The sequence below is a fragment of the Mesorhizobium sp. ESP-6-4 genome, assembly GCF_020164735.1.
Classification (GTDB): Bacteria; Pseudomonadota; Alphaproteobacteria; order Rhizobiales; family Rhizobiaceae; genus Mesorhizobium.
Window position 1 is genome coordinate 1 of sequence record NZ_JAIUGS010000009.1, and the last position, 108,731, is coordinate 108,731.

The window sequence follows — 108,731 nt, forward strand, 5'->3', positions numbered from 1 at the left end:
ACTCGATCGACCATCGCGAATCCCTCCTCGCCGGATATCCGCATGGAATCACCGATCCGATTCTGTGCAAAGCCCTTACAAGGGGAGAAGGAAGAGACGCCCCCTCAGCTTCGTCCGTTCACGAGGTCCCCCACGATGTCGTATTTGCCTGAAATACGCATCTTGTAGACCTCGTAATTCTCCATCACGCGCTGCACGTAACTTCTTGTTTCGGTGTAGGGAATCCGCTCGATCCAGTCGACGACGGCGTCCACGTCCTTGCCGCGCGGGTCGCCGTATTTCGCCACCCATTGGGCGGCGCGGTTCGGGCCGGCATTGTAGCCGGCGAAGGTCAGCACATAGGAGCCGCCGAAACGGTCGAGCTGCTCGCCGAGGAAGGCCGAGCCCAGCGTCGCGTTATAGCCGGCATCCGTCGTCAGCCGCGCCTGCGAGAAATTCATGCCGGCCTTTTTTGCCAACTGCTTGGCGGTGCCCGGCATCAACTGCAGCAGGCCGCGCGCGCCGGCGCTGGAAACGGCGCCGATATTGAACTCGCTTTCCTGGCGGGCGATGGCATAGGCGAGCGCCTTGCCGGATCCCGAAATATTGGCCGAATCGGGAATGACGCCCAGCGGATGCGAAAGCGCGCCGACGTCGATGCCGCGCTGGGCGGCGATCTTGCCGACCTTCAACGCCATGAAATGGTTGCCCTGCTTTTCGGCCAGCACGGCCAGCAGCGCCAGTTCGCCCGGGCTGGTCAGCTGCCCGGCAAGGTCGCGGTAGAGCGTTTCGGCGTAGCGGTCATAGCCCGCCTCCTGCAGCCGTTTGATCGCGCTCACCGCTTCGCGGCCGTCGAAACTCTGGCGGTCGGCCGCGCTCGGCTTCGGATAGGCGATGTTGAGGGTCCTCAAGCCCACGCGCTCGCCGGCGAGCTGGCCATAGAAGGTCGTGCCGTAGCTGGCCGCGCGCGTGAAATAGTCCTTGGCGCTTCCCGGGCCGCCGACTTCCGCCGCCCGGCCGAGCCAGTAATAGGCGCGCGACAGCGACACCGGGCCCTGGGCGAGCTCGGTGATGCGCGTGAAATGCCTGGCGGCGGTCGCCGGATCGTTGAGACCGCGCAACGCGTACCAGCCGGCATGGAACTCGGCTTCGGCGGCGTTCGGCGGGCTTTCGGCAGCGTGCATGGAGACAATCTTGTAGGCAGTCTTCATGTCGCCTTGGTCGACCAGCTCGCGCGAGAGCACGCGGCGTTCGACCCACCAGGCATCGGGGTCGACCAGCGAATCGCGATTCGTCGGCGCTTTCATCACGGCAGCAGCGGCTTCGGCGAATTTCTGCTGCTTTCGCAGATACTCCGCCTCGGCGAAGAAATAGCCGGCGGAGCGCAGCACTGCGGGCACTGCCTTCAACAGCTTGGCGGCGTTCTTGTCGCCCTTGTCGACCGCCGCCCAGGCATCCGCCAGCGGCTGTGCGCCGGCGAGGCCGGCGACCCGCAGCGCCGACGACGGCCGGTCGGCATAAAACATGCGCTCCATGCGGTAGCGATGGTCGGCCGCCGGGATCAGCGTGCCGAACTCCTTGATGACAGCCGTCTCGTCCTTTGCTTCCAGTTTTTCCGTGCGCCAAAAGGGTACCAGCACCGACCGCGCCGCGGCCTGGTTGCCAAGCGCCACTTGCGAGCGGGCGAGGATGATGACGCCCTCAGGCGTCAGCGGCTGGCTGCGGCCGAAGGCCTGCACCACCACTTGCGGCGGCGGATTCTCGCGATAGAGCGCGCGCTCGCTGTTCTTGCGCAGCGCGATCGTGCCCGGCCATCCAGGCAGCATCTTGGCGGCGTCGGCAATCTCGCCGCTCGGCACCTGGTCGCCGCCGTAAAGCGCGATCGCCCAGGCGAGGATGTGCCGGTCGAGCGAGGTGGCGGGCAGCGTGTCGCGCGCATTGCGCGCGCCAACGATGTTGTTGGCGGCAAGCGCATCGAGCCCGCTCTTCAGTTGCGCTATGTCGGGGGCAATCGGCGTCTGGCCCGGCGCCTGCGGCGCATCTGGCGCCGGAATCGAGGCCGTCGCGCGCGCGTCGACGCTGCCACCGATCGCCATGGTAGGCGTCAGCGCGACGATCGCGCCCAACAGCGCGAAAAGATGGGGCCGCCTCGTCGGCATTTTATGATCCTAGCACATCGCCAGCAGGCGCGGGCATTGAGAACCCGATGCGAAGCCTAGACTTAGGTCGTGAAGGGCTCGTAAACAAAAGGTTATCGAGGCCGTTCGAATGGCGCTTGCTGGTGTCCCGATTCTGAAATTCGCATGACCTTGATATCGGGCGCGGCGCGAATTTCAGAATCGCAGGACACCAGCCAACTGTCGAATCCAGTGTCGTTTTGGTTTTCGATGTTCGCCCCGAGCCTGATATCAACGTCTAGCGAACATCGAAAACCACGACACTTGGCATTACGCCGATGCTTGCCGCTGAACCATGTCGAGACTATGGTGCGCGGCTTCGCTTTCGGGTAGAAGGCGCGCAACTGACCGATCTGATGAAACATCGATGCATGTCGCCCAGAAGCGGAAACCGGTTTTGGGAAGACGACATGCATAAACCGACAAAGTTCCAAGGAGTTTGGACGACATGCTGAGAGGCTCGCTGACTGCGCTCGTGACACCGTTCGAAAAGAGCGGGCGCTTCGACGAGAAAGCCTTTCGCTCGTTTGTCGAATGGCAGATCGCCGAGGGCACCAAGGGTCTCGTTCCCGTCGGCACCACCGGCGAGTCGCCGACGCTGTCGCATGAGGAGCACCGCCATGTCGTCAAGGTCGCCATCGAGGTAGCCAAGGGCAGGGTGCCGGTGGTGGCCGGCGCGGGCTCCAACAACACCGAGGAAGCGGTCGGCCTGGTGAAGTATGCCGAACAGGCCGGCGCCGATGCCGCCCTTGTGGTCACGCCTTACTACAACAAGCCGACGCAGCGCGGCCTCTATGAGCATTTCGCGGCCGTCGCCAGGGCGACCAAGCTGCCGATCATCATCTACAACATCCCGCCGCGTTCGGTGATCGACATGACACCGGAGACGATGGGCAGGCTGCGCCACGACTTCAAGAACATTGCCGGCGTCAAGGACGCGACCGGCAAGGTCGAGCGCGTCTCCGAGCAGCGCATGACCTGCGGCAAGGATTTCATCCAGCTTTCCGGCGAGGATGCCTCCGCGCTCGGCTTTAACGCTCATGGCGGCGTCGGCTGTATTTCGGTCACCTCGAATGTCGCGCCGCGCCTTTGCTCCGAGTTCCAGGAAGCGACGCTTTCCGGCGACAGCGCCAAGGCGCTCGAGCTGCAGGACCGGCTTCTGCCGTTGCACAAGGCGATTTTCATCGAGCCTGGCGTATCCGGCGCCAAATACGCGCTGTCGAAGCTGGGCAAGGTCGAGAACGTGGTCCGTTCGCCGCTGGTTACGGTCGAGTCCTCGACCGCCGAGAAGCTCGACGCGGCGCTCAAGCACGCCGGCTTGATTAATTAGCGAGCCCGTTTGGAAACTCTACTCCTGCGGCCATCTGAAGGCGCCAACTGCGCTTCCGGTGCTCACGTACTATATGTACGCTCCGCTCCGGTTCCGCGCATGGCCCAGAAAGCATCCGCTCTCGGAAAGGACCATGCGCAAAGTCGGGCTGCAGAGCGTCCTTTGCGCGTTTAGAAAACGCGCGGCGCTCTGTTGACACCTTCACCTGACTCGCAGGAGCGAGTTTCGAAACGGACTCTGGACGTCATGAATCAAGTCAAGAAAGCCGATCCCAACAACAAGACCGTTGCGGAAAATCGCAAGGCGCGCTTTTCCTACGAGGTGCTCGACACGATCGAGACCGGCTTGGTGCTGACCGGCACCGAGGTCAAGTCGCTGCGCCAGGGCCAGGCCAACATCCAGGAAAGCTACGCCTCGGCTGAGGGCGGCGAGATCTGGCTGATCAATTCCTATCTGCCGGAATATCTGCAGGCCAACCGCTTCAATCACGAGCCGCGCCGCCGTCGTAAGTTGCTGGTCTCCAAGCGCGAGATGGCAAAGCTCTCGCAAAGCGTCGAGCGTGAAGGCATGACGCTGGTGCCGCTGAAAATCTATTTCAACGACCGCGGCCGCGCCAAGCTGCTGCTCGCGATTGCCCGAGGCAAGAAGCTGCACGACAAGCGCGAGACAGAGAAGCAGCGCGACTGGTCGCGCGAGAAGGGCCGGCTGCTGAAGGAGCGCGGCTGAGCCTCCAGGGCTGGCAGCGCCGGCCGCCTGAAAAAAGCCACCGGCCGGTTCTCCGGTCCGGCACCTTCCGACAGGGGATGGTCTTGGGGAAGCGGATTGTTTTCTGGGGCCTTGCCGTCGCGGTTGTCGCCAGTGCCGTCGTGGCGGGCGCCTTCTTCTGGTTCCGCGGCTTTTCCCCGGATCGCGAGGAATTTCCGATCCGGGGCATCGACGTCTCGCATCATCAGGGAAAGATCGACTGGCCCCGCGTCGCCGCCGACGATGTCGCCTTCGCCATCATCAAGGCGACCGAAGGCGGCACCCATGTCGATACGCAATTCTCCATCAACCTGCGCGAGGCGCGGGCGGCCGGCCTGGCGGTCGGCGCCTATCACTTCTTCACCTTCTGCCGGCCAGGCGTCGACCAGGCTAAGAACTTCATCTCGGTGGTGCCGCGCGGCGAGCCGCTTCTGCCGCCGGTGGTCGACATCGAGTTCGGCGGCAATTGCCCGCAACGGCCGTCGCCCGAGCAACTGAACACCGAGCTTGCTGCATTCCTCGGTCCGGTCGAGACGGCATTCGGCAAGCAGGCGATTTTCTATCTGACCGACGAGGCGGCAGACGCCTATTGCGGCAGCATTCTTAACCGCCGGCGCTGGTTGCGTTCGCTGGCGACGAGACCGCGCGAGAACGACTGGATCTACTGGCAGTATCACAATATGGGCCGCGTCGACGGCATCGAAGGCGATGTCGATCTCAACGTCCTGAAGGGCGGCCGCGAGACGCTGGCGAAGTTGTTTGCGCCGACGCCTTGAATTGCCGGGCCTTGAATCGCTTGCCGTACCGCTGAAGGCTTACGATCCTCCCGGCGCCGGTGCATTAAGGCGTCTATTGGCAATCCGCCCTCCGATCGCTGACAAGCCCATCCCGACGGCCATGATGGCAATGGCTGCGAACTGGATCGTCATCGGCGTTTCGCCGAGTACCGCCATGCCGACAGCCACGGTGGCGATGGGTATGCCGGGCAGAAACAGCGATGCCGTCTGCGGCCCCAACTGCCCGACGACATAGGTATAGAGGAACATGGCTGCCGCGCCGGCCAGAATCCCCTGGATCACTATCTGGCTGATGATCTCCGTGGTGGCCGCGGCATGGATATGGCTTGGTGCGACGAAGTAGAGAACCGGCAGCGGCAGGCAGGACAGGAGCACTACCGCGGCCGTGGCCGTAACGGGATCGGCACGCCAGCGCCTGACAAGAACGGCATAGGCCGAAAACATCAGGCCCGATCCGATGAAAAGCATATCGCCGAAGAGAACGCCGCCGGTGCCGTCGCGCGCCGGCGCGATGAACAGCGACAGGCCGGCGACAATCGCGAGGACACCGATGGTCCGTTGCCGCGAAGCGCCGTCATTGAAGACGATGCGTGACAGCAGGAACGAAAAGAAGACGATCGACGCTGGACAAAGCGCGGCCGCATGGGCGGCAGGGGCATAGGTCAGGCCCCAATTGATGATCAGCGGATAAGGCAATCCGGCCAGCGCCGCCAATGCCAGGGCCCGTCGCCAACCGAGCGCCCTCATGCTTACAAAGCCGCCGTGCCAGACGATCGGCAGAAAGACCACCCCCGCGCCGCCAAAGCGCAAGGCGGCCAGATCCGTCGCCGTCAGATGCTCCCTGAGGCTGAAGCGGGCGGCGACGAATTGGATGGCGTAGATGCCGATCATAATGAGACCCGCGATGATCGCCAGCCTGGAGTTTCCTGAGTCTCGCGCATCCGCCATGTTCCGCCGCCGTCGTGACATCGCCATCGAAGATCATCTCCGCACAAAGCGATGAAAGCGCAGGCTATTGCCGAAAAGCCCGCGGCAAAATACGCTCTTTTCTCGAAATTCGAGCGAAACTCGCAGATTGGAGGCAGATCTAGCGTGAATGCTGAAGCAAGCGACCTCGACGGCGTCGACCGCAATCTCCTGCGATTGCTGCAAGAAGATGGGCGTCGCACCACACTTGATCTGGCGGCGCGTGTCGGCCTCTCGCCGACCGGCACCAGCCTACGGGTGAAGCGGCTGTTTCGGGAAGGCTACATCACCGCGGTCAGGGCCGTGCTCAATCCGGCAAAGATCGGACGCGGCACGCTCGTCTTCATCGAGGTGCGTCTCGATCACACGGCGCCGCATATTTTCGAGCGCTTCGCCGAGGCCGTGACCAAGGCGTCCGAGGTTCTCGAGTGCCACATGGTGGTCGGCGGCTTCGACTATTTGGTAAAGGCGCGCATCTCGGAAATGGCCGCCTATCAGGATTTCCTGACGCGGGTCATTCTCGCGCTGCCGGGAGTGAAGGAGACGCACACTTATACCTCCATCGGCGACGTGAAGCCGGATGCGCTGCTGCCGGTATGAGTGGGTGTCAGACCGGCAGGAAGCCGCCTGAATCTAGCTCTTCAGGAACGCCGCAATCTCCTTAAACACGCTGACGAACATCTCCTGCGTCAGCACGCCCGTATTGGTGTTGTAGCGTGAGCAGTGGTAGCTGGAAAACAGCGCGATGCGGCCGGCTTGCTGCCTCCCGCCATGGCGGAACGGAAAGGCCGCGACGCGCTCGCCCAGCGCCCGCACCGTCGACTGATGCGCGATCGAACCCAGCGTCAGGATGGCGCGCAGGTTGGGAAAGCGCGCGATGGTCGGCTTGAGAAAAGTCCGGCAGGTGGCGATCTCGGCGCCCACCGGCTTGTTCTCCGGCGGCACGCAGCGCACCGCATTGGTGATGGCCGTGCCGACGAGTTGCAAGCCGTCATCCGGCCTTGCCTTGAACTCGCCACGCGCAAAACCGTGCGCGATCAATGTGCCATAGAGCAGGTCGCCGGCATAGTCGCCGGTGAAGGGGCGCCCCGTGCGGTTGGCTCCGCGCAGGCCGGGCGCCAGCCCGACGATCAGGAGGCGGACAGAATCTTCACCCTCCGGCGGCAGGAAGGTCGGCACTGGCGCGTTGAACCAGCCGGGCTCACGCTCGCGCCAGGCGGCGATGAAATCATGCAGCCGCGGGCAAAGCGGGCAGTCACGGCTGGGTTCGGGGGAGGGCACGGCGGTCAAGGCCGCCGCCGTCAATAATCTTCCTCGTCGACTTCGGCGGGTTCCGGCCGGCGCGCCGGCCGCTCGGACGGATCGCGGCCAACCTCGCTCTTCAGCGTCATCAGGTCGATGAAATGATCGGCCTGGCGGCGCAGATCGTCGGAGATCATCGGCGGCTGCGAGGCCATCGTCGAGATGATCGATACCTTGCGCCCGCGCCGCTGCAGCGCTTCGACCAGCGTGCGGAAGTCGCCGTCGCCGGAGAAGATGACATAGTGGTCGACGACGTCGGCGAGCTCCAGCGCATCGACGGTCAACTCGATGTCCATGTTGCCCTTGATCTTGCGGCGGCCGGTCGAGTCGGTGAATTCCTTCGCGGGCTTCGTCACCACCTTGAAGCCGTTATAGTCGAGCCAGTCGATCAGCGGCCGGATCGATGAATATTCCTGATCCTCGACCAGCGCGGTGTAATAGTAAGCGCGCAGCAGGTAGCCGCGCTTCTGGAAGCTCGACAGGAGCTTGCGGTAATCGATGTCGAAGCCCAGCGCGCGGGACGTGGCATAGAGATTGGCGCCGTCGATGAAAAGAGCGATCTTTTCACGGGGATCGAACATTGAAAAACATTCCTTTCGAAAATTTTTGTCGTCTAAAAGCGCTTGACGAATAGGTCCGGCAAATGGACCTTTGTACCGTCACCTCCGAGATAACGCGCAATTTGTGGATATCCAAGGGCATGGCCCTGTGTTGCAAGCAATTGTGATCGCCACTATGTGGGTAGCTTCACGGCGTGGCGCGATGACGAGCCGGCAACGGCCCGTCAAGCCGACGCTGGCGCCATAAAGCTTGTATTTCGGCCGCGCCCGCGTTATGGAGCGCGCCAGCTTTCCATCAAATCCATCGCATGAAAGGGGCAGTCCATGGCCCGCGTAACCGTTGAAGATTGCATCGACAAGGTCGACAACCGTTTTGAACTCGTGCTGCTCGCCGGCCATCGCGCCCGCCAGATCAGCCAGGGCGCGCAGATCACCGTTCCGCGCGACAATGACAAGAACCCGGTCATCGCGCTGCGCGAGATCGCCGACGAGACGCTGTCTCCCGACGACCTCAAGGAAGACCTGATCCACTCGCTGCAGAAGCATGTCGAGGTCGACGAGCCGGAAGCCGAGGGCGAGGCGATCGCCGACCAGACCGGTGCGACAGCCGTTGCCGCCGACGCCGACGACGCCGAGGAGAACGTCACTTTCGACCGCATGAGCGAGGAAGACCTGCTCGCCGGCATCGAAGGTCTGGTGCCGCCGGAAAAGAGCGACGACTACTAAGTGCTTTTGTCCGGGTTGGATCAACCATCCAGGACTTCCGTATCTTAGGTTTCGTGGCTATCTATGAGATGCGTCGCACGTCGGTGCGGCGCATCAATCATTTCAGCACCGCGAGATCCCGCCCATGATGCGTCAGTATGAGCTTGTCGAGCGCGTCCAGCGCTACAAGCCTGACGTCAACGAGGCGCTGCTCAACAAGGCCTACGTCTATGCTATGCAGAAGCATGGCCACCAGAAGCGCGCCTCGGGCGATCCCTATTTCTCGCATCCGCTCGAAGTCGCGGCCATCCTCACCGACATGCATATGGACGAGGCGACCATCGCCGTTGCCCTGCTGCATGACACGATCGAGGATACGACCGCGACCCGCGCCGAGATCGACGAGCTCTTCGGCCCCGAGATGGGCAAGCTGGTCGAGGGCCTCACCAAGCTGAAGAAGCTCGATCTGGTCTCGAAAAAGGCCGAGCAGGCGGAGAACCTGCGCAAGCTCCTGCTCGCGATCTCCGAGGACGTCCGCGTTCTGCTCGTCAAGCTCGCCGACCGCCTGCACAACATGCGCACCCTCGACCATATGCCGGAAGCCAAGCGCCTGCGCATCGCCGAGGAGACGATGGAGATCTATGCGCCGCTGGCCGGGCGCATGGGCATGCAGGGCATGCGCGAGGAGCTGGAGGAAATAGCCTTTCGCTACATCAATCCGGAGGCTTACCGCGCTGTTACCGCAAGGCTTGCCGAGATTTTCGAGCGCAACAGGGGCGTCCTGCAGGAGATCGAGACGGCGCTGTCGGGCCTGTTCGAAAAACACGACATCAAGGCGAGCGTGAAGAGCCGGCAGAAGAAGCCGTGGTCGGTGTTCCGCAAGATGGAGGCCAAGGCGCTCTCCTTCGAGCAACTCTCCGACATCTTCGGTTTCCGCGTCGTGGTCGATTCGGTCGACGACTGCTACCGCGCGCTTGGCGCCATTCACACCACCTGGTCGATGGTGCCCGGCCGCTTCAAGGATTACATCTCGACGCCCAAGCAGAACGACTACCGTTCGATCCACACCACCATCGTCGGCCCGTCGCGCCAGCGCGTCGAATTGCAGATCCGCACCAGGGAAATGAACAAGATCGCCGAATATGGCGTCGCCGCGCATTCGATCTACAAGGATACTGGCGGCAAGATGAACGGCGCGGGCCATGCGATCTCCAGGGAGACCAACGCCTATGCCTGGCTGCGGCGAACCATCGAGCAACTGGCCGAAGGCGACAATCCCGAGGATTTCCTCGAGAACACCAAGCTGGAGCTGTTCCAGGACCAGGTGTTCTGCTTCACGCCTAAGGGCATGCTGATCGCGCTGCCGCGCGGCGCTACTCCCATCGACTTCGCCTATGCCGTCCACACCGATGTCGGCGACACCTGCGTCGGCGCCAAGGTCAATGGCCGCATCATGCCGTTGATGACGGAATTGAAGAACGGCGACGAGGTCGAGATCATCCGCTCCAAGGCGCAGGTGCCGCCCGCCGCCTGGGAATCGGTCGTGGTCACCGGCAAGGCGCGCGCTGCCATCCGCCGCGCCACCAAGAATGCGATCCGCAAGCAATATTCCGGCCTCGGAGCCCGCATCCTGGAGCGCGCCTTCGAGCGCGCCGGCAAGACATTCACCAAGGAGAGCCTGAAGCCGGTGCTGCACCGGCTGGCGCGCAAGGACATCGAGGACGTGCTGGCCTCGGTCGGCCGCGGCGAGCTGAGTTCCACCGATGTCATGAAAGCGGTCTTCCCCGATTATAAGGATGAGCGTGTCACCGTCGCGGCGCCTAAGCAGCGCGAGGAGGGCTGGTCGAAGATCCGCAACGCCGCCGGCATGCTCTTCCAGATGCCGGGCACCCGCGCCGCAAAGAAGGACAAGGACCAGCAGCGCGACGGCGCGGTGCCGATCCGCGGCGTGCGCGGCGACCTGCCGGTGCGTTTCGCGCCGGAAGGCGCTGTACCCGGCGATCGCATCGTCGGCATCATCCAGCCCGGCACCGGCATCACCATCTATCCGATCCAGTCGCCGGCTTTGCAGGCCTTCGACGATCAGCCCGAGCGTTGGATCGACGTGCGCTGGGACATCGACGAGCGCACCAAGGAACGTTTTCCGGCGCGCATCTCGGTCACCGCCATCAATGCGCCCGGTTCGTTGGCCGACATCGCCCAGGTCGTCGCATCCAACGACGCCAACATCCACACGCTGTCGATGATACGCACCGCACCCGATTTCACCGAGATGCTGATCGATCTCGAAGTCTGGGATCTCAAGCACCTCAACCGGCTGTTGTCGCAGCTCAAGGACAATTCGAGCGTCAGCGATGCGCGGCGTGTGAATGGATGAATAGTGAATAGTGAATAGTGAATAGTGAATAGTGAATAGTGAATAGTGAATAGTGAATAGTGAATAGAGAATAGAGAATAGAGAATAGAGAATAGAGAATAGAGAATAGAGAATAGTGAATAGAAGGTGCTCTCATTGCCATTCACCATTCACCACTCGCCAAGGGGGACCGAACAATGAACACCGACGAAGTGCTGGGCATTTTCCGCGAGGCCGGCGCCGTGCTCGAAGGGCATTTCATCTTGACGTCCGGACTGCGCAGTCCGGTCTTCCTGCAGAAGGCGCGGGTGTTCATGCATGCCGACAAGACCGAGCGCCTGTGCAAGGCGCTGGCCGAGAAGATCCGCAAGGCGGTGCCGGGCGGGATCGACTACGTCGTTGGCCCGGCCATCGGCGGCCTGATCCCGGCCTATGAGACCTCGCGCCATCTCGGCGTCCCGGCGATCTGGGTCGAGCGGGAAGGGGGCGAATTCAGATTGCGCCGCTTCGAGATTGCCAAGGGCTCGCGCGTCGTCATCGTCGAGGACATCGTCACCACCGGCCTGTCGATCCGCGAGACCATCGACTGCCTGCGCGAGCTTGGCGCCGACGTCGCGGCGGCTGCCTGCATCATCGACCGTTCGGCCGGCAAGACCGATGTCGGCGTGCCGCTGATCGCGCTTGCCGAATATGAAGTGCCGGCCTATCCCGCCGACCGCCTGCCGCCGGAACTTGCCGCGATTCCAGCCGTTAAGCCGGGAAGCCGCAACATCTGACATCGCGATGGATGAAAACAGGCACTTGAGCGCGTCGCTTGAATCCCTTTGTCGGAGACATGCGCCGAGGCGACTATGATCGCCGGGATCGACCACTTCGTGCTGACGGTCCGCTCGCTGGAAGCGACCTGCGATTTCTACCGGCGGGTGCTCGGCATGCGGCGGCTCGACGAACCGAACCGGCCGACCGCGCTTCTGTTCGGCTCGCAGAAGATCAACTTGCACGAAGTCGGTCGCACCTTCGAGCCGAAGGCAAAGGCGCCGACGCCGGGTTCCGGCGACTTCTGCCTCGTGGCGGCAGTGCCGCTTGCCGAGGTCCAGGCCAGCCTCGAGGCCAATGGCGTGGCGATCGAAGTCGGTCCGGTCGAACGCACCGGCGCGCGCGGCAAGATGATGTCGGTCTATTTCCGCGATCCGGACGGCAATCTGGTCGAGGTCAGCGAGTACCAACCCGGCTGAGATCGAGCCGCATGGCGCAGCGCTGGCCCGAAGGCATGCCGTGCCTGGCTTCATCGTCGAGCAGGCTTGCCAGCCGTTCGTCAATCTCGGCGTCTTCCAGGATGCGAAATCCGGCCTTGCGATAGAAGGGCGCATTCCAGGCGACGGCGCGAAACGTGGTCAGCGTCACCGCGGCCAGGCCGCGCCGCCCGGCGTCCGCGACCGCCTGTTCGAGCAGGGCGCGGCCGATGCCTTGGCCCTGCCGGTCGAGGCGCACGTCCAACTCCCAGATATGCAACGCATCGCCCTCGATCCCGGCGCTCAGGAAGCCGACCGGCCGGTCCTTCTCGTCTGCGGCAATCCAGCATGCGCCGGCGGCGATCAGCGCGCGGTGCCGCTCGACGCTGATATTGTCGCCGTCGGCGAGCCACGCCAGTTCCGCAATGGCGCGGAACGCCAGCCCGGCGGATTGTTCGATCCGCGGCAGCGCCCCGGCGTCCTCCGCCCGCGCCGGTCGAATGGTGATCATCGGCTCTGCATCCCGATCGTTTTCCTCAGTTTCGCCAGAATGACGCTGTTGTTACAGGCTGCGGCAGACCATCGCGGCGGCGTTCGTTGTTGCGCGGCCCGGTCGTCGCTATATCAAAGCTTGTTGCCTTTCTGCGCCCTCGAAGCGCAAGATGTGTTTGCGCGACCCGGTGGGTAGGGGCAGCGCGTATTGGACCGGGAACTGGAACAGAGTGCTTTTTCGACGCCGAGAGCCTGATGGCTTCCTGGAACAGGTGCGTACTTATCTTTGGCCGCGCCGCTCGTTCTCGCGTTCCGTGCAGTATTTCTCCAAACGCATCCTGCGGCTGAAGGCGACGCCGCATTCCGTCGCCGCCGGCGTCGCCGCGGGCGTTTTCGCGTCCTTCTTCCCGCTTGGCTTCCACTTCATCATCGCCGCCGTGCTGTGCTGGATCATCGCCGGCAATCTCGTCGCGGCAGCGCTCGGCGCGGTGTTCTTCGGCAATCCGCTGACCTTCCCGCTTTTGTGGGGCGCGTCCTGGGAAACCGGCAAGCTGCTGCTGCATGAGCATCTGCCGAAGCACGGCCCGCCCGAGCATCTGGGCGAAATGATGCACAAGCTTTCCTTCGCCAAGCTCTGGCACCCCATTCTGGAGCCGATGCTGATCGGCGCGGTGCCGCTCGGCCTGGTCTTCGGGCTCGTGTTCTATGCCATCACCCGCTGGGGCATGACGGTGTTTCGCGAGCAGCGCCGGAAGCGCATGGCCGAGCGTGCCGAGAAGAAGGCGCGGCAGGGCCGACGGGAAGTGCCGGCGGAATGATCATCGGCATCGGCAGCGACCTGATCGACATCAGACGTATCGAGAAATCGCTGGAGCGGCACGGCCAGCGCTTCGTCCAGCGCATCTATACCGAGGTCGAGCAGGCCAAGTCGGAAAAGCGTGCCGCCCGCGCGGCTTCCTATGCCAAGCGCTTCGCCGCCAAGGAGGCGTGCGCCAAGGCGTTGGGTACCGGTATGGCCGAGGGCGTGTTCTGGCGCGACATGGGCGTGGTCAACCTGCCGAGCGGCGCGCCGACCATGGCGCTGACCGGCGGCGCCGCGGCCAGGCTGGAGAAAATCCTCCCGAAAGGCCACCGCGCCCTCATCCATCTCACCATCACCGACGATTTCCCGCTTGCTCAAGCCTTTGTGATCATCGAGGCAGTGCCCGCCGAACAAGCGCCACATTGATTCCATCTGACCACGAGCGGCATGACGTTGCCCAGCGCCCGCCGAGACTCTATACCAACATCGCACAATCGAGGACGACATGAGCGTGGCTGAAAAATCGCAGAAGAAATCCGGCGGGCTTGGTGAGACCTTTTCCGTCATCATCCAGGCTCTGCTGCTCGCGCTCGTCATCCGCACGCTGCTCTTCCAGCCGTTTTCCATTCCGTCCGGCTCGATGCGGCCGACGCTGCTCGAAGGCGATTATCTCTTCGTCACCAAATGGGCCTATGGCTATTCGCGTTACTCGTTGCCCTTCGGTCCCGATCTCTTCTCGGGCCGCATCTGGGGTTCCGAGCCCAAGCGCGGCGACGTGGTGGTGTTCAAGTTCCCGCCGGATCCGTCGGTCGATTACATCAAGCGCGTCGTCGGCCTGCCCGGCGACAAGATCCAGGTGAAGGACGGCCAGCTTTTCATCAATGACGTCGGCGTGCCGCGCGTGAAGACCGGCCAGATCGACAATCCCGATGTCACCGAGGAAAACCGGCCGATCGATGTCTACCGCGAAACGCTGCCGAACGGCGTCAGTTACGACACGCTCGACATCAATTCCGATTCGATCGGCGACAACACGCGCGAATTCGTCGTGCCGCCCGGGCACTATTTCATGATGGGCGACAATCGCGACAATTCCTCCGACAGCCGCTTCGCCGTCGGCTTTGTGCCGGCCGAGAACCTTGTCGGTCGCGCCAACCTCATCTTCTTCTCGATCGCCGGCAAGGCGAGCCCGCTCGAGATATGGAAGTGGCCGTCGTTGATGCGCGCCGGGCGCCTGTTCCATTTCGTCCACTAGAGCGATGGCGGCCAGAAAGCGTTTGACCGCCGATGCCCTTGCCGAAGCGCTTGTCGAGCGCACCGGCCATGTCTTCGCCGACCGCCAGCGCCTGCAGCGGGCGCTGACCCATGCCAGCGCCCGTTCGACCCATGCCGGAGTTGACTATGAGCGGTTCGAATTCCTTGGGGACCGTGTTCTCGGCCTCGTCGTGGCCGACATGCTGCTCGCCTCCTTTCCCGATGCCGCCGAAGGCGAGCTTTCGCTGCGCCTTAACGCGCTGGTCAATGCCGAGGCGCTGTCGGAAATCTCCGAACAGATCGGCCTGCCGGAACTGGTGCGCGCCGGTTCCGATGTGCGCAATCTCGAGGGCCGCAAGCGCACCAATCTGCGCGCCGATGCGCTGGAATCGCTGATCGCCGTGCTCTATCTCGACGGCGGGATGGACGCGGCGCGCGCGTTCATCCACCGCTACTGGCAGCCGCGCTCGCAGGCGATGGGTGCTGCCCGCCGCGACGCCAAGACCGAATTGCAGGAATGGGCGCATCAGGCCGCCGCCGGCGCCGTGCCCGCCTACCATATCGACGGCCGTGACGGACCGGACCACGACCCGGTGTTCACGGTCAGCGTAAAAGTCGGCTCTTTCGCGCCCGCCGTCGGCAGCGGCCGCTCCAAGCGCGAGGCCGAGCAGGCCGCGGCGGCTACTCTTTTGCTGCGCGAAGGCGTATGGAGCGCGGCATGACAGAAACGGAAATCACTCAAGTCCCCGCGACGCGCTCCGGTTTCGTAGCGCTGATCGGCGCGCCCAATGCCGGCAAGTCGACGCTGGTCAACCAACTGGTCGGCGCCAAGGTATCGATTGTCACCCACAAGGTGCAGACCACCCGCGCCATCGTGCGCGGCATTGCCACGCATGACAACGCGCAGATCGTCTTCGTCGACACGCCGGGCATCTTCAAGCCGAAGCGGCGGCTGGACACGGCGATGGTGACCACCGCCTGGGGCGGCGCCAAGGATGCCGATATCGTCGTGCTTCTGATCGACGCCGAGCGCGGCATCAAAGGCGATGCCGATGCCATCCTCGACCGGCTGAAGGACGTCAGGCAGCCGATGCTTCTGGTTCTCAACAAGGTCGACCGCGTCAAGCCGGAAACGCTTCTCGCCCTGGCCGCGACCGCGAACGAACGCGTGCCGTTCAAGCGCACTTTCATGGTCTCCGCGCTGACCGGCTCCGGCTGCAAGGACCTGCTCGATTATCTCGCCGAGACGCTTCCGGCCGGTCCCTGGTACTATCCGGAGGACCAGATCTCCGACCTGCCGATGCGCCAGCTCGCGGCCGAGATCACGCGCGAAAAACTTTATCTGAGGCTGCATCAGGAGCTTCCCTATTCCTCGCACATCGAAACCGAGAAATGGGAAGAGAAGAAGGACGGCTCGGTGCGCATCGAGCAGGTCATCTATGTCGAGCGCGACAGCCAGAAGAAGATCGTGCTCGGCCACAAGGGCGAGACGATCCGCGCCATCGGGCAAGCCGCGCGGGTGGAGATCGCTGGCATTCTGGAGCAGAAGGTGCACCTCTTCCTGTTTGTGAAGGTGCGCGAGAATTGGGGCGACGACCCCGAGCGCTATCGCGAGATGGGGCTGGAGTTTCCCCACTAATGCATGGACGGATTCCGTTGCCAGATTAGGCTTCTCATTGACCGATAGCTTGGTCGCCAATGGCAATATTGGCAGGATTGATTCCCACGCCTTTCAAGACAAAGGTGACCAAGTCGGGATGAAACATAGCATACGTATCTTGTGTCACCGGATTCCGGCAATCACTCATTGTGCGGCGAAACGCGATCACTAGACGGTCAAAGAGCCCACGCTGGAGGGGGGAATTGGTTTCGCAGTAAGCGAGCAAACGCATGCCGGCTTCAGTTTGCTCGGACAATTGAATTGCTCTTTGCCGATCACCCCACCGCGATCGCTGCAGAAGAGGAGCTCGATCGACCCACAAGACCAGATGCCTTGGTGGAAGGATACCGGGCTGGGAGACGAGGCGACCGCAGCGCCTGAAGCCGGTTGCTGCGATAAACCGAACAAAGCCGGTGCGGTGCGTCATGCATTTGTCAGACGCCTCGACGACGACTCTTTTGCTGAATTTTGTTGGATTCGTCTGATCGGATGTCGTGATGTCGAACAGCCCCGATTCCGCAAGCGCAAGAAGGGCCGACTCATCCAGCGGAGCATTGAATACTGTGAGATGATAGGGCGGAGGCGACGTGAGCTTTTCAGCGTTCAATGACGCGATTTTATGCGAGCGAATGGTCCGGAGAACGTCGTCCCACTCTGGCCTGAAGACGATGACTGACATAAGTGCAAGGACGATAAAGATGATCCAACGGCCAGATTTATTATCGCGCTTAGTCAGGACAATTCCTGTTATCAACAGTCCGAACAGACACAGCCACATTGCGCCGAACGGTATAACGACGAATATTAAAACGAGCGGATGCAAATCGAGTAAGCCCTTCACTAGAAAGAATGTAACATAGCATGGGTGTTGTGGCATTTGAGCGCGAATTGGCGGTTTCAGTTAAAATTCTGACATGCAGCGAGCTTTTGTCCCATATTCTGAGTCTTTTCGATCGAGATGGATAGCGAAGTAGATATCGACACCCGTCTCGTGCGCCGGCTGGTCGACGCGCAATTTCCCGAATGGCGGCATCTGCCGGTGAGCCCCGTCGCCTTCGGCGGCTGGGACAACCGCACCTTCCATCTCGGCGACGAAATGACGGTCAGGCTGCCAAGTGCGGCTCCTTATTCGCTGCAGGTCGAGAAGGAGCATCGCTGGCTGCCGCAGCTCGCGCCACGTCTGCCGCTGCCGATCCCGGTGCCGCTCGCCATGGGCGAGCCGGCGGCGGGGTATCCCTGGCGCTGGTCCGTCTATCGCTGGATCGAGGGGGAGACGGCACGGAGCGCGCGCATTGCCGATCTCGGAGCGTTTGCCGTGGCGCTCGCCGATTTCCTTGTCGCTTTGAGGAGCATCGAACCGACGGACGGGCCCGCGCCCGGCCAGCACAATTTTCATCGCGGTGGATCGCTGAGCGTCTATGACGGCGAGGCGAGGCAGGCCATCGCCGCGCTCGAAGGCCGGATCGACACGCAAGCCGCAACCGCCGTGTGGGAGGCAGCACTCGCCGCCACCTGGCGTGGCTCGCCGGTCTGGTTCCACGGCGATGTCGCCTCGGGCAATCTGCTGGTCGAGGACGGCAGCTTGAGCGCCGTCATCGATTTCGGCACCTCCGGCGTCGGCGACCTGTCCTGCGATCTTGCTATAAGCTGGACATTCTTCGAAGGCGAAAGCCGCGAGGTGTTTCGCACCCGCATGGACGTCGACGACGCCACTTGGGCGCGCGGCCGCGGCTGGGCGCTATGGAAGGCGCTGATCACCTCCGCCGGGCACGACGCCAACCAGGCCGAGGCCGAAAGGCAGCGCAACGTGATCGACGAAGTGCTTGCCGATTACGAACGCTTGTGACGGGGACTACAATAGGCCTTTGGCGCTGAAATCAGCTGCAAAGGACGCCAGCGGCATCACAAGCGTCAGCGGCCGCTCCAAAAGTGGCTCGGCTCCATATCCGTGGTACCAGGCCGCGGCACGATCGCTCTTGGCGTCGATGATCAGCAAAATGCCGCCGCCCTCAGCGGCGACGCGAAGGCAACGCAGGGCAGCTGCGGCGAGAAGCTGGCCACCGAGCCCTTGTCCGGCCACTGAGAGATCGGCTGCCAGGCGGGCAAGCTTGAAGCCCGATACTTCATGTCGGGCGAGCCCCTTTGTCAGGGCCGCGGGCACTTGCTCATGGGCAACGGCGGACGGTGCGATTGTATAGAAGCCAAGAACGCGGCTGGGGTTTGTGCTGTCGACAGCGCAAAAAGTCTTCGAAGCATTCTGCTCATGGCTTTGCCTGGCGAAGCGACGCAGAAAATCATTCATCTGCTCGTCGCCGCAATCGAAGGACGCGCGATCATGCGATTTCGAGATCGGCTCCTCATGCCAACCTGGCAGGATCATATGGTGTCAGGGAGCGCTGCGATAGCAGCCCGCAACTTCGCGTTGGGCTTAGGCGGATGTTCAAGCAAATCGAGAATACGCTTGAAATCGTGTTCCGAGACCTCGATCTTCTCGCCTGCCTTAATCACGGCCTCGGCCTCGGGCAGCACTTTGTCGAGGATGAAGTCGGTCATATCCTTGTTCGACAGCGCCGCCGCCCGGGCGATCATCGCCTTCTGGGCGGGCCGTATGCGGATATTGAAACGCTCGGATTTGTCGGTAGCTATTTTGGGCATGGGGTATCTTCCTTCACGCCAAATAATAGCGTACGCACATCATGCGTACAACTCATCTCTCTCTTGATTTCGCCGCCCAACGGGTGAAAAGCTCGTCTCATGGAATGGCGCGACGAGGGAATCGTTCTCGGCACTCGCAAGCATGGCGAAACCAGCGCCATCCTCGAGGTGATGACGCGTGCCCATGGTCGCCATCTCGGTCTGGTGCGGGGAGGGCGCTCGCGCAAGCAGCAGCCGGTGCTGCAGCCCGGCAACCGCGTCGATCTTCTGTGGCGGGCGCGGCTCGACGAGCATCTCGGCATCTTCCAGGCCGAAGCGATCGAGATGAACGCCGCGCGGCTGATGGACAGCGCCGTCGCCGTCTACGGCCTGCAGACCATGGCCGCGCATCTGAGGCTCCTGCCCGAGCGCGACGCTCATGGCGGGCTTTACGAGGCGCTTGCCGTAATGATCTCGCATCTCGATGATGCCGACGCGGCGGGAGAGCTGGTGGCGCGCTTCGAGCTGCTTATCCTCGATGAACTGGGCTTCGGCCTCGATCTCAGCCAATGCGCGGCGACCGGCACCAGGCAGGATCTCGCCTATGTCTCGCCGAAATCCGGACGCGCCGTGTCGCGCGAAGCCGGCGCGCCTTGGCACGACAAGATGCTGGTGCTGCCCGCCTTCCTGCAGCGCGGCTCCGGCCTGCGCGCCGATGCGGCAGCCCTGGAGGACGCGTTCCGGCTGAGCGGCTTCTTCTTCACCCGTCACGTCTACGAGCCGCGCGGCCTCGAGCCGCCCGATACTCGCGCCGGCTTCCTCGCCGCGCTGCGCCGGCACCATGCCTCGGTGAGGGCGATTGCGGGCGAGGCAGGATAGCGAGGCAGCCGTCTATTCGGCGCTGCGTCGCTCCAGGAAATCGTCGAGCATGGGGCGCTGGCCCTTGAGGATCTTGACGCCGGCTTCGGGCAGCGAAAACCAGCCGGCCTTGTCGACTTCAGGAAACGCTTTCATGGTCCCCGATTTTGGCGGCCACTCCATCGTGAACATATTGCTCCTGACGGCATCCGCATCGATGTCCGCCTCGACGCTCCATGCGATGACGATCTTCCCGCCCGGCTGCTTGTAGCTGCCGAGCGGCCGGAAATCGCCGTCGACGGTGACGCCGAGCTCTTCTTCGGCTTCCCGCTTGGCGGCCTCGAGCTCATCCTCGTTATCGCCGATCAGTCCTTTCGGGATGGTCCACGCGCCTTCATCCTTTCTTGCCCAGAACGGCCCGCCCGGGTGGACGAGCAGGAATTCGAACACACCGGCGGTGCGCCTGTGGATCAGCAGGCCAGCGCTTTTTTGCGGCATCCGTCACCTCGCGGCATTTTCTTCGCCCGCGCGAGAATAGCATGAGTATTCCGCGGCAGAGGTCACGTAATCTCGCCGGCAATGCCGACGCCTCGGCAGCCCGACATTGAATAAACCGGCAAGTTGCTGGCAATCGGCGACGAAACATGCTCGATCTTGCCAGTGCATGCCGCGCAAAAATGCGCAGTGGTTTTGGGAGAACGACATGCACCAAAACAGCGCATATGGCCTGAAGGTGCGCAGCGGTTTTGGGAGAACGACATGCACCAAAACAATGACTAAAGGCGCGTCGCCTGACTCCGTTTCGGCGCGAGGCGCCTTTAGCCGGCAAGACGCTGATTTGCACCAGCCGTCTCATTGCCGCATTCTTTGGCCACGACCGGTCTGGTTTTGAGGGAAACCGCCATGTTTTTCAGCCTGATCGCCATTGCCGCCGTCATAGCTCTTTTCGTCATCGTGTCACGACAGCAGAACCGCATTGCGCTGGTCGAGCGCGAGCTCGGTATCCTGCGCGGCCTTGTGCAGCCTGGAGCTTCGCTGTCGGCGCCTAACGCGGCGGACGCCGCGCAGGACGGTCTTGCCGAGAAGGCCAAGGCAGCCGCGGCGCCTGCCGCGCCGTTGGCGGAGGGCGCGACCGTGGCCGAGGAGGTCGTCGCGACGCCCGAGACCGCCGAAGGCGAGGCCGTGGCCGGACCCTGGACGAAGGGCAAGGCGGCCCCGGTGCAATCCGCCGCACCGGCGCAACCCGCCACCGTAGCCGAGACGCCCGCGGCCGGATCTCCCGAGGCCCCCAAGGCGGCGCGCCAAACCGATGTCGAAACAGCGCTGGGCACTCGCTGGGCAGTCTGGGTCGGCGGCATCGCGCTGGCGCTGGGCGGCCTGTTCCTGATCCGCTACACCATCGAGGCCGGCATTTTCGGCCCTGGCGTGCGCCTCGCCACGGCCGGCATCCTCGGCCTGGTGCTGATTGCCGGCGCCGAATTCATCCGTCGCACCGGCTTCAGGGTGCCGGTGCAGGGCGCCGCCGGCGCCTACATCCCCGCGATTCTGACCGGGGCGGGCGCCTTCATCCTGTTCGGCACGGTCTACGCGGCGCACGCCATCTATGGCTTCATCGGTCCGGCGACGGCTTTCGCGCTGCTTGGCGTCATCGGCGTCGCGACCATTGGCGCTTCGCTCCTGCATGGCCTGGCGTTGGCCGGCATCGGCCTCGTCGGCGCCATGGTCACGCCGGCGCTGGTCGCCTCGGAAGCACCTAATCCCTGGGCCTTGTTCGTCTATCTCGCGATCGTGCTTGCCGCCACGGCGGCAATCGCCCGCATCCGCGACTGGAAGGCGCTGGTGGCCGCGGCCTTCGCCGGCGCCGGCGTCTGGACCATTCTTTACATGGTCGACGTGCCGGAGGTGAACCTCGCCGCCGTCCTGTTCATCAGCCTGGCGACGCTCGCCGTGCTGGCTTTCGTCTGGCTCGGCCTTTTCTTGGTTACTGGCCGCGACGATACGGCGCGCGGCTTCGACTGGCCCTCGATCGTGCCCGGCTTCTTCATCGCCTTGAGCGCGCTCGGCCTGTCCGTCGATCCGGCCTTTGCCAGCGCCGGCGATGCCTTGCACGGCGCGGTCCTGCTGGCCGCGCTGGTCGCGGCGGCGCTCTACCGGCCGCGCGCGCTTCCGCTCCTCTTTGCCGCCGGCATCGCGACCCTGCTGATCTATCTGGGTATCATCCCGCCCGCCACGATCGGCGCGAATGCGCTCGATGTCGGGCTCGACGCTCAGCCTTTGGCGTCGTCCGACGTGCTGACTTTCCGCATCGGCGTCGCGCTCGGCATGATCTTCCTCGCCGCCGGTTTCTGGGCGGCACGCCGCTTCGCCGCTGCCGCTCCAGTGCGGGCGGCCTGCTGGGCGGCCTGGGGCGTCATTGCACCGCTGGTGGTGCTTCTGGCGCTGTGGCTGACCTTCGGCGATATCGACCGCGATCTCGGCTATGCGCTGCCGGCCCTGTTGCTGGCGCTCGCCTTCGCCGCCGGCGGCGAATGGATCGCGCGCGCCGAGGAGTCGCCGCTGGCCGGCGGCCCGGCCGTGTCATTCGCGCTCGGCGGCGCCGGCGTCGCAGGCCTACTGATGCTGCACATGGCCTTCGGCTCCGGCTGGACGACCCTGCTGCTCGGCGCCGCCGCTGTCGTCCCGGCGCTGGCAACGCGCTGGCGCACCTACCGCGTGCTGGGCTGGATCGCGGTGGGCGCGGCGGTCGCCGTGCTCGGCCGCGTCGCCTTCGATCCGACCATCGTCGGCGCGGCGTCTCTCGCCAGGACGCCGGTCTTGAACTGGCTGCTGCCGGGCTATGGCGTGCCGGCGCTCGCCTTCGGTTTCGCCGCCTGGCAGCTCGCCCGCACCACCAATGGCCGGCCGCGCCTTGCCATGGAAGCGGCGTCGGCCCTGTTCGCGCTGCTCACCATTGCCATGCTGGTGCGCCATGCCATGCATGGCGGCGTCATCGACACCGGCACCGTCACTCTTGCCGAACAGGCGATCTACACGCTGATCGCGCTCGGCGCCGGCGCCATGCTAGTCGCCATCGACATGCGCTCGCCGAGCTCGGTCCTGCGTTATGGCTCGATGGCCGCCGGCCTGGTTTCGGCCGGCCTGATCGCCGTCCAGCATTTCGTCGTGCTGAACCCGCTGCTGACGGACGAGTCGACCGGCACGGTTCCCGTCTTCAACCTTTTGTTTCTCGCCTATCTGCTGCCGGCGGTCGCCGCCGGGGCGCTGGCACTCTATGTCCGCGACAAGCGCCCGCGATGGTATGCGGCAATGCTCGCGCTGATCGCCGCGCTGCTTGCCTTCGCCTATGCCACGCTCTCGGTGCGCCGCCTGTTCAAGGGCGAGTTCATCGCCCTGTGGAGCGGGCTCGGCCAGCTCGAGACCTATACCTACTCCGCGCTCTGGCTGGTCATCGGCGTGGCGCTGCTTGCCGCCGGCGTCCGGCTGAAATCGCAGGTATTGCGCATCGCGTCGGCGGCGCTGATCGCGGTCGCGGTGCTGAAAGTCTTCCTCTTCGACATGTCGGAACTCGAAGGCGTGCTGCGCGCGCTGTCCTTCATCGGTCTGGGTGCCGTACTGATCGGGATAGGGCTGTTCTATCAGCGGCTGCTGACAAGGGCGGCGAGGGAGGCGTAAGAGGCTGGAGCTCCTTGGGTCGTTGCGGCTATTTTCGAACGATCCCGCGCAGCCCGCGCTGGTCGGCTGCCTCTTTGATGAGGCCAGCAATCTTTCGAACGAATGCTGGACTGAAAGAACCGATGGGTTTCACCGTGACGAGGTCGTAAGCTTCGTCGGTCCGCACCCGGTTGTACTGGTCGAGGATCAGCCATGACGGAAAATCGAAGCCGCCCCTCCGACACTCGATCTCACTGATGGCAATATATGTGCGGGTCGCATCGGGTTGCTGCGAGGTGAGCGGGAACAGGAACAGCGCTGCCGGCGTAGTCGGAGTTCTGACCACGATGCAGACAGGACGCGCCTTGCGGCCGGATTCCTCACCGGCATCAGCCTGCCGCGCCCACAAATAGTAGTATCGAAGCAGGTCGCCGGGTTTAAACATCCGGCTCATCACCGACTATGATGGCTTCCAACCCCGACATCAGTTCGTCGTGGACCTCGTCCGGTGCGCCCTCCAGCGTGTAAGCGGCGGCATGAGACGAACCGACGAGTTGCCGGTATTGTCTGGCCGATAGGATGATCAGCTTCTCCTTGCCGCGTTTTGTGAGAGCGACGGGCTCAATCATCGCCGTTTCGAGGATTTCGCCCGACGCGCGGTTCATATCTGAAAAGGTGAATTGCTTCATTGGTCACCTCATACGTGATATACCTAGTATACCTATATTACGTAATTAAAACAATCCGTCCTGCGCACTTTGAGTCGGGAATAAACCGCCCTCCGCCGGCGTTATTCATGCGCTTGGGTAACCGCAGCGGTTGGGCCGCTTCGCGCTGACTGCTTGCACCGCGCCGCAAAGGCGCGTTCTATCCGGATGGAAAGCGACCTCGAAACAAGCGGTCATGGACGACAAGAAGGCAGCGATCCTGAGCGAAATACCGCGGCTGCGGCGCTATGCGCGCTCGCTGCTGCGCGAGCGCGATTCCGCCGACGACCTGGTCCAGGATTGCCTGGAGCGGGCGCTCGTGCGGCTCGACAACTGGCAGACTGGAGAGAGCCCCCGGAGGTGGCTGTTTACGATCATGCATCACTTGTTCATCGACCAGATGCGCAAGGTCAACCGGCGAGGCGAGGCGGCGATACTGCCTCTCGAAGCCGGTGAGGCCCAAGCCGCGCCCGCCGATCAGGTCGAGACCATCGCCTCGCGCGAGATCATGGATGCCTTGCAGGCGATCAGCCCCGATCGCCGCGCGGCCTTGGTGATGGTCGCCATCGAGGGCTTTTCCTATGCCGAGGCCGCCAACATCCTTGGCGTGCCGGCCGGCACGCTGATGTCGCGCATCGCGCGCGGCCGCGAGGAATTGCGAGGATTGCTCGACGACACATCGCGCCGCCGCTCGATAAGGATCGTCGAGAAATGACCCGCAGCGATTTTTCCGAACGCGATATCCATATGGCCCTCGATGGCGAGCTGCCGGGCGAGGAGCGCATGGCCTACGACGCCTGGCTCGACGCCAATCCCGAGATGAAGGCAAAGTCCGCGCGCTACATCGCCGACCGCGCCGCCATGCGCGCCGCCCTGTCCGGCGTGATGGACGAGCCGGTGCCGGCAAGGCTGCGGCAGGTCGTGCTTGGCGAGGCGCCTGCAAAAGCATCGCCCTGGCGCTCGCGCTGGTGGCTCTCGGCCGCGGCCGCCGTTGTGCTCGCTGTGGGCGGCCTCGGCGGCTATGTCGCCGGCATTGACAGCGTCAGCCGCGGCGACGACGGCGACGACCAGCTCGCCGAGCAGGCGATCGCCGCTCATGTCCTGTACGCCGCCGAGAAGCGCCATGCCGTCGAGGTCCCGGCAAGCGACAAGGACCATCTCCAGACCTGGCTGTCGAACCGAGTCGGGCTGAAGCTGGTTGCGCCCGACCTGGCGGCCGAGGGCTTCCAACTGGTCGGTGGGCGGCTGCTGCCGGCTGGCGGCCAGGGCAAGGCGGCGATGCTGCTCTACGAGGACGCCAAGGGCGAACGAATCTCGCTCTTTGTCACCGCCGAATCGTCGGCGACGTCCAAGGGCACCTATACTGCCGAGGGGGGTGGACCGGAGGCGGTCTACTGGCTGGATAAAGGCTATGCTTGCGCCGTCGTCGGCTCGTTGCCGCCGGAGCGCCTGTCGGACGTTGCAAAGAGCGCCTACGGCCAGCTGCTGGCCGGCATATCGAGCTGAATCGGCTGCGTTTTTTCGTCGGCCGGCAGTTCCTTTGAACGGCAATTCTGTTCAAACGCTTGGCCCTTTGCCGCCGCCGCGGAAACTGTCACAATTCAGCCCTAATCAAGGAGCGATAGCGCTTGATGAATACTGGCGCTTCGGCCAGTATTCGCGACGCATCCACCGGGGCCGTTTCTTAAACAATCGAGGTTTTCCTTAGCCCGCATGCCTGCCGAGATCCGCAAGGCCCGCGCGTCAGACGTCGATGACCTCGCCGCCATCGAGAAGGCTGTTTTTCCGGGCGACAGGCTCTCGCGCCGCTCCTTCCGCCAGTTCATCGAACGCGACACCGCCGAGATGCTGGTGGCCGAGAACGAGGGCCGCGTCGCCGGCTATGCGGTGGTGCTGTTTCGCAAGGGCAGCGGCGTCGCGCGGCTTTATTCCATCGCCGTCGGACCCTTCTTTGGCCGCCTCGGCATCGGCCGACTTCTGCTGGCGGCCGCCGAGGAAGCGGCCTTCGAGCATGACCGGCTGTTGCTGCGCCTCGAAGTGCGCGAGGACAATCAGCGCGCCATCCGTATCTACGAAGAGGCCGGCTATCGGAAATTGGGCCGCGAGCCCGACTATTACGAGGATGGCGCGACCGCGCTGCGCTATGAAAAGACGCTGCGCGGCGACACGCCGACCGCGACTAAGGTGCCGTTCTACCAGCAGACCTGCGAGTTCACCTGCGGCCCTTGCTGCCTGATGATGGCGATGGCCAATTTCGATCCTGGCTTCGTGCCAGACCCGGTCATGGAGATTCGCCTGTGGCGCGAGGCCACCACAGTCTTCATGATGTCCGGCCCTGGCGGCTGCGAGCCTTTCGGCCTGGCGGTCGCCGGCTATGAGAGCGGACTTGCGGCCGAGATATTCGTCTCCTTTTATGGCGCGTTGTTCCTCCAGTCGGTGAGGAGCGAGGACAAGCGCCGGGTGATGGAGCTTGCCCAGGTCGATTTCCGCCGTCGCGCCGAACTCTACGGCATCCCTGTCAATTACCGTCCGTTCGGCATCGGCGACATCCGTGACGCCCTTGCCGAGGGCAAGCTGGTTGTGGTCCTGATCAGCGGCTTCCTGATGTTCGGCAAGAAGGTGCCGCATTGGGTGCTGGCCATCGGCGACGATGGCGACCATATCCTGATCCACGATCCTTGGGTCGAGGATGAAAGGCAGGAAACGATCCTCGATGCCGCGAACATTCCGGTGCCCTACGACATCTTCATGAATATGGCGCAGTTTGGCCGCGACGGTTTGCGCGCCGCCATCACTCTGGGAAAACGCTGAGACAATGACCTGGGTTATCCTGACAGGCAGGCAGAACGATCTCGATCAGGTGGCCACACCCCACAAGATCATCACCAACCGCGACTATCTCGCGCATCCGGCGCTGTTCCGCGGCCAGCGGCCGAAGGTGATCAACCTGTCGAACAATTACGGCTACCAGAGCCGCGGCTACTACGCCTCGCTTCTCGCGGGCTCGCGCGGCCACAGGGTGATCCCGACCGTCGAGACCATGATCGACCTTTCGGAGCGCAAGCTCTACGAGCACGCGCTGCCGGAGCTCGAGCTCGCCCTGAACAAATGCCGCAAGGATCTCGGCGGGATTTTTCCGGCCAAGGTAGCGATCTTCTTCGGCATCGGTCCGTCGAAAGTATGGGATCGTTTCGCCAAGCTGTTGTTCGACTGGTTCCGCGCGCCGGCGCTCGAGGTCCACATCAAGGACAGCGCCGAATGGGCCTCGATCCGCAAGATCGGCTTCCTGCCGCTTGCCCGCATGTCCGAGGATGAGGAAGAGTTCTTCCTGCAGTGCCTGGACACCTACACCAACCGCGAATGGCGCGACACCAAGGGCCGCACGCCGGCGCGCTACACGTTCGCGACGCTGGTCGATCCGCATGAGGAACTGCCGCCGTCGGAGATTTCCTCGCTGCGCTATTGGGCGAGAATCGCCGAGAAGATGGGCGTCGAGGTCGAGCCGATCACCAGGAAGGACCTCGCCAAACTCGCCAATTACGACGCGCTGTTTATCCGCGAGACCACGGCGATCTCCAACCACACCTACCGCTTCGCGCGCCGCGCCCAGCAGGAAGGCATGCCGGTGATCGACGATCCGCTGTCGATGATCCGCTGCACCAACAAGGTCTATCTCAACGAGCTGATGACCTACAACAAGGTGCCGGTGCCGCCGACGGTGATGATTGCCGGCACGTCCGACTTCGAGGTGGCGGCGCAGACGCTCGGCTTCCCCCTGGTGCTGAAGATCCCGGATTCGTCTTTCTCGCGCGGCGTCAAAAAATGCGAGAACATGGCCGAGCTGACCAAGCTCGCGACCGAATGGCTGGACGATTCCGATCTCTTGATCGCGCAGAAATTCATCCCGACCGAATATGACTGGCGCGTCGGCGTGCTCGGCGGCCAGCCGCTGTTTGCCGTGCATTATCTGATGGCGAAAAAGCACTGGCAGATCGTCAACCACAAAGCCAGCGGCAAGCCCGACCAGGGCGGCATCAAGACGTTCACGCTGAAGCAGACGCCGCCGCATGTCGTCGAGACGGCGGTGCGGGCGGCAAAATGCATCGGCGACGGGCTCTACGGCGTCGACCTCAAGGAGACCAAGGACGGCGTCTTCGTCATCGAGGTCAACGACAATCCCAACCTCGACCATGGCTGGGAGGATTCGGGCGAGAAGGACGAGCTCTGGGTGCGGCTGACGCAGTGGTTCCTGGAGCGCCTGGAAAGGCCGGAGAAGTAGCGGCGGGAGAAGAGGAACTGAAGAACTGAAGAACTGAAGAACTGAAGAATGGAGTGTCTGGCGGAACCATCTGTCCTTGCGTCATCAGCCCATCATTTCTTAATCTCCTCAGTTCCTCAGTTCAATCAAACCGAGGGAAACAAATGCTATTCCTAGTGATCGAGGACTTTCATGGCGCGGACCGCAAGGAGATCTATCGCCGCTTTCGCGACAAGGGCCGGCTGAAGCCTGACGAGCTCGTTGTCCACCACTCCTGGATCGCGGCCGATATGAGCCGCTGCTTCCTGCTGGTGGAGGCCGACGACGTCACGATCCTGCAGCGCTGGGCCATCGAGTGGAACGACCTCGTCGAGTTCGAGATCATTCCAGTGGCGACGAGCAAGGACATGGTTGCGGCGCTGGCCGGGCATCTCTAAGCGAATATCCTGGCCCGCCGTTTCTTCAATTTGCACAGAACTGCCTAACTGCGTCTTAAGCCCGGCTTGCTATTCCGCCTATATTGTGGATTGCCCAGAGGCTCTAAAAAGATGATCAGGCTGTTTCAATCGGGCAATTGCGGCCAAATTCTTTACCTCGTTCTTTTGGTCTTCTTGATCGGGTTTGATTTTGCCAAGGACCCTATCCAGCATTTTCTGGTCGGGACCAAAGAGAACATTCAAAGGCAGATCTATGCGGCTGACGGCAACAGTATGGCCCTGAGCCAAAAGTCCTTTGTCGAGGAACTGAGGACGCCGGACTATGGGATGCACGATAAGCCGAAATCCGCCGAGCAACTTGCTTCCGGCATGGTCGCCAGAGGGCTCGCTATGGAGGCAAAGAGCTCCGCCATCGGCACGGTCTATATCTCCATCCTTGTGGCGATGGGCTTTGCCACCATCGTCGCGATCATTTGGATGGTATTCGCCCGCGTGCGCGACATTGGTTGGCCGGCCGCGGTAGGGTTCGGCGTTCTTGCGCCGAAGCTTGCAATTTCAGTTCTTCCCGGCAGTCTTCCGCCGCCGGCCTTTGACATCCTACAATACAGCGTCATTGCCGCGATAATAGTGCTTGGGTTCGTGCCGGGTGGATTTGCCCACGGACCGCGTGCCGAACCGGCTCGGCAGGCAATCATACCCGAGCCGGCGCGTCGTGCCCCTGGCCAATTCGGTCAAAGACGGCGCTGAGCTGTGGCGCCAAGCGCCGGCGATCCGACCGCGCGCACGCATTCCCCAATCAGCCATTCGCGGAACGCCGCCACGATATCGCGTCTGGCGCCGCGTTCCGGGATCGTCGGGCAGTAGGGCTGGCGCAACTCCAGCGATCTGGCAACGGGCCGGACCAGCCGGCCGGCTTCCAGCGCCTGGGCGCAGTAGACGCCTTGCGCCAGCGCCATGCCCAGCCCTGAAATGGCGAGATCGAGCACTGCCCGCGACGAATTCGCGGAGAGACCGCTCTGCATTGCGTGGTCCGCTTCGCTTCCCGTCGCCTCGAACCAGTTGCGCCAGGATGGGAAAGATGCGCCGGTCGGTTCCCCAGTCGGTCCGCGCAAGGAGGGAAGGGCGGCCATAACAATCCGAAAGATAAGATTACCTTACCTATTTCGCAGAAATCCTCGTTTTTCGAGAGGTTTGTTTCTGGGTATCGTGATCTCATGAACGCAATCGACCACGACGCAGCCATCGACCATCGCTCCGTGATAGCCTCGCTGACGAATGAGGAGCGCAGCCGGCTGACCGGCAAATCGGATGGGCCGGCCCTTGTTCAGTTCGCGCTCCATCTCGGCGCGATCATCCTCCTTGGCGCGCTGATCGCGGCCAAGGTGCGTTTCTGGCCGGTCCTGATGCTGCCGCAGGGCATCCTGATCGTCTTCCTGTTCACGCTGTTGCATGAAACGGTGCACAGGACGGCGTTCGAAACGCAGTGGTTGAACGATACCGTCGCGCGCTTTTGCAGTCTGGCGCTCGCGCTGCCGGCCGACTGGTTCCGCTACTTCCATTTCGCCCATCACCGCTTCACCCAGGATCCCGAAAACGATCCGGAGCTCGCTTTCCCGAAGCCCGAGACGATGCGGCAATACATCGTCCACGTCTCCGGCCTGCCGGTGTGGTGGGGGCATTTCAAGACGCTCTACACCAATGCGATGGGGCGCTGCCGCGACACCTACGTGCCGCCAAAGGGCTTGCCAAAAGTGAAGGCCGAGGCGCGGACGATGACCGCCTTCTATGTCGTCCTGCTGGCGCTTGCGGTCTGGTTCAGTGCCTCGGTGCTGCTCTATGTCTGGATCGTGCCGGCGCTGCTCGGCCAGCCGTTCCTCAGGCTCTATCTGCTGGCCGAGCACGGCCGCTGTCCCTTTGTCGCCAACATGCTGGAAAACACCCGCACGACGCTGACCAACTGGTTCGTGCGCAAGCTCGCCTGGAACATGCCTTATCATGCCGAGCACCACGCCTATCCCGGCGTGCCGTTCCACCAGCTGCCGGAATTTCACCGTCTGATCGAGCGGCACCTCAAGGTGGTCGAGCCAGGCTATGTCTCTTTCCACGAGAAATACATAGAGGCACTGCGCTAGCGCGTGTCGATATTCAGGTGGTGCCGGCCTGCAAATGCCAGCTTCCTGCGCTTCCGGTGCTCACGTCCTTCAGTGCGCTCCGCTCCGGTTCTCGGAATCCGTCATTCTCGGCACGGCCTGACCTGAATCTCAACACGTGCAAGTAGGAGAAGTCAGCCTGATTGGCGCAGCTGCGCCTGCGAGCGCAGCAGCCTGCCAATGTCGGACGCCTTGGCCGGCACGCCGATCAGAAAGCCTTGCGCCTCGCCGCAACCGGCTTTGCGAAGCATATCGAGCTGCGCTTCGGTCTCGACCCCTTCGGCGGTGACGGTGATGCCGAGCTCGGCGCCGAGCCTGATCACCGTGCGCACGATCGCCGCCGTGTCGCGCTTGTCGAGGTCGCGGATGAAGGAGCGGTCGATCTTGATCTTGTCGACGGGGAAGCGCCGAAGGTAGCCGAGCGAGGAATAGCCGGTGCCGAAATCGTCGAGTGCGATGCGCACGCCGAGACCGCGCAACTGGCTCAGCGTCTTCTGCACCGCGTCGCTTTCGTCCATCATCACCGTCTCGGTGATTTCGAGCTCCAGGCGGTTGGCCGGCAGGCCGGAAAAGGCAAGCGCCGAGATCACGCTGCGAGCGAAGCCGCCGCTCTTGATCTGCGCGGCCGAGACATTGACGGCCATGCGCATCTCCGGCGGCCAGTTCGCCGCCACGTTGCAAGCCTTGCGCAACGCCCAATCGCCGAGCTGCACGATCAGTCCGGTTTCCTCGGCGGCGGCGATGAAGTTTTCCGGCGATACCAGGCCGCGCGACCGCGAGCGCCAGCGCATCAGGGCTTCCGCGCCGACAATTTTGCCGGAGCCGATGTCGAGGATCGGCTGGAAGTCGAGTTCGAATTCGCGCCTGGACAGCGCTGCCTCGAGATCGGCCTCGAGCGCCCGGCGCTCCCGCATCAGCGCATCCATGCCCTGCTCGAAGAAGCGGTAGACGTTGCGCCCTTCGCTCTTGCCCCGGTAGAGCGCCATGTCGGCGTTGGTGAGCAGCGTGTCGGCGTCGTGTCCGTCGCCGGGATAAAGCGCGATGCCGAGGCTCACGCCAACATGCATCTCTCGCCCCTTGTCGCGATAAGGCTTGCCGACGATCTCGACGATGCGCTTGGCGAGCTTTTCGGCGCCGGCGGCGCTCTTGATGCCCGACTGGATGATGGCGAATTCGTCGCCGCCGAAGCGCGTCACCACGTCCTTGCTGCTGCGCACGGCCTGCTGTAGCCGCTTGGCGACGCATTTCAGCAGCCAGTCGCCGGCCGGGTGGCCGAACGTGTCGTTGACGGCCTTGAAGCGGTCGAGGTCGAGCGACAGGATTGCCAGCGGCTTTGCCTCGCCAAGCGCCTGGTCCAGCTTTTCGCGAAACATCGACCGGTTGGGCAGGTTGGTCAGCGTGTCGTGATGCGCAAGATGCGTCATACGCTCTTCGGTGCGCCGGCGCTCGGTGACGTCGTCGAAGGTCACCACCCAGCCACCGCCGCTCATCGGCTGACGGACAACCAGAAATGTCCTGCCGTCGGCAAGATACCGGTAAGTCGAATGCATCTGCCCCGCCCGCAGGCAAGCTTCGGTCTTGGCGACTTCGCTGTCGACATCGATCTTTGTGTAGATGCCGAGCTCCAGCAGTCGTTTGAGCGCGTCCCGGTGCGTCGTGCCGAACGGGAAATCTGCCGCGGCTACGTTGTAGAGCTCCAGAAAACGCTGATTGCGCACGATCATCTTGCCGCCGGCGTCATACATCAGCAGGCCTTGCGACATGTTGGCTAAGGCAGCGTCGAAACGGCGGTGCTGCTCCTTCAGCTCCTTTTCGGCGCGCCGTTGCACGGTCACGTCCTCGTAGATCGAGACCCAGCCGCCGGAAGCCAGCGGCCGGTGCGAGATGACGATGATGCGCCCATCCGCCAGAGCCTCCTCATAGGTCGAGGGCTTCGCGCCGTCGATATAGGGCTTGCGGACGGCATAGAGCTCCTCGGCGCTTTGCGAGGCGATGCCGATATCGACGCTGTGCTGGAGGATGTCGAAGAAGCGGATGCCGGGCCTCATCACCTTGGCGTCGAGGCGGAAGAGGTCGATGTAGTTGCGGTTGCAGATAATCATCCGCTCATCGGCGTCGAACATGCACAGGCCATGCGACATATTCTCGACAGCCGCCGCGAAGCGCTCGTTCTGCGCGCGAAGTTCTTCGGCTATCCGTCGCACCGGGCCAACACCGGCCGCTCTTCGCTTGCCGGCGAACGAACCAGTCTTGACATGTGCGCCGGGCATGAGCACGCCTTCGGATCGTGACCGAACGCAAATACTGTCCTGCTCGCCGGTTAATTTAGCGTTCTATTAAGGGGCGGAATTGACCGCGCGCGAAGACTGGCGCCTGGTTTCCAGCGTCTTGAAACGCCTGAGAAAAGCTGTTTGCGCCCAGGTCACGGATTTTGGTGTGAAGTCGAAACTATCGGCGGAGAAGCCGCGCGGCCGGCCGAAATACTCGGTCGCCTCAGCGGTCGAAAAGCCGGCCAGTAGCGTCGCCTCGTAATAGGCGGCGATCTGGTCGGCGCGCTTGATGTCGTTGCGCAAGGAGGCGGCGAGTTCCGCCGGCAGCGAGAAACGCAGATGGATCGCGCGCTGCAGGCGCAGCTCGCAATCCTTGTAGGAACCGCCCATCACCGATTTGAACGGCGAGATCATGTCGCCGATGACATATTCCGGCGCATCATGCAGCAGCGCTGCGAGCCGCGCCTCGGCCGGGGCTGCAGGCGCCAGTTCACCGTAGAGAGCTTCGACCAGCAGCGAATGCTGCGCCACCGAGAAGGCATGGTCGCCTCTGGTCTGGCCGTTCCAGCGCGCGACGCGGGCGAGCCCGTGCGCGATATCGGCGATCTCGATGTCCAGCGGCGAGGGATCGAGCAGGTCGAGCCGCCGGCCGGACAGCATGCGTTGCCAGGCGCGCGGCGGCGCGCCGGCCCGGTCGGCCGCCATCAGGCCTCCTCCGCGCTGACCGCACCTTCAGGGAAGGTGTACTTCACCCAGGCGGGAATGGCGAGCCTTACCGGAATCTCGCCTGCCGTGATCGCCTCGCCGGCATCCAGCGCCGCCTTGACGCGGTCGATGCGGGCAATGGCGAGACCGGTCCGGTGGCCGACAGACCCGAGCGTGCCCACCAATCGGCCGGCCACGGTGAGCTCGGTCCCGGCGGCGGGCAGGGGGCTATCGGCCGAAGCGATTAGCACACGGCGCCGCGCGGTGCCGCGATGCTGCATGCGCGAGACCACTTCCTGGCCGATATAGCAGCCCTTCTTGAAACCGACGCCGCCCGTCTCGTCGAGCAGAACGTCATGCGGGAAGGCATCGCCAAGCTGGTAGTCGCTGCCGCTTTCGGCAATGCCGTTGCCGATGCGTATGTTCAGCCAGCCATTCGGGTCGCCGCCGTCCCGCGCCTCGCCGCCATAAGTGCGCGTAACCGTGATATCTTGAAACCGCGTGTCGGAGAGCGCTGTTGAATCAGAACGTGAGGCGGTTGAATCATCACCCCATGCGACTGTGACAAGCACCTGATCCTGCTTGGCGATCTCGGCCTTTGCCCTTAGCCGGTAAAGCATCAGCCTGCGCACGAAGTCGTCGGCGATGTCGGCCCGGCATTCCAGTTGGAAGCCATCGTCGCCGGCGCGCGAGACCAGGAAATCGAACAGGATCTTGCCCTGCGGCGAAAGCAGTGCGCCGGGTCTCGCCTCACCGGGCGCAAGCATGTCGAGATCGGTGGTGAGGATGTTCTGCAAAAAATGCTCGGCATCGGGGCCCGACACGGAAACGAGCGCGCGGTCTTTGATTTGGGCAAAGGGCATGGGCGTGAAATCGGCCTGATCTTGCAAAACGTCCGGTCATTACGTAAGCCGGCCACACTCCCCCCGCAAGAGATTGGACCTGCCCATGGCAACCACCTTCGACCTCATCCTGACAGGCGGCACGGTGATCAACCATGACGGCGAGGGACGGCGCGACATCGGCGTGAAGGCCGGACGCATCGCGCGGATCGGCGATCTCGGCCAGGCTTCGGCCGGCGAAACCATTGACTGCACGGGCCTGCACATCCTGCCGGGCGTCGTCGACAGCCAGGTGCATTTTCGCGAACCGGGGCTGGAGCACAAGGAGGATCTGGAAACCGGCTCCCGCGCCGCGGTGCTGGGCGGCGTCACCGCCGTCTTCGAAATGCCCAACACCAATCCGCTGACCACCAGCGAGGCAGCACTTGCCGACAAGGTGCGCCGCGCTACCGGCCGCATGCATTGCGACTTCGCCTTCTGGGTCGGCGGGACGCGCGACAATGCTCGTAATGTCGGCGAACTGGAACGGCTGCCGGGCGCGGCCGGCATAAAAGTGTTCATGGGCTCGTCCACCGGCGACCTTCTGGTCGAGGACGACGAAGGCGTCGCCTCGATCCTGCGCAACACCCGCCGCCGCTCCGCCTTTCATTCCGAGGACGAGTTCCGCCTGCGCGAACGGCTCGGCGAGCGCGTCGAGGGCGATCCGTCGTCGCATCCCGTCTGGCGCGACGAGATCGCGGCGCTGCGTTGCACGGAGCGGCTGGTGCGCATCGCCAGGCAGACACGCGCGCGCATCCATGTGCTGCACATATCGACGGCCGAGGAGATCGTCTTCCTCGAGCAGCACAAGGATGTCGCGACCTGCGAGGCCACGCCGCATCATCTGACGCTGAGCGCCGACGACTATGCGCGGCTTGGCACGCTCATCCAGATGAACCCGCCGGTGCGGGCGCCACGCCATCGTGAAGGCGTCTGGCACGGCATTTCGCAGGGCATCGTCGATGTCCTTGGCTCCGACCACGCGCCGCACACGCTGGCCGAGAAGGCGAAGCCCTATCCGGCCTCGCCGTCCGGCATGACCGGCGTGCAGACGCTGGTGCCGATCATGCTCGACCACGTCAATGCCGGCCGGCTCAGCCTGCAGCGCTTCGTCGACCTTTCCAGCCATGGTCCGCAGCGCATTTTCGGCATGGCCAGGAAAGGCCGCATCGCCGCCGGCTACGATGCCGATTTCACGATCGTCGACATGAAGCGGCGCGAGACCATCACCAACGCGCAGGCCGGCTCCAGGGCCGGATGGACGCCCTATGACGGCAAAGAGGTCACCGGCTGGCCGGTCGGCACCATCGTGCGCGGCACGCGCGTCATGTGGGAAGGCGAGATCGCGACACCCGGCCAGGGCAGGGCGGTGGAGTTCTCCGAGGCGCTGCCGGCCTGATCCCCCCGACATTGGATTTGTTAAGCGCTCTGCATTATCTTGGGTGGGCTATGACCGCGAATATTGCGCCGATCATTCCTGCGGAGTTTCCTGAGCTCCAGGCGCTCGCCTGGAACCGCGATGTCGCGCGCCCTATTCCCGCGAAAGAGGCCTTTGCGCTTTACGAACGCAACTGGCGCTTTGTCGACCAAAAGCGCCTTACGGCGCGTGAGAAGCTGCTTATCATGAAATTGGCCGACGAATTCGGTCACGGCATCCTTCTGACCACTGCCTGAGCCATCGCAACAATCCTCGGCAATAGGACGATCCGCTATGATCGTGTTTCTTCGCGCCCCCCTCTGCCCGGCAGGACAGAGGGGGGCGCTGTCCCGCCAGCCTTACCGAGTAAGGGCGAAATTCAATCCCCGGCGACGAAGAACAGCCACTGTCCCGTCGGCGTGATGCCGACGCGGTAGAAGATGTAGGCGCCGAACTGCTTCATGTCGTCATAGTCGCTGGCGGTGACCAGCTTGAACAATTCGACGCGCTGCCTGGCATCGAGCTTGTCGAGCGGCAGCGCGAAGAAATACGGCCAGACATAGAGTTCCTGCGGCGTGCCGGTGTCGACATGGACGTAGCCGGCCGAAAGCACCTCTTCCAGGATGGCGAGGATTTCCTGGCCGTCGCCGTCCCCCGAAAGGCTCTTGAGGAAGGTGACCGGGTCCCCATCGATGTCGCCCAGCGACAATTGGGTCATCGCCTCGCCCTTGCCGATCAGCGGCCTCAGCTTCTCGATGTCGCCGGTCCGGCAGGCCTCGATGAGGAGCCCGTGCATGCGCTTGACTGGTTCGGGAAGCGTGTTGAGGTCGTAGACGACCGCGGGCGGCGGCGCGTCAGGGTCTGCGCGTGGGCTGGTGATGCCGCCATTGGCGGGCGGCGTCTCCGGCTCCGACTTGTCGGTGTCGTCGGCCGGCTGGCCGTCCGCGGGCTTGGTGCCGGGCGGCTCCGGCATCGGCACGGCAGCGCCGGGCGCGACGCTGTCGCTATTGGCGGGCGGGGTGACCGGCGAAGGCACGTCCTCGCGCTGAATCTCGCTCAGCGCGTAGGAAGGCGTGCTGGTAAGGCACAGAGGCAGCGCCAGGCAGGAGGCGGCGATCAGGATGCTGAGGGCCAGCCCGCGCGGCCGACCTGACATCGAAAATCTCACCGCTTGCCTCTCCATGGTTCCCGGGCTCGGCCCGGCCGGCACATTGAATGTCCGAGCGCATGGACATGATGCCCAAACGGCGCGTCAAAAGTCACTATCAAAAAGTCGCTGTCAAAACGGGTGGCTAGTGCTTCAGCCGTTCCGGCTCGAACGCGCCGGCGATCACTTTTTCCCGCATGCGGTCGAGCAGGGCAAGCGCCGAGGTCTCGCCATTGGCGCGCAACATCTCGCCGAAAGCGGTCTCCAGCGCCGCTTCGGCGATGATTTCCGGTTCGATGCCCGCCGACAGGCCCTCGGCCCACGCTTCGCTGTGGCTCTCCACGGCAGTCAGCCGCTTTTCTTCCCTGACCAAAGCGTCGATGTCGCTGACACCATGTTCCATTGCGATATCCACTTTCTACAAGCGTCGATCCGACGAGGGATCCGGCTTGGTCTGTCAGTTCGTCCGCAGTCTCAATTAAGTCTTTGTAAATACGACATTTTTACGGTCGAAATCCACATTCCGGGCGAGACTGCCCTCAATTGATGCCGAGCTTAGCCGATTAGACCGGCTTGGGGCATCGAAACCTTCAGTTTGAGTTAATTCCACAACTGCGCGCTAACGTTTCATTAATACTGTTGCGCAAGTGCAACACATGATTGCACCAGAGCGGGACAGGACACAATAAGGCACGTCACATTGGCGCCGATTGCCCGCAACAAATCTGCCCAAAACGCGCAGCGGCCGAGCCGGGCTCAATTGCCGTAGCGGGAGGCGATGTCGCGCGACAGCGTCTCGCCTTCCTTCATGTAGCGCGCGATGGCCTCGGTCGCCGAAGGCGTGCATCGCGTGTAGGTGCCGCTGAAGGAGCGGTAGCCGCGGTTGAACGAGGCGATGAAGCGGGCGCGTCGGTCAGGATCGGGATTTTCCGATTCGAGCAGCTTTTCCATCTCGACCCGCCACTTGTCGCCCTTCTCGCCACACAGGTTGCGCAGGAAGTGCAGCGATCCCAGGACTTCCGCCAGCCGCATCAGCCCGGGCTCGAAAGGCGCCTCGGCGGCGGGCGCTGGGGACGCTGCGACGGTCATGCTGACGGCGAGGCACGCGGCGAGAAAAGCGGGAGCGCGGGTCATCAAAGCCTTGCGGTGAAAGGGCAGGGCTTTGTGGCGAAACATTTCGTCGCCCGCAAGGCCATTCTGGATGCTCACCGCCTTGTGCCTTGCGCTGACCCAAGCAATTCCTCGGCGACCGAGAACACGTCGCCCGCCAGCGGCATTCCTGCCATTTCCGCCAGCGTGTAGAACGCAGCGGTCTCGGCATCGTCGCTGGCAACGGGCTCGCCGCCGGCATAGGCAGCGCCGAACACGGTCAGCAGGTAGTCGACCGCGTGGTTTTCAGCATGGCCGTCGATAAGGATGTCGCGTAGCGGCCGGTAGCCTGTTGCCTCGAGCCCGGTCTCTTCCTGCAACTCGCGCGCCGCGGCTTGCGCCAGCGTTTCGCCCGGCTCGACCTTGCCGCCGGGATAGGCGTAGAGCCCTTGCGACGGTGCCCGCGCGCGCTTTACCAGAAGCACGGTGCCGCCGCGCACGACGGCGACGGAAACGGCCGGTATGATCTTGCGCTGTTCCATGCGTGCCGATCTTTCTGCAGCCTTTTGTGGATCGATTGGGCGAATCCAGCTTTAGCCGTTGCAGCCTGGCGGTTCCATCGCCACTTTCGTGGCACGTCAATCGAAGAACCCAGATCCATGTGCGGACGCTTTGCCCTGACCGCGACGCCGGACCAGACCGCCGCCTTGCTCGGCCTGGCGGAACTGGAGGAATTTCCGGCGCGCTACAACATCGCGCCGACGCAGCCGGTGCTTATGGCGCTTGCCGGGCCGCAACGGGAGCCGGGCTCGAACCTGCCGGACCGCCAGGCGATGCTTGTGCGCTGGGGCCTGATTCCTACCTGGGTCGAGGACACCAAGGCGTTTCCGCTGCTCATCAACGCCCGCTCTGAAGGCGTGCTGCAAAAGGCTTCGTTCAAGACTGCCATGCGCCACCGCCGCGCTCTGGTGCCGGCCTCCGGCTTTTACGAATGGCAGCAGTCGGGCGGCAAGAAGGGCCAGCCTTACTGGATCCGGCCGAAGCGAGGCGGGGTGATTGCCTTCGCCGGGCTGATCGAGACTTATTCCGAACCTGGCGGTTCCGAGATGGATACCGGCGCGATCATCACGACCGAGGCCAATGCCGGCATCGCCCATATCCATGACCGCATGCCGGTGGTGATCGAGGAGTGCGACTTCGCCCGCTGGCTCGATTGCCGCACGCAGGAGCCGCGCGACGTGCTCGATCTGCTGAAGCCTGCCGAGCCCGATTTCTTCGAGGCGATTGCGGTTTCAGACCTGGTCAACAAGGTCGCCAACATCGGGCCGGAGATTCAGGAACGGGGCGTCGTCGGGCCACAGGCCGAGAAGGTCAGGCGCCAGAAGCCCGGCGCGGACGAAAACCAGATGACGCTCTTTTAGCGAAGGCTGCTCGCCTCGAGAGGCTGCTTTGGGGCCTTCATCTCCAGGGCGCTTGTTTGCGCCCTCATCGCCGGCGTCCCGATGGTTGGGAACCGTGCCGGTCGTTCTTGTCAGGCGGCGCGCGGCGAGACGATCTTCTGCGTCGGCTTCTTCTTCTTCGCGGTGTGAAGAAGTGCTGCGACGATGGCCGCCGGGCCGATCGCGCGGTAGTGGCTGGCGAGAGCCGGCTGCGTTTGTCGGTCCTGTTCCTGCTTGGTGCGAGCCATGATTCTCTCCCTGATAACGGTTTCGTGTTCAGCGTTTGTCGGCTGATTCCGACCAAATCGTGACTTCTGGCGGTCTAGCCGGCGAATGTTTCATCACTGTGCCGACATGTTTAATAAAATGTTTCGGCCTGTCTTTACCTGTGACCCAACGACATGTTTCCTGAGCGGAGCGACTTGACGGCAACACCCGCCGGCGCGATAAAGCCGCCCATGAAAACGTCTTTCGCCATTTGTGGCATTTGCATTATTGGCTAGCCTCGCGCTGGTCCGGACGTTTTCGCCTCATCTTTCCCCAGATCGGAAAAAACGCCCCGGCCAGCAGGCTGGAGCCTGATTTGCGCCAACGGCGCAGAGCTGGTTCCAGTGAACCCAAATTAAGGACCGGGACCGCATGTCGGACGCATCGAAGGGCTTCAGCCTCTACAACACGCTGACGCGAGCGAAGGAACTTTTCGTTCCGATCGATCCGCACAACGTGCGCATGTATGTCTGCGGCCCGACCGTCTACGACTTTGCCCATATCGGCAATGCGCGTCCGGCGATCGTCTTCGACGTGCTCTTCCGCCTGTTGCGCCATCTCTACGGCGAAAGCCATGTCACGTATGTGCGCAACATCACGGATGTCGACGACAAGATAAATGCCAGGGCGCTGCGCGACTTCGGCGGCGACATCGCGGCCGGAAAGCTGTCGCTCAACGATGCGATCCGCAAGGTCACCGAAAAGACCGCCGGCCAGTACCACAAGGACGTCGCGGCCCTTGGCTGCCTTGAGCCGACCTACGAGCCGCGCGCCACCGAGTTCGTCGCGCCGCGGGCCGACGGCAAGGCCGACATGCTGTCGCTGATCCGGCAGCTGATCGAGCGCGGCCACGCCTATGTCGCCGGCGGCGAGGTGCTGTTCGACACCGCCTCGATGCCCGACTATGGCGAGCTCTCGAAGCGCAATCTCGACGAGCAGCAGGCTGGCGCGCGCATCGCTGTCGACGCGCACAAGAAGAACCCCGGCGATTTCGTGCTGTGGAAACTGTCGAGCCCGGAAGAGCCCGGCTGGGAGAGCCCGTGGGGCAGGGGACGGCCCGGCTGGCACATCGAATGCTCGGCCATGTCGGCCGCCTATCTTGGCGAGGTCTTCGACATCCATGGCGGCGGGCTGGACCTGATCTTCCCGCACCACGAGAACGAGATTGCCCAGTCGCGCTGCGCCCACGGCACCAAGGTCATGGCCAATGTCTGGATGCACAACGGCTTCCTGCAGGTCGAAGGCCAGAAGATGTCGAAGAGCCTCGGCAATTTCTTCTCGATCCACGAGCTGCTGGAGACCGAGACCTTTGGCGGCCGCGCCTGGCCGGGCGAGGTGCTCAGGCTGGCGATGCTGATGACACATTACCGCGAGCCGATCGACTTCTCCGTGCGCAAGCTGGAAGAAGCCGAAAACACGCTGCGCAAATGGAAGCGCGCCGCCGACCTCGCGCCTATGGCGGCAGAAGAATTGCCGGCCGAGGTGGTGGAAGCGCTGTCGGACGACCTCGCCACCTACACCGCCTTCCAGCGGCTGACGCAGCTCGCCGGCGAGGCAGTCGATGCCGGCGGCGACGTCGGGGGTGGCGCAGCCGCTTCGCTGAAGGCAGCGCTGGCCTTCCTCGGTTTCGATACGGGCGCGGCCAAGGTGGACGAGGCGGCGGTGGCAAAAGCGATCGCGGATCGTCTGGAGTTTATCGCTGCCAAGAACTGGGCCGAGGGCGATCGAATCCGCGAAGAGCTGTTGGCACAGGGGGTGCAGCTGAAAGACGGCAAGGATCCTGCCACCGGCGAGCGCGTGACGACCTGGGAGATCAAGCGGTGAGCGCGGATGTTCCTTTAGTGGAGAGGTTGGCGCGAGGCGCCCCCCTCTGCCCTGCCGGGCATCTCCCCCTCAAGGGGGGAGATCAGCAGCTTCGGCGACAGCGTCCCATCTCCAACGTTGGCGATTGGCGAAAGGCTAGGCGACATCCAATCTCCCCCCTTGAGGGGGAGATGTCCGGCAGGACAGAGAGGGGGGCCTCGCGATGACCCATCATCGGGTATCTCCCGCCAATCGCGGCAATGCGCGCAAGATGCGCAAGCAAATGACAGATGCGGAACTGAAGCTCTGGAACGAGATCAGGGCACATAGGCTCATGGGCCTGTCATTCCGACGCCAAATGCCTATCGCAGGATACATCGTCGACTTTGCTTGCCCCGACATAAAGCTGATCGTCGAGATCGATGGCTCTCAGCACACTCTTGCTGAAGTGTCGGCGTCCGATACTGCACGAACCGCGAAGCTCGAAGCTTTAGGCTGGACCATCCTGCGCTTCTGGAACGACGACGTGATCCGCGATATCGACAATGCCTGCCAGCACATCGTCATCGTGGCCGGCCTGGCCGATGCGCCCGCGCCACAAACGGAGGAGCTCGTCCCGTGATCGATCATCTCGGCATCAATGTCTCCAACTTCGAAAAGTCCAAGTCCTTCTACGACAAGGTGATGGCGCCGCTGGGGGCTTCGCTGCTTTACATGGTGCCGGAAGAATATACCGGCGGCGCCACGGTTGGCGGCTATGGCCGCGACCGGCCGGTGTTCTGGCTGAGCGATAGCACGGACAAGCCCAAATCCACCCAGCATGTCGCCTTCACCGCCCGCAGCCGCGCCGAGGTCGACGCTTTCCATGCGGCAGCGCTTGCCGCAGGCGGCAAGGACAATGGTGGGCCGGGCCTGAGGCCGCACTACCACCCCAATTATTACGGCGCCTTCGTCTTCGATCCCGACGGCAACAATGTCGAGGCGGTCTGCCATGATGCGGAGTAAGCCCATGACCAGGAGTGAGCGATGAGCCTCGACAACCGGCCGGTCTATACAGGCGGCTGCCAGTGCGGCGCCGTGCGCTTCCGCGTCGAGGGCGCGCTAGGTGACGCTTCGGTCTGCCACTGCCGCATGTGCCAGAAGGCGAGCGGCAATTTCTATCTGCCGCTGGTCTCGGTGCGCGGCGCCACGCTCGACTGGACGCGCGGCGAGCCGAAGCGCTTCCGCTCGTCAAACGCCGTCTGGCGCGGCTTCTGCGCCGAATGCGGAACGCCGCTGACTTTCGAGGCGCCGGATGGCACAGCAATGGCGATTGCCGCCTTCGATGATCCGACCGGCATCGCGCCCACCATCCAGTGGGGCATCGAAGCAAAGCTTCCTTATGTCGACGGTATCCCCAAACTGCCATCCGAGGACACGATGGCCGATATCGCATCTGCGCCTTACCTGGCCGAGCTCGTCTCCTATCAGCATCCCGATCACGACACCGACCAATGGCCGCCGGAGGAAAGACCATGACCGATCAAGTTCGAACAGGCGGCTGCCAGTGCGGCGCCGTACGTTTCCGCGTCCACGGCAAGCTCGGGCGCCCGTCCATCTGCCATTGCCGCATGTGCCAGAAACAGTTCGGCAATTTCTTCGGCGCGCTGGTGACGGTGCCGAAGGACGGCGTCGAGTGGACCCATGAGGAGCCGAGCTACTTTCAGTCCTCGGTCAACATCGACCGCGGCTTCTGCGCCCGCTGCGGCACGCCGCTGACCTATCGCCAGCCCGGCTCGCTGGAGATCGCCATCGGCGCTTTCGACGACCGCTCCGACCTCGCTCCGCAGATCCAGGTGAATTACGCGGTTCGCCTGCCCTGGGTGGAAAAGATCTTCGAGGCGCCGATCCTTGACGACCCCGACTTTTATCGGCGGCAGGAGCAGATCATCTCCTTCCAGCATCCCGACCACGAGACGGCCAACTGGCCGCAGCAGGGCTTGAAACTATGACGATCCACAGCGGTTCCTTGCGTACGCTCTACCCCGAGATCGAGCCGTTCGATTCCGGTATGCTCGACGTTGGCGACGGCCACACCGTCTATTGGGAGCGCTGCGGCACCAAGGGCGCCAAACCCGCGGTGTTCCTGCATGGCGGCCCGGGCGGCACCATCTCGCCGAAACACCGGCGCCTGTTCGACCCGAAACTCTATGACGTCATCCTGTTCGACCAGCGCGGTTGCGGCAAGTCGACACCCAACGCCTCGCTGGAGGCGAACACCACCTGGCACCTCGTCGCCGATATCGAGCGCCTGCGCGAGATGGCCGGCTTCGAGAAATGGTTGGTGTTCGGCGGCTCCTGGGGTTCGACGCTGGCGCTCGCCTATGCCGAGACGCATCCCGAGCGTGTCAGCGAGCTCGTCGTGCGCGGCATCCACACGCTGACCCGCGCCGAGCTCGAATGGTACTATCAGTTCGGCGTCTCGGAGATGTTTCCCGACAAATGGGAGCGGTTCGTGGCGCCGATCCCCGAGGCCGAGCGCGGCGACATGATGGCCGCCTATCGCAGGCGGTTGGTCGGGTCCGACCGCAAGGCGCAAGTGGAAGCTGCCCGCGCCTGGAGCATCTGGGAAGGCGAGACGATCACGCTGCTTCCCGAGCCCGAGACCAGCGACCCGTTCGCCCAGGAAGACTATGCGATTGCCTTCGCCCGTATCGAGAACCACTATTTCGTCCATGCCGGCTGGCTGGAGGAGGGGCAGCTTTTGCGCGACGCCTGGAAGCTGAAGGACATCCCCGGCACCATCGTCCACGGCCGCTATGACATGCCGTGCCCGGCGAAATATGCCTGGGCGCTGCACAAGGCCTGGCCGAAGGCGGATTTCCACCTCATCGAGGGGGCGGGCCACGCCTATTCGGAGCCCGGGATACTGGACCGGCTGATCCGGGCGACCGATCGGTTCGCGGGGAAATAGTGATGCACGTCGCTCTCCACGGCGAAGGATCGCAGCCTTTCGAGCTACAGCCATGATCAAGCAACGCCTTTATCTCTTCGACACGACCCTCCGCGATGGCCAGCAGACGCCGGGCATCGACTTTTCCGTCGAGGACAAGATCGCGATCGCCAGGCTGCTCGACGACTTCGGCATCGACTATGTCGAGGGCGGCTATCCAGGCGCCAACCCGACCGACACGACCTTCTTCCAGAAGAAACGGACTGAGAGCGCGAAATTCGTCGCCTTCGGCATGACCAAGCGGGCAGGGGTCTCGGCTTCCAACGACCCGGGGCTGGCGGCGCTGGTGCAGTCGAAGTCGGACGCCATCTGCTTCGTCGCCAAGAGTTGGGACTATCATGTGCGCGTTGCGCTCGGCTGCACCAACGAGGAGAATCTGGACTCGATCAAGGCCTCGGTCGAGACGGCGGTGGCCGCCGGCAAGGAAGCGATGGTCGATTGCGAGCATTTCTTCGACGGTTTCAAGGCCAATCCAGACTATGCGTTGGCCTGCGCCAGGACGGCTTATGAAGCCGGTGCGCGCTGGGTGGTGCTGTGCGACACCAACGGCGGCACGCAGCCTTCGGAAGTGCGCGAAATCGTCGGCAAGGTGATCGCGCACGGCATCTCGGGCGATTATCTCGGCATCCATGCCCATGACGATACCGGCCAGGCGGTGGCGAATTCACTCGCCGCCGTCGAAGCCGGCGTGCGCCAGATCCAGGGCACGCTGAACGGCATTGGCGAGCGCTGCGGCAACGCCAATCTCATCTCCATCATCCCGACGCTTTCGCTGAAGCCCGCCTTCGCCGATCGTTTCGAGACCGGCATTTCGGCCGAGGCGCTGACCGGAATCTCCAGGCTCTCCCGTGCCTTCGACGAATTGCTCAACCGCGCGCCGGAAGCGCAGGCGCCCTATGTTGGCTCCTCGGCTTTCGCCACCAAGGCCGGCATTCATGCCTCCGCTTTGGCCAAGGAGCCGGCGACCTACGAGCATGTGCCGCCGGAAGCTGTCGGCAATCGCCGCCGCGTCATGGTCTCCGACCAGGGCGGCAAGGCCAATTTCCTCGCCGAGCTGAAGCGGCGCGGCATCGACGTGCCGAAGGACGATCACCGGCTCGACGCGCTGATTGCAGTGGTCAAGGAGCGCGAGGCTGAGGGCTATGCCTATGAGGGCGCCGACGCCTCGTTCGAGCTGCTTGCCCGCAAGATGCTGCACGGCCTGCCGGAGTTCTTCAACGTCACCTCCTTCCGCTGCATGGTCGAGCGCCGCTTCGACGCCAACGGCAATCTGAAGACCGTCTCCGAGGCGATCGTGAAGGTCGAGGTCGACGGCGAGGAGAAGATGTCGGTGGCCGAAGGCCACGGCCCGGTCAACGCGCTCGACATCGCGCTGCGCAAGGATCTCGGCAAGTACCAGAGCGAGATCGTCGACCTCGAGCTCGCCGACTTCAAAGTGCGCATCCTCAACGGCGGCACCGAGGCCATCACTCGCGTCCTCGTCGAATCGCACGATTCCACTGGAGCTCGCTGGTGGACGGTCGGCGTGTCGGAAAACATCATCGACGCCTCCTTCCAGGCGCTGATGGATTCGATCGTCTACAAGCTGATGAAGAACCGCGAGATGGCGGGACTGGTGGCGGCGGAGTAGGCCGCCGCCCTTCCTCGCCCCCACAACGTGGGGGAGAGGTGTCCCGGCGCAGCCGGGACGGAGAGGGGGCGACCTTCGCGAAGCCAGAGTCGATGCAAGAGAGGGCGCGAGGTTGGTCACCAGAATGCTTACCCGAAGCGGTGATTGTCAGCCGCGGCGCTGACCCCTCTCCGTCCCGGCTTCGCCGGGCCACCTCTCACCACTCCGTGGGGCGAGGAACTTGCGCAGCCCGTTTGAACCATCACCAAAACTCCGTTGATCCATCATAATTTTGTGATGGTCTTGGGCGCTCCGCTGGGCCATAGCGTTAGGCCATGGTCACCGCTACAGCCGATCTCGATCAGGATGCCAAAGGCCGCCGCGGCTTCCTCCTGGCGCTTGGCGCCTATTTCCTTTGGGGGCTCTTGCCCTTCTACATGAAGGCGGTGGCGCATCTGCCGCTTGCCGAGGTGATCGCCAACCGCGTCGTCTGGTCGGTGCCGATCGCCGCGGCGGTGCTCATCTGGGCCGGACGCACCGCCGACTTCAAGGCGGCGATCCGCTCGCCGAAAAGCCTTGCCATGGCGGCGCTGACGGCGGTGCTGATCTCGATCAACTGGGGCATCTATGTCTGGGCGATCGCGGTCGACCGCACCGTCGAGACGGCGCTCGGCTATTACATCAATCCGCTGGTCAGCGTCGTCGTCGGCGCCGTTCTGCTCGGCGAACGGCTCGACAGGCTGCAGATCGCGGCGGTGGCGCTCGCCACGATCGCGGTGACGGTGCTCACAGTCGAGGCCGGCAAATTGCCATGGGTATCGCTGGCGCTCGCCTTCTCCTTTGCCGCCTACGGTTTTTTCCGCAAGACGCTGCCGATCGGCCCGAGCCAGGGCTTCCTGCTCGAAGTGCTTTTGCTGTCGGTGCCGGCGCTCTGCTACATCGTCTACCTGATCGCCACCGGCCAGGATCATTTCATCTCCAGCACGGGTGCCGACGCGGCCTTGCTGATCGGCTGCGGTCCGGTCACCGCAGTGCCGTTGCTGCTGTTTGCCTTCGGCGCCAGGCTGCTGCGCCTGTCCACCATCGGCATCATGCAATATATCGCGCCGACCATGGTCTTCCTGATCGCCGTGCTGATCTTCGATGAACCGTTCGGCACCACCCAGGCCATAGCCTTCGCGCTGATCTGGACGGCGCTGGCGATGTATTCATGGTCGATGTTCAGGGGCCGCGAGGTCCGCCAGCCGGAGCCCGCGATAAAGTAGCTTCCAGGGAAAGTTCGAGACAGTTTTCCGTCTAGGGTTGCATCAACCAGTGCAGGGGACTGATGTACGTTCTGCATATCGGCAACAAGAACTATTCGTCCTGGTCGCTGCGGCCATGGTTGCTGATGCGCGTCCTCGGCATTCCCTTCGAGGAGCGGCTGACGCCGTTCCCGAGCGGATCGAGTTTCGACCTCTACCGACAATTCTCGCCTAACGGTCGGGTGCCCTGCCTGGTCGATGACGGCTGGGCGGTCTGGGATTCGCTCTCGATCGTCGAATACCTGGCCGAACGCCACCAGGGCATCTGGCCGGCGGAGGCGAAGGCGCGCGCCTGGGCGCGCTCGGCCGCCGCCGAGATGCATTCGAGCTTCACCGCGATGCGCAATGACTGCCCGATGAGCTGCGGCGTGCGCGTCGCGCCATTGCCGATGTCCGGTACGCTGAAGCACGATATCTTCCGTATGGGAGATTTGTGGAACGACGGCCTTGCGCGTTTCGGCGGACCTTTCCTGGCCGGCGACCGTTTTGGTGCCGTCGATGCCTTCTTTGCTCCGATTGTATTCAGGGCGCAGTCCTATGGCCTGACTTTCGAAGGCGAAGCGGCTAACTATCCGCGGCGGCTGCTCGACCTGCCGGCCATGCGCGAATGGTACGCGGCCGGACTTGCCGAGACGTGGCGCGAGCCCGGCCACGAAGCCGAGGTCCAGGCCGCCGGCACCATCGTCGAGGATTTGCGGGGGACCGCCTGAAGCGCTACACGCGCCCCAGCCGTCGCACGAACATATAGATGATGCCGGCGATGACGACCGAGATCGCCGTCACCACCCAGAATCCCAGCGGCGTGCCGACCAGCGGCAATCCGCCGACATTCATGCCGAACAGCCCGGAGATGATGGTCATCGGCAACAGCACCGCCGTCATGACGGAGAGGATATAGAGCAGCTGGTTCGACTGCTCGGTCAGCTTGGCCATCAGCTCGTCCTGCAACAGGCGTGTGCGCGCCTGCAGTTGCTCGCCGTCGTGATGCAGCGTGTGCGCCCGGTGCGAGAGCCTGGTCGCCATGTCGTTGATGGGGTCGGGCAGTTCGTTGCGATGCGAATGGTCGAGATGGCGGAAGAGGCTGGTGAGCGTCGCCATCTGCCGGTGGATCAGCACCAGCTGCCGGCGTGCGTCGACCAGCGCCTGGCGCTCATTGTGCCATGCGTCGCACACGATGCGGTCCTCGATGCCGTCGAGCGTGTCGCCCATCTTGTCGAGCTCGGCCGCCATGCCGTCGAGCGACTGGCCCATCACCGCCTCGATCAGCTCGGCCGGCGTGCGGAATTTTCGCGCGCCGCTCTCCACCAGCTTGCGGATCTTGTCGACCGATTCCAGCGGCTGCTTGCGGGCGCCGATCAGCATCCTGTCGTTGAAGGCGAAGCGGAAATGGGTGAGCCCGCGCGCCTCGGCGAAATCGTGCCTGAGGTCGGGCAGGTCGCCATAGAGGAAGTCGTCCTCGAAATCGATCTGGCAGCCATGGCTGGGTGACAGGAACGCATCGCGCACCGGCGCCGGCAGGGCCTGCTCGGCGCCGATCTCCTGGCGGGCGCGCATGTCGGTGATCTGGTAGCTGCGCCAGCTCCAATGCGCCTCCGCTGGATCCTTGGTGCGGCTTCCATCGGCCTTGAAATGGTAGATGAAGAACAGCCCGTGCTCGTCCGGCAAATAGGGCGAGAGGTCGGTGCCTTCGGCGGGAAGGGCGATGTTCATGGCGGCTTCGCCGGCTCTTGATGCGGTCGGGGTCGCGGGGGGCGGCCACGGCAAACCTAGCATGGAGGTTGCCGCCTGGTGTGACAGTTCGATGACTACAGCTGCTGTCACTCTCGACAAGGCTGTCCTATCGTTGCTGGACAACCCGCGCGGCCGGCGGCGGTGCTGTCAACGGCAGCTCGCATCGTCCACTATGCCGTGGCCAGCCATTTGCGCGATATGGCGAAGGTCCTGAAGGATTTTGCGTCCATCGGGCGCCCGAATGCGTAGCCTTGCAGGATGTCGCAGCCGAGGTCCTTCAGGATGCGCGCATGTTCCATCGTCTCGACGCCTTCCGCCACGACGCCGATGCCGAGCGATTTGCCGATCTCGATGATTGACGATACCAGCCGCCGCTGCGCCGCCGAGCCGGTTATCGGCGTGACGAGCTGCCGGTCGATCTTGAGACGGCTCGGTTGCAGTTTGAGCAGGCTGACGACGGATGCATGGCCCGTGCCGAAATCGTCGATCTCGATGTCGATCCCGAGTTCTTTGATGTGCTCGATGTTCCAAGCGACAAGCTCGTCATTTTCGTCCAGGAAAATCGATTCCACGAGCTCGAATGAGACGGTTTCTTCCTTGATCGGCAGCTTGCGCAGGCCGTTGATGAGGTCTTTGTCCTCCAGCCTTCTTGCCGAGACGTTGACGGAAAAGCGCGGGATGTTGAGACCGTCGCGCGACCAGCGCTGGAAATTCTGCAGCGTTTGTTCGAGGATCATGCGGTCGATCAGCGAGACCACATTCAATTCCTCGGCCACTTTGAGGAAGATGTCGGGGGCGAGGATGCCGCGTCGTGGATGGCGCCAGCGAGCCAGCGCCTCGACGCCGACGATCTCGAGGGTCTTGGCATCGAACTGGGGTTGGTAGTAGGCGATGAATTCGTTGCGCTCCAGCCCGCCCAGGATCTCGTCCGCGGTCTGCTTGGTCCTGACGATCTCGCTCTGCAGCTCTTCGTTGAAGAACTCATAACGATTGCGACCGCGGCTCTTGGCTCGATAGAGCGCGAGATCGGCGTTGACCAGCAGCTGCTTTGCATCGACGCCGCTAAGCGCGGCAATCCCGATGCTGACTCCGAACCGGCATTGGTGGCCTTTATAGTCGACCGGCTGGCGCATCTCTTCGATGATACGGTCCGCGAGCGCGGCGAGCTCATTGTCATCGCGCCCTTGGCACACCACAACGAACTCGTCCCCGCCGATGCGCGCCACGAAGTCGCCTGCGCGGACGTTGGCTTTGATGACCTTCGAGGCATGCATGAGCATGGCATCGCCCGCCGCATGGCCGAGCGTGTCATTGATGTGCTTGAAGCGATCGAGGTCGAGATGCAGCAGCGCAGTGCGATCCTCGGGCGAATTGGCCAGCATCTCGTCGAGGTAACGGCGATTGGGCAGGCCTGTTAGCGAATCGTGCAGCGCAACATGCTCGATGCGCGCCTTGGCGGTCTTGAGTTCGGCATTCTTCGATTCCGACAATTGCCGTTCACGCACTAGATTCTCGTTGAGCAGAACGTCGCTGGTCACGTCCCATTCGGCCCCGACCATCTTCGGCGTGCCGTCGCTGTCCTGGAAGTAGCTTGCACGCGCCCGCACATGGCGGACGGTGCCGTCTGGGCGAAGCAGTCGATACTGCGACGAGTAGGGACCTTTTGCAGCCACGGCAAGGTCGAACTCGCGCTGTGCCCGCGCGATATCCTCGGGGTGGATCGCCAGTGCCCAGTCGTCGTAGCCGCGCGGCTTCCCGTCGGCGGGCTTGCTGTAGATCTCATTGACGCGATCGTCCCACAGCAACTCGTCGGTGACGAGGTCTTGCTCCCACACGCCGATGCCTGAAGCCTCCAGAGCCAGTTCCAGCCTCCCGGACAGGCGCCTCAATTCGGCATAGTTTTTCTGCCTTTCGCCGAACAGCCGTCCGGCCACCAGGATGGGCAGCACCACCAGCACAGCGGCGAGCGCCATGAGCGCCTGCAAGACCCGCTCATTCTTCGGCACGGTCGGCCAACCGCCCTTGGGGATTGCCGATATCTGCCAGGAACCGAACGGCAGCTGCACTTCTGCCGTCACCGGATTGTTCTTGACGATGTCGGCGCCACCAAAGAAGCGCTGGCCGCCACCGCCAAGCGCATCCTTTCCGGTAAGCGCCACATCTATGTCGAGACCGGGGTCGGTGAGGCCGCTTGCGGCGTAGAGCCGATCGATGTCGATAGCCGCCGAGACAAGGCCCCAGAAGCGATCGCCGCCCCCCGCTGTCGGCACGAAGACAGGGATCCGGCCGATGAAGGCGCGCCCGCCCTGCCTGAGGTCGACGGGACCGGCAAGCACCGATATGCGCTGGTCGCGCGCCCTAAGCGCCGCCAAGCGTTGCGCCTCGTTCTTGCGGTAGTCGAGCCCGATCGCCTTCTCGTTGCCCTCCATGGGATACATCAGCGAAATGACGAGATCCGGCGCGCCGCCAATGTTGCGCAGCTGCGATTTCTGCTTGAAGAGATTGGCAGCGAGGGAGGCAAATCTCTGCTGCCCCATATAGGGCTCGGTGACGATGGCCGAGACGAGGCCCTGAACCAGCTGGAGATTGCCGTTGATGTTTCCTTCCAGCTTGGCGCGGATGATGTTGACCTTGTAGAGGACGTCGGCGCGCGTGAGTTGATCGGAAACCGTTTTGTTCTGCTGGTCGACGAAGATCGCGCAGATCATGAGCACGACGAAGGCAATCGCCGCCGGCACGTTGGCGGAAGAGAAAACGGCCTGCCTGATACGACCGATGTTGAAATTTGTCGCGGTCAATTCAACCCGAATAGCTTTCCTGGGCGACGCTCCGTCGATCGGAGGACGATGCGCCATCGATCGGAGTTAAAGGAAAGTGCTTAAATTAGAACTTCCATGCCCGCCTCAAGTTGCGCCATTCGCGGCCTGGAGGCTTGCCTTGAGCCAACAAACTCAAGCCATGATTAACGCCGGCTAACCGGGCCGTTCATCGCGCAAAAATCGTGATCTTCCGTTGCCTCCAAAAAATTCTTTCCGCCCCCGGGGAATAAAGCCCGGGCCTTCCGGGTCTTGGCTGTAGCGAGGGCCATCCTCCCAAGGCACGCATCAACCTACCCGGAAGGAATACGCACATGAACAGAACCGCCTTTGCCGCAGTCGCCATCCTGGTTGTCACCGGCAGCGCCTTTGCCGGCAGCGACCACTTCTCCTGGACGAATGGCGGCCAGCAGGCTGCCGTCGTCGACACCACCACCACCGCCTCCATCGCGAGGCCCGAAATGGCCCGCCACGTCACGAAGCCGGCGGCCAGGATTGCTGCGGAAGAGCCCGGCCAGGGCATTTGGCGTCACTGAGCCGGCGGGACCGAAAGGTCCTCGCTCCGGAGCCCGGGGCGAAGGGTTCTGATCGCGGCGGGGAAGGCACGCCTCGCCGGGTCGGAAAACCACAAGTCCTGATCTCCTCGGCGCCGGTCGGTCTTCAGTCGGACCGGTCGGCGCCGGTTTCCGCAGTCTCGGCGGAGGGCAGCACCGGGCCCTCCGCCATTCCCTGCATGTCGCCCAAAAGTGCGCAGCGGTTTTGGGACAACGACATGCGGCAAACCAATGGACTACCGCCTGAAACCTGAAACAACCCGCAGCCATTAGAGGAGATTTCCGATGTTCAACATGACGCGTCGCATGGTGCTGGGATCCGCCGCCGCCGCTGCCGCCTTCGGCATTGCCGGCAAGCTGGAATTCGCGCCCGCGGCTTACGCCGAAACCCCGGTCGAGCCGCTGGTCGGCTTCTACAAATACAAGGTCGGCTCACTCGAAGTCACCGCGATCTATGACGGCATCTGGCGCAAGCCGCACGACCCGGCCTTCATCAAGGACGTGTCGATCGACGACACCAAGGCGGCACTCGCCAAGGCGGGACTGACCACCGAGTTCATGCCGATCCCGCTCACCGTCGTGGTGCTCAAGATGAACGGCCGCACCATCATGATGGACGCCGGCTCCGGCGTCGGCCAATGGCAGGCCAACGCCACGCATCTGCCGGCCAACATGAAGGCGGCCGGCATCGACTACAAGGCGATCGACACCATCATGATCTCGCATTTCCATCCGGACCATGTCTGGGGCCTGATGGAAAAGGGCACCAACGATCCGGTGTTCCCGAATGCCGAGCTGATCGTCAACGCCACCGAGTATAATTGGTGGATCGATCCGAGCCGGCTGGCCAAGCTGCCCGAGGGCCGCAAGCCCGCGGGCAAGCGCATCGCCGAGAACTTCCCGAAATGGAAGAACTGGAAGCTGGTCGACGACGGCACTGAAGTGGTGCCCGGCATCCGCCTCATGGCGGCGCCCGGCCACACGCCCGGCCATTCCGTCTACCATGTCGATGGCGGCTCCGAGCAATTCCTCGTCTCGGCCGACACCATGTACGTGCCGGCGCTGCTCGCCCCGCATCCCGAATGGCAGGGCGCCTACGACCAGGACGGGCCGATGGCGATCGCCACGCGCCATAAGATCATCGACCAGGTGATCGCCGACAATATCCGCATCTGCGGCTCGCACTTCCCGTTCCCCGGCACAGGCAGCTTCGTCAAGGACGGCAATGCCTACGCCTTCACCCCAACCCAGATCTGATTTGAATCGGATCCTGAACAGAAAGCGACAGCTACAATGAAACACGCACTTTTCGCGGTGCTCGGTGCCATTGCGGTCTTGACCGCGGCCCCGATCGCCATCGCCGTTCCGGCTTATGCCGTGGACGACATCGAAGGCGCCGACGCGCCGGACCTGACGGCGGTGAAAGCCAAGATCGAGGCCAAGGACTATCAAAGCGCGCTGGCCGAGCTGCGCGACCTCGCGCAGGACACGCAGCAGGCCGACGTCTACAACCTGCTCGGCTTCACGCTGCGCAAGACCGGGGACTACCAGACCTCGCTCACCTACTACACCAAGGCGCTGGAGCTTCAGCCCGACCACAAGGCGGCGCATGAATATCTGGGCGAGCTCTATGTCGAGACCGGCGACATAGCCAAGGCCAACGAGCAGCTCGCCTCGCTGCAAAAGCTCTGTCCGGCCGGCTGCGAGGAGCTTGCCGATCTCAAGCAGGCGATCGCCACCAAGGTGACGAAATAGGCGGCTCGCAAGAGCTCGCCACCTTTTGGGCGCCACGGCGGTAGCGCCCGAAAACCGGAGCCGGCGTTCCTCTCCCTCGCGCCGGCTCCGATCTTTCAATCTCAAGCGCACCTGCATGGACGCGGGCGACCGCCCATTTTCCAAACTGCCTGTTTCCAAAGACTGGAGCCGACTATGACACCGATCAGACTTGCCGAAAAACTTCACGCCAGCGACGTCGTCCTGCTTGCCGGCCGGCTGCTGCTGTCGCTGATCTTCGTGCATGAGGGCCTGCAGCTGGCGACCCATTTCGAGGCTGCCCAGAAGGCGATGGCCGCGCTCGGCGTCGGCACGCCGCTGCTTCTCGCCACCGTCGCGTTGCAGCTTGGCGCCGGCCTGTCGGTGGCGCTCGGCATCCTGGCGCGGCTGGGCGCGATCGGGCTCGGCCTGTTCTGCCTGATGACGGCCGGCCTCTTCCACACCAACTTCGCCAGCCAGAACGAATTGCTGCATTTCGAGAAGGACCTCGCCATTGCCGGCGGCATGTTCATCCTGGCGCTCAGCGGCGCGGGCGGGCTGTCGATGGACAGGATGCTGACTGGGTTCGCGAAGGACACCAAGATCGATCCGCCCGTCGAGCAGCATCCGTCGGTGGGGGAGACGAGCTTGCCGGTTTGAGACGCGGGTCCGCGTGAGGTGAGGCGGCCTCACAACACGCTCGTGATCCCGCCATCCACCAGCAGCGTCTGTCCCGTCACGAAGCTTGCCGCATCCGACGCCAGGAACACCGCCGCGCCCGCCAACTCTTCGACATCGCCCCAGCGCCGCATCGGGGTGCGGCCGGCGAGCCAGGTCGAGAATTTCTCGTCGGCGACCAATGCTGCGTTGAGCTCGGTCTTGAAATAGCCGGGTGCGATCGCGTTGACGCGCACGCCATGCTGGCCCCATTCGCCGGCCATCGACTTGGTCAGCATGGTGATGGCGCCCTTGCTCGCCGCGTAAGGCGCGATCGAGGGCCGGGCGAGCGCGCTCTGCACCGACGACACGTTGATGATCACGCCCTTGCGGCGTTGGACCATGCCCTTCACCGCGGCGCGGCTCACCTTGAAGACACCGTCGAGATTGGTCGCCATCAGCGCGTCCCAGTCGGCGTCGGAAAAGGTCTCGAGCGGCGCGCGGCGCTGGATGCCGGCATTGTTGACCAGGATGTCGATCGGCGCGGTGCCGGCTTCGCTCGCCGCGATCGCCGCGTCGACCGACTGCGTGTCGGTCACGTCGATCAATGACTCCGCTACCGTGTAGCCCTCGGCGCGCAAACGGTTGCCGGCGGCCTTCAACTCGTCGGCCTTGCGGCCGCCGATGGTGACGCGTGCGCCCGCGGCAGCCAATGCCTCAGCGAAAGCGAGCCCCAGCCCGCGGCTGGCGCCGGTGACGAAGGCATGCCGGCCTTCAAGGCCGAAGAGACGGCCGAGATAATCAGTCGAACGCAATTTGCACCTTCATCGATTGCGATTTGTCGCTGGCCAGTTTGATCTTGCGGGCCTCGGCGAGCGGCAAAGTGTTGCTGAGCAGGGTGCCGGGATTCTTCCTCGCACAGCTAGCAGCAAAGCCCGGCTCCATTCAACCGATTCATCTGATAAATCGGACTAACAAGCGGGCTGTGCCGCCCTGGCAATTAGTCGGTGCGGTCGATCCCGCACGTGTAACACTCGGCGGCAGACTCGAACGGGCCGGGACAAATGGCAGGCAACCAGACCTCATCGGTGACGATGACATAGCCAACAGTCTTGGCCGCGAGATACTCGGCGGGCTGTTTTCGCCCGGCGCGACGCTGCTTGGCGAGGAAGAGATCTGCGCCCGCTTCGGCGCCAGCCGAAGGGCCGCGCGCGAGGCGGTGAAGATCCTGTCGGCCAAGGGCCTGCTGCTCACCCGCCCCCGGCGCGGGTCGCGCATCCGCCCGCTGAAGGGCTGGAATTTCCTCGACCCTTCGGTGCTGGGCTGGTTGCGCGCCAGTGCCACCCCGCGCCATTTCATCATCGAGCTTCTGCCGCGCTCTCGGCAGGCATTGGCATTCAGGCGGCGGCTGGCCGCCTTGGCTTGCGCAAAGTCTTGACGCCGGCCATCTCGACGAAGTTGGTCGCCGACTCCCACAGGTAATCGCCATAGAGGAACGGCGCGAAGTCGCTGGCGCCTCTGATCGGCAGCGGCGCGATCTCGGCGTCGACGCGCGGCTCATAGAAGAAGGGAATGGAGTAACGCGCCGTCTTCGGCGCGATCACCCGGTGGCGCGTCGCCTGCACCACGCCGCCCGTCCAGCGTTCCAGCAGCTGGCCGAAATTCACCGCCAGCGAGCCGTCGGCGGGCGCCACGTCGATCCATTCGCCGGCATGGCTCCTGGCCTGCAGGCCTTCGACGCCGTCCTGCGCTAAAAGTGTCACGAAGCCGGAATCGGCATGCTCACGGCCGATGACCAGCCGCCGCTCGCCTTTGTGCATGACCCAATATTCAGGCTTCGACAGGTCGACCGCGCCGTCCTCGCTGCGCAGCGGATAGCGGATCAGCCTGAGCGTCGAGATGCCGCCCCGGAAATGGCCGTCGAAAATACCGTCCTCAAGCCCGAGGCTGCGCGCGATCGAGCCCATCAGCGCCGCGCCGACCTTCTCCATCGAGCGGTAGTAATGCGCGGCGGCCGCCTTCCACCCTGGAACATCGGCCTCGGCGGGAAGCGGCGTGCGCTCGAGCAGCGGATCGTCGGGCGCGAACCCGGCGTCGGCATGGGCGATGTCTGGCCCCATGTCGATGCCTTCCTTGTAGGACACCGCGGTCGGCTGCAGCGGGAACCAGCCGCGATAATAGTTCGATTTCGACGGGTCGAAATTCCAGCGCAGCAGCTTCCGCTTTTCCGCATCGGGCAAATCGAAGATCTTCAGGAGCTCGCCGCGCCGCTCGCGCGTCAGAAGCTCCGCGCCCGGAAAGCCGCGCGCAGTCATGAAGCCGATGCCGGAGGCAGCAGTGAAGATCTGGCGGTCGGCCTCGTCGCGTGCGGGCGAAGTCGGGCCGAACAGCGGCGCGATGTCGATGGCGGGGATAGTGTCACTCATCTCATGATCCTAGCGGTTCTTGGGAGCCGTGTGCCGCAATCGTGGAGAAGCGCATGCGCGATGACAAGCCGCGGCAGAGTTGTCGTTGTTCGAGCGGTCGGGCTTGGCGACCGGCTCAGCGCGCCGAGGCCGTCGCCGCGGATGCTGCCGGCTGAGTGATCGGCAATCGCCGCTTGGGTCCTCCGGCTACTTCCCCGCAATGCGCCGATGCACCCGCTCCAGGCTTTCCGCGAAGGCATCGAATGTTCCCCGCTCGGTCAGCTCGCGCAGCACCTGCTCGTTGATGCCGCCGCGCGTCGCATAGTCCTGCGCAAGATGCATGAAATCTTCGTCCGGCGCCGTATCCGGCGCATTGGCCAGCGCCTTGAAGATGCTGGTGATGTAGTCGCGTGCCCTGTCGCCCGAAACACCCTGGCTGCGCACCCAGGCGTGGATCGTGTCGAGATATTTGAAATAGCTGGCATAGGTCGCGGTGACGACGCTCAGCGCATCGAACTCGCTTTGGTCCTCGACCTCGATCACGCCGCCAAGCCTGCCGAAGAACGCCGCCGCGATCGGGTCCGGCGGGCAGATGATCGTCGCGCCCTGCAGCCGGGCGATCATCGGCATAGGCAGGGCTTTCGTCACCTGTGCCGCTGGCGCGACAAGCGCGGCGATCTCCTCGCGCGACACGGTGGCGATCAGGCTGACGACGTGATGGTCCGGCCGGAACCGCAGTTCCTTCAGCACCTCGCGCGCGATCTGCGGCCGCACCGCCAGCATCACGGTGTCGCAATCGTCGAGCACGGCCTGGTTGTCGGTAGCGATGCGCACGTCCGGACAACGCGCGGCAAGCTCGGCGGCGATCGCCTCGTTGCGCGGCGAGACCACCACCGGCGTCGTCTCCCCCGGCAGCGATTTCAGCCCCGCGACAATGGCCGAGCTCAACGCGCCCGTGCCGACAAAGCCAAGTTTCATGGAAGTTTTCGCCTCTGTTTCGGATAGCCGCCGACAATAGCGACGGTTCCGTTGCCGGCAAGGGAGGCCCGTCCGACTGCGCTGGCAAGGATTCCAACTGTTACGCGCAATTAAGGCCGGACTGATAGATTCCGGGGCATTCGATCGGGGGTGTGGCCATGAGCCAGCGCGCGTTCATCACTCTGCTCGTCCTGATGGCGGTGCTCGTGGCACTGTCGGCCACATCGTTCCTGGGCGCCATGATCGGCTTCCTGTTCGGCATCGCCATTGCCTTCTTCGTCGCCGGGCCGGTCATGCTGACCGGCAAGGTGCTCGAGAAAAACGGCATAGCGATATCCGGCCAGACAGCCCTGTGGGTGCTCGCCGGCTTTTATGCGCTGCTCATTCTCGCCGCTGCATTTCAGATCTGGCGCCGACTCCAGCGCAAAGAGCCCGACCAAGCGCGATCCGCGGGTGTGCGGCTGGCGCTGCTCGTCGCGCTGCCCGCGATGGCGTGGCTGTCGGTGAACGCTATGCAGGACGCCTGGCCGTGAGGCATCTAGGCTAGGTCGCAACAAACTGGCAGGATGGCTCGATCAACGCGATTGGGGCGATCGCATGACTTTGCTTCAATTTCCGGTCACCGGCGAACAGGTCTCGAACGATGAGACGGAAGAGGTCATCCGCGAGGCCGAACCGCATCGCGCCCTGGTACGTTACCGCCCCGATGGCGGCGAACTCTTCATCCATACGCGGGTGAACATGGCGCTGCTGCGAGCCGCCGCATCGCTGCCGATCCTGCGCCTGAAGCTCGCGCCGCGCGCAGACGAGTTGACGGCGCGAGACGCTCTGCTGACGCCCAAGGGATCGCAGCGAAGCTACGCTTTCCTCGAAAAGCTTTGCCAGGATCTGGCTGCCGCAAACTGCCCAGCCTGTTATATCGCCGAACAGCATGGCGCGGGCGGCCGCGATTTCTATTTTACCACCGAAGACATCGCCGGTTTCGAACAGATAGCTGGCAAGGCCGCCGAGGCGCTGGCCTTTCCGCTCACGCTGGAACAGCAGTCGCTTGCCGCGCTGGCGCCGCTCATCCTTCCCGCCGAGGCGATAGGCGACCTCCGGCTGGAAATCGCCGCGGATGCCCGCATCCGGCCGACACGCTTCGAGTTCTGGGGCGCCGAGCCTTCTCTGGCGAAGCTGCGCGCCGAACTTGAAAAGCGCGGCTACCGCTTCTTGAGTCTGGAGATAGTCTCGCGTGAGCTAAGGATGGCGAAGGACGTGCCGATCGACGGCGAGGGTTTCGGCTCCGTGCTGAAGGAAATCGTTCCGCTGGCAAGGTCGCTGCAATGCAGCTATCGCGGTACCGAGACCATCGAAGGCCACGAACAGTTCCTGCTTACCCGCCCCCTGCCCGAGCGCTACAGCGGCGCGCGCCCGGGGCTTTTCAGTCGTCTTTTCGGTCGCGGTTAGGCTGCCAGGTGGGCCGCCGCAGCGGCTTTACCGCTTCGGTCCGAAACCCGGATAAGGGTTGAGCGGCACGATGGCCGCGATGTCCATCATGCCTGCCTCGATCAGCGGCAGCGTGGCAAGGTGGCCGCGCACCTCCTTTTCGTCTGCCGCCTCGAACATCATGCCGCTGCCGGGAACGTCGCCGCGGTTCCAGATCTGGCGCACGGCGCCTTGGACGTAGAGCGTCTTGCGCTGTTCGGATTCGGGCGGCAGCAGCGGCGCGAAATCGGAATCGCCAAACTTCTGGGTGTTGCGGGTGAGCAGGGCAAAGAACTGCATGGCGATCTCCTTTGTGGCCGGTTGATGCTGGAAGGTATCGCGCCACATGATTAGACTGTCCAAGACTGATTAGGAAATAGTTGAGACTTCTCAGGACTGATCTTGGAGGTGAAGATGCTCGACCTGCGCCAGATCAGATATTTCGTGGCCGTGGCTGAGGCCGGCAATGTCGGCCGTGCCGCCGAGCAGTTGCACATCTCGCAATCGCCCTTGAGCCGGCAGATCATCCAACTCGAGGAACAGCTCGGTGTCGCCTTGTTCGAGCGGGCGAGGCAGCGTGTCCACCTCAATGCCGAAGGCAGGGCCTTTCTTGCCGAAGCCCGAGCGCTGCTTGCCAATGCTGCGCGGCTGGAAGAGCTCGGCCGCAACCTTGCCAGCGGCGCCACAGGCAGCTTGGCCATCGGCTATGTGGAGGGCGCGGTGCATTCCGGATTGGTCGCGGACATGCTGCGGGATTTCCGCCGCGCGCGGCCGGATTTTCATCTGCAGTTGCGCAGCCGGCGGACGGCTGCGCAATTCGAAGATCTGAGGCAGCGCGTCCTCGACCTCGGTTTCGTCTATGCGCCGGCGCCGCAAGGCGATCCGGATATCGAGAGCATATTGGTGCGGCGCGAACCGCTGGTGCTTGCAATACCGGAAGGCGATCCGCTCGCCGCTGTCGCCGACATCGCGCCCGGCCATCTCAACGGCCGCGTTTGGATCACAGTCGTGCGCCAGCCCGGCGACACCAACCGCGCGCAATTCCTGGCGGCCTGCGCCGAATCCGGTTTCATGCCCGATATCGCCTATGAGACGGCCGATCCCTTGACCTCGCTTGGCCTTGTCAGCGCCGGGCTAGGCCTGGCGACGGTACAGGAAAGCCTGCGCTCGACCGCGCCGCCCGGCATCGTTTTCCGCGACCTGCCCTGGTTCAAACGCAGTGTGTCGATCCATCTGGCATGGCGGCGGAATGATGGAAGGGCGGTGGTTGGGGATTTGAGACGAACCGTAGGACAGTAGGGCAACGGTACGTCAATTCCAGGCATGCTCCAATGGGGCGGAAAGGTGCATTCTGGACATGATTTTGGCGCGATTGAGCGAGTCGATTTGACCAGAAGGTCGGCCCCACCGGACGCGGGGCATGGAGTCCGGGCTTAGCTAGGTATTATAAGGAAGGCCGTTCGGCCGATTTCGGGTTAGGCCATGAATAACGCTGTCCGACTTTTTGGTGCTATTGCGGTTCGTCCCGCCGTGGTTGCACTCATATCCCAGTTCGAAAAGGCCACAGGATTCACAGTAGCGGCCAAGTGGGAGCTCAATCCGACAGTAAAAAAGCAGATTGAGGCTGGGGAACCTTTTGACCTTGTCATCACCAATCCGAACCTGATCCAGGGTCTGGTCGTCTCGGGAAAGGTCAAGGCCGGAAGCCAGGCGGCGTTCGGACGGGTAGCAATGGGGGTGGCGGCCAAGGCAGGCAGTCGACAGCCCGACATTGGGTCCGTGGAAACATTCGAAAATGCGTTGAAGAGCGCCAGATCAGTCGCCTACGCCAGCGAAGGGACCAGCGGTGGCTACTTCTTCGATTTGCTGGAACGCTTGGGAATAGCAGATGAGGTGAAGCCTAAGCTGGTTGCCATATCGGGAGGGCAGACAGCAGCGGCCGTAGGCCGTGGGGAAGCTGAGTTGGGGGTCATTCCCGTGACTTCGATTCTCGCCGCCGCTCCCGAGGTCACGCTTGTCGGTCTGTTTCCGACGGAACTCGAAAGTTACGTTGAATCGCCATTGGCCTCAGTACCGATCCAACGCGTGCAGAAGCCGCCAAGCAGCTATCAGGATTTCTGACGTCGATGGCCGTTGACGACATCTTGGCTGCAAAGGGCGTCGAGCGCCGCTAAGCGCGCCCTTACATCTTGTCGATCACCGACTGCACCCCTTCAGTCGGCGCGTCGACCGACGAGCCCGCCACCATGATGGCGGCGACGATCGCTTCCGGGTCGTCAACCACCAGCGGCTTCACCTTATGCGCGGTGTGGATGAAGCCTTCCTCGGACATATGCTCGATCAGCGTCAGCATCGGGTCCCAGAAACCTTTGACGTTGGCGAAGACGATCGGCTTGCGGTGGTGGCCGAGCTGCGCCCAGGTCATGATCTCGACGATCTCCTCGACCGTGCCGATGCCGCCCGGCAGCGCCACAAAGGCGTCGGATTTCTCGAACATGCTATGCTTGCGCTCGTGCATATTGTCGGTGATCAAGAGTTCGTCGAGCTTGTCGAGCGCGGTCTCGGTCGCCTCCTTGTTGATCAGGAAGCGCGGGATGATGCCGGTGACCTTGCCGCCGGCCTTGAGCGCGCCGTCGGCGACAGCGCCCATGATGCCCTTGGTGCCGCCGCCATAGATGAGGCGCAACCCGGATTTGGCAAGCGAGCGGCCAAGTGTGTGGCCGGCCTTGATATAGGCCTCGTCGCGGCCCGGAGACGAGCCGCAATAGACGCAGACGGATCGAATCGTGTTCATGGCGATGATTGGTGATGGGGACGGTCGGCCGGGTCAAGCCCGCGGACGGGCTTTTTCTTGTCGGACTCGGGAAAACACGCTAGACCGGGCGTTAGGTGGCTAAGGGGGCAATACGGAATTATGGCGATCAATCCTTCTAAGGCGTTTTTGTTCGCGGCGGGTGGCGTTGTCGCCGTCGCGGCAGTCGCCTACGGCTCGGGCGCGCTCGATCCTTACATCAACGACCAGAAGCCGGCGCAGGTCGCGACGCTGCCGCAGACCGATGCGAAATCGGCTGAATCCTCGAGCACCGGCACAGAGGCGCGCGTGCCCCAGGCTCCGGCAAACACAATGGCTCCGGCGAACACGATGGCGCCAGCCAACACCATGGCGCCCGCCAATAAGATGGCGCCGGCCAACAACGCCATGGCGCCGGCCGCCCAGGCGCCCGCCGCCGGCCCGACATTGCCGACCTTCGATGTCGTGCGGGTCGAGGGCAATGGCTCGATCGTTGTCGCCGGCAGCGCCGCGCCCAACGCCAAAGTCGAGATCTTGAATGGCGGCACGGTGCTCGGCTCGACCGAGTCCGGACCCGACGGCGCCTTCGCCATCGTGCTCGACGATCCGCTGAAGCCCGGCGACTATACGATCACGCTGCGCCAGACGGTTGGCGGCATTGCCGTTGCCTCGGCCCAGACCGCCGTCGTGTCGGTGCCGCAGAGCCCGACCGGCCAGGTGCTGGCCATGGTCGAGGAGCCAGGCAAGGCCTCGCAACTGATCACCGTTCCTGAGACCGAGAGCAAGCCGGCGGCGCCGGCCGCGACCGATCAGGCAGCGGCGCCTGCGACCCAAGCTCCGGCAACGACCGCGCCGGCGGCATCGGACACGGCCTCGGCGCCGGCCGCGACCGCGTCGGCCGCCGCAGACCAGGCGACGGCGCCGGCTGCGGCCGCCGCGGCGGAGCCCAAGATCGCGGTCGAAGCGGTCGAAATCGACGGCAGCAAGATCTTCGTCGCCGGCACGGCCGATCCCGGCCGCAAGGTGCGCGCCTATGCCGACGCCATCCTGCTCGGCGACGCCAAGACTTCGGCCGACGGGCATTTCCTGATCGAAGCGACGCGCGACATTCCGGTCGGCAGCTACACTATCCATGTCGACGGCCTGGACAATGACGGCGTTAAGGTCGTCGCCCGCGCTGTCGTCCCGTTCGAGCGCGAGGCCGGCGCGTCGGTCGCCGCCGTCGCCCCAAGCAAGACAAAGCCAGCCGAGACCAAGCCGGCCGAGACCAAGACCGCCGAAACCACGACCGACACAGCAACGGCCGAAGCGGCCAAGCCGGCCCCGGCCGCCGGGGGCGCCGCCAAGGTTGCCGAGGCGACGCCCTCGTCCGACGTGCCCGAAACGGTCGCGCCAAAGCTCGAACATGCCGACAGCTCCGTCATCATCCGCCGCAACGACACGCTGTGGCGCATCTCGCGCCGCGTCTACGGCTATGGCACGCGCTTCTCGACGATCTATCTGGCCAACAAGGACCAGATCCGCGATCCCGATCGCATCTGGCCGGGCCAGGTGTTCAAGGTGCCGTCGACTTCGAAGGAAGGCGAGGCCGCCGACATGAAGGCCATGGGCGAGCAGATGACAGCCGCGCCGGCGAAGACGGAGTAGGCGATTAGCTGATCTCCCCCACAAGGGGAGATCACGCTGCTACCCATGCGCCTAGCTTGCCCTCTCACCGTTCATCGTCTATCGCCGATGAACGATGTCCGAATCCTCCGAGACCCGCTGCACCGAAAACCGCGCCATTGCCGCGCGGCTGGCGGCGCTGTCACATCCGGCGCGCATCGAGATCCTGAAACATCTCTCGGCCAGCCGCTGCTGCTCCTGCCGTGAGGTGGTCGATCACCTTGATCTCGCACAGTCGACCGTTTCGCAGCATCTGAAGATCCTGGTCGAGGCCGGGCTCGTCCGCTTCGAGGCCGACCGCCAGCGCTCGCGCTACGCGGTCGACCACGCCGCGCTTGCGGGCGTCTCCGCTTCGCTCATCCAGCTCGTCAACTCCTGCTGCCCCAGCCTCTCACCCATAAGGCAAGACTAGTGGCCGAAAAGACCGTATCCGCCGAAGCCGGCACCCTCACCACTTTGCGCAATCTGTGGCCCTATATGTGGCCGGCCGACCGCGCCGATCTCAGAGCCCGCGTCACCTGGGCGACGCTGCTTCTGGTCGTCGCCAAGGTCACATTGGTCGCCGGCCCCTATTTCTTCAAATGGGCGACCGATGCGCTGGCCCATGGCTCGAAGACACCGCCGCCGCTGCCATCCTTCCTGCTGGCGCCGGTGGCGCTGGTCATCGCCTATAACGTGCTGCGCCTGATCCAGCTCGGCTTCAACCAGCTGCGCGACGCGCTGTTCGCCCGTGTCGGCCAGTATGCGGTGCGCCAGCTCGCCTTCCGCACCTTCGTCCACATGCATCAGCTGTCGCTGCGCTTCCATCTCGAGCGCCGCACCGGCGGCCTGTCGCGCATCATCGAGCGCGGCACCAAGGGCATCGAGACCATCGTGCGCTTCATCATGCTGAACACGGCGCCGACCATCCTCGAATTCGCGCTGACGGCCGGCATATTTGCCTTCACCTATGGCTGGAAATACGTCGCCGTGGTCGCCGTCACCGTCAGCCTCTATGTCTGGTTCACCGTCAAGGCGAGCGACTGGCGCATCTCGATCCGCCGCGACATGAACGACAGCGACACCGACGCCAACACCAAGGCGATCGACTCGCTGCTCAACTTCGAGACGGTCAAATATTTCACCAATGAGCACATGGAGGCCGAGCGCTTCGACCGCTCGATGGCACGCTACGAGCTCGCCGCGACGAAAACCTGGACCTCGCTCGGCTGGCTGAATTTCGGCCAGGGCCTCATCTTCGGCCTCGGCACGGTCATCGTCATGTGCATGTCGGCGCTGGAGGTGCAGGCCGGCAGGCAGACGGTGGGCGACTTCGTCTTCATCAACGCCATGCTGATCCAGCTTTCGGTGCCGCTCAATTTCATCGGCTTCATCTACCGCGAAATAAGGCAGGGGTTGACCGATATCGAGCATATGTTCGACCTGCTCGACGTGCCCCAGGAGATCGTCGACAAGCCGGATGCCAGGCCTTTGAAGGTCGGGCCCGGCAAGGTCGAATTCCGCGACGTCCATTTCTCCTATGACCCCAGCCGCAAGATCCTGAAAGGCGTCTCCTTCGAGGTGCCGGCCGGCAAGACCGTGGCCATCGTCGGCCCGTCCGGCGCCGGCAAGTCGACCATCTCCCGGCTGCTGTTCCGTTTCTATGACGTTCAGGGCGGCCAGGTGCTGATCGACGGCCAGGACATCCGCGACGTCACGCAGGAGAGCCTGCGGGCGGTGCTTGGCATGGTGCCGCAGGACACCGTGCTGTTCAACGATACCATCGCCTACAACATACGCTACGGTCGCGTCGGCGCCGGCGAGGAGGAGGTGCGCAAAGCGGCCGAGCTCGCCCAGATCGGCCCGTTCATCCAAAAGCTGCCCGAGGGCTACAAGTCGATGGTCGGCGAGCGCGGGCTGAAATTGTCGGGCGGCGAGAAGCAGCGCGTGGCGATCGCCCGCACCATCCTCAAGGCGCCGCCGATCCTGATGCTGGACGAGGCGACCTCGGCGCTGGACACCCAGACCGAGCAGGAGATCCAGGCAGCGCTCGACCTGGTCAGCAAGGGCCGCACCACGATCGTGATTGCCCACCGGCTGTCGACGGTGATTTCGGCCGACGAGATCATCGTGCTGAAGGACGGCCAGATCGCCGAGCGCGGCACCCATGCGGCGCTGCTTGCCAAGCACGGCCTCTACGCCTCGATGTGGGACCGCCAGCGCGAGGCAACCGAAGCCGAAGAGCGCCTGCGCATTGCGCGCGAGGGCGACGAGCTTGGGGTGATTGTGAGGAGAAGGACGTCGGAGGTGAGCTAGCGCCTGTTCCCCTTCTCCCCCTGTGGGAGAAGGTGGCCTCGCGAAGCGAGGTCGGATGAGGGGTGTTGGAAGGATCGCCGCACGACAAGACTAAGCGCTTGAAGCATCTATTCTTTTCTCGCCTCATTCCTTCCAGCACCCCTCATCCGTCTCGGCGCTTCGCGCCGATCCACCTTCTCCCACAAGGGGAGAAGGGAAAGGCGCCAAAATCCCCCTTGACCTCAACCTATCTTGAGCTTGCAAACCAACCTCCGAGCCACCTGACAGGCAAACCTTCCAAATCGGAGATGGATGAAAATGAGCACCAACAATCACCGCACCGGTAGCGTGTTCCGGGTCGACAAATTCGTCGTGCCGGCGCAAGCGCGCGACGAAATCCTCAGCAAGGCCAGGATGACGCATGAATTGCTGCGCCAGCAGGAGGGTTTTGTGCAGGACTTCCTGCTCGAGCAATTCTCCGGCCCCGGCGAGTTCAACCTTGTCACCATGGTCGAATGGGAAAGCCAGGCCGCGGTCGACAAGGTGGTGCCGATCGTCAAGGCAGCGCACGAGCGCATCGCCTTCAGCGCGCAGGAAACGATCGCCCGCCTCGGCGTCAAGGCCGACATAGCCAACTATCGGCGCGTGCCCGAACTATAGGAAGGCCACCCGGCTCCGGGCACCGAAACAGCGGCGCTCAGCACCTGGCCGGTGCGGGCGTCGCTCACCATGTTTTCGAACCCACGCCATTCGGCGGCGGCGATGAACAACGTCCTGCCGTCGGAGCCGCCCAGCATGCAGGCAAAGCAGCCGCGATCGACCTCAACCCTGTCGATTTTCTCGCCGCCTTTGCGGACCCTCACACAGTGGCGGTTCGGCACGTCGGCATACCAGACACAGCCTTCGGCATCGATGCAGATCCCGTCGGGATAGTCGTTCCGGAGATCGGCCCAAACGCGACGGTTGGAAAGGCCCCCATCTTCGGCGATGTCGAAGGCGGTCAATCGGTTGGCGTGGGATTCGGCGACGATCAGCGTCTGATTGTCCGGCGTCACCGCCATGCCGTTGGCAAAGGCGATATCCTCGGCGACCTGCCGCACGCTGCCGTCCGCTGCGACCAGCACGATCGTGCCCGGTCCGAAATGCTCGCCCGGCGCCGGTGCCGGCCCGCCGCCATTGACATAGATGTTGCCGCGCCCATCGACGACGATTTCGTTCCAGGGGTTCTTCGACAGATGCCTCAGATCGGCATGGGTGACGAGCGTCCCGCCTGCCTCCTGCCTGAGCAGCAGGCCTTCCCGCCCCGAGACCACCAGAAGCCGGCCATCCGGCAACCAGTCGATCGAATAGGGCAGGACGGCCGGCACGGCAAGCATCACCTCGCTCCGGCCGTTTTCGTCCACCGCGACGATCTCGCCGGTGCCCCAGTTGCAGAGCCAGAGCCGGCCGTCATGCCAGCGCGGCGACTCGCCGAAGGCTAGGCCTTGTGTGACGACCTTGGCACTCATTGCAGACGGTTTCTGCGAAGGCATTGGCGGGCTCCTTGGGTGTCCTCTCGCCAAGGACGCGTGACGGAGCCGGGGTCCGACACCCGGAGCAAAATTTAGGCTTGCACGCCGGCGTTGCTGCCTCCCCCATTGTTGCGTTGCGGGGAGGGGGGCTTTCCGCTATTGAGGCGCAACCTGAAACAGGGACCGCCCCAAGCCCTATGACGCTTCTCGACTCGGTCAAGAATACGTTCGTTCCGATCCATCGCGAAGGCTACCCCTTCATCGCCGCCTTCGCCGCGGCGACGCTGTTCCTCGGCTACTTCTCCTCGGTCCTGTTCTGGATCGGACTGATCCTGACCGCATGGTGCATCTATTTCTACCGCGACCCCGAGCGCGTCACCCCGGTCGACGACCGGCTGGTGGTGAGCCCGGCCGATGGCGTGGTCTCGGCCGTCGGCCCCGCCGTGCCGCCGAGCGAGCTTGGGCTGGGCTCCGGCGAGATGACCCGGATCTCGGTGTTCATGAATGTGTTTTCGTGCCACATCAACCGCGCTCCGGTGCGCGGCCGGATCACGCGCATCGAGCACAAGCCCGGCAAATTCCTCAATGCCGAGCTCGACAAGGCAAGCGCGGAGAACGAGCGCAACGGCCTGGTCATCGACAGCCCGAACGGCACGATTGCCGCCGTACAGATCGCCGGCCTTGTGGCGCGCCGCATCGTCTGCTGGGCCGAGGCCGGCGGTACGATCGCGATAGGCGAGCGTTTCGGCCTGATCCGCTTCGGCTCGCGCGTCGACGTCTTCCTCCCGTCGGGCGCCGTGCCGCGCGTCGCGGTCGGACAGACGGCGGTCGGCGGCGAGACCGTGCTTGCCGAATTCGGTGGCACCGCGGTCACGCCCTTGGTCAGGGTTTCCTGAGCGTTGGGCGCGCCGTTCAAGAAATTCGAAGCCCATGCCAGCGGCGGCCCGCGCATCCGCGAGATCCCGATGCGCATGGTGCTGCCCAACCTGGTCACCGTGCTTGCCATCTGCGCCGGCCTATCCGGCATCCGCTTCGCCTTCGAGAACCGCTTCGAGATCGCTGTGGTCATGGTGTTGCTTGCCGCGTTCCTCGACGGCATCGACGGGCGACTGGCGCGCATGCTGAAGGCGACCTCGAAATTCGGCGCGCAGATGGATTCGCTGGCCGATATCGTCAATTTCGGCGTGGCGCCGGCCCTGGTGCTCTATGCCTTCCTGCTCGACCGCGCCGGCTCGCCAGGCTGGATCGCCGCACTTCTCTTCACCATCGCCTGCGGCATGCGGCTGGCCCGCTTCAACGTTCTGGCCGACGACGCCGAGCAGCCGGCCTGGCAGACCGAATATTTCGTCGGCGTGCCGGCCCCGGCGGGTGCTGTGCTGGTCATGCTGCCGCTCTATCTTTATTTCCTGCGGCTCGGCCTGGAGCCCAGCCGGCCGGCCGCCTTCGTCGCCACCGGCTTCACCGTGCTGGTCGCTTTCCTTCTGGTCAGCCGCCTGCCGGTCTATTCGGGCAAGAGCATCAAGGTGCCGGGCGACAGGGTGCTGCCGGTCATCCTCGGCGTCGTGCTCTACATCCTCTTGCTGATGACCTATCCCTGGTACACGCTGACGGCTTCCGTCGCTGGGTACCTGCTTTTCCTGCCGTTGTCGGTGCGCGCCTATTCCAAGCGGGCCATGCGCGAAGGCGAGAAGGTGCCGCCGTCGGATATCGGGTAGCGCTGCGCCCTAGGCCGCCGCACTCAGCCCCAGCCGGTCGATCGCCAGCTTGCGCGCCGAGATGTAGTCCGTCTTGCCCGAGCCCAGCACCGGGATCTCTTCCACCTTGATGATGTCGTTGGGCACCATCAGCTCGGCCGCGCCGGCCTTCTTGCCGAACTGGCGCAGCTCCTCGGCATTGGCTTCGTCGGCGGTGGTGACCAGCACGATGCGCTCGCCGCGCCTCTTGTCGGGCACTGCCACCGCTGCGTGGCGCTCTTCCGGCCATAGCGACTGCACCAGCATCTCGACGGCGCCCAGCGACACCATCTCGCCGGCGATCTTGGCGAAGCGCTTGGCCCGCCCGCGTATGGTGATGAAGCCCTCGCGGTCGACCGAGACGATATCGCCGGTGTCGTGCCAGCCTTCCAGCCGCTGCAATTCGCCGGGACGGTCGGCGGTCATGTAGCCCATCATCATGTTCGGTCCGTCGAGCCACAGCCGGCCGCCCTCGGCGATGCCTTCGACCGGCTCCAGCTTCATGCGGATCGCCGGCAGCGGCCGCCCCACTGTGCCGTCGCGGCTGTGGATGGCGGTGTTCACCGCCACCACGGGCGCGGCCTCGGTCAGCCCGAAGCCTTCCACGATCGAGGCCTGGAAACGGTCGCGGTAGGTGCGCCGCGTTTCCGGCTTCACCGCTTCGGCGCCGGCCACGACGAAGCGCAAGCTGGAGAAGTCGCCGTCCTTGGCGGTGCGGGCGTAGTTGGCCAGAAAAGTGTCGGTGCCGAACATCACGGTCGGCTTCACCTTGCGGGCGATCTCTGGGATGATCTTGTAGTGCAGCGGCGAGGGGTAGAGGAACAGCTTAACGCCCAGCACCAACGGCAGGATGGTGCCGCCGGTCAACCCGAAGGAATGGAACACCGGCAGCACGTTGAGCAGGATGTCGGCCGGCGAGACGGAGACGCGCGCCTCGGCCTGCATGACATTGGCAAGCAGGTTGCGGTTCGACAGCACCACCGCCTTCGGCGTGCCTTCCGAGCCGGAGGTGAACAGGATGACAGCGGGCTTCGGGGCTTGCTGCCGCTGCAGTGGCAAACGCCACAGAAGCGCGGCGGCAACCTTGTCCAGGGTCGTCACATTGGCGCGCACATCTTCCAGCCACAGCATCTTGGCGCCACCCGCCTCGACCGCTGCGACGATGTCGTCGATGCCGGCCTTTTCGATGAACGCGCGGGACGAGATCACGGTGCGGATCACAGCGGTGCGGACCGCCGCGGTCACGCTCGCCGGGCCGGCGGTGTAGTTGATCATCGCCGCCACGCGGGCCGCGGAGATCACGCCGACGAAGGTAAGCACCACGCCATTGGCATTGGGCAGCAGCACGCCGACTGCTTCGCCGGGCGCGGTCACCGCCTCGAAATGGCGGCCGAGCACGCGCGCGCCGATGAACAGCTTGCGGCAGCTGAGCGAACCGGAAATCACATCCTCGATGATCGGGCGCGAAGGGCCGATGCGGTCGGCGGCGTCGCGCATGGCGAGGAAGAGCCCGCGATCGAGATTGGTGCCGTAAAGCCGCGCCTCGGCGAACCGGTCGAACAGCGCGTTGGTGTTGGATGCCATGTCGGGGTTGCGCGCCACCAGCTCGGCGATGGTCATCGGCTCCAGCACACTCATCGAAAGCCGCGGGAACCAGTGGCGCGGCGCTTTTTCCTTCGGCGTCAGCGACACCGGCAGGTCACGCGTGCCGGCAACGAAGATCGGCACGATGCGTGCGTCGGCCTGCATGGCGATGCGGGTGATGGCACGAAATAGCCTGAAGGACTTGACGTCCGGCTCGACATTGTCCGGCAGATAGACGGCAAGCCGCCCCTTGCCCTTCAGCACACGCACCAGCCGGCGGCTGACGAAGATATGCTCGGCGTTGAAGGCGATGGTACGCGCAAGCTCGCGCCACGGCTCCAGCCAGGGCGAGCGCGCCGAAGCCTCGTCCAGGATATGCAGCGTGTCGTCGGGAAGCAGCGACAGCATCAGCGCCGGCTCGATGCGTGACTGGTGCCAGACGACATAGATGACCGGCGTCTTGGCGCTGCGGGCGATGCGCATGCGATTGTCGGCGATGCGGTAGGCGAGCTTGAACGGCACATAGAGCAGCGCCTGGGTGAAGCGCAGGTCGAGCCGGAACCGCTCGATCACGGCAATCAGCAGCCAGGCAAAGACAAGGCCCGCCAGCAGCGCCAGGGTCAGGATCATGCCGCTCTCTCCCAGTCTCCTCCAGGGCGCGGCTCTTGAGCGACCGCTTCGGTGGCAGAGGGTAGCGGAAGTGCGGGCAAGGTCAATGCGGGGTCGGAGAGCTTTCCCTTCTCCCCTTGTGGGAGAAGGTGGATCGGCGCGCAGCGCCGAGACGGATGAGGGGGGTTGGAAGAAATGAGGCGCTGGAAAATCCAGCTCTTGAGGCGCTTAGCTTGCGACGCCGCGCTCCGTCCAACACCCCTCATCCGACCGAGCTTCGCTCGGCCACCTTCTCCCACAAGGGGAGAAGGGGAAGACGGCGCTACGCCGCCTTCAACCTCCCACTGATGAACCGGAACTCCTGGCTTTTGCCGCCATAGCCATAGGCCGCCGCCGGCACTTCGTGCACCAAGGCGTAGCTTTCCTCATGCACGCCGTTAAGCAGCCGGCCGAAGGCCCCGAAGATCGCCTTGAGATAGGCTTCGAGCTCGAGCTTTGTGTTGGTGCCGTCGACGACCTTGATGTCGAGCCAAAACGTGTTGGTACCGTGCTCGGCCAGCGACTTGCCGCCGGCGAACCAGTGCTGCGGATCGATGTAGTTGACGGCGACCGCGGTGATCGTCGGATCCTTGTGCAACAGTTTCGCCGTGATATCGGTGGCCTCCCTGGCGATTGCGGCGGACAGCTTGGCGTCCGGCTTGCCGGTGACGCTGATATTGATGATCGGCATTTTTTATCCTCCGAGTTGGGCGCCTCGCGCCGTCGATGGGAGGACCATGCCATCGGCATAGCATCAATAAAATCGAATTGTTTTTGATAAATAGTTCGATAGCATTGAAGTATGGAAACGCTCGATCCGGATCTTCTGACTGCGCAGATGCAGCGGCTGGAGGAGATCGTCGGCGAGCCGCTGCTCATTCCGCAGGGCAGGGGACGCGGGCTGACGCCGGCCGGCGAAGATCTTGTCGGCCATGCGCGGCGCATCCTTGCCGTCCACACCGAGGCCTGGCTGGCGCTGAAGGGCGCGCGCGCCGGCGGCCGCATCGCCATCGGCACGACGCAGGATTTCGCCGATCAAGGGCTGCCGGACCTGCTCCGGGCCTTCGCTGCCAGCCACCCGCGCGTCAGGGTCGAGCTGCGCGTTGGCCGCTCCCTGGAGCTCGGGTCGGCGTTGCAGGCAGGCCAGCTCGACCTCGCGATCACCATGCGCCATGCCCCGTCGCCGGATGAAGCGGCCCTGATCAGCGAGCCGATGCTGTGGCTCTGCTCGGAAAAAGGCCTGGCGGCGCGACAGGAGGTGGTGCCGCTGGCGCTGCTCGATCCCTATTGCGGCTTCCGCGAGGCCGCGCTCAATGCGCTCGACGCCGCCGGCCGCCGCTACCGTATCGCCGCCGGCAGCGCCAGCCTTGCCGGCCTGCGCAGTGCGGTCAACGCCGGCATCGCGCTGACGCCGCGCACCCGGCGCTTCGTCCATTCGGGCATCGTCGAGGTATCTGCCGATTTCGACCTCCCGCCGCTGCCGATGGCCGATTTCGTCATCCGGCTCGGCCGCGAAGCCGCCCGCCCGGCGCGGGACCTGGCGGAGCTGCTTGCCGGCGGCCTGGCCCTTCCGTCCTGAGGCCGGTCGCCCAAAGAAAAAGCCGACCTTTTTTGAGGGTCGGCTTCTAGTCGGACGGGTCGAGGGGTTTGGGGGGACTTGGGGGGTGACCCGTCGATCCAATAATGCTCCACGCGGATGATGGTTCCGTGACCGGCGAAATATTTTTATGAACCCGCCGATTTCGCCTTCAGCCAGTCGCGTCCGGCATGCGCAAAGACCGCGCAAAGCACGATGGCTCCGCCGATGATGCTGGCCATCGGTGGGAGTTCGCCCAGAAACAGCAGGGCAAACAGGATGGCGAACGGCACCTCGGCGGAACCGAGCAGGCCGGCTTCCGCCGACGGGATCAGCCGCGAGCCTTCCGTCCACAGGATCGAGGCGAGCGCGAAAGAGCAGCCGAAGGTGGCAAGCAGTGCCACGTCGCGGGCGGATACGGCCAGCGGATCGGTGATGAACCAGCCGAGCACGAAAAGCAGGAAGGCCGAGACAGCGCCCGCCCAGACGACCGGCGAGTCGCGAAAAGCGCGCACCATGATCATGTAGAGCGCGCTGCCGGCGGTCATCAGCAGCGCCAGGGCGTCGCCGAACAGGTGCCCGCTGCCGAGGCCGGCGCCCACCATGATGGCGACGCCGCAAAGCGATACGGCCGCCGCGATCATCGTCTGCAGCCGGAATTTTTCCCGCACCAGAAGGAAGGCGAGCAGTGCGGCGATGAAGGGCGAGGTGGCGTAGATCACCGCGACATTGGCGACATAGGTGAATTTGAAGGCCGAGATGAAGGCGATGCTGGCCGCGGCGCCCTCGACCGCGAGCAGCCAGCCGCGCCAGCCGAGTTTCAGGCTTTCGCGGCCGCCCGAGCGGCGCCGGCGCCACAGCACGTAGGAACTGATCAGGATCGAGCCGAAAAAACCGCGCCAGCAGGTGATGGTCAGCGGATCGGCATGGATCGACTTGGTCAACACGCCGGTGAGCGCGAAGGCGATCGCCGATGCCGACACCAGGATGATGCCGAGCGTGCGCTCGGCAGCCACGTCGGCGGCGGCAGGCGCAAGCTTTTCCGGCATGTCGAGCGTGTCCGTCATGGCGCCAGCCTACCCAGTTGCTCCTGACAGCCTTCCGTCATGAGGCCTGCTCCCGTCTGCGGAAATGCTCGTTGCCGACGATGAGCAGGCCGGCGCCGATGATCAGCGCCGCGCCCATGAACACTTCCGTGCGCGGCACGTCGCCCCAGATGGCGTAGCCCAGCGCGAAGGCCCAGACCAGCGAGGTGTATTCGAACGGCGCAATAATCGACACCGGCGCGCGCTTCATGCCTTCGAACAGCGCATATTGCGCCACCCCGCCGAGTGCCCCGACGCTGACAAGCAAAAGAAGCTGCCGCCAATCGGGCATGCGCCACCAAAGCAGCGCCGGCACGGCCGAGAAGAGCAGGAAATAGAAATTGTTGAGCACGAGCTGGATCGTCGTGCGTTCCTGCAGCGCTGTCTTGCGCAGCAGCACCACGGCGATCCCCCAAAGGACGGCCGCTGCCAGCACCAGGAGCACCGGCACGGAGAAGCCGAGCCGGGTCGGATCGCAGGCGATGAAGACGCCGACGAAGCCGATGAACACCGCCAGCCAGCGCAGCAGCGGCACCGTCTCGCCCAGGATCAGCACGGACAGCACGGTGACGATGATCGGCGCGGCGTAATAGATGGTGGTGAGCTCGGCAAGCTGCAGCGAGCGCGCGGCGTTGTAGTAGCAAAGCCAGGCGGAGAGCGTGAAGGCGCTGCGCAACAGCATCGGCCTGACGATCGGCGAATCGATCGTGTCGGCGAACAGCCGCCTGCCGCCGACCGCGCCGCAGGCGAGGAGCACGGTGATCGAGCGGACGAGCATGATCTGCCAGACCGTCATGCCGGCGACCAGGAGCTTGATCGAGGCATCCTGCGCCGAAAACAGGAAATAGGCGGCGGCCATGAACAGGATGCCGGCCAGCACCCTTTCGCGGCTTTCCAGGATGACGACATCGGCCATAAGGGCTCAGCGTGTTTGCGTGAGGCGGTTCCGCCCCGGTCGGGACCGTTGCTCCAGCTATAGGGGCGAAAGCTTGCACTGCGCTGCTCCAGCGCAGCGCTTGCGTTGGCGCAGGGATGGCAATCGAGGCACGGGGTGGTAGCGTGGGAAAGCAAGGCGGAGGAGCGTCGGGTGAAGGCAGTCGTTATGGCGGGCGCGATCCTGAGCGCGATCGCGGGGACGTCCGGAGCGGAGACCGTCTATCGTTACAAGCACGGGCCCTCGACGATGTGCGGCATCCACGGCGCCGACAGCGGCGATTTTCTCAGGCAGGTGCGGGCGCAGGGCAGTCTCCATCAAGCCCCGGCTTCAGAGCGGTTCGACTTGTTCGTTTCGGATGATGGACTGACGCAGTGGGTTTTCACAAAGCCCTCCGAGAAGGCCTATCCTGCCGTGACATGCAGGCGGTTCGACAAGGATCAGCAAGGCAACTGGATTGCGAACCGGGAACTTCGCTGCGAGACGGATAGCCCTGTCTGCGACAGGCTGGCCGATGAGTGGACGAGCAACTGCGCCGCTCGCTGGCAAACGGCAAATAAAGTGTTCGCATGACCTACGACAAGCCTACCGATCCAAATCTCGACCGCGCTTTTTGTTCTTCTGAGGTCATCATGACGAGAACGCCGCCAATCCGCTGCATTCGCGCGACGAACCTGCCCGGCTTTGCCCTGATGCAGGCGCGGGTCGCCTGCGCGCGTGACCTGCCATTATTGCGTCGCCTGATAGAGCTCCGATGCCGCGTCCTTCAGCGCGCGCCGTCCGTCCGGCCGCAGATACATCATGTGGCCGCCGTCGACGACGTCGAGCCGGATCGGCTTGGCATCTGACAGCGAAGGAAGCTGGTTCACCAGATAGCGCGAGGCGAGATAGGGCGTGACGAGATCGGTATAGCCGTTGACGATGACGACACCCAGCGCCGGGTTGAGCGAGCGGGCGCGCTGGAGGTCGTTCATCACACCGGCATAGCCCTGGCCTGATGTGCCGTAATCCCAGCTGCGGCTGACCTCGCCATTGAGCAGCCGGTAGCTGACGTCGGTGCGGTAGTTCAGCTCGTCGCGGGCGTAAGCGACGAAGGCGGAGGTCAGCACCGGAACGCTGCGGTCGAGCACCGGGTCGAGGCCGGCCTCACGGGCGCTTTGCGGCGCGATGTCGGCAGTGCCGATGGTGCCGTCGTAGGGGCTCAGAACCTTGCCCGTGGCGCGCTGGAATTCCTTGGCGAAAAGCCCGATAGGGATGCGGGCGAAATTGCGCTGGACGAGCTCCAGCGGCAGGCCGGCGATCTCCGATACGCGCCCGCTGGCGAGCTTGCTGCCTTGCTCCAGCCCGCTGTTCAGCGCCGTCAGGTAATCGCCGAGCGCATAATGCTCGACCTCGGCCAACCTGTCGCGCAACGCGTCGCCGCTCACGCCGTCGCCCTTCAGCCGCGTTGCCGCCAGCGAAGGCAGCTCCAGCGCCCAGTGCAGCTGGTCGAATTGGTCGGGCCGCACCAGCATGAATTCCAGCGCCGGCGAGATCAGCACGATGCCGCTGGGGCTGAGGCCGACATCCTCCTGCAGCGTGCGGGCAAGCAGCGCCGCGCGAAAGCCGCCATAGCTCTCGCCGGCGAGGAACAGCGGCGATCCGGTGCGGCCGTTCTGCGCCAGATAGAGGCGGATGAAGGCGCCGACCGAGCTGGCGTCGGCATCGACGCTCCAGAATTCCTTCGGCTCGTGCCCAGGCGCTTCGCGGCTGTATCCGGTGCCGACCGGATCGACGAAGACGAGATCGCTCATGTCGAGCCAGCTGTCGGGATTGTCGATAAGCTTTTGCGGCGGCCGCAGGAACTCGCCGTTGGCGGCGGTCTCGACGATGCGCGGCCCGATCGCGCCGAGATGCAGGTAAGCCGACGCAGCACCGGGCCCGCCGTTGAAGACAAAGGTGATCGGCCGCTCCTTCGCCGGGGCGGGCGATTGCTGCGAGTAGGCGACATAGAAGATCTCGGCCGTCACCTCGCCCTTGCCGGATAGGAGCGACAGCGTGCCGGCCTTGGCCTGGTAATCCAGCTTGCGCCCGCCGAGCGTGATCGAATGCTCGGTCACCTGTGGTGGCGGCAGCAGCGACAGCACGCCGCCGGTCGGGGCTGGACGCTCGGGTGCTTCGGCGAAGGTGGGCTGAGCGAAGGCGGCGACCGCCAGCAGGATGAGGGAGACGAGCTTGGATCGCATGTGGGCTCCGCTTGGATGGCATCCGCAAAAGTATGGCCGGGGCGAGGGAAGTCAAAGGGGCGCGGCGCAGAAGCTGCCAATCTCCCCCCTTGCGGGGGAGATGCCCGGCAGGGCAGAGGGGGGTGTGACGGAACTCGACCCCTGATTGACTCGTCTTGCTACAGGAACTTCTGTCCGAGTTCGCGCGCTGTGAACAGCTGACATGATGGCGGGACAGCACCCCCCTCTGTCCTGCCGGACATCTCCCCCGCAAGGGGGGAGATCAGCCGTCATGTTTAGTCTTCGCCAACTTTTCAAGCTGGGAGGGATGATAGTCGGCGGCAAGCTTTCCTAGCTCTGACAGTGCTATAAAGGCATCAAAGACGTATCGGAAGGACTACAAAATGGACTCCACCGCCCTCAAGGCCATGCAGGCCCCGTTGAAGGACGCCTATCGCGAGGATGCCGCAAGGGCGCTGATCACGCTGAAGGCCCGCGGCACGCTCGACGACCAGTCGATCGCCTGCAAGGTGGAGACCGGTAGGGCGCTTGCTGTCGCCGGGCTTCATCCGGCCACCGGCGGCTCGGGCCTCGAGCTGTGCTCGGGAGACATGCTGCTGGAAGCGCTGGTCGCCTGCGCCGGCGTGACGCTGAAAGCGGTGGCGACCGCCTTGGAGTTCAAGCTCGGCAACGCTACCGTCGAGGCCGAGGGCGATCTCGATTTTCGCGGCACGCTGGGCGTCGCCCACGACGCGCCGGTCGGCTTCCGCGAGATAAGACTGAAATTCGATCTCGACACCGACGAGCCGCAAGAGCGCATCGATTCGCTCATCAAGCTCACCGAGCGCTACTGCGTGGTGTTCCAGACGATCAACAACAAGCCGGCGTTGAGCGTGAGCGCGCGGCGCTGAAACGACGCCTCGCGCTACTGCGCCGAGGGCGTTTCCGCATCCCCTTCATCGGTAAACGGCGAGGCGCTCGGCACGCATTGCACGGCCCAGCCCTGAGGGGTCGGCTGCTTCTGATATTCGGTGATGGCGTTGGTGCATTGTTCGCGGGTGTCGAAGGTGCTGGGCAGCACCACCATGCCGCCCTGCGGGCCGGCGATCACCAGATACCAGACCAACGCTACGCTGGGAGTAGCAGCCATGGGAATTCCTCGCTTTGAAATGTCGGAGTCGGGCTGATCCTAGCAACTCCCATGGAGCAGCGAAAGCAGCGAGGCGGCACACGCTTTCGCCGCCCCGTTCACAGACCCGTGAATAGAGGGGTCGCGACGCCTCAGGCACCCAGGCTTTATTCCGGCTGCCGGTAGGCGACGAAGCGGTTGTGCTTGGCCTGGAAGATCAGGCCGGTTTCCTTCAGTTCCGGGCTTGCCAGGGGCACGATGCGCTTGGCGATCTCGGACGGATGCGGCAGCGTCTCCGGGTCTTCGCCGGGCATGGCCTGCGCCCGCATTGCGGTGCGGGTTGCGCCCGGATCGGCGGCGTTCACCCTCAGCGGCAGGCTCTCGGTTTCATGTGCCCAGGAACGCATCATCGTTTCGACCGCCGCTTTCGAGGCCGCGTAGGGCGCCCAGAAGGCGCGCGCCGAATGCGCCGCATTGGACGACAGGATGATGGCGCGGCCGGCGTCGGAGAGCCTGAGCAGCGGATCGACCGAGCGGATCAGCCGCCAGGTCGCCGTCACGTTGATGGTCATCACCTTCTCGAAGGTCTTGGCCTCGACATGGCCGATCGGCGAGATGACGCCGAGCACGCCGGCATTGGCGACCAGGACATCGAGCTTGCCCCAGCGCTCATGGATCGCGCCGCCCAGCCGGTCGATGCCGGCCATGTCGGCAAGATCGAGCGGCACCAGCGTCGCCTGGCCGCGGCCGTCGGCCTTGATCTGGTCGTCCAGCTCTTCCAGCCCGCCGACCGTGCGCGCCACCGCGATCACATGCGCGCCTGCTGCCGCCAGCTCCCTGGCGATGAAATAGCCGATGCCGCGCGAGGCGCCGGTTACGACCGCCACGCGGCCGGAAAGGTCGAGGGTCATGTGAGAGATTCCATAAGGCGCGAGACAGCTCGGCGATGGCAAATGATAGTCCGGGCGCCTACGCCCCGCCGCTCGCCAGCAGCGACAGCGTGCGCACATTGTCGTGGCCTTCGAAGTCGAGCAGGCGGGTGGGGTACTGTCCCGTGAAGCAGGCGTCGCAGAATTGCGGCTGGTCGTTGTCGCGGCCGGCCTCGCCGACGGCGCGGTAGAGCCCGTCGATCGACAGGAAGCCGAGCGAATCGACGCGGATGAACTCCGCCATCTCCTCGACCGACATGCGCGACGCAAGCAGCTTCGACTTCTCCGGCGTGTCGACGCCGTAGAAGCAGGACGCGCTGGTCGGCGGCGAGGCGATGCGCATATGCACTTCCCTGGCGCCGGCGTCGCGCACCATCTGGACGATCTTCTGGCTGGTGGTGCCGCGCACGATCGAATCGTCGACCAGCACTACGCGCTTGCCCTCGATCATGCGGCGGTTGGCGTTGTGCTTGAGCTTCACGCCCATGTGGCGGATGGAATCGCCTGGTTGGATGAAGGTGCGGCCGACATAATGATTGCGAATGATGCCGAGCTCGAAGGGAATGCCGGCGGCCTGGGAGAAGCCGATCGCGGCCGGCGTGCCGGAATCCGGCACCGGCACGACGATGTCGGCCTCGACCGGGCTTTCCTGCGCGAGTTCCGCGCCGATGCGCTTCCTCACATCATAGACGTTGCGGCCTTCGACCGAGGAATCCGGCCGCGCGAAATAGACATATTCGAAGATGCAGAAGCGCGTCTTCTGCGGCTCGAACGGGAAGATGCTCTCGATGCCCTTCGCGGTGACCACCACCATCTCGCCGGGCTTGATGTCGCGCACGAAGCGGGCGCCGATGATGTCGAGCGCGCAGGTTTCGGACGCCAGGATCCAGGCGCCGTCGAGGTCGCCAAGCACCAGCGGGCGGATGCCGAGCGGATCGCGGCAGCCGATCATCTTCTTGGCGGTCATCGCCACCAGCGAGAAGGCGCCTTCGACCTGGCGGATCGCATCGATGAAACGCGAATTCAAATCGCGCTCCTTGCTGGTCGCGACCAGATGCAGCAGCGTCTCTGTGTCGGAGGTCGAGGAGAAGATCGAGCCCTGCTTCTGCAGCGCGCGCTGCACGGTGAGCGCGTTGGTGAGGTTGCCGTTGTGGGCCACGGCAAGACCGCCTTCCGCGAGCTCGGCGAAGAAGGGCTGGATGTTGCGCAGCCCGGCGCCGCCGGTGGTGGCGTAGCGCGTGTGGCCGATCGCGCGGTTGCCTTGCAGGCTGTCGATGACGCGCTGTTTGGTGAAGGTATCGCCGATCAGGCCGACATGGCGTTCGACGTGGAACTGGGTGCCGTCATAGGAGACGATGCCGGCCGCTTCCTGGCCACGATGCTGCAGGGCATGAAGGCCGAGTGTGACGATGGCCGCCGCGTCCTGCCGGCCGAAGATGCCGAACACGCCGCATTCGTCATGAAAATGATCGTCGGCCTCGGCGGAAAGGACCTTGCCTTCATCTGCCGTTGAGTCTGCCATCTGGTGCTCAAGCTCCGCTAAAGCCGTCATATAAGGCGATCTATCGCCGAACGCAACGCACGCTTTTTTGCATTCACAACCGGCACCAGGCCGGCCTGCGATCAGTTTGCCGGCGCTGGAGCCGGGGCGGGTGCTGGCGTGGCCGGCGCCGGCTCGTTGTCGGCAGGCGCCTCGCCCTCGCTGTCGTCTGGCGCCGGCGCGTTGTCGTCGCCTGCCGGCGGCTCGGCCGCGGGCTGGTCGGTCGTGGCGGGCGCGCCGGCCTGCGGCGTGCCCTTGTGCGTGTATTTGTTGACCAGTTCCTCGGTGTTCTCCGGCAGCACGCTTTCGAGCTTGGCGCCGATCGTCTCCAGCAACGGCCGCGACTTGGCGTTGGCGATCCAGGCAGGCGCCTTGGCGCCGGCCAGCCAGTTGAAGAACAGCAGCGCCACCGCGACCACCAGGATGCCGCGCGCCGCGCCATAGAGAAAGCCGAGCGTGCGGTCGAGCGCGCCGATGCGCGAATCGATGATCCAGTCGGCGAGCTTCATGGTGATGACGGAGACGACGATCAGCGCGATGAGGAAGACGATGCCCGCCGAAGCCGCCATCGCGATCTTGTCGTTGTCGACATAGGGCTGAACATAGGGCAGGACCGGCTTGTAGAAGAAGAAAGCCGCCGCCGCCGCCGCCGCCCAGGAAACCACCGAGAGCACTTCGCGGGAGAAGCCGCGCACCATGGCGAGCATTGCTGAGACCAGGGTGAAGCCGACGAGGATTCCGTCTAGCAGCGTAATCGGCATGGTTCTCGCCCCACTTCCTGTCTTACGGCCCGACGAGCCGCATCACTCCCCGTCGTCGGCACGACCCCGCCGTGAGCCGGCTATGCGCGCCACGAGGTCGGCAAGCTCGGTGGGCTGGAAAGCGCCGGCCCCGATCCCCCCGGCAAGTTCCTCGCTGCCGAGCGGCAGCACCGCGCTTCCAAAACCCAGCTTTTCGGCTTCCTTGAGGCGCTGCTGCGCATGCGCAACCGGCCTCACGGCGCCCGATAGGCTGATTTCGCCGAAATAGACGCAATCGGCGGGAAGGGCAAGACCGGTGAGTGACGAAACCAGCGCCGCGGCGACCGCGAGATCGGCCGCCGGCTCAGAGATGCGGTAGCCGCCGGCGACGTTGAGATAGACGTCGTGCTGGCCGAAGCGGACGCCGCAATGCGCCTCCAGCACGGCGAGTACCATCGACAGCCGCGCGCCGTCCCAGCCGACGACGGCGCGGCGCGGCGTGCCGAGCGAGGAGGGCGCGACCAGCGCCTGGATCTCGACCAGCACCGGCCTTGTGCCTTCCATGCCCGCGAAAACCGCGGCGCCCGGCGACTTCGCGTGGCGTTCGCCGAGGAAAAGCTCGGACGGATTGGAGACCTCGCGCAGGCCTTTGTCCGACATTTCGAACACGCCGATCTCGTCGGTCGGTCCGAAACGGTTCTTCACCGTGCGCAGGATGCGGAAGTGGTGGTTGCCTTCGCCTTCGAAATAGAGCACGCCGTCAACCATGTGCTCGACGACGCGAGGGCCGGCGATCTGGCCTTCCTTGGTGACATGGCCGACGAGCACGATCGCCGCGCCTGTGGATTTCGCGTAGCGGATCATCGCCTGGGCGGCGGCGCGCACCTGGGTGACGGTGCCCGGGGCCGAATCGGCAAGATCGGTCCACAGCGTCTGGATGGAGTCGAGGATGACGAGGTCCGGCCGCTTGCCGTCGGCGATGGTCGCCAGGATGTCCTCGACATTGGTTTCGGCCGCAAGCTCGACCGGCGTCGAGGCGACGCCGAGGCGTTGTGCCCGCAGCCGGATCTGCGCCACCGCTTCCTCGCCCGAGACATAGACGATGCGGTGGCCTTTCGAGGCGAGCGCGGCGGCTGCCTGCGTCAAGAGCGTCGACTTGCCGATGCCGGGATCGCCGCCGACCAGAAGGGCCGAGCCGCGCACGAAGCCGCCGCCGGTGGCGCGGTCGAGCTCGCCGATGCCCGACACGATGCGCGGCGCGTCCTCGATGTCGCCCGACAGGCTGGTCAGCACCACGGCACGCCCTTTGCGGGCGTTGCGCGCGTTGGCCGGCCCCGAGCCGATGCCGCCGGACGTGCCTTCCTCAACCAGCGTGTTCCACTCACCGCAGGCATCGCATTTGCCGGCCCAGCGCTGATGCACCGAGCCGCAATTCTGGCAGATGAATTGAACGCGCGATTTGGCCATTAGGGACGGCCCAACATTGGATAGGCCGGCGGGACAGCGCCCCCCTCTGTCCTGCCGGACATCTCCCCCTCTAGGGGGGAGATCGGCAGTTTCGCCGACGGCGCCCATCTTGCAACGTCGGCGATTGGCGAAAGCCGATGCGACATCCAATCTCCCCCCTTGAGGGGGAGATGTCCGGCAGGACAGAGAGGGGGGTGACGGAGTGAGACCTGTCTCAACTCACTCGAACCTCTCCGGCAGATGATGCTCTTCCGCCAGATCCGAGAACCGCGTGAATTCACCGTGGAAGGCCAGGCTGACGGTACCGGTCGGTCCGTGGCGCTGCTTGGCGATGATGCACTCGGCCTTGCCGCGCGCCTCGTTCATCTCGTTTTCCCACTTGATGTATTCCTCGGTGCCGAGCTTCGGCTCGCGGTTCTTGAGGTAATATTCCTCGCGATAGACGAACAGCACCACGTCGGCGTCCTGCTCGATGGAGCCGGATTCGCGCAGGTCCGAGAGCTGCGGGCGCTTGTCGTCGCGGCTTTCGACCTGACGCGACAGCTGCGACAGCGCGATGATCGGCACGCCGAGCTCCTTGGCCAGAGCCTTCAGGCCCGTGGTGATCTCGGTGATTTCCTGCACGCGGTTCTGCGAGGCGCGCGCGGAGGAGCCCTGCATCAGCTGGATATAGTCGATGACGATGAGGTCGAGGCCGCGCTGGCGCTTCAGACGCCGCGCGCGGGCGGAAAGCTGCGCGATCGAGATACCGCCGGTCTGGTCGATGAACAGCGGGATCTTCTGCATCGTCTGCGAGCAGGCGACCAGTTTTTCGAAATCCATCTCGGTGATCTCGCCGCGGCGGATCTTCGAGGACGAGATCTCGGTCTGCTCGGAGATGATGCGGGTGGCCAGCTGCTCCGACGACATTTCGAGCGAGAAGAAGCCGACGACGCCGCCATTGGCGGCCTTGAAGCTGCCATCGGCTTGCTGCGCCGGAACGTAAGCCTCGGCAATGTTGAAGGCGATGTTGGTGGCCAACGAGGTCTTGCCCATGCCCGGACGTCCGGCGAGCACGATCAGGTCGGAGGGCTGCAGGCCGCCCATGCGGCGATCGAGGTCGCGCAGTCCGGTGGCGATGCCCGACAGGTGGCCGTCACGCATATAGGCGGCGTTGGCCATGTCGACGGCGGTCTTGACCGCATCGTTGAAGCTCTCGAAGCCGCCATCATAGCGGCCGGTTTCGGCAAGCTCGAACAGCCGCCGTTCGGCATCCTCGATCTGGTCGGAGGGCGACATGTCGACCGGCGCGTCATAGGCGATGTTGACCATGTCCTCGCCGACGGTGATCAGCGCGCGGCGCGTCGCAAGGTCGTAGATGGCGCGGCCATAATCGGTGGCGTTGACGACGGTGACGGCCTCGACGGCGAGGCGCACGACATATTGCGCCACCGTCATGTCGCCGACCTTCTCGTCGGCCGGCAGGAAGGTCTTGAGCGTGATCGGCGTCGCGATCTTGCCCATGCGGATGAGCTCGGCCGCGATCTCGAAGATGCGGCGGTGCAGCGGCTCGTAGAAATGCGCCGGCTTCAAGAAATCGGAGACACGATAGAAGGCGTCGTTGTTGACGAGGATGGCGCCGAGCAGCGCCTGCTCGGCCTCGATGTTGTTCGGTGCCTCGCGATAGAGCGGCGTTTCCGCCGCGCCGAATTTCAGTGCCGCCTCTGCCATGATATCCCCGGTTTCGATCCCGCTGTCCTCGATATCAGAACGGGAAGAATAGGTGCTGACCTTTCTGCAACAGTAAGATTCCGACTTACTTTGATACTCGCGATTCACAGCAAAATTTTTTCGTGGAAAGAATCGTCATTGACTCGAATCGAAGAGGCTGAAGATAGCGCTTCGAACGAGAACAAAACAAGAAAATTCCTATCCGAGTGTATCGCCCCAGTCCGCCCGTCGCGCGGCCCTGTACACGTCCCCGTCGCGCTTGCTGAACAGGCGCTCGCCGGCGCTGCCGTCCGGCTGGCAGAGTTTTAGCACCACCTTGCCGGAGCCCCCCTTTGGCGGCGCGATCACCCGCGCCGAATGCGCAGGCGCGGGCTGCCGGGAGGCGGCGAGGTAGATGAACTTCTCGTCCTCCCATGGCACCTCGGCCTCCTTGACCAGGCGATGCAGGCGCGACCGGGCGACGCGGCGCGCGAAATGGCACCAGTCGGGCGGAGCAAGCGGGCAGGGCGCTGCGTGCGGGCAGGGTGCCGAAACATGCGCGCCAGCCGCGATCAGTTGCCGGCGCGCGGCAAGGATGCGCTGCCAGCCGGCGGGCGTGCCGGGCTCGACGATGAGCAATGTGTCGACCGTGAGCCGCCAGAGGCGGTCGATGAGGCTCGGCAGGGATAAAGGCACGATCTCGTCCAGCACATAGGCGGCGCTGACGAGGCCGGCGGGCATGATGCCGTCGAGATCGATGGTCGCGTCGCCGGCGATCCAGTCGGCGCGGGCCGTGATCGCGCCTTCCGCGAGCGCCTGGCCGACCCTGCGCACAGCAGCGCTTGCCTCGACAAGCACCGCCCGTTCCAGCTCAGGCCAGGCGTCGGTCGTGGCCCAAAGCATGGTGCCAGGTCCAGCGCCGACATCGAGCAGGCTCGCCGGCCGGAAGTCGGGGCGAACCTCGATCAAGGCATCGAGGCTGGCGCGCACAGCGGCATAAGTGGCGGGCAGCCGCGTCGCCAGATAGGCCTTGACGGCCATGTCTTCGCCCATATGCAGGCGGCCGTCGCGCAGCTCGGCGCGGTAGCGCTCCGAGAGCGTCCGCGCCGCCTGCTTCAGCGCCGGCAATGGTACCTTCCCCAAGAGGCTGTCGACGCCTTGCCGGAGCGGGGCGGGCAGTTCCATCTCAGGCTCCCCTTGGAGCGAGCAGGATGACCGAGGCGCCGACGATGCAGAGCGCAGCGCCGGCCAGATCCCAGCGGTCGGGACGCACGCCTTCGACCAGCCACAGCCAGCCGAGCGAGGCGGCGATGTAGATCCCGCCATAAGCGGCGTAGGCGCGGCCCGCCGCATCCGTGCCGACCAGCGACAGCAGCGACGCGAACAGCGCCAGCGAAATGAGGCCGGGGAGAAGCCAGAGCGCCGACTTCTCCAGCCGCCACCACGCCCAGAACGAAAAGCAGCCGGCGATCTCGGCAAGAGCGGCTGCGGTGTAGATGAGGTAGGTCATGAAAAAAGGTCTCGCGAACGAGACCTTTTTCGTGGCGTCAGGCCGCAATGGCAAGCGGCATTGCGCGGCTACCCCACCTTCTTGCGGCGGGTCGGCTTGGAGGGCGCCGGCGCCGCCGGCTCCTGGTGGCCGATATCGCGCAGCTCCAGCGCCTTCTCGCATTTGGCCATGTAGTCGCGCGTCATCGGCAGCGTGTCGTTCTTCTTGGCGATCTGGAACTGGAAGATCACCAGGTCCTGCCAGCGGAAGGCGGCCTCGGAAGCGGCGAGATAGAACTCCCACATGCGGCAGAAGCGCTCGTCATAGATCGCTTTCGCCTTGTCGCGGTTGGCGGCGAAGCGCTCGCCCCAATGCTTGAGCGTGTCGGCGTAATGCAGCCGCAGGATTTCGATATCGGTGACGACGAGGCCCGACTTCTCGATCGCCGGCATCACCTCCGACATCGCAGGGATGTAGCCGCCCGGGAAAATGTATTTGCGGACGAAGGCGCTGGTCGCCCACGGCACGCCGGAACGGCCGATGGTATGGAGCAGCATCACGCCGTCGGGCTTGAGCAGCGTCGCGGCCTTGTCGAAGAAGGTGCGGTAGTGATTGACGCCGACATGCTCGAACATGCCGACCGAGACGATGCGGTCGAAACGTTCGTTGATGTGGCGATAATCCTTGAGTTCGAAATGCACGCGGTCCTGCAGGCCCTGCGCATGCGCGCGGTCGGTGGCGACGCCATGCTGTTCGGTGGAGAGGGTGACGCCCTGCACGTCGACGTCGAAGACCTTGGCGAGATAGAGGCCCAGCCCGCCCCAGCCGGAGCCGATGTCGAGCACGGTCTGGCCGGCCTTGAGCCTCAGCTTGGCGGCGATGTGGCGCTTCTTGGCAAGCTGCGCCTCGTCGAGCGTCATGTCGGGCTGTTCGAAATAGGCGCAGGAATACTGCATGTCCTCGTCGAGGAAGAGCTTGTAGAGCTCGCCCGAGAGATCGTAGTGGCGTTCGACGTTGCGGCGCGAGCGCGCGGCGGTGTTGATCTGCTGCAGCCGGCGGAAGGCGTGGCGCAGCCCCTCGATCGCCTTCGACCAGGTCACGTCGATGCCGCTCGATCCCATGTTCTGGAACGCGATGCGCATCAGGCCGAGAACGCCGCCCTCGATCACGTCGAGCTCACCGTCCATATAGGCTTCGGGCACCGCCAGCATCGGATCGAAGGTGATGGCGCGCTCGGCATGCGTGGTCTTGATGTGGATATGCACCGGCTCGCCGCTGCCGTCGCCGAACTTGTGCGTCGCGCCCTTCGGTCCGGTCACCTTGAGGTCGCCGGCGCGCACCAGGCGCTCGAGAACGTGTTTCAACAGGATATTCATGACCAAATGTCCCCTCAGTCGGATCACCCGGTAATCGGACTGGAATGCCAGATCGAAAATGCCACGGCGCCTCGCCCGCGTCCAATCGACGCGCCACGCTGTAATGTGCACAAGATATGGGGTGTCGAAAAGTTCCTTTTGGCACAAAAAAGCCCGGGTCGAAGACCCGGGCGTTGGTCCAGAAATCCTGGACGTCTGCGAGCCGAAGCGACGCTTCGGAGGATGTGCCAAATCAGGTCCAGAGATCAGGCGTTCTCTTCGCCGCCTTCGAATTCGGCGTTCGGGTCGAAGAAATTCTCCGGCCGGGCGTTGTCGTTGATGTCCTCGCCATAGATGGCTTCGGCGGTGGTCAGCGTCTCGCCCTTGGCCTGGCGCTCCGCCTCGTCGGCCGAACGGGCGACGTTGAGCGTCACGGTGACCTCGACTTCCGGATGCAGCGCGATCGCCACGTTGGAGAGGCCGATGGTCTTGATTGGCTGGTTGAGCTCGACCTGGTTGCGGTTGACGGTGAAGCCTTCGGCGATCAGCAGATCGGCGATGTCGCGGGTCGACACCGAGCCGTAGAGCTGACCGGTCTCGCCGGCCGAGCGCACCACGATGAAGCTCTTGCCGTCGAGCTTCTCGGCGACCTGCGCGGCCTCCGACTTACGCTCCAGGTTGCGGGCTTCGAGCTGGGCGCGCTGGCCCTCGAACTTCTTCTTGTTGGCTTCGTTGGCGCGCAGCGCCTTGCCCTGCGGCAGCAGGAAATTGCGGGCGAACCCGTCCTTGACCTTGACGGTCTCGCCCATCTGGCCGAGGCGGGAAATGCGCTCGAGGAGAATGACTTCCATGGTTTCGTTCCTTCGGTTGGCGCCGGCCGGAAGGCTGGCGCAATGATCTGGAACAGGTCAGGAAGCTCTTTGCGGCGCTCGCCGCTCTTGTCGCTGTCCTGCCTGTCCTGGCAGTTAGAGGCCATCCGGCCCCAACTCGGGATCTGATTTGAACCGCGGCGCCCGTCGCCGTGGGTGGGGATGCGGGCGCCAAGCGCCCGCATCGAAGTTTCAGGCCTCAGCGAACCACATAGGGCAGCAGGCCGAGGAAGCGGGCGCGCTTGATCGCCTTGGCGAGCTCGCGCTGCTTCTTCTGGCTGACGGCGGTGATGCGCGAGGGCACGATCTTGCCGCGTTCGGAAATGTAGCGCTGCAGGAGACGCACGTCCTTGTAGTCGATCTTGGGCGCGTTGGCGCCGGAGAACGGGCAGGTCTTGCGGCGGCGGTGGAAGGGGCGCCGGGTCGGGATCTGGTTGATGTCGACCATTATTCTGCACCTCCTTCAACGCCTTCGCGCGGACGGCGCGGGCCACGGTCGCCGCCGTCACGGTCGCCGAACGAACGCGGGCCGCGGTCACCGCGGTCGCGGTCGCCGAACGAACGCGGGCCACGGTCGCGGTCGCCGAAGCCGCCGCGCTCGGAGCGCTCTTCGCGCTTCTGCATCATCGCCGAGGCGCCTTCCTCATGCGCTTCCACCTTGATGGTGAGGAAGCGAAGGACGTCTTCCGACAGGCCCATCTGGCGCTCCATTTCGTTGAGCGCGGCCGGCGGGCAGGTGATGTCCATCAGCGTGTAGTAAGCCTTCCGGTTCTTCTTGACCCGGTAGGTGAGGGACTTCAGTCCCCAGTTCTCGATCCGGCCGACCGAGCCGCCATTCGCCGTGATGACGCCCTTGTACTGTTCGACAAGCGCATCAACCTGCTGCTGCGACAGGTCCTGCCGGGCAAGAAACACATGTTCGTAAAGAGCCATTATGTTTAAGTGCCTTTCTTCGTTTCTCTCACCGGCCCTCGCGGCTAAGCCTCTGCAACTTGTCTGACCCGTTCGCGAAAGAGCGGGGAAGAAAGGAGCATCACGAGACGGTCGAGAGCGGAGACACGGGAGGCTGGAAGCCCTTCCGGCTTCGTGTCGCGACCTTCGAAAAGGCCGCGGCCCTCCGTTCAGCCCCCAGCAAGGACCGGCAGATTGCGCGGGTCTATATAGCAATTCGCCAGGAAGGCAAGGCCCGGCCTGCGTCGCCGATGCCGCGGACCTGCGAACCGGCCGTTTCGTTTACACGACAGATTGATGCTTTTGCTGGGACCGGAGCGCTGCCCGGCCGACACGGCAAGTCAGATCCTGCGGAGCGCTTCAGCGGGGAGAAGGCGCGTGGCGCGCCAAGCCGGGTAGAGTGCGCCGAGCGGACCGGCGATGAAGACGAAGATCAGCGCCTGGGCGATCGACCAGCCCGACAGATAAGGCACGATCAGCCCCGCCGCGAACCTTGTCTTCGCCGCCGCTTCCATGGTCAGGGCGCCGAGAACGATGCCGATAACGCCGCCGGCTGCGCTCATGAAGACGCCTTCGATGAGGATGAGCCGAAGAATCCGCCGCGGCGCCCAGCCAAGCGCCGCCAGAACACCAATCTCGAACGTCCGTTCGTTCACGGCCATCAGAAGCGTGTTGGCGACCGCAACCGAGGCCATCGCCATGACGACCAGCGAAATCGTGCGGGCGATCGCCCGAAGTAGATCGAAGATGCGGATGCTGTTGGCGAACTGCTCGGTGTCGACGACCACGAATCCCGGCGCGGCTGCAACGAGCCGGGTGCGGGCAGCGGCGATGCCGTCGGCGTCGAGCGGGCGCTTCAGTCTCACCTCGAACAAGGTAAAGGCGTCCTCCCGCGACAGGAGCTGCTGCAGCCCCTCGAGCGGAACGATGGCGCTGTTCTGGTTCAGCATGGACGAGAACGACGCGATGCCGACGATCCGATAGGGCTGGAACTGCAGCTCGACGGTATCGCCGACCCGCTTGTCCAATGCGCCGGCGATCGATTGGCCAAGGATCACTGGCCACTGGTCCCCCGGCACAGGGAGCCGCCCCGCCACGAGCGGCACGTCTTTCCACAGGAAGCTGCCGCTTGGCCAGCCGGCCATGACGATATTGGCGTCCTCGTCGGCGGTGGTGATGTTGAGGAGAACGCCCGACACCGCCTCGACATTCGGCACCGCCGAAAGCGCCGGGCCGAGCGCTCTGGGCACGGTGCTGCTCACCAAATTGAAAGTGCTGCGCTGGCTAACCACCAGATCCGCGCCGTTCTCATCGATTCCCGACGCAAATGAGCGCTGGACGCCGGCGGTCAGGCCGGTAAGCGCCACGAAGCCGGCGACCGCCAAGGCGATGCCGAGCACCGTGAGCAAAGTGCGCAGCGGACGTGCGATGAGACCGCGCAAGGGCAGGGTCAGCTCCGTCATGGGCTAGCCGATCCGCGATGCCGGTGCGGGCGCTGAGATTGCCGCCGCTCGGCTGTCCAAGCGGATGCGGCCATCCGAGATCTCGACCCGGCGTCCGCACAACGCGGCCACGTCCTCGTCATGGGTCACCACGATTACTGCGGTCCCGAACTCGCGCTGCGCATTGCCGATGATGTCCATGACGGATTGGCTTGTCTGCACGTCGAGGCTTCCCGTCGGCTCGTCGGCAAGAAGAAGTTTCGGACGGTTGGCCAGCGCCCGCGCAATTGCAAGGCGCTGGCGTTCGCCGCCGGAAAGCTCGGCCGGCTGCAGCGTAGCGCGATCGGCAAGACCGAAATGCGCCAGAAGTTCCAGCGCGCGGGCGCGACGCTGCCGCGCTCCGCCGAGGTTTCCCAGCAGAGCCACCTCGATGTTCTCGCGCGCCGACAAAGAGGGGAGCAGGCAGAAGTTCTGGAAGACGATGCCGATCCTGCTGGCTCGGACCGCTGCCCACGCAGCGCTTCCATTGACGGCCCGTCCTTCGAACCGAACTTCGCCGCGGGTCGGCCGGTCGAGCCCGCAGACCAGGTTCAGGATCGTCGATTTGCCGCTGCCGCTGCGGCCGACAATCGCGACGGTCTCGTCATTCCCGATTGCGAGCGACACGTCGTCGACGGCGACGATGCGGCCGCCGTCAAAATCGCGGCCGACATTGCTCAATTCGACGAGGGAGGACATGGGCGCCGGCGAGGAGTCATACCCGGCCTTTCCTGAGATCGACGACAAGCGCAGGGATCGAGCCGCCATTGCCGGCGAGGATCTGGCCGATGCGGTCCCGCTGCCGCACGGTCACCGACCCGCCGTCGACAAGGACATCGCCGATACAGAGTTGCCCGCGGCAGCGGCGGACACGCCAGTCCACGGACGTCGGGCCGCGGAGCTGCCGGCGGAATTCGCTGCGCACCAGTATGTCGCCATTGGCCAGAGCCTTTGTGCCGAGCACCGTGAAAGTCTTGTCCTGCGTCCGTTCCAGCTTGTCGGCCAGCCCGTGTGCGATGGCATAAAGAAGCGCATCGACCACCGCGGCGCGGTCGTCCGCGCTCGCGCTGCGCCAACGCGTCCCGAGCACGGCTTGGGCAATTCCCTTTCCGTCAAAGGCCGCTGAGATCGAGCGGAGCTGCGCCTCGGCGGGCCCGCCGCGCCCGAGCACGAGCGCCGCCTGGCGCACGGTCTCAACCAGCTTGATCGCATCGCCCTGCTCGTCGGCAACCGCCGAGATCGGCGGGGCGCAGATGCTGAGCAACAGAGGGACGAGCAACAGCCGGGCCAAACCTGCCCAGCTTGCGTATGACCATGGGCCTGCCGTCATGATGCCATGTCATCCAATGCGCGGTTTGCTGTCAATATTGAGCGCCCCGGGAGGCAGCGCAGGCGCATGCCCGAAACCGGAAGCGAGCGGTTCGAGGCGGGCTACGCGCGCTTTCTGCCCTTCCGTCAGGTCGGGATGGCGGTTGCGCGGCTGTTTGCCGAACGTCGCGGCGACTTGCAGCATGCGCTCCTCGCAGCCTTGGGAGAATGGCAGGCCCAGTTCGCGGTAGATCCGCTTCATCTCGCCCATCGGATCGGCAATCAGATCCTGTAGCCTCACCTCGGCGAGGTCGGCGGCTGGAATCCGGGTTCTATCAGCCAGATAGTGCATCTCCGTCGCGAGATATTCGCTGGCGATGATCTCTTCCTGCTCGTGCTCGGGCAGCGGCGGCTGCAGGGCGAACGCACGCTGCAACTCGCGCGTCAGAACAAGGTTGGACCGGAACACCGCTTCCGGCGAACGCGAGATGTGGACAAACTTGGCGCCAGGGAACAGCTCCAAAAGGTGACGGACGCGCGCCGTGTGGCTCGGCGACTTGAGCAGAAGTCGCCGCCCTCCGGCAACGAGCGTGAGCTTCTGCACGAAAACGAGCTGATGTGAGCGCCAGCGGTTCAGCTCTTGCGCCGAAAGCGAGTCGAGATCCTGATACCGATTGAAGAAGGCTTGCCGGCGGGGAAGCACGGCGCGTCCCGCCAGGATCGACATTCCACCCAAATTGTTCAATGCGAAGTCGTCCTCCGCCGGCAGCCTGGCGCCAACCGGCACGACCGCGTCGAGGCGCGTCAACGGCAGCAAGGGCACGAAAAGATAGCGCAGCAGGGCCCAGCCAAGGACGAATGTCTGAGGCGCCAGGACCTGCGGCCAGCCCGGCGATCTCAGGTCCGGGTCCGCCGACAGCAGGTTCTGCAAAAAAGTCGTCCCGGAGCGGAAGTAGCCAAGAACGAACACAGGCGCGTTATCCGGTTCCATCCGGGGAGGTCGCAGCCGCAGCCATGCCCCAAGGATCACGCGCTCCGGCAGGGAGGCGATCGTGTTGATGCCCGAAATCAGGAACAGGAGCATCAGGCGCGGCCAATAAGCGGGAGGCAGCCGGCCTTCCGCACGCCATAGGACCCGCAACACGGCGTCAAGAGGTGCCACACACATGAAGTGCGGATACGGCAGGTAGGGCACCAGCCAACGGGCTGCGAAAGCACGGACGCGGTGCCGGATGGCGTTCGACTTCATCAGGCAGTCCGGAACATCATGGTCTCGGTGGTCAATCCCGGCCCGAACGCCATGCCGCAGCCGAGCAAGCCCGACGGCTCCTTCAGCATTTCAGCCATCGCGAACATTACGGTGGCCGACGACATGTTGCCGTATTGCCGGAGCACTTCGCGCGATGCGGCGAGCGCAGTCGGCTTCAGTTCGAGCGCCCGCTCGACCGCGTCGAGCACCGAGCGGCCGCCGGGATGGACCGCCCACAAATCGATCTCCTTGGCGGGCCTGCCGCCGAGGATCGCCCGATGCTCGTTGCGCAGCGTCTCACGGACAGCACCGGGAACCTGGCCCGACAGCACCATGTCAAAGCCGTCGTCGCGGATATTCCAGCTCATCAGCTCCTTGCGCTCCGCCGCCACGATCGCGTGGAAGCTTTCGAGCAGGATGCCGTGCGGCTCGGCTGTCACCAGCGAGGCCGCGCAACCGTCGCCCCATAGACAGAACGAGATCAGCTTCTCGAGCTCCGTGGCCTCCTTGAAATGCAGCGTGCACAATTCGATGTTGACGATCAGCACGCGGGCCTTCGGATCCGATCGCACGATGTGGCGCGACAGCTTCAAGGCGTTGATGGCGGCATAGCATCCCATGAAGCCGATTATGGTGCGCTCGACCGACGTCGACAGGCCGCATCGCTGCACCAGCTCGAGGTCGATGCCGGGCGCCGAAAAGCCGGTGCAGCTCGTCACGATCAAATGCGTGATCAGCGAGCGGTCGTCGTTGGCCAGAAGTCTGTCGACGGCCCTTTGCGCGAGCTCCGGTGCGGCGGCTTCGTACATCCGCATACGCATTGCGGTGCTGGCGAACGAGCCTCTGACCGAGGTGCCGTCGCGGTCGATTGCCCCGCCGCGCGGATCGTCGGCAGGCGCAAAGCAGGAATAGCGATGTTCGATCCCGGCCAGAGCGACCATTCGCTCGAAGAGCGCAAGGCGCTGCGCGTCGTTTTCAAGCAGCGAGGCTCCATAGCCGAGGAAGAACCGATGCACGTCATGTTCGGGGACACACGTGGCAATGCCGTTCAGATACGCTTGAGGGGACAAAATAGCTCCGAGCATGAGCGCAATCGGGCTCATAAGGTCTGCGAATTGGAGAAGCGTTCCTAAGGTAAACGCCTGCATAGAGCATTTTATTGCGCGGTGCCGATATTTCTCATTAGCAAACTGTGATATCAGCCTCCGATGTCGCATGAAGGGACCGACTTCGCTATCCGGGTTGGGTTCAAATGCGGGTTCCGCGGCCCAGCAGCGCGCGGCCATGAAGATACGAGCGAATTCTATTTGCCGGATTGCCGGCTGAAGCCTAGATTTCCGATCCATCGCATGACCGACATGGACATCCGGCATCTGGAGCCAGAACTCCTCGACGGCCTCCCGGCTGACGATCCCCGTGCGATTGCATCCCGTCGCGATCTCGTTCGCATCAATGCATTGATGTTCCAGGCCAGGATCATGGCATCGCTGATGCGGCAAAACGTGCAAAAGCCGCCGCTGCGCATCCTCGAAATAGGCGCCGGCGATGGAAAGTTCATGCTGGCGGTGGCGCGGCTGATGGCGCGCCATTGGCCCGACGTCGAGATCGTCATGGTCGACAGGATCGGCCTGATAGGCGAGGACTTGCGCAGCTCTTTCGCTGAATTGGGTTGGCGGGCGCAGCCCATGACTGCGGATCTGTTCGATTGGACCCAGGACAGGCCCTTCGACCTTGTTTGCGCCAACCTTATCCTCCACCACTTCGACGACATGCGTCTGCAGGAGCTGTTTTCTCGGATGATGACGATGGCCCCGATGCTCGTCGCCACGGAGCCGTTGAGAGCCCAGGTGCCGCTTGTGGCGACACGGTTCCTGCGATTGATCGGCGCCTGCGCGGTAACGCTGAATGATGCAGCGCAAAGTGTGCGCGCCGGTTTTCGCGGCGCGGAACTTTCACAATTGTGGCAACTGTCAGGTGGAAGGCCCGTGATGGAGGGCCGCAGAGGCCTGTTTACGCAAGGATTTGTCGGCGCCAGCACGCCCGACACGAAATGATGCACGACGCAATTGTCATCGGTGCCGGTCCTGCCGGAAGTTCCACCGCCATTGCACTCGCCCAACATGGTTGGTCGGTGGCAATGGTGGAGAAGGTGGTATTTCCTCGCCGCAAGGTCTGCGGCGAATTCATGTCGGGCACCAGCCTTGCCTTGCTCGATCAGCTGGGCGTCGGCGAGAGCTGGCGCGCGGAAGCCGGCCCCGAGATAAGGCGCGTCGGGTTCTTTTCGGGCGATGTCTCGGCGCAGGCGCGAATGCCGAGCGCCAAGACGGGTCTCGGCCGCGCGCTCGGCCGCGATCGTCTGGACACCATCCTGCTGCAGGCTGCCGAACGTGCGGGTGTCGAGATCCTCCAGCCTTGCAAGGCAGTCGCCATCTGCCGGCGCGATGACTTGCAATTTCTGACTGTGGAATCTGACCAGCAACAGAAGCTGCTCAGCACACCCGTCATCATTGCCGCGCACGGATCCTGGGAAACCGGGAAACTTCCGAGCCAGCTTGAAAGAACGAGCCAACCCTCCGACCTTTTCGGCTTCAAGGCGCATTTTACCGGCGCCGCGCTGGCGCCCGATCTGATGCCGCTGCTGGTATTCCCAGGCGGATATGGCGGGATGGTAACTGCGGACAATGGTCGGGTTTCAATCTCCTGCTGTATCCGCCGCGATGTTCTATCCGGGCTGCGCCGGCGCTTTGGGAATATTGCGGCTGCGGATGCGGTGTCGCGCCACGTCCTGGCCTCGTGCCGAGGCGTGCGAACTGCGCTGGCAGGTGCCGAATTGGATGGCCCATGGCTGGCTGCGGGACCGATTCATCCGGGCATCCGGGCCGGTTACGATCAGGGCATCTTCCGTGTCGGCAACATCGCGGGCGAGTCGCATCCTGTCATCGCCGAAGGGATTTCGATGGCGCTGCAATCGGGCTGGCTGCTTGCGCGAGAACTGATCGTATCGGGCAAACGTCGCGAGGACCGCGACGCCGCCGGGCATCGCTACGAACGCGAATGGCGTCGGCAATTCTCGACCCGTCTGCGTGCCGCGGCCTTGATTGCCAAAATAGCGCTTGGGCCAGGTGGCGCGTCGGCCATGCGCGCCGTGATCAAGAATTTTCCGGCCGCTTTGACTCTTGGCGCTCGGCTGAGTGGAAAGGTCCAGCCCGTTCCAGGCTTTTGACGTCTAGTGCGTTTCACCGTTTTACGGAAACGGCGAGACGCCCTATCTCTTTGTTTTTTACGCAATTTCGGACGGAAAACCGCTCACACTTTTCCTGGAATTGCTCTAAATCGCAGCGACAAAACCTTTCCAAGGCCCGGCATCGAAGCATCGTTTCCCGGGATAGCCGCGATCGGCTGTGACCGCCGCTCAGCTCAGCTTGTATGCGCAACCAGCCTGTTCACTGTCTCGGGGAAGAAGTCGGGCGCCGAGAGCCGCTTGCCGAACATCATGTCGTATTGGATGAGCCGGAAATCGTTGATCTTCGGATCGATCTGCTTCTGCCTCGCCCAATCCGGCGTTGCTTCGCCCACGGGCGACAGGAGCAGGTTGCGGTCGACCACCCGGTAGTGTTCGCGCAGCGCGCCGAGGAAGCCGGTGTAATAGGGGTGGCTGATGCCTGCCGTGGTCAGGATATGATAGGGCAGGAAGGCCGGGCTCACCGAGCCGATGTTCTCGACCGGACCGGAGCGGTTCGACCAGATAACCAAAGGCGTATCGTGGTGTTCGAGCGCGGCGACCGCCGGCTCCTTGCGCGGCGCGACATTGTCCTTGAGGAAGCCGGTCTCGACATAGACGGGTCCGAGCGGCGGCAGATGGTCGCCGAAGAAGGCGATGATGGTCGGCCGCTGGCGGGCCTTCGCCCAATCGATCAGGCGCTGCAGGCCGCGGTCGGCGTCGGCCGACCCCTCGGCATAGGAAAGCAGCGATTCCCGCGCCCAGGAACTGATCGGCGCGTCGATCGAATGCGTCGGGTTGTAGTAGCGGTAGGGCTCGTAAGGACCGTGGTTCTGCAGGCTGACGGCGAACAGGAACACCGGATCGTCGCTGGTGTCGGCCTCGCGGATGATCTCGTCGGTCATCGCCGCGTCGGAAGCCAGCGGCCCGCGCTTTTCCATCGGCGGCAGCGTCTCTTCGGAGCGGAAGTCGTTGAAGCCGAAATCGGCATAGACGGCGCCGCGGTTCCAGAACCAGTTGGTGCCGGGATGGATGGCGCGCGCCCGGTAACCCTGGCTCTTCAGGAAGGTCGCCAGCGACGGGGTCGGGGTGCGCACATATTGCTGATAGGGGATCGAGCCGGCCGGCAGGAAGGCGTTGGAAAAGCCGGTCAGCGCCTCGAACTCAATATTGGCGGTCATGCCGCCGAACTCGGGCGAGAACATCGAGCCGGAGCGCAACGCCCTGACCGTCGGGATCGGGTCGGGCTTGATGGTGACGCCGGGCAGGTGCGTCGGATCCCAGAAGGATTCGCTCATCACCACCACGATATCCGGCTTCTCGTCCGGCATGGAAGCGGCGGCGTCGGGGCGCTGGATCGCGGCCATCGTCTTCTCGGAATAGCCGGGCGGCGCCGCGACATGCGCCATCGGCACGTTCATCGCGAAGGCCAGCGCAAAGCCGTTGGAGGCGTAGTTCTCCTTCTGGTCCCACATGATCGGGATGATCTGCAGCCGGTCGCGCGTCCACGAGAAGGTGGCGTAGTCCATGATCGAGACGAAGAAGGCGAGCAGCGGCACGGCAAGCGCCAGCCGCGCCAGGCGGCCCTTGCGGCTGAGGATGGGTACTCGCCGGCGCCAGGTCCGCCAGCCATAGACGAGCAGCGTCAGACCGCCGACGATGCCGACCGCCAGCATGACGGCCGTCCACGGGCGCTCGCGCACCAGGAGCGGCATCAGCGCCATGATCTGGCGGGCGAACAGGAAATCCGTGGGATAGAGCGGGTCGCCGAGGTAACGCGATTTCTGGTGGCCGACAAAGGCCAGCGCCAGTGTCAGCGGCGCCACGATCATCAGGCTCTGGTGGCTTCGGCCGAGTATGGCGTCCAGCCCGAGCAGCACCAGGGCGAAGACGATGATGGTGGTCCAGCCGGGCTTGAAGGGCTGCATGAAGAAATCGACTGTGCCGAAGAAATCGCCGCGTACGATCAGCTCGATCGCGAAGACGAGCAGGGCTGAGGCAAGAAGCGTCGACAGGCCGTAGCGTACGGTCGGCCAGGCTCGTCCCGGCAGATAGCCGGTGGACGGATCGTCTTCCAAAAATTGCGGCGCGGGTTTGGCCGCGCCTTTCCTGATCCTTGCCACTTTGCTTCCCCGGCCCTTGTCACGCGTCTTCCACTCGCGTCACGCCACTGTCATCGAAATGTCACGCAAAGCTAGCGCCTGTGGCGGAAATAAGAAGAGCCAGCAAACTAAACGTGAGCGGTTTTCATCAGGTGTGATCAAGTAAAAGGCCTTTTGGAACAGGCAGTCAGCAGGATTTCCGACCGAAATGCAGGCCGAAGAGACGCCTGCGGGCTTGACTTGGCTGTCCGCCTTGCGCCAGAGGCAGACAAAACCAGCCTCTGGAGAGACCTCAAAATGGCCGTCGCATTCACCTTTCCGGGACAGGGCAGCCAGGCCGTCGGCATGGGCAAGGACCTCGCCGATGCATTCCCCGAAGCGCGTCGCGTCTTCGAGGAAGTGGACGCAGCGCTCGGCGAAAAACTGTCGAAACTCATCTGGGAAGGGCCGGAAGAGACGCTGACGCTGACCGCCAATGCCCAGCCGGCGCTGATGGCGGTGTCGCTGGCGGCGATGCGCGCGCTCGAAGCGCGCGGCTTCTCGCTGAAGGACAAGGTGGCTTATGTCGCCGGCCATTCGCTTGGTGAATATTCCGCGCTTGCTGCGGCCGGCTTCGTTTCGGTCGGCGACGCGGCGCGGCTGCTTCGGACCCGCGGCAACGCCATGCAGGCGGCGGTGCCGGCCGGCGAGGGCGCCATGGCCGCGATCATCGGGCTGGAACAGGCCGACGTCGAGGCCGCTTGCGCCGAGGCAGCTCGCGAGGTCGGCAACGGCTCCGTCTGCCAGGTCGCCAACGACAATGGCGGCGGCCAGCTGGTGATCTCCGGCGCCAGGCCGGCGGTCGAGCTGGCGGCGAAGCTGTGCACCGAAAAAGGCGCCAAGCGGGCGCTGATGCTGCAGGTTTCCGCCCCCTTTCATTCGGCGCTGATGACGCCTGCCGCCGACATAATGCGCGAGGCGCTGGCCGGTGTCGCGAAATCCGCGCCGGTGGTTCCGATCGTCTCGAACGTCACCGTAACCCCGACCAGCGACCCCGATGAGATCGTCCGCCGCCTGGTCGAGCAGGTGGTCGCCCGCGTACGTTGGCGAGAGACGGTGGAATGGTTTGGCGCCAACGGCGTCGCGAGCCTCTATGAAGTCGGCGCAGGCAAGGTGCTGTCGGGCCTGGCGCGCCGCATCAACCGCGACATCGCCACCGGCGCCGTGGGCACGGCGGCAGAAGTCGAGGCCGCGCTGGCGGCTTTGGGGTGAGGCCCCGTTTTCGTCATTCTAGGGCGGAGCAAGGAGCGAAGCGACGCGCGCAGACCCTAGAATCCATGCCGTGACTTGGAAGTGCCGCCGCGGTGCAGAATTCTGCTCCGTTGCATCCTTCGGCCAATGTCACGGCATGGATCCTCGGGTCTACGCGTCCGCTTCGCTCCCGCTCCGCCCGTGGATGACGACGGGAAGGAGGCCTTCGCCAATGTCCGATGCTTGTCTAGCGTGACTTGGACGATATGACGTATACGGAGCGCGACTGCTTGCAGCCGTCTGGAAAAATGAGGTTGAAGATATGTTCGAACTGACCGGCCGCAAGGCGCTCGTCACCGGCGCATCGGGGGGCATCGGCGAGGCGATCGCCAGGGTGCTGCACAGCCAGGGCGCGATCGTCGGCCTGCACGGCACCCGTGTGGAGAAGCTGGAAGCCTTGGCGGGCGAATTGGGCGACCGCGTAAAACTGTTTCCGGCGGACCTGACGAACCGCGACGCGGTCAAGGCGCTCGGCCAGAAAGCGGAGGCCGATCTCGAGGGCGTCGACATCCTGGTCAACAATGCCGGCATCACCAAGGACGGCCTGTTCGTGCGCATGTCGGACGCCGACTGGGATTCGGTGATCGAGGTCAACCTCACCGCTGTGTTCCGGCTGACCCGCGAACTGACCCATCCGATGATGCGCCGCCGCCATGGCCGCATCATCAACATCACCTCGGTGGTCGGCGTCACCGGCAATCCCGGCCAGACCAATTACTGCGCCTCCAAGGCAGGCATGATCGGCTTTTCCAAGTCGCTGGCGCAGGAGATCGCCACCCGCAACATCACCGTCAACTGCGTCGCCCCGGGCTTCATCGAATCGGCCATGACCGACAAGCTCAACGACAAGCAGAAAGAGACGATCATGGCCGCGATCCCGACCCGGCGCATGGGCACCAGCGTTGAAGTGGCGTCCGCCGTCGCTTATCTCGCCTCCAATGAGGCGGCCTATGTCACCGGCCAGACCATTCACGTCAACGGCGGCATGGCAATGATCTGAGGCAGGGCGGGCGCCTGTGAAAACAGCCATTTCGGCTTGGACGCCCGTCATTTTTCGTGTAATGCGGCCCGCAACCCGGCGGTTCGGGCAAAAACCGGTCCTGTGGCGTTGCGTTGCCCGCAAGACCATCTTTCAGCTTGATTAGCGGCATTCCGCCCGCTAACGAAGATAGACAACCTAAGACGAGGATTGCCCCAAATGAGTGACACCGCAGAGCGCGTCAAGAAGATCGTCATCGAGCATCTCGGCGTCGATGCCGACAAGGTGACGGAGCAGGCGAGCTTCATCGACGATCTGGGCGCGGACAGCCTCGACACGGTTGAACTCGTCATGGCGTTCGAAGAAGAGTTCGGCGTCGAGATTCCGGACGATGCGGCCGAGACCATCCTCACCGTCGGCGACGCCGTCAAGTATATCGACAAGGCCTCGGCCTGAGTTCTTTCGCAGGCATAACCGGGGAGGACCTGCGATGAGGCGTGTCGTCGTCACGGGCCTTGGCCTGCTTTCGCCGTTCGGCATGGGCGTCGAGCATAGCTGGCGGGAATTGCTCTCCGGCCGCAGCGCCTGCCGGCGTGTCACCGAATTCGAGGTGGACGATCTTGCCTGCAAGATCGCCCACATCATTCCGCGCGGCGACGGCTCGAACGGCACCTTCAATCCGGAGGCTGTGCTCGAGCCGAAGGAACTGCGCAAGATCGGCGAATTCATTCTCTATGGCATCGCCGCCGCCGACGAGGCGCTGGCCGATTCCGGCTGGAAGCCTGAGACACATGAGGACCAGTGCGCCACCGGCGTTCTGATCGGCTCCGGCATCGGCGGCATCGACGGCATCGCCGAGAACGCGATGATCCTGAAGGAACGCGGCCCGCGCCGCATCAGCCCCTTCTTCATCCCCGGACAGATCATCAATCTGGTTTCTGGCCAGGTTTCCATTCGCCACGGCCTGAAGGGCCCGAACCATGCGGTGGTCACTGCATGCTCGACCGGCGCGCACGCCATTGGCGACGCCGCCCGGCTGATCATGTGGGGCGATGCCGATGTGATGCTGGCCGGCGGCGCCGAGGCGCCGGTCACCCGGCTGTCGATTGCCGGCTTCGCGGCCTGCCGGGCGCTGTCCACCGAGCGCAATGACAGCCCCGAAACAGCTTCGCGTCCTTATGATCGCGACCGCGACGGCTTCGTCATGGGCGAGGGCGCGGGCGTTGTCGTCCTGGAAGAGCTGGAGCACGCCAAGGCCCGCGGTGCCAAGATTTACGCCGAGGTCACCGGCTATGGCCTGACCGGCGATGCCCACCATATTACCGCGCCGGCCGAAGATGGCGACGGCGCCTTCCGCTGCATGACGGCGGCGCTGAACCGGGCGAAACTCTCGCCGGCCGACGTCGACTACATCAACGCGCACGGCACCTCGACCATGGCCGATACGATCGAGCTCGGCGCCGTCGAGCGGCTGGTCGGCAATGCCGCTTCGAAGATCTCGATGTCGTCGACCAAGTCGTCGATCGGCCATCTGCTGGGCGCCGCGGGTGCCGCGGAAGCGATTTTCTCGATCCTCGCCATCCGCGACAACGTCGCGCCGGCAACCATCAATCTCGACAATCCGGAACGCGAGACGGCGATCGATCTCGTGCCGAACAAGCCGCGCCAGCGTCAGATCGATGTCGCGCTGTCGAATTCCTTCGGCTTCGGCGGCACCAACGCCTCGCTCGTGTTCCAGCGCTACAATGGCTGAAAGGCCAACGGGAGCAATCCCGGAAAGAGTGCTCAGCGCTTTCCGCCCCGGGATTGCTCAGAAAAAGACAACCAGCCGGCAGTCCCGCCACCTGCCGTCATTTTTGCCAAATTCTCCCCTAGTTTGTAGCTAGGGGATTCGTTGCAAGATCAGACGGTAGGGCGCGCCATGAGCACAAATCCTGGGAGCACAAATCCGGGCGGCGACGGGGATTTCGCACGGCAGGGCACAAAGGTGCCGATCATGCCGAAGACTGCGGCCGAGGCGTTGCGCCCGGAAGCCGGCACGCCGCCGCCGTCGAAGCGCTCGCGCGCCTCGCGCAGCCAGTTCGTCGTGTTCCTGAACTTCTTCCTCTCCATGGTTATCCTTGCGGTCATCGCCTCGGGTGCGGCGCTCTATTTCGGCATGCAGGCTTTCGTCGAGCCCGGCCCGTCCGCCAATGGCGACACCTTCATGATCAAGCCGAACACCGGCGTGCAGGAGATTGCGGACCAGCTGGAACGCCGCAGCCTGATCAGCGATGCCCGCATCTTCCGGCTCGGCGTGCGCGCCACGGGTAATGAATCGGCGCTCAAGGCCGGCGAATACGCCATCAAGCCGCGCGCCTCGATGCGCGACATCATGGAGCTCTTCAAGAGCGGCAAGTCGGTGATGTACTCGCTTACCATTCCCGAAGGGCTGACGGTCGAGCAGGCGCTGCAGCGCGTCGCCGATCAGGAGGCGCTCACCGGCGACATGCCGCCGACCTTGCCGCCGGAAGGTACCATCGCCACCGACACGCTGCGCTTCACCCGCGGCGCCACCAGGCAGCAAATGGTCGACAAGCTGGTTGCCGACCAGAAGAAGCTGGTCGAGGATGTCTGGTCGCATCGCGCGGCCGACCTGCCGATCGCCAACATCGACGACTTCGTCACGCTCGCCTCGATCGTCGAGAAGGAAACGGGCAGGAGCGACGAGCGCTCCCGCGTCGCCGCGGTGTTCCTCAACCGCCTGGCCAAGGGCATGCGGCTGCAGTCCGACCCGACCATCATCTACGGCCTGTTCGGCGGCAAGGGAAAGCCGGCGGACCGGCCGATCTACCAGTCCGACCTCGACAAGCAGACGCCCTACAACACCTACATGATCAAGGGCCTGCCGCCGACGCCGATCGCCAATCCGGGCCGAGCGGCGCTTGAAGCGGTCGCCAATCCGTCCAAGACCGACGACCTCTATTTCGTCGCCGACGGCAATGGCGGCCATGTCTTCGCAGCGACGCTGGAAGAGCACAACCAGAACGTCGCCCGTTACCGGGCGCTGCAGAAGAAGCAGGCTGATGCCGCCGCCAAGGCCTCGGGCCAGACGACGGCGCCGGCAGCCCCCGATGGCAACGCCGACAGCAGCGACGCCGGGGCCAATGGCGAGAATGGCGACGCCGGCGGCGACGACGCGCAATAGGCGCAATGCATGTCGCCCAAAAGCGCACAGCGGTTTTGGGAAAACGACATGCATCGAAACTCACTGCATGTCGCCCAAAAGTGCGCCAGCGGTTTTGGGAAACGACATGCACCACGCAGAAGAACGCGTCCTTTGACGCGAGGCCATATTCATGTTTTGAGGGGACGCCGGCCGATCGTCCGGCGATTTTTGGGCGCGCAGCGCTGGGCAACGCATGCCTTGGCTGCGACAGGGGGACGACAGGGCAATGAGCCTGCAAAGCATGACCGGTTTTGCGCGGTGCGCCGCTGAAAGCGAGGGCACCTCGATAGCCTGGGAGGTGAAATCGGTGAACGGCAAGAGCGCCGAGGTGAGGCTGAGATTGCCGCAGGGTTTCGACAGGCTGGAGACGGCCGTCCGGCAGACCGTTCAGAAGCGTTTCGCGCGCGGCAATTTCCAGGCGACGTTGACCGTCGGCCGCGCCGCCGCAAGGCAAATCCAGCCGGTGGTCAACGAGGCGTTCCTCAAGGACCTGGCAGGGCTGGCCAGGCGTTTGCAGGAGCAGTTCGGCACCGAGCCCGCCACCGCCGACGGCCTGCTCTCCCTGCGCGGTGTGCTCGACATTCCCGAAGCCGTGGAGACGGAGGAGGAGCGGGCCGCTCTCGACGCCGCGATCCTGTCTGCGCTCGAGATGGCGCTCGCCGGGCTGGAGCAGGCGCGCCGCAGCGAGGGCGCGGCGCTGGGCGCGCTTCTTGCCGGCCATGTCGATATCATCGAGGCGCTGACGCTGAAGGCCGAGGCCGACCCGTCGCGCGAGCCCGCGGCAATCCGCGAGCGTATCGCCGAGCAGGTGCGCCTCTTGACGGATGCTTCGGCCAATCTCGACGCCATCCGGCTGCACCAAGAAGCGGCCTTCCTCGCCAGCAAGGCCGACATCCGCGAGGAGATCGACAGGTTGAAGACGCATGTCGCTTCGGCGCGCGCGCTGCTTAAAAGCGGCGCCGCCGTCGGCCGCAAGCTCGATTTTCTGGCGCAGGAATTCAATCGCGAATCGAATACCTTATGCTCCAAGTCGAACGCTGCCGCGGTCACCGCGATCGGGCTGGAGCTCAAGGCGGTGGTCGACCAGTTTCGCGAGCAGGTCCAGAATCTGGAGTGACGGGATGGTTGCCAAGGAGCCGACGGCCGCCAGGGATCTGGGGTCCCGCATCCGCCGCCGCGGATTGATGCTGGTGCTGTCGTCGCCGTCGGGCGCCGGCAAGTCGACCATCGCGCGCAATCTTCTCGAAAGCGATGGAAGTCTCGAGCTTTCGGTCTCCGTCACGACAAGGCCGCGCCGCGGTTCGGAGATCGAGGGCGTCCACTATCACTTCCGCACCATGCGCGAATTCGAGCGGCTGCGCGATTCCGATGCGCTGCTGGAATGGGCCGAAGTGCACGGCAATTGCTATGCCACGCCGCGCGAGCCGGCCGAAATCGCGCTGGCCGAAGGCCGCGACATGCTGTTCGATATCGACTGGCAGGGCGCCCAGCAGCTCAAGGAGAAGATGCGCGCCGACATCGTCTCGATCTTCATCCTGCCGCCGTCGATGAAGGAATTGAAGGCGCGCCTGAAGCGCCGCGCCGAGGACCAGGAATCGGTCATCGAGACCAGGCTGAAGAACGCCCGCCTCGAGATCGAGCATTGGAAGGAATACGATTTCGTCATCGTCAACGACGATCTCGACCGCGCCTTCGCCGAGGTCCGCGCCATCGTCACGGCGGAGCGGCTTCGCCGAGACAGGCGGCCTGGGCTGTTCGACTTCATTTCGGGATTGCTGGACGAGAAGACGGGGTGATCTTTCCTTCTCGCCGCTTACTGGGGGAAGGTGGCCCGAAGGGTCGGATGAGGGGCAGCGCCGGCCTGCGGCGGTACAAAAAGCAAAAGTGAACCAGACCTCTATTTGCGACCCGTTGCCGCCCGTTTCTCGGCAAAAAGCGCCTCAGCTTGATCGTGCGCGGCCGTTTTCGGGCAATTCGCCGCGTCACGAACTGATCCCGTCGATCAGAATGAGGTTGCGGCTAAGCGCAGCGTCGCGAACCTCAAGTGCGGCCGCGTAATCGCCGGAGTGATACCAGCGCCGCGCGATCTCGATGTCGGGAAACTCGACGACGATGAGCGGCCCGGGTTTCCAACTCCCCTCCAGTGTCTCCACCTCGCCGCCACGAACGAGATAGCGTCCGCCATGCGCGGCGATGGAGGCCGCGGCGCGAGTTCGGTAGGTTTCGAACGCCTCCCTGTCGCGGATAGTGACATCGGAAATGACATAGGCAGGCATTGCAGGCTCCGGCTGGTTTCGCCTGACTATCTATGGCGCCGGGTTCTGGATTCCAGTGACGCTGGCGGTCAAACCGCGTTCGTCAACCTTACGAATTCCTCGACGCTGAGCGTCTCGGCCCGCCGCGTCGGGTCAATGCCGGCCCGCGTCAGCAACGCCTCGCCGCCAAGGCTCTTCACGCTTTGCCTGAGCATCTTGCGGCGCTGGCCGAAGGCGGCCTCGGTGACGCGGCCCAGCTTTCTGGCGTCCACGGGCAGGGGAGATAAGCGCGGCACCAGATGCACCACCGATGAGGTGACCTTCGGCGGCGGCGTGAATGCCTGCGGCGGCACGTCGAAGGCGATCTTCGCCTCGGTGCGCCAGCCGGCCAGGATGCCGAGCCGGCCATAGCCGTCGCTGTCCGGGACCGCGGTGATGCGCTCCGCCACCTCGCGCTGGAACATCAGCGTCATCGATTGGTAGAAGGGCGGCCAATCGGCCACCGTCAGCCAGCGGATCAGAAGCTCGGTGCCGATATTGTAGGGCAGGTTGGCAACGATCTTCACCGGCCCGCCGTTCGCCGCGCCGGCAAGCGCGGCAAAATCCGTCTTCAACGCATCGCCGGGAATGACCTCCAGGCGACCGGGATAATGGCTGGAGACCTCGGCCAGCGCTTCGAGGCAGCGCTCGTCGCGCTCGATGGCGATCACGCGCCGCGCGCCGTTGAAGAGAAGCGCCCGCGTCAGTCCGCCCGGGCCTGGGCCGACCTCGATCACCGTCGCCTCGCCGAGATCGCCGGCGGCTCGCGCGATCTTGGTTGTCAGGTTGAGGTCGAGCAGAAAATTCTGCCCGAGCGCCTTCTTGGCCTGCAGGCCATGCCGCTCGATCACCTCGCGCAACGGCGGCAACCCGTCGATTGTGGTGCGCCCGCTCAATGGATCCTCACGCGGCGGTGGCCTGCCGTCCGCTGTCGGCCAGCCGGCGCGCCAGCCTTAGCGCGGCAATCAGGCTGTCGGCGCGCGCGATACCCTTGCCGGCAATGTCGAAAGCGGTGCCGTGATCGGGCGAGGTTCGGATAAAGGGCAGGCCCAGCGTCACGTTCACCGCCTCGTCGAAGGCTAAAGTCTTGGCCGGGATCAGCG

General features: G+C 64.2%; 117 protein-coding genes and 1 pseudogene (1 of these 118 running past the window's edge). 62 read left to right on the forward strand and 56 right to left on the reverse strand.

Translation table 11 applies throughout. From position 1 onward, the window contains the following. Positions 1-104: 104 nt before the first annotated feature. Together LB523_RS17585 and LB523_RS17590 are read right to left on the reverse strand one after the other, a co-directional pair. A complete protein-coding gene (locus LB523_RS17585; RefSeq protein ID WP_224605209.1) occupies positions 105-2,138 on the reverse strand; it encodes a lytic transglycosylase domain-containing protein in 2,034 nt (677 codons plus the stop codon). A gap of 92 nt (positions 2,139-2,230) precedes the next feature. Continuing rightward, on the reverse strand, positions 2,231-2,521 hold the full coding sequence (locus tag LB523_RS17590) for a hypothetical protein (RefSeq protein WP_224605215.1): 291 nt from the start codon (positions 2,519-2,521) through the stop codon (positions 2,231-2,233). Positions 2,522-2,604: 83 nt separating this feature from the next. Here LB523_RS17590 and dapA point away from each other — a divergent pair, with 83 nt between their 5' ends. From dapA to LB523_RS17605, 3 genes are all read left to right on the forward strand, one after another. Further along, positions 2,605-3,486, forward strand: coding sequence for a 4-hydroxy-tetrahydrodipicolinate synthase (gene dapA / locus LB523_RS17595; RefSeq protein ID WP_224605217.1), 882 nt, complete (start codon positions 2,605-2,607; stop codon positions 3,484-3,486). A 246-nt stretch (positions 3,487-3,732) separates the two neighbouring features. Then, a complete protein-coding gene (gene smpB / locus LB523_RS17600) occupies positions 3,733-4,212 on the forward strand; it encodes an SsrA-binding protein SmpB (protein ID WP_095766924.1) in 480 nt (159 codons plus the stop codon). 77 nt (positions 4,213-4,289) lie between these two features. After that, complete coding sequence (locus LB523_RS17605) at positions 4,290-5,006, forward strand: GH25 family lysozyme (RefSeq protein WP_411966473.1); 717 nt, start codon at positions 4,290-4,292, stop codon at positions 5,004-5,006. Between the two features lie 39 nt (positions 5,007-5,045). Here the strand turns inward: LB523_RS17605 and LB523_RS17610 are convergent, their stop codons facing one another. Next, complete coding sequence (locus LB523_RS17610) at positions 5,046-6,002, reverse strand: DMT family transporter (RefSeq protein ID WP_318011975.1); 957 nt, start codon at positions 6,000-6,002, stop codon at positions 5,046-5,048. Between the two features lie 117 nt (positions 6,003-6,119). Here LB523_RS17610 and LB523_RS17615 point away from each other — a divergent pair, with 117 nt between their 5' ends. Then, positions 6,120-6,593, forward strand: a complete 474-nt coding sequence (locus LB523_RS17615) for an Lrp/AsnC ligand binding domain-containing protein (RefSeq protein ID WP_224605233.1) — start codon at positions 6,120-6,122, stop codon at positions 6,591-6,593. Between the two features lie 33 nt (positions 6,594-6,626). Here LB523_RS17615 and LB523_RS17620 read toward each other — a convergent pair whose 3' ends face one another. Continuing rightward, positions 6,627-7,298 carry a uracil-DNA glycosylase gene (locus tag LB523_RS17620; RefSeq protein WP_411966474.1) on the reverse strand — a complete coding sequence of 224 codons (672 nt, stop codon included), beginning with the start codon at positions 7,296-7,298 and terminating at the stop codon, positions 6,627-6,629. Then, a complete protein-coding gene (locus LB523_RS17625) occupies positions 7,295-7,876 on the reverse strand; it encodes an NYN domain-containing protein (RefSeq protein WP_095766928.1) in 582 nt (193 codons plus the stop codon). Before LB523_RS17625 ends, LB523_RS17620 begins: the two co-directional genes overlap by 4 nt. 303 nt (positions 7,877-8,179) lie before the next feature. Between LB523_RS17625 and rpoZ the strand changes: the two genes are divergently transcribed. From rpoZ to LB523_RS17645, 4 genes are all read left to right on the forward strand, one after another. Continuing rightward, positions 8,180-8,581, forward strand: a complete 402-nt coding sequence (rpoZ, locus tag LB523_RS17630; RefSeq protein ID WP_095766929.1) for a DNA-directed RNA polymerase subunit omega — start codon at positions 8,180-8,182, stop codon at positions 8,579-8,581. A 124-nt stretch (positions 8,582-8,705) separates the two neighbouring features. After that, positions 8,706-10,937, forward strand: a complete 2,232-nt coding sequence (locus LB523_RS17635) for a RelA/SpoT family protein (protein ID WP_095766930.1) — start codon at positions 8,706-8,708, stop codon at positions 10,935-10,937. A gap of 176 nt (positions 10,938-11,113) precedes the next feature. Beyond that, positions 11,114-11,692, forward strand: a complete 579-nt coding sequence (gene pyrE, locus LB523_RS17640) for an orotate phosphoribosyltransferase (RefSeq protein ID WP_224605237.1) — start codon at positions 11,114-11,116, stop codon at positions 11,690-11,692. A gap of 75 nt (positions 11,693-11,767) precedes the next feature. Continuing rightward, positions 11,768-12,151: a VOC family protein gene (locus LB523_RS17645; protein WP_140842512.1), complete on the forward strand. Its 384-nt coding sequence runs from the start codon at positions 11,768-11,770 to the stop codon at positions 12,149-12,151. Here the strand turns inward: LB523_RS17645 and LB523_RS17650 are convergent. Further along, complete coding sequence (locus tag LB523_RS17650) at positions 12,129-12,659, reverse strand: GNAT family N-acetyltransferase (protein WP_224605239.1); 531 nt, start codon at positions 12,657-12,659, stop codon at positions 12,129-12,131. The two genes, LB523_RS17645 and LB523_RS17650, sit on opposite strands and share 23 nt — an antisense overlap. 211 nt (positions 12,660-12,870) lie before the next feature. Between LB523_RS17650 and LB523_RS17655 the strand changes: the two genes are divergently transcribed. The 5 genes from LB523_RS17655 (at position 12,871) to era (ending at position 16,335) form a co-directional block, all read left to right on the forward strand. Continuing rightward, positions 12,871-13,458: a DUF2062 domain-containing protein gene (locus LB523_RS17655; protein ID WP_224605241.1), complete on the forward strand. Its 588-nt coding sequence runs from the start codon at positions 12,871-12,873 to the stop codon at positions 13,456-13,458. Then, positions 13,455-13,868 (forward strand): holo-ACP synthase, encoded by a 414-nt coding sequence (gene acpS, locus LB523_RS17660; RefSeq protein ID WP_041009542.1) that lies wholly within the window; start codon positions 13,455-13,457, stop codon positions 13,866-13,868. Before LB523_RS17655 ends, acpS begins: the two co-directional genes overlap by 4 nt. Positions 13,869-13,947: 79 nt before the next feature. Next, entirely contained in the window at positions 13,948-14,697 is a 750-nt protein-coding gene (lepB, locus tag LB523_RS17665) for a signal peptidase I (RefSeq protein WP_224605243.1), read from the forward strand. Positions 14,698-14,701: 4 nt separating this feature from the next. Then, positions 14,702-15,418, forward strand: a complete 717-nt coding sequence (gene rnc / locus LB523_RS17670; RefSeq protein ID WP_224605284.1) for a ribonuclease III — start codon at positions 14,702-14,704, stop codon at positions 15,416-15,418. Further along, positions 15,403-16,335, forward strand: coding sequence for a GTPase Era (gene era / locus LB523_RS17675; RefSeq protein WP_224605297.1), 933 nt, complete (start codon positions 15,403-15,405; stop codon positions 16,333-16,335). Before rnc ends, era begins: the two co-directional genes overlap by 16 nt. 34 nt (positions 16,336-16,369) lie before the next feature. Here the strand turns inward: era and LB523_RS17680 are convergent, their stop codons facing one another. Further along, entirely contained in the window at positions 16,370-17,179 is an 810-nt protein-coding gene (locus tag LB523_RS17680) for a hypothetical protein (protein WP_224605299.1), read from the reverse strand. 135 nt (positions 17,180-17,314) lie between these two features. On the opposite strand from LB523_RS17680, the gene LB523_RS17685 reads away from it, so the two are divergent. Continuing rightward, a complete protein-coding gene (locus LB523_RS17685) occupies positions 17,315-18,202 on the forward strand; it encodes an aminoglycoside phosphotransferase family protein (RefSeq protein WP_224605301.1) in 888 nt (295 codons plus the stop codon). A gap of 6 nt (positions 18,203-18,208) precedes the next feature. On the opposite strand, the gene LB523_RS17690 is transcribed toward LB523_RS17685, so the two are convergent. Both LB523_RS17690 and LB523_RS17695 read right to left on the reverse strand, forming a co-directional pair. Further along, complete coding sequence (locus LB523_RS17690) at positions 18,209-18,736, reverse strand: GNAT family N-acetyltransferase (RefSeq protein WP_224605304.1); 528 nt, start codon at positions 18,734-18,736, stop codon at positions 18,209-18,211. Beyond that, a complete protein-coding gene (locus tag LB523_RS17695) occupies positions 18,733-19,011 on the reverse strand; it encodes a DUF1778 domain-containing protein (protein WP_140699830.1) in 279 nt (92 codons plus the stop codon). The genes LB523_RS17690 and LB523_RS17695 overlap by 4 nt, the downstream gene beginning before the upstream one ends. A gap of 99 nt (positions 19,012-19,110) precedes the next feature. Here LB523_RS17695 and recO point away from each other — a divergent pair, with 99 nt between their 5' ends. Beyond that, positions 19,111-19,869 (forward strand): DNA repair protein RecO, encoded by a 759-nt coding sequence (recO, locus tag LB523_RS17700; protein WP_224605306.1) that lies wholly within the window; start codon positions 19,111-19,113, stop codon positions 19,867-19,869. 12 nt (positions 19,870-19,881) lie between these two features. Here the strand turns inward: recO and LB523_RS17705 are convergent, their stop codons facing one another. Beyond that, on the reverse strand, positions 19,882-20,346 hold the full coding sequence (locus LB523_RS17705) for an NUDIX domain-containing protein (RefSeq protein ID WP_224605308.1): 465 nt from the start codon (positions 20,344-20,346) through the stop codon (positions 19,882-19,884). Positions 20,347-20,751: 405 nt separating this feature from the next. Between LB523_RS17705 and LB523_RS17710 the strand changes: the two genes are divergently transcribed. Beyond that, positions 20,752-23,520 (forward strand): DUF2339 domain-containing protein, encoded by a 2,769-nt coding sequence (locus tag LB523_RS17710; RefSeq protein WP_224605310.1) that lies wholly within the window; start codon positions 20,752-20,754, stop codon positions 23,518-23,520. A gap of 28 nt (positions 23,521-23,548) precedes the next feature. On the opposite strand, the gene LB523_RS17715 is transcribed toward LB523_RS17710, so the two are convergent. Together LB523_RS17715 and LB523_RS17720 are read right to left on the reverse strand one after the other, a co-directional pair. Continuing rightward, complete coding sequence (locus LB523_RS17715) at positions 23,549-23,944, reverse strand: hypothetical protein (protein ID WP_224605321.1); 396 nt, start codon at positions 23,942-23,944, stop codon at positions 23,549-23,551. Beyond that, positions 23,937-24,188, reverse strand: a complete 252-nt coding sequence (locus LB523_RS17720; protein WP_224525153.1) for a prevent-host-death protein — start codon at positions 24,186-24,188, stop codon at positions 23,937-23,939. Before LB523_RS17720 ends, LB523_RS17715 begins: the two co-directional genes overlap by 8 nt. A gap of 214 nt (positions 24,189-24,402) precedes the next feature. On the opposite strand from LB523_RS17720, the gene LB523_RS17725 reads away from it, so the two are divergent. The 6 genes from LB523_RS17725 (at position 24,403) to LB523_RS17750 (ending at position 29,648) form a co-directional block, all read left to right on the forward strand. Next, positions 24,403-24,921, forward strand: a complete 519-nt coding sequence (locus LB523_RS17725; RefSeq protein WP_224525150.1) for an RNA polymerase sigma factor — start codon at positions 24,403-24,405, stop codon at positions 24,919-24,921. Further along, on the forward strand, positions 24,918-25,712 hold the full coding sequence (locus LB523_RS17730; RefSeq protein ID WP_224605323.1) for an anti-sigma factor family protein: 795 nt from the start codon (positions 24,918-24,920) through the stop codon (positions 25,710-25,712). The genes LB523_RS17725 and LB523_RS17730 overlap by 4 nt, the downstream gene beginning before the upstream one ends. A 207-nt stretch (positions 25,713-25,919) precedes the next feature. Further along, on the forward strand, positions 25,920-27,017 hold the full coding sequence (locus LB523_RS17735) for a GNAT family N-acetyltransferase/peptidase C39 family protein (RefSeq protein ID WP_224605325.1): 1,098 nt from the start codon (positions 25,920-25,922) through the stop codon (positions 27,015-27,017). 4 nt (positions 27,018-27,021) lie between these two features. Further along, positions 27,022-28,485, forward strand: a complete 1,464-nt coding sequence (locus LB523_RS17740) for a RimK family protein (RefSeq protein WP_224605327.1) — start codon at positions 27,022-27,024, stop codon at positions 28,483-28,485. Positions 28,486-28,628: 143 nt separating this feature from the next. Then, positions 28,629-28,901 carry a DUF3303 domain-containing protein gene (locus LB523_RS17745; protein WP_040984213.1) on the forward strand — a complete coding sequence of 91 codons (273 nt, stop codon included), beginning with the start codon at positions 28,629-28,631 and terminating at the stop codon, positions 28,899-28,901. Positions 28,902-29,012: 111 nt separating this feature from the next. Beyond that, the gene (locus tag LB523_RS17750) at positions 29,013-29,648 is read left to right on the forward strand and encodes a hypothetical protein (protein ID WP_224605329.1); all 636 of its coding nucleotides are present in this window, start codon (positions 29,013-29,015) and stop codon (positions 29,646-29,648) included. Here the strand turns inward: LB523_RS17750 and LB523_RS17755 are convergent. Continuing rightward, the gene (locus tag LB523_RS17755; protein ID WP_318011976.1) at positions 29,633-29,923 is read right to left on the reverse strand and encodes a LysR substrate-binding domain-containing protein; all 291 of its coding nucleotides are present in this window, start codon (positions 29,921-29,923) and stop codon (positions 29,633-29,635) included. The two genes, LB523_RS17750 and LB523_RS17755, sit on opposite strands and share 16 nt — an antisense overlap. A gap of 219 nt (positions 29,924-30,142) precedes the next feature. Here LB523_RS17755 and LB523_RS17760 point away from each other — a divergent pair, with 219 nt between their 5' ends. Next, positions 30,143-31,033, forward strand: a complete 891-nt coding sequence (locus LB523_RS17760; protein ID WP_318011979.1) for a fatty acid desaturase family protein — start codon at positions 30,143-30,145, stop codon at positions 31,031-31,033. A gap of 152 nt (positions 31,034-31,185) precedes the next feature. On the opposite strand, the gene LB523_RS17765 is transcribed toward LB523_RS17760, so the two are convergent. The 3 genes from LB523_RS17765 to LB523_RS17775 all read right to left on the reverse strand — a co-directional run bounded on the left by LB523_RS17765 (position 31,186) and on the right by LB523_RS17775 (position 34,889). Next, positions 31,186-33,321, reverse strand: coding sequence for a putative bifunctional diguanylate cyclase/phosphodiesterase (locus LB523_RS17765; protein WP_224605334.1), 2,136 nt, complete (start codon positions 33,319-33,321; stop codon positions 31,186-31,188). A gap of 66 nt (positions 33,322-33,387) precedes the next feature. Then, the gene (locus tag LB523_RS17770; RefSeq protein WP_224605337.1) at positions 33,388-34,026 is read right to left on the reverse strand and encodes a YfbR-like 5'-deoxynucleotidase; all 639 of its coding nucleotides are present in this window, start codon (positions 34,024-34,026) and stop codon (positions 33,388-33,390) included. Next, positions 34,026-34,889, reverse strand: a complete 864-nt coding sequence (locus LB523_RS17775; RefSeq protein ID WP_224605340.1) for a YgfZ/GcvT domain-containing protein — start codon at positions 34,887-34,889, stop codon at positions 34,026-34,028. Before LB523_RS17775 ends, LB523_RS17770 begins: the two co-directional genes overlap by 1 nt. An 85-nt stretch (positions 34,890-34,974) precedes the next feature. Here LB523_RS17775 and LB523_RS17780 point away from each other — a divergent pair, with 85 nt between their 5' ends. Together LB523_RS17780 and LB523_RS17785 are read left to right on the forward strand one after the other, a co-directional pair. Beyond that, positions 34,975-36,306, forward strand: coding sequence for a dihydroorotase (locus LB523_RS17780; RefSeq protein WP_224605343.1), 1,332 nt, complete (start codon positions 34,975-34,977; stop codon positions 36,304-36,306). Between the two features lie 50 nt (positions 36,307-36,356). Continuing rightward, positions 36,357-36,581, forward strand: a complete 225-nt coding sequence (locus LB523_RS17785) for a hypothetical protein (protein WP_095766953.1) — start codon at positions 36,357-36,359, stop codon at positions 36,579-36,581. Between the two features lie 122 nt (positions 36,582-36,703). Here LB523_RS17785 and LB523_RS17790 read toward each other — a convergent pair whose 3' ends face one another. The 4 genes from LB523_RS17790 to LB523_RS17805 form a co-directional block, all read right to left on the reverse strand. Then, complete coding sequence (locus tag LB523_RS17790) at positions 36,704-37,492, reverse strand: hypothetical protein (protein ID WP_224605347.1); 789 nt, start codon at positions 37,490-37,492, stop codon at positions 36,704-36,706. 124 nt (positions 37,493-37,616) lie between these two features. Continuing rightward, positions 37,617-37,874, reverse strand: a complete 258-nt coding sequence (locus LB523_RS17795; protein WP_040984202.1) for a hypothetical protein — start codon at positions 37,872-37,874, stop codon at positions 37,617-37,619. A gap of 353 nt (positions 37,875-38,227) precedes the next feature. Next, positions 38,228-38,605 (reverse strand): TIGR02301 family protein, encoded by a 378-nt coding sequence (locus LB523_RS17800; protein WP_224525208.1) that lies wholly within the window; start codon positions 38,603-38,605, stop codon positions 38,228-38,230. A gap of 71 nt (positions 38,606-38,676) precedes the next feature. Continuing rightward, on the reverse strand, positions 38,677-39,102 hold the full coding sequence (locus tag LB523_RS17805; protein WP_224605350.1) for an NUDIX hydrolase: 426 nt from the start codon (positions 39,100-39,102) through the stop codon (positions 38,677-38,679). A gap of 117 nt (positions 39,103-39,219) precedes the next feature. Here LB523_RS17805 and LB523_RS17810 point away from each other — a divergent pair, with 117 nt between their 5' ends. Continuing rightward, the gene (locus LB523_RS17810; protein WP_224605352.1) at positions 39,220-39,981 is read left to right on the forward strand and encodes an SOS response-associated peptidase; all 762 of its coding nucleotides are present in this window, start codon (positions 39,220-39,222) and stop codon (positions 39,979-39,981) included. A 110-nt stretch (positions 39,982-40,091) separates the two neighbouring features. Here the strand turns inward: LB523_RS17810 and LB523_RS17815 are convergent, their stop codons facing one another. Next, a complete protein-coding gene (locus LB523_RS17815) occupies positions 40,092-40,247 on the reverse strand; it encodes a hypothetical protein (RefSeq protein WP_095766957.1) in 156 nt (51 codons plus the stop codon). A 391-nt stretch (positions 40,248-40,638) separates the two neighbouring features. Between LB523_RS17815 and cysS the strand changes: the two genes are divergently transcribed. The 9 genes from cysS (at position 40,639) to LB523_RS17860 (ending at position 48,684) form a co-directional block, all read left to right on the forward strand. Beyond that, complete coding sequence (gene cysS, locus LB523_RS17820; protein ID WP_224605353.1) at positions 40,639-42,090, forward strand: cysteine--tRNA ligase; 1,452 nt, start codon at positions 40,639-40,641, stop codon at positions 42,088-42,090. 202 nt (positions 42,091-42,292) lie between these two features. Next, a complete protein-coding gene (locus tag LB523_RS17825; protein WP_224605355.1) occupies positions 42,293-42,691 on the forward strand; it encodes an endonuclease domain-containing protein in 399 nt (132 codons plus the stop codon). Beyond that, a complete protein-coding gene (locus tag LB523_RS17830; RefSeq protein ID WP_224605357.1) occupies positions 42,688-43,074 on the forward strand; it encodes a VOC family protein in 387 nt (128 codons plus the stop codon). Before LB523_RS17825 ends, LB523_RS17830 begins: the two co-directional genes overlap by 4 nt. A 21-nt stretch (positions 43,075-43,095) precedes the next feature. Continuing rightward, positions 43,096-43,587 (forward strand): GFA family protein, encoded by a 492-nt coding sequence (locus LB523_RS17835; RefSeq protein ID WP_224605361.1) that lies wholly within the window; start codon positions 43,096-43,098, stop codon positions 43,585-43,587. Then, positions 43,584-44,060 carry a GFA family protein gene (locus LB523_RS17840; protein WP_095767181.1) on the forward strand — a complete coding sequence of 159 codons (477 nt, stop codon included), beginning with the start codon at positions 43,584-43,586 and terminating at the stop codon, positions 44,058-44,060. The genes LB523_RS17835 and LB523_RS17840 overlap by 4 nt, the downstream gene beginning before the upstream one ends. Then, positions 44,057-45,022, forward strand: a complete 966-nt coding sequence (pip, locus tag LB523_RS17845) for a prolyl aminopeptidase (RefSeq protein ID WP_224605364.1) — start codon at positions 44,057-44,059, stop codon at positions 45,020-45,022. Before LB523_RS17840 ends, pip begins: the two co-directional genes overlap by 4 nt. Before the next feature lie 52 nt (positions 45,023-45,074). Then, positions 45,075-46,691, forward strand: a complete 1,617-nt coding sequence (cimA, locus tag LB523_RS17850; protein ID WP_224605367.1) for a citramalate synthase — start codon at positions 45,075-45,077, stop codon at positions 46,689-46,691. Positions 46,692-47,005: 314 nt separating this feature from the next. Continuing rightward, complete coding sequence (rarD, locus tag LB523_RS17855) at positions 47,006-47,935, forward strand: EamA family transporter RarD (RefSeq protein ID WP_224605368.1); 930 nt, start codon at positions 47,006-47,008, stop codon at positions 47,933-47,935. Positions 47,936-47,997: 62 nt separating this feature from the next. Next, positions 47,998-48,684 (forward strand): glutathione S-transferase, encoded by a 687-nt coding sequence (locus LB523_RS17860; RefSeq protein WP_224605371.1) that lies wholly within the window; start codon positions 47,998-48,000, stop codon positions 48,682-48,684. A 4-nt stretch (positions 48,685-48,688) separates the two neighbouring features. Here the strand turns inward: LB523_RS17860 and LB523_RS17865 are convergent, their stop codons facing one another. Together LB523_RS17865 and LB523_RS17870 are read right to left on the reverse strand one after the other, a co-directional pair. After that, the gene (locus LB523_RS17865) at positions 48,689-49,684 is read right to left on the reverse strand and encodes a transporter (protein WP_224605388.1); all 996 of its coding nucleotides are present in this window, start codon (positions 49,682-49,684) and stop codon (positions 48,689-48,691) included. Between the two features lie 191 nt (positions 49,685-49,875). After that, positions 49,876-52,413 carry an EAL domain-containing protein gene (locus LB523_RS17870; RefSeq protein ID WP_224525207.1) on the reverse strand — a complete coding sequence of 846 codons (2,538 nt, stop codon included), beginning with the start codon at positions 52,411-52,413 and terminating at the stop codon, positions 49,876-49,878. Between the two features lie 422 nt (positions 52,414-52,835). Here LB523_RS17870 and LB523_RS17875 point away from each other — a divergent pair, with 422 nt between their 5' ends. From LB523_RS17875 to LB523_RS17890, 4 genes are all read left to right on the forward strand, one after another. After that, on the forward strand, positions 52,836-53,057 hold the full coding sequence (locus LB523_RS17875; RefSeq protein WP_224605391.1) for a DUF680 domain-containing protein: 222 nt from the start codon (positions 52,836-52,838) through the stop codon (positions 53,055-53,057). Between the two features lie 303 nt (positions 53,058-53,360). Further along, a complete protein-coding gene (locus tag LB523_RS17880) occupies positions 53,361-54,332 on the forward strand; it encodes an MBL fold metallo-hydrolase (RefSeq protein WP_224605394.1) in 972 nt (323 codons plus the stop codon). A gap of 36 nt (positions 54,333-54,368) precedes the next feature. Continuing rightward, on the forward strand, positions 54,369-54,830 hold the full coding sequence (locus tag LB523_RS17885) for a tetratricopeptide repeat protein (RefSeq protein ID WP_224605397.1): 462 nt from the start codon (positions 54,369-54,371) through the stop codon (positions 54,828-54,830). 174 nt (positions 54,831-55,004) lie between these two features. Next, entirely contained in the window at positions 55,005-55,487 is a 483-nt protein-coding gene (locus tag LB523_RS17890; RefSeq protein WP_224605400.1) for a DoxX family protein, read from the forward strand. 29 nt (positions 55,488-55,516) lie between these two features. On the opposite strand, the gene LB523_RS17895 is transcribed toward LB523_RS17890, so the two are convergent. Beyond that, positions 55,517-56,299 carry a glucose 1-dehydrogenase gene (locus tag LB523_RS17895; protein WP_224544109.1) on the reverse strand — a complete coding sequence of 261 codons (783 nt, stop codon included), beginning with the start codon at positions 56,297-56,299 and terminating at the stop codon, positions 55,517-55,519. A gap of 23 nt (positions 56,300-56,322) precedes the next feature. Here LB523_RS17895 and LB523_RS17900 point away from each other — a divergent pair, with 23 nt between their 5' ends. After that, positions 56,323-56,922 carry a FadR/GntR family transcriptional regulator gene (locus tag LB523_RS17900; RefSeq protein ID WP_224605434.1) on the forward strand — a complete coding sequence of 200 codons (600 nt, stop codon included), beginning with the start codon at positions 56,323-56,325 and terminating at the stop codon, positions 56,920-56,922. Here the strand turns inward: LB523_RS17900 and LB523_RS17905 are convergent. Continuing rightward, on the reverse strand, positions 56,882-57,910 hold the full coding sequence (locus LB523_RS17905; RefSeq protein WP_224544107.1) for an isopenicillin N synthase family dioxygenase: 1,029 nt from the start codon (positions 57,908-57,910) through the stop codon (positions 56,882-56,884). The two genes, LB523_RS17900 and LB523_RS17905, sit on opposite strands and share 41 nt — an antisense overlap. Before the next feature lie 186 nt (positions 57,911-58,096). Further along, entirely contained in the window at positions 58,097-58,867 is a 771-nt protein-coding gene (locus LB523_RS17910; RefSeq protein WP_224544106.1) for a pyrroline-5-carboxylate reductase, read from the reverse strand. Positions 58,868-59,025: 158 nt separating this feature from the next. Here LB523_RS17910 and LB523_RS17915 point away from each other — a divergent pair, with 158 nt between their 5' ends. After that, positions 59,026-59,400 carry a hypothetical protein gene (locus LB523_RS17915; protein ID WP_224544105.1) on the forward strand — a complete coding sequence of 125 codons (375 nt, stop codon included), beginning with the start codon at positions 59,026-59,028 and terminating at the stop codon, positions 59,398-59,400. A gap of 10 nt (positions 59,401-59,410) precedes the next feature. Here the strand turns inward: LB523_RS17915 and LB523_RS17920 are convergent, their stop codons facing one another. After that, entirely contained in the window at positions 59,411-59,596 is a 186-nt protein-coding gene (locus LB523_RS17920; protein WP_224605436.1) for a hypothetical protein, read from the reverse strand. A 6-nt stretch (positions 59,597-59,602) separates the two neighbouring features. Between LB523_RS17920 and LB523_RS17925 the strand changes: the two genes are divergently transcribed. Next, positions 59,603-60,316 (forward strand): hypothetical protein, encoded by a 714-nt coding sequence (locus LB523_RS17925; protein ID WP_224605439.1) that lies wholly within the window; start codon positions 59,603-59,605, stop codon positions 60,314-60,316. Positions 60,317-60,343: 27 nt separating this feature from the next. Here the strand turns inward: LB523_RS17925 and LB523_RS17930 are convergent, their stop codons facing one another. Beyond that, positions 60,344-60,634, reverse strand: coding sequence for a muconolactone Delta-isomerase family protein (locus LB523_RS17930; protein ID WP_224605453.1), 291 nt, complete (start codon positions 60,632-60,634; stop codon positions 60,344-60,346). Between the two features lie 114 nt (positions 60,635-60,748). On the opposite strand from LB523_RS17930, the gene LB523_RS17935 reads away from it, so the two are divergent. Further along, entirely contained in the window at positions 60,749-61,633 is an 885-nt protein-coding gene (locus LB523_RS17935; protein WP_224605455.1) for a LysR family transcriptional regulator, read from the forward strand. A gap of 183 nt (positions 61,634-61,816) precedes the next feature. Next, positions 61,817-62,508, forward strand: a pseudogene (modA, locus tag LB523_RS17940) (molybdate ABC transporter substrate-binding protein). An 8-nt stretch (positions 62,509-62,516) separates the two neighbouring features. On the opposite strand, the gene LB523_RS17945 reads toward modA, so the two are convergent. Then, complete coding sequence (locus LB523_RS17945) at positions 62,517-63,128, reverse strand: TIGR00730 family Rossman fold protein (RefSeq protein WP_095766979.1); 612 nt, start codon at positions 63,126-63,128, stop codon at positions 62,517-62,519. A 120-nt stretch (positions 63,129-63,248) separates the two neighbouring features. Between LB523_RS17945 and LB523_RS17950 the strand changes: the two genes are divergently transcribed. The 4 genes from LB523_RS17950 (at position 63,249) to LB523_RS17965 (ending at position 67,724) form a co-directional block, all read left to right on the forward strand. Then, on the forward strand, positions 63,249-64,772 hold the full coding sequence (locus tag LB523_RS17950; RefSeq protein ID WP_224605457.1) for a LysM peptidoglycan-binding domain-containing protein: 1,524 nt from the start codon (positions 63,249-63,251) through the stop codon (positions 64,770-64,772). A 94-nt stretch (positions 64,773-64,866) separates the two neighbouring features. Further along, positions 64,867-65,202, forward strand: coding sequence for an ArsR/SmtB family transcription factor (locus tag LB523_RS17955; RefSeq protein WP_224605468.1), 336 nt, complete (start codon positions 64,867-64,869; stop codon positions 65,200-65,202). Continuing rightward, complete coding sequence (locus LB523_RS17960) at positions 65,202-67,085, forward strand: ABCB family ABC transporter ATP-binding protein/permease (RefSeq protein WP_095766982.1); 1,884 nt, start codon at positions 65,202-65,204, stop codon at positions 67,083-67,085. Before LB523_RS17955 ends, LB523_RS17960 begins: the two co-directional genes overlap by 1 nt. Before the next feature lie 297 nt (positions 67,086-67,382). Then, positions 67,383-67,724 (forward strand): antibiotic biosynthesis monooxygenase, encoded by a 342-nt coding sequence (locus LB523_RS17965; RefSeq protein WP_224605471.1) that lies wholly within the window; start codon positions 67,383-67,385, stop codon positions 67,722-67,724. On the opposite strand, the gene LB523_RS17970 is transcribed toward LB523_RS17965, so the two are convergent. Beyond that, positions 67,700-68,596, reverse strand: coding sequence for an SMP-30/gluconolactonase/LRE family protein (locus tag LB523_RS17970; RefSeq protein WP_224605473.1), 897 nt, complete (start codon positions 68,594-68,596; stop codon positions 67,700-67,702). The genes LB523_RS17965 and LB523_RS17970 overlap by 25 nt on opposite strands. 137 nt (positions 68,597-68,733) lie before the next feature. Here LB523_RS17970 and LB523_RS17975 point away from each other — a divergent pair, with 137 nt between their 5' ends. Continuing rightward, positions 68,734-69,471 (forward strand): phosphatidylserine decarboxylase, encoded by a 738-nt coding sequence (locus tag LB523_RS17975; protein WP_318011980.1) that lies wholly within the window; start codon positions 68,734-68,736, stop codon positions 69,469-69,471. Positions 69,472-69,474: 3 nt separating this feature from the next. Then, positions 69,475-70,290 (forward strand): CDP-alcohol phosphatidyltransferase family protein, encoded by an 816-nt coding sequence (locus LB523_RS17980; RefSeq protein ID WP_411966475.1) that lies wholly within the window; start codon positions 69,475-69,477, stop codon positions 70,288-70,290. 9 nt (positions 70,291-70,299) lie between these two features. On the opposite strand, the gene LB523_RS17985 is transcribed toward LB523_RS17980, so the two are convergent. Both LB523_RS17985 and LB523_RS17990 read right to left on the reverse strand, forming a co-directional pair. Continuing rightward, a complete protein-coding gene (locus LB523_RS17985) occupies positions 70,300-72,522 on the reverse strand; it encodes an AMP-binding protein (protein WP_224605476.1) in 2,223 nt (740 codons plus the stop codon). Positions 72,523-72,823: 301 nt separating this feature from the next. Continuing rightward, positions 72,824-73,231: a tautomerase family protein gene (locus tag LB523_RS17990; protein WP_224605481.1), complete on the reverse strand. Its 408-nt coding sequence runs from the start codon at positions 73,229-73,231 to the stop codon at positions 72,824-72,826. A gap of 111 nt (positions 73,232-73,342) precedes the next feature. Between LB523_RS17990 and LB523_RS17995 the strand changes: the two genes are divergently transcribed. Continuing rightward, positions 73,343-74,119, forward strand: coding sequence for a LysR substrate-binding domain-containing protein (locus tag LB523_RS17995; protein WP_224605500.1), 777 nt, complete (start codon positions 73,343-73,345; stop codon positions 74,117-74,119). A 146-nt stretch (positions 74,120-74,265) separates the two neighbouring features. On the opposite strand, the gene LB523_RS18000 is transcribed toward LB523_RS17995, so the two are convergent. After that, positions 74,266-75,183, reverse strand: a complete 918-nt coding sequence (locus LB523_RS18000) for a DMT family transporter (protein ID WP_224605503.1) — start codon at positions 75,181-75,183, stop codon at positions 74,266-74,268. A gap of 37 nt (positions 75,184-75,220) precedes the next feature. Then, positions 75,221-76,117, reverse strand: coding sequence for a DMT family transporter (locus LB523_RS18005; protein ID WP_224605505.1), 897 nt, complete (start codon positions 76,115-76,117; stop codon positions 75,221-75,223). Positions 76,118-76,288: 171 nt separating this feature from the next. Here LB523_RS18005 and LB523_RS18010 point away from each other — a divergent pair, with 171 nt between their 5' ends. Further along, on the forward strand, positions 76,289-76,708 hold the full coding sequence (locus tag LB523_RS18010) for a hypothetical protein (protein WP_224605508.1): 420 nt from the start codon (positions 76,289-76,291) through the stop codon (positions 76,706-76,708). 155 nt (positions 76,709-76,863) lie between these two features. Here LB523_RS18010 and LB523_RS18015 read toward each other — a convergent pair whose 3' ends face one another. Further along, positions 76,864-78,360, reverse strand: coding sequence for a S10 family peptidase (locus tag LB523_RS18015; RefSeq protein ID WP_224605511.1), 1,497 nt, complete (start codon positions 78,358-78,360; stop codon positions 76,864-76,866). A gap of 383 nt (positions 78,361-78,743) precedes the next feature. Between LB523_RS18015 and LB523_RS18020 the strand changes: the two genes are divergently transcribed. Further along, positions 78,744-79,250 (forward strand): OsmC family protein, encoded by a 507-nt coding sequence (locus tag LB523_RS18020; RefSeq protein WP_224605514.1) that lies wholly within the window; start codon positions 78,744-78,746, stop codon positions 79,248-79,250. A 14-nt stretch (positions 79,251-79,264) separates the two neighbouring features. On the opposite strand, the gene LB523_RS18025 is transcribed toward LB523_RS18020, so the two are convergent. The 17 genes from LB523_RS18025 to LB523_RS18105 form a co-directional block, all read right to left on the reverse strand. After that, on the reverse strand, positions 79,265-79,489 hold the full coding sequence (locus LB523_RS18025) for a hypothetical protein (protein ID WP_041008353.1): 225 nt from the start codon (positions 79,487-79,489) through the stop codon (positions 79,265-79,267). 146 nt (positions 79,490-79,635) lie between these two features. Further along, positions 79,636-80,379 carry an SDR family NAD(P)-dependent oxidoreductase gene (locus tag LB523_RS18030; RefSeq protein ID WP_224605529.1) on the reverse strand — a complete coding sequence of 248 codons (744 nt, stop codon included), beginning with the start codon at positions 80,377-80,379 and terminating at the stop codon, positions 79,636-79,638. Positions 80,380-80,437: 58 nt separating this feature from the next. Beyond that, positions 80,438-81,919 (reverse strand): amidophosphoribosyltransferase, encoded by a 1,482-nt coding sequence (gene purF, locus LB523_RS18035; protein WP_224544086.1) that lies wholly within the window; start codon positions 81,917-81,919, stop codon positions 80,438-80,440. Between the two features lie 101 nt (positions 81,920-82,020). Continuing rightward, on the reverse strand, positions 82,021-82,698 hold the full coding sequence (locus tag LB523_RS18040; protein WP_140636064.1) for a CvpA family protein: 678 nt from the start codon (positions 82,696-82,698) through the stop codon (positions 82,021-82,023). A 42-nt stretch (positions 82,699-82,740) separates the two neighbouring features. After that, a complete protein-coding gene (gene radA / locus LB523_RS18045) occupies positions 82,741-84,144 on the reverse strand; it encodes a DNA repair protein RadA (RefSeq protein ID WP_224605532.1) in 1,404 nt (467 codons plus the stop codon). A 219-nt stretch (positions 84,145-84,363) separates the two neighbouring features. After that, on the reverse strand, positions 84,364-85,854 hold the full coding sequence (locus tag LB523_RS18050; RefSeq protein ID WP_095766996.1) for a replicative DNA helicase: 1,491 nt from the start codon (positions 85,852-85,854) through the stop codon (positions 84,364-84,366). Positions 85,855-86,052: 198 nt separating this feature from the next. Beyond that, a complete protein-coding gene (locus LB523_RS18055) occupies positions 86,053-87,018 on the reverse strand; it encodes a small ribosomal subunit Rsm22 family protein (RefSeq protein ID WP_224605535.1) in 966 nt (321 codons plus the stop codon). Position 87,019: 1 nt separating this feature from the next. Continuing rightward, positions 87,020-87,343 carry a YnfA family protein gene (locus LB523_RS18060; RefSeq protein ID WP_224605537.1) on the reverse strand — a complete coding sequence of 108 codons (324 nt, stop codon included), beginning with the start codon at positions 87,341-87,343 and terminating at the stop codon, positions 87,020-87,022. Between the two features lie 68 nt (positions 87,344-87,411). Next, positions 87,412-88,698, reverse strand: a complete 1,287-nt coding sequence (locus LB523_RS18065; protein WP_095766999.1) for an SAM-dependent methyltransferase — start codon at positions 88,696-88,698, stop codon at positions 87,412-87,414. Positions 88,699-88,943: 245 nt separating this feature from the next. Next, on the reverse strand, positions 88,944-89,528 hold the full coding sequence (gene rplI / locus LB523_RS18070; protein ID WP_095767000.1) for a 50S ribosomal protein L9: 585 nt from the start codon (positions 89,526-89,528) through the stop codon (positions 88,944-88,946). A 217-nt stretch (positions 89,529-89,745) separates the two neighbouring features. Continuing rightward, on the reverse strand, positions 89,746-89,994 hold the full coding sequence (gene rpsR, locus LB523_RS18075) for a 30S ribosomal protein S18 (protein ID WP_006203718.1): 249 nt from the start codon (positions 89,992-89,994) through the stop codon (positions 89,746-89,748). After that, entirely contained in the window at positions 89,994-90,479 is a 486-nt protein-coding gene (rpsF, locus tag LB523_RS18080; RefSeq protein ID WP_095767001.1) for a 30S ribosomal protein S6, read from the reverse strand. Before rpsF ends, rpsR begins: the two co-directional genes overlap by 1 nt. A 359-nt stretch (positions 90,480-90,838) precedes the next feature. Next, entirely contained in the window at positions 90,839-91,960 is a 1,122-nt protein-coding gene (locus tag LB523_RS18085) for an ABC transporter permease (protein WP_224605540.1), read from the reverse strand. 3 nt (positions 91,961-91,963) lie between these two features. After that, complete coding sequence (locus LB523_RS18090) at positions 91,964-92,677, reverse strand: ABC transporter ATP-binding protein (RefSeq protein ID WP_224605543.1); 714 nt, start codon at positions 92,675-92,677, stop codon at positions 91,964-91,966. A 16-nt stretch (positions 92,678-92,693) separates the two neighbouring features. After that, on the reverse strand, positions 92,694-93,269 hold the full coding sequence (locus tag LB523_RS18095; protein ID WP_224605546.1) for an ABC transporter substrate-binding protein: 576 nt from the start codon (positions 93,267-93,269) through the stop codon (positions 92,694-92,696). Between the two features lie 48 nt (positions 93,270-93,317). Further along, complete coding sequence (locus tag LB523_RS18100; protein WP_224605554.1) at positions 93,318-94,535, reverse strand: sulfotransferase family protein; 1,218 nt, start codon at positions 94,533-94,535, stop codon at positions 93,318-93,320. After that, on the reverse strand, positions 94,535-95,551 hold the full coding sequence (locus tag LB523_RS18105) for a type III polyketide synthase (RefSeq protein ID WP_318011874.1): 1,017 nt from the start codon (positions 95,549-95,551) through the stop codon (positions 94,535-94,537). Before LB523_RS18105 ends, LB523_RS18100 begins: the two co-directional genes overlap by 1 nt. A 333-nt stretch (positions 95,552-95,884) precedes the next feature. Here LB523_RS18105 and LB523_RS18110 point away from each other — a divergent pair, with 333 nt between their 5' ends. Further along, complete coding sequence (locus LB523_RS18110; RefSeq protein WP_224605558.1) at positions 95,885-96,589, forward strand: class I SAM-dependent methyltransferase; 705 nt, start codon at positions 95,885-95,887, stop codon at positions 96,587-96,589. After that, entirely contained in the window at positions 96,586-97,758 is a 1,173-nt protein-coding gene (locus LB523_RS18115; RefSeq protein ID WP_224605561.1) for an NAD(P)/FAD-dependent oxidoreductase, read from the forward strand. Before LB523_RS18110 ends, LB523_RS18115 begins: the two co-directional genes overlap by 4 nt. Before the next feature lie 194 nt (positions 97,759-97,952). Here the strand turns inward: LB523_RS18115 and LB523_RS18120 are convergent, their stop codons facing one another. Then, a complete protein-coding gene (locus tag LB523_RS18120; protein ID WP_095767007.1) occupies positions 97,953-99,878 on the reverse strand; it encodes an LTA synthase family protein in 1,926 nt (641 codons plus the stop codon). A gap of 276 nt (positions 99,879-100,154) precedes the next feature. Between LB523_RS18120 and fabD the strand changes: the two genes are divergently transcribed. From fabD to gmk, 7 genes are all read left to right on the forward strand, one after another. After that, a complete protein-coding gene (fabD, locus tag LB523_RS18125; RefSeq protein ID WP_224605572.1) occupies positions 100,155-101,108 on the forward strand; it encodes an ACP S-malonyltransferase in 954 nt (317 codons plus the stop codon). Positions 101,109-101,409: 301 nt separating this feature from the next. Beyond that, positions 101,410-102,147 carry a 3-oxoacyl-[acyl-carrier-protein] reductase gene (gene fabG / locus LB523_RS18130; protein ID WP_140783695.1) on the forward strand — a complete coding sequence of 246 codons (738 nt, stop codon included), beginning with the start codon at positions 101,410-101,412 and terminating at the stop codon, positions 102,145-102,147. 198 nt (positions 102,148-102,345) lie between these two features. Further along, on the forward strand, positions 102,346-102,582 hold the full coding sequence (locus LB523_RS18135) for an acyl carrier protein (protein ID WP_006203723.1): 237 nt from the start codon (positions 102,346-102,348) through the stop codon (positions 102,580-102,582). A 34-nt stretch (positions 102,583-102,616) separates the two neighbouring features. Then, positions 102,617-103,879, forward strand: a complete 1,263-nt coding sequence (gene fabF / locus LB523_RS18140; protein ID WP_224605577.1) for a beta-ketoacyl-ACP synthase II — start codon at positions 102,617-102,619, stop codon at positions 103,877-103,879. A 243-nt stretch (positions 103,880-104,122) separates the two neighbouring features. Further along, positions 104,123-105,313 carry an endolytic transglycosylase MltG gene (gene mltG / locus LB523_RS18145; RefSeq protein WP_224525007.1) on the forward strand — a complete coding sequence of 397 codons (1,191 nt, stop codon included), beginning with the start codon at positions 104,123-104,125 and terminating at the stop codon, positions 105,311-105,313. A 247-nt stretch (positions 105,314-105,560) separates the two neighbouring features. Continuing rightward, positions 105,561-106,451, forward strand: a complete 891-nt coding sequence (locus LB523_RS18150) for a YicC/YloC family endoribonuclease (RefSeq protein ID WP_224605580.1) — start codon at positions 105,561-105,563, stop codon at positions 106,449-106,451. A 4-nt stretch (positions 106,452-106,455) separates the two neighbouring features. Further along, positions 106,456-107,130, forward strand: coding sequence for a guanylate kinase (gene gmk / locus LB523_RS18155; protein WP_095767013.1), 675 nt, complete (start codon positions 106,456-106,458; stop codon positions 107,128-107,130). A 186-nt stretch (positions 107,131-107,316) separates the two neighbouring features. On the opposite strand, the gene LB523_RS18160 is transcribed toward gmk, so the two are convergent. The 3 genes from LB523_RS18160 to pdxA form a co-directional block, all read right to left on the reverse strand. Beyond that, positions 107,317-107,610, reverse strand: a complete 294-nt coding sequence (locus tag LB523_RS18160; protein WP_224605583.1) for a DUF1330 domain-containing protein — start codon at positions 107,608-107,610, stop codon at positions 107,317-107,319. A 68-nt stretch (positions 107,611-107,678) separates the two neighbouring features. Further along, positions 107,679-108,524, reverse strand: a complete 846-nt coding sequence (gene rsmA / locus LB523_RS18165) for a 16S rRNA (adenine(1518)-N(6)/adenine(1519)-N(6))-dimethyltransferase RsmA (RefSeq protein ID WP_224605586.1) — start codon at positions 108,522-108,524, stop codon at positions 107,679-107,681. Between the two features lie 7 nt (positions 108,525-108,531). Further along, positions 108,532-108,731, reverse strand: partial view of a 4-hydroxythreonine-4-phosphate dehydrogenase PdxA gene (gene pdxA / locus LB523_RS18170; protein WP_224605588.1) — the 3' portion only. The gene runs 856 nt beyond the window's last position; 200 of the gene's 1,056 nt are visible here — the last part of the coding sequence; its start codon lies off the right edge, out of view; the stop codon is at positions 108,532-108,534.

What these genes read in the sequence shown, in the direction of transcription:
- LB523_RS17585 (WP_224605209.1), bottom strand. Translation starts at nt 2,138, where the DNA reads ATGCCGACGAGGCGGCCCCATCTTTTCGCGCTGTTGGGCGCGATCGTC.
- LB523_RS17590 (WP_224605215.1), bottom strand. Translation starts at nt 2,521, where the DNA reads ATGTTTCATCAGATCGGTCAGTTGCGCGCCTTCTACCCGAAAGCGAAG.
- dapA (WP_224605217.1), top strand. Translation starts at nt 2,605, where the DNA reads ATGCTGAGAGGCTCGCTGACTGCGCTCGTGACACCGTTCGAAAAGAGC.
- smpB (WP_095766924.1), top strand. Translation starts at nt 3,733, where the DNA reads ATGAATCAAGTCAAGAAAGCCGATCCCAACAACAAGACCGTTGCGGAA.
- LB523_RS17605 (WP_411966473.1), top strand. Translation starts at nt 4,290, where the DNA reads ATGGTCTTGGGGAAGCGGATTGTTTTCTGGGGCCTTGCCGTCGCGGTT.
- LB523_RS17610 (WP_318011975.1), bottom strand. Translation starts at nt 6,002, where the DNA reads ATGGCGATGTCACGACGGCGGCGGAACATGGCGGATGCGCGAGACTCA.
- LB523_RS17625 (WP_095766928.1), bottom strand. Translation starts at nt 7,876, where the DNA reads ATGTTCGATCCCCGTGAAAAGATCGCTCTTTTCATCGACGGCGCCAAT.
- rpoZ (WP_095766929.1), top strand. Translation starts at nt 8,180, where the DNA reads ATGGCCCGCGTAACCGTTGAAGATTGCATCGACAAGGTCGACAACCGT.
- LB523_RS17635 (WP_095766930.1), top strand. Translation starts at nt 8,706, where the DNA reads ATGATGCGTCAGTATGAGCTTGTCGAGCGCGTCCAGCGCTACAAGCCT.
- pyrE (WP_224605237.1), top strand. Translation starts at nt 11,114, where the DNA reads ATGAACACCGACGAAGTGCTGGGCATTTTCCGCGAGGCCGGCGCCGTG.
- LB523_RS17645 (WP_140842512.1), top strand. Translation starts at nt 11,768, where the DNA reads ATGATCGCCGGGATCGACCACTTCGTGCTGACGGTCCGCTCGCTGGAA.
- LB523_RS17650 (WP_224605239.1), bottom strand. Translation starts at nt 12,659, where the DNA reads ATGATCACCATTCGACCGGCGCGGGCGGAGGACGCCGGGGCGCTGCCG.
- acpS (WP_041009542.1), top strand. Translation starts at nt 13,455, where the DNA reads ATGATCATCGGCATCGGCAGCGACCTGATCGACATCAGACGTATCGAG.
- lepB (WP_224605243.1), top strand. Translation starts at nt 13,948, where the DNA reads ATGAGCGTGGCTGAAAAATCGCAGAAGAAATCCGGCGGGCTTGGTGAG.
- rnc (WP_224605284.1), top strand. Translation starts at nt 14,702, where the DNA reads ATGGCGGCCAGAAAGCGTTTGACCGCCGATGCCCTTGCCGAAGCGCTT.
- era (WP_224605297.1), top strand. Translation starts at nt 15,403, where the DNA reads ATGGAGCGCGGCATGACAGAAACGGAAATCACTCAAGTCCCCGCGACG.
- LB523_RS17685 (WP_224605301.1), top strand. Translation starts at nt 17,315, where the DNA reads ATGGATAGCGAAGTAGATATCGACACCCGTCTCGTGCGCCGGCTGGTC.
- LB523_RS17690 (WP_224605304.1), bottom strand. Translation starts at nt 18,736, where the DNA reads ATGATCCTGCCAGGTTGGCATGAGGAGCCGATCTCGAAATCGCATGAT.
- LB523_RS17695 (WP_140699830.1), bottom strand. Translation starts at nt 19,011, where the DNA reads ATGCCCAAAATAGCTACCGACAAATCCGAGCGTTTCAATATCCGCATA.
- recO (WP_224605306.1), top strand. Translation starts at nt 19,111, where the DNA reads ATGGAATGGCGCGACGAGGGAATCGTTCTCGGCACTCGCAAGCATGGC.
- LB523_RS17705 (WP_224605308.1), bottom strand. Translation starts at nt 20,346, where the DNA reads ATGCCGCAAAAAAGCGCTGGCCTGCTGATCCACAGGCGCACCGCCGGT.
- LB523_RS17710 (WP_224605310.1), top strand. Translation starts at nt 20,752, where the DNA reads ATGTTTTTCAGCCTGATCGCCATTGCCGCCGTCATAGCTCTTTTCGTC.
- LB523_RS17715 (WP_224605321.1), bottom strand. Translation starts at nt 23,944, where the DNA reads ATGTTTAAACCCGGCGACCTGCTTCGATACTACTATTTGTGGGCGCGG.
- LB523_RS17720 (WP_224525153.1), bottom strand. Translation starts at nt 24,188, where the DNA reads ATGAAGCAATTCACCTTTTCAGATATGAACCGCGCGTCGGGCGAAATC.
- LB523_RS17725 (WP_224525150.1), top strand. Translation starts at nt 24,403, where the DNA reads ATGGACGACAAGAAGGCAGCGATCCTGAGCGAAATACCGCGGCTGCGG.
- LB523_RS17730 (WP_224605323.1), top strand. Translation starts at nt 24,918, where the DNA reads ATGACCCGCAGCGATTTTTCCGAACGCGATATCCATATGGCCCTCGAT.
- LB523_RS17735 (WP_224605325.1), top strand. Translation starts at nt 25,920, where the DNA reads ATGCCTGCCGAGATCCGCAAGGCCCGCGCGTCAGACGTCGATGACCTC.
- LB523_RS17740 (WP_224605327.1), top strand. Translation starts at nt 27,022, where the DNA reads ATGACCTGGGTTATCCTGACAGGCAGGCAGAACGATCTCGATCAGGTG.
- LB523_RS17745 (WP_040984213.1), top strand. Translation starts at nt 28,629, where the DNA reads ATGCTATTCCTAGTGATCGAGGACTTTCATGGCGCGGACCGCAAGGAG.
- LB523_RS17750 (WP_224605329.1), top strand. Translation starts at nt 29,013, where the DNA reads ATGATCAGGCTGTTTCAATCGGGCAATTGCGGCCAAATTCTTTACCTC.
- LB523_RS17755 (WP_318011976.1), bottom strand. Translation starts at nt 29,923, where the DNA reads ATGCAGAGCGGTCTCTCCGCGAATTCGTCGCGGGCAGTGCTCGATCTC.
- LB523_RS17765 (WP_224605334.1), bottom strand. Translation starts at nt 33,321, where the DNA reads ATGCCCGGCGCACATGTCAAGACTGGTTCGTTCGCCGGCAAGCGAAGA.
- LB523_RS17770 (WP_224605337.1), bottom strand. Translation starts at nt 34,026, where the DNA reads ATGGCGGCCGACCGGGCCGGCGCGCCGCCGCGCGCCTGGCAACGCATG.
- LB523_RS17775 (WP_224605340.1), bottom strand. Translation starts at nt 34,889, where the DNA reads ATGCCCTTTGCCCAAATCAAAGACCGCGCGCTCGTTTCCGTGTCGGGC.
- LB523_RS17780 (WP_224605343.1), top strand. Translation starts at nt 34,975, where the DNA reads ATGGCAACCACCTTCGACCTCATCCTGACAGGCGGCACGGTGATCAAC.
- LB523_RS17785 (WP_095766953.1), top strand. Translation starts at nt 36,357, where the DNA reads ATGACCGCGAATATTGCGCCGATCATTCCTGCGGAGTTTCCTGAGCTC.
- LB523_RS17795 (WP_040984202.1), bottom strand. Translation starts at nt 37,874, where the DNA reads ATGGAACATGGTGTCAGCGACATCGACGCTTTGGTCAGGGAAGAAAAG.
- LB523_RS17800 (WP_224525208.1), bottom strand. Translation starts at nt 38,605, where the DNA reads ATGACCCGCGCTCCCGCTTTTCTCGCCGCGTGCCTCGCCGTCAGCATG.
- LB523_RS17805 (WP_224605350.1), bottom strand. Translation starts at nt 39,102, where the DNA reads ATGGAACAGCGCAAGATCATACCGGCCGTTTCCGTCGCCGTCGTGCGC.
- LB523_RS17810 (WP_224605352.1), top strand. Translation starts at nt 39,220, where the DNA reads ATGTGCGGACGCTTTGCCCTGACCGCGACGCCGGACCAGACCGCCGCC.
- LB523_RS17815 (WP_095766957.1), bottom strand. Translation starts at nt 40,247, where the DNA reads ATGGCTCGCACCAAGCAGGAACAGGACCGACAAACGCAGCCGGCTCTC.
- cysS (WP_224605353.1), top strand. Translation starts at nt 40,639, where the DNA reads ATGTCGGACGCATCGAAGGGCTTCAGCCTCTACAACACGCTGACGCGA.
- LB523_RS17825 (WP_224605355.1), top strand. Translation starts at nt 42,293, where the DNA reads ATGACCCATCATCGGGTATCTCCCGCCAATCGCGGCAATGCGCGCAAG.
- LB523_RS17835 (WP_224605361.1), top strand. Translation starts at nt 43,096, where the DNA reads ATGAGCCTCGACAACCGGCCGGTCTATACAGGCGGCTGCCAGTGCGGC.
- LB523_RS17840 (WP_095767181.1), top strand. Translation starts at nt 43,584, where the DNA reads ATGACCGATCAAGTTCGAACAGGCGGCTGCCAGTGCGGCGCCGTACGT.
- pip (WP_224605364.1), top strand. Translation starts at nt 44,057, where the DNA reads ATGACGATCCACAGCGGTTCCTTGCGTACGCTCTACCCCGAGATCGAG.
- cimA (WP_224605367.1), top strand. Translation starts at nt 45,075, where the DNA reads ATGATCAAGCAACGCCTTTATCTCTTCGACACGACCCTCCGCGATGGC.
- rarD (WP_224605368.1), top strand. Translation starts at nt 47,006, where the DNA reads ATGGTCACCGCTACAGCCGATCTCGATCAGGATGCCAAAGGCCGCCGC.
- LB523_RS17860 (WP_224605371.1), top strand. Translation starts at nt 47,998, where the DNA reads ATGTACGTTCTGCATATCGGCAACAAGAACTATTCGTCCTGGTCGCTG.
- LB523_RS17865 (WP_224605388.1), bottom strand. Translation starts at nt 49,684, where the DNA reads ATGAACATCGCCCTTCCCGCCGAAGGCACCGACCTCTCGCCCTATTTG.
- LB523_RS17870 (WP_224525207.1), bottom strand. Translation starts at nt 52,413, where the DNA reads ATGATCTGCGCGATCTTCGTCGACCAGCAGAACAAAACGGTTTCCGAT.
- LB523_RS17875 (WP_224605391.1), top strand. Translation starts at nt 52,836, where the DNA reads ATGAACAGAACCGCCTTTGCCGCAGTCGCCATCCTGGTTGTCACCGGC.
- LB523_RS17880 (WP_224605394.1), top strand. Translation starts at nt 53,361, where the DNA reads ATGTTCAACATGACGCGTCGCATGGTGCTGGGATCCGCCGCCGCCGCT.
- LB523_RS17885 (WP_224605397.1), top strand. Translation starts at nt 54,369, where the DNA reads ATGAAACACGCACTTTTCGCGGTGCTCGGTGCCATTGCGGTCTTGACC.
- LB523_RS17890 (WP_224605400.1), top strand. Translation starts at nt 55,005, where the DNA reads ATGACACCGATCAGACTTGCCGAAAAACTTCACGCCAGCGACGTCGTC.
- LB523_RS17905 (WP_224544107.1), bottom strand. Translation starts at nt 57,910, where the DNA reads ATGAGTGACACTATCCCCGCCATCGACATCGCGCCGCTGTTCGGCCCG.
- LB523_RS17910 (WP_224544106.1), bottom strand. Translation starts at nt 58,867, where the DNA reads ATGAAACTTGGCTTTGTCGGCACGGGCGCGTTGAGCTCGGCCATTGTC.
- LB523_RS17915 (WP_224544105.1), top strand. Translation starts at nt 59,026, where the DNA reads ATGAGCCAGCGCGCGTTCATCACTCTGCTCGTCCTGATGGCGGTGCTC.
- LB523_RS17920 (WP_224605436.1), bottom strand. Translation starts at nt 59,596, where the DNA reads ATGGATGAAGAGTTCGCCGCCATCGGGGCGGTAACGTACCAGGGCGCG.
- LB523_RS17930 (WP_224605453.1), bottom strand. Translation starts at nt 60,634, where the DNA reads ATGCAGTTCTTTGCCCTGCTCACCCGCAACACCCAGAAGTTTGGCGAT.
- LB523_RS17935 (WP_224605455.1), top strand. Translation starts at nt 60,749, where the DNA reads ATGCTCGACCTGCGCCAGATCAGATATTTCGTGGCCGTGGCTGAGGCC.
- LB523_RS17945 (WP_095766979.1), bottom strand. Translation starts at nt 63,128, where the DNA reads ATGAACACGATTCGATCCGTCTGCGTCTATTGCGGCTCGTCTCCGGGC.
- LB523_RS17950 (WP_224605457.1), top strand. Translation starts at nt 63,249, where the DNA reads ATGGCGATCAATCCTTCTAAGGCGTTTTTGTTCGCGGCGGGTGGCGTT.
- LB523_RS17955 (WP_224605468.1), top strand. Translation starts at nt 64,867, where the DNA reads ATGTCCGAATCCTCCGAGACCCGCTGCACCGAAAACCGCGCCATTGCC.
- LB523_RS17965 (WP_224605471.1), top strand. Translation starts at nt 67,383, where the DNA reads ATGAGCACCAACAATCACCGCACCGGTAGCGTGTTCCGGGTCGACAAA.
- LB523_RS17970 (WP_224605473.1), bottom strand. Translation starts at nt 68,596, where the DNA reads ATGCCTTCGCAGAAACCGTCTGCAATGAGTGCCAAGGTCGTCACACAA.
- LB523_RS17985 (WP_224605476.1), bottom strand. Translation starts at nt 72,522, where the DNA reads ATGATCCTGACCCTGGCGCTGCTGGCGGGCCTTGTCTTTGCCTGGCTG.
- LB523_RS17990 (WP_224605481.1), bottom strand. Translation starts at nt 73,231, where the DNA reads ATGCCGATCATCAATATCAGCGTCACCGGCAAGCCGGACGCCAAGCTG.
- LB523_RS17995 (WP_224605500.1), top strand. Translation starts at nt 73,343, where the DNA reads ATGGAAACGCTCGATCCGGATCTTCTGACTGCGCAGATGCAGCGGCTG.
- LB523_RS18000 (WP_224605503.1), bottom strand. Translation starts at nt 75,183, where the DNA reads ATGACGGACACGCTCGACATGCCGGAAAAGCTTGCGCCTGCCGCCGCC.
- LB523_RS18005 (WP_224605505.1), bottom strand. Translation starts at nt 76,117, where the DNA reads ATGGCCGATGTCGTCATCCTGGAAAGCCGCGAAAGGGTGCTGGCCGGC.
- LB523_RS18015 (WP_224605511.1), bottom strand. Translation starts at nt 78,360, where the DNA reads ATGCGATCCAAGCTCGTCTCCCTCATCCTGCTGGCGGTCGCCGCCTTC.
- LB523_RS18020 (WP_224605514.1), top strand. Translation starts at nt 78,744, where the DNA reads ATGGACTCCACCGCCCTCAAGGCCATGCAGGCCCCGTTGAAGGACGCC.
- LB523_RS18025 (WP_041008353.1), bottom strand. Translation starts at nt 79,489, where the DNA reads ATGGCTGCTACTCCCAGCGTAGCGTTGGTCTGGTATCTGGTGATCGCC.
- LB523_RS18030 (WP_224605529.1), bottom strand. Translation starts at nt 80,379, where the DNA reads ATGACCCTCGACCTTTCCGGCCGCGTGGCGGTCGTAACCGGCGCCTCG.
- purF (WP_224544086.1), bottom strand. Translation starts at nt 81,919, where the DNA reads ATGGCAGACTCAACGGCAGATGAAGGCAAGGTCCTTTCCGCCGAGGCC.
- LB523_RS18040 (WP_140636064.1), bottom strand. Translation starts at nt 82,698, where the DNA reads ATGCCGATTACGCTGCTAGACGGAATCCTCGTCGGCTTCACCCTGGTC.
- radA (WP_224605532.1), bottom strand. Translation starts at nt 84,144, where the DNA reads ATGGCCAAATCGCGCGTTCAATTCATCTGCCAGAATTGCGGCTCGGTG.
- LB523_RS18050 (WP_095766996.1), bottom strand. Translation starts at nt 85,854, where the DNA reads ATGGCAGAGGCGGCACTGAAATTCGGCGCGGCGGAAACGCCGCTCTAT.
- LB523_RS18055 (WP_224605535.1), bottom strand. Translation starts at nt 87,018, where the DNA reads ATGGAACTGCCCGCCCCGCTCCGGCAAGGCGTCGACAGCCTCTTGGGG.
- LB523_RS18060 (WP_224605537.1), bottom strand. Translation starts at nt 87,343, where the DNA reads ATGACCTACCTCATCTACACCGCAGCCGCTCTTGCCGAGATCGCCGGC.
- LB523_RS18065 (WP_095766999.1), bottom strand. Translation starts at nt 88,698, where the DNA reads ATGAATATCCTGTTGAAACACGTTCTCGAGCGCCTGGTGCGCGCCGGC.
- rplI (WP_095767000.1), bottom strand. Translation starts at nt 89,528, where the DNA reads ATGGAAGTCATTCTCCTCGAGCGCATTTCCCGCCTCGGCCAGATGGGC.
- rpsR (WP_006203718.1), bottom strand. Translation starts at nt 89,994, where the DNA reads ATGGTCGACATCAACCAGATCCCGACCCGGCGCCCCTTCCACCGCCGC.
- rpsF (WP_095767001.1), bottom strand. Translation starts at nt 90,479, where the DNA reads ATGGCTCTTTACGAACATGTGTTTCTTGCCCGGCAGGACCTGTCGCAG.
- LB523_RS18085 (WP_224605540.1), bottom strand. Translation starts at nt 91,960, where the DNA reads ATGACGGAGCTGACCCTGCCCTTGCGCGGTCTCATCGCACGTCCGCTG.
- LB523_RS18090 (WP_224605543.1), bottom strand. Translation starts at nt 92,677, where the DNA reads ATGTCCTCCCTCGTCGAATTGAGCAATGTCGGCCGCGATTTTGACGGC.
- LB523_RS18100 (WP_224605554.1), bottom strand. Translation starts at nt 94,535, where the DNA reads ATGAAGTCGAACGCCATCCGGCACCGCGTCCGTGCTTTCGCAGCCCGT.
- LB523_RS18110 (WP_224605558.1), top strand. Translation starts at nt 95,885, where the DNA reads ATGACCGACATGGACATCCGGCATCTGGAGCCAGAACTCCTCGACGGC.
- LB523_RS18115 (WP_224605561.1), top strand. Translation starts at nt 96,586, where the DNA reads ATGATGCACGACGCAATTGTCATCGGTGCCGGTCCTGCCGGAAGTTCC.
- fabD (WP_224605572.1), top strand. Translation starts at nt 100,155, where the DNA reads ATGGCCGTCGCATTCACCTTTCCGGGACAGGGCAGCCAGGCCGTCGGC.
- fabG (WP_140783695.1), top strand. Translation starts at nt 101,410, where the DNA reads ATGTTCGAACTGACCGGCCGCAAGGCGCTCGTCACCGGCGCATCGGGG.
- LB523_RS18135 (WP_006203723.1), top strand. Translation starts at nt 102,346, where the DNA reads ATGAGTGACACCGCAGAGCGCGTCAAGAAGATCGTCATCGAGCATCTC.
- fabF (WP_224605577.1), top strand. Translation starts at nt 102,617, where the DNA reads ATGAGGCGTGTCGTCGTCACGGGCCTTGGCCTGCTTTCGCCGTTCGGC.
- mltG (WP_224525007.1), top strand. Translation starts at nt 104,123, where the DNA reads ATGCCGAAGACTGCGGCCGAGGCGTTGCGCCCGGAAGCCGGCACGCCG.
- LB523_RS18150 (WP_224605580.1), top strand. Translation starts at nt 105,561, where the DNA reads ATGAGCCTGCAAAGCATGACCGGTTTTGCGCGGTGCGCCGCTGAAAGC.
- gmk (WP_095767013.1), top strand. Translation starts at nt 106,456, where the DNA reads ATGGTTGCCAAGGAGCCGACGGCCGCCAGGGATCTGGGGTCCCGCATC.
- LB523_RS18160 (WP_224605583.1), bottom strand. Translation starts at nt 107,610, where the DNA reads ATGCCTGCCTATGTCATTTCCGATGTCACTATCCGCGACAGGGAGGCG.